The 114,209-nt window shown below is 71.9% G+C and carries 99 protein-coding genes, 2 tRNA genes, 1 pseudogene and 1 riboswitch (2 of these 103 running past the window's edge); of the genes and pseudogenes, 45 read left to right on the top strand and 57 right to left on the bottom strand.

Annotated features, from left to right (window positions below; translation table 11 throughout):
* The 5 genes from PS271_RS19980 to PS271_RS19960 all read left to right on the top strand — a co-directional run.
* Positions 1-451, top strand: partial view of a spermidine synthase family protein gene (locus tag PS271_RS19980; RefSeq protein ID WP_398383469.1) — the 3' portion only. 284 nt of this gene lie to the left of the window's left edge; 451 of the gene's 735 nt are visible here — the last part of the coding sequence; its start codon lies beyond the left edge, outside the window; it ends in the stop codon at positions 449-451.
* A 92-nt stretch (positions 452-543) separates the two neighbouring features.
* Entirely contained in the window at positions 544-1,281 is a 738-nt protein-coding gene (locus PS271_RS19975; RefSeq protein ID WP_398383467.1) for a response regulator transcription factor, read from the top strand.
* A gap of 13 nt (positions 1,282-1,294) precedes the next feature.
* Positions 1,295-2,431, top strand: a complete 1,137-nt coding sequence (locus PS271_RS19970; protein WP_359101463.1) for a HAMP domain-containing sensor histidine kinase — start codon at positions 1,295-1,297, stop codon at positions 2,429-2,431.
* A gap of 239 nt (positions 2,432-2,670) precedes the next feature.
* On the top strand, positions 2,671-6,483 hold the full coding sequence (locus PS271_RS19965) for a multifunctional oxoglutarate decarboxylase/oxoglutarate dehydrogenase thiamine pyrophosphate-binding subunit/dihydrolipoyllysine-residue succinyltransferase subunit (protein ID WP_398383465.1): 3,813 nt from the start codon (positions 2,671-2,673) through the stop codon (positions 6,481-6,483).
* A gap of 124 nt (positions 6,484-6,607) precedes the next feature.
* Positions 6,608-6,787 (top strand): DUF6104 family protein, encoded by a 180-nt coding sequence (locus tag PS271_RS19960; protein ID WP_004937694.1) that lies wholly within the window; start codon positions 6,608-6,610, stop codon positions 6,785-6,787.
* A 125-nt stretch (positions 6,788-6,912) separates the two neighbouring features.
* Here the strand turns inward: PS271_RS19960 and PS271_RS19955 are convergent, their stop codons facing one another.
* Complete coding sequence (locus PS271_RS19955) at positions 6,913-7,731, bottom strand: hypothetical protein (protein WP_398383463.1); 819 nt, start codon at positions 7,729-7,731, stop codon at positions 6,913-6,915.
* Positions 7,732-7,911: 180 nt separating this feature from the next.
* Between PS271_RS19955 and PS271_RS19950 the strand changes: the two genes are divergently transcribed.
* Together PS271_RS19950 and PS271_RS19945 are read left to right on the top strand one after the other, a co-directional pair.
* Positions 7,912-8,784 carry a DUF4097 family beta strand repeat-containing protein gene (locus PS271_RS19950; RefSeq protein ID WP_398383462.1) on the top strand — a complete coding sequence of 291 codons (873 nt, stop codon included), beginning with the start codon at positions 7,912-7,914 and terminating at the stop codon, positions 8,782-8,784.
* Positions 8,784-9,737, top strand: coding sequence for a PadR family transcriptional regulator (locus PS271_RS19945; RefSeq protein ID WP_398383460.1), 954 nt, complete (start codon positions 8,784-8,786; stop codon positions 9,735-9,737). The genes PS271_RS19950 and PS271_RS19945 overlap by 1 nt, the downstream gene beginning before the upstream one ends.
* Positions 9,738-9,924: 187 nt before the next feature.
* Here PS271_RS19945 and PS271_RS19940 read toward each other — a convergent pair whose 3' ends face one another.
* The 3 genes from PS271_RS19940 to PS271_RS19930 form a co-directional block, all read right to left on the bottom strand.
* The gene (locus PS271_RS19940) at positions 9,925-10,686 is read right to left on the bottom strand and encodes an amino acid ABC transporter ATP-binding protein (protein WP_120753700.1); all 762 of its coding nucleotides are present in this window, start codon (positions 10,684-10,686) and stop codon (positions 9,925-9,927) included.
* Complete coding sequence (locus PS271_RS19935; protein ID WP_398386943.1) at positions 10,683-11,567, bottom strand: amino acid ABC transporter permease; 885 nt, start codon at positions 11,565-11,567, stop codon at positions 10,683-10,685. The genes PS271_RS19940 and PS271_RS19935 overlap by 4 nt, the downstream gene beginning before the upstream one ends.
* 471 nt (positions 11,568-12,038) lie before the next feature.
* On the bottom strand, positions 12,039-13,004 hold the full coding sequence (locus tag PS271_RS19930) for an ABC transporter substrate-binding protein (RefSeq protein WP_398383458.1): 966 nt from the start codon (positions 13,002-13,004) through the stop codon (positions 12,039-12,041).
* 702 nt (positions 13,005-13,706) lie between these two features.
* On the opposite strand from PS271_RS19930, the gene PS271_RS19925 reads away from it, so the two are divergent.
* Positions 13,707-14,924: an NAD(P)-dependent malic enzyme gene (locus PS271_RS19925; protein ID WP_398383456.1), complete on the top strand. Its 1,218-nt coding sequence runs from the start codon at positions 13,707-13,709 to the stop codon at positions 14,922-14,924.
* A gap of 77 nt (positions 14,925-15,001) precedes the next feature.
* Here the strand turns inward: PS271_RS19925 and PS271_RS19920 are convergent, their stop codons facing one another.
* A complete protein-coding gene (locus tag PS271_RS19920) occupies positions 15,002-16,396 on the bottom strand; it encodes a TolB family protein (RefSeq protein ID WP_398383454.1) in 1,395 nt (464 codons plus the stop codon).
* 207 nt (positions 16,397-16,603) lie between these two features.
* On the opposite strand from PS271_RS19920, the gene PS271_RS19915 reads away from it, so the two are divergent.
* Together PS271_RS19915 and PS271_RS19910 are read left to right on the top strand one after the other, a co-directional pair.
* A complete protein-coding gene (locus PS271_RS19915) occupies positions 16,604-17,566 on the top strand; it encodes a zinc-binding dehydrogenase (RefSeq protein ID WP_398383452.1) in 963 nt (320 codons plus the stop codon).
* A 7-nt stretch (positions 17,567-17,573) separates the two neighbouring features.
* Positions 17,574-19,025, top strand: a complete 1,452-nt coding sequence (locus PS271_RS19910; RefSeq protein ID WP_398383450.1) for a cellulase family glycosylhydrolase — start codon at positions 17,574-17,576, stop codon at positions 19,023-19,025.
* Here PS271_RS19910 and PS271_RS19905 read toward each other — a convergent pair.
* Both PS271_RS19905 and PS271_RS19900 read right to left on the bottom strand, forming a co-directional pair.
* Entirely contained in the window at positions 19,022-19,498 is a 477-nt protein-coding gene (locus tag PS271_RS19905; protein WP_398383449.1) for a hypothetical protein, read from the bottom strand. The genes PS271_RS19910 and PS271_RS19905 overlap by 4 nt on opposite strands.
* Before the next feature lie 55 nt (positions 19,499-19,553).
* A complete protein-coding gene (locus PS271_RS19900) occupies positions 19,554-20,315 on the bottom strand; it encodes a class I SAM-dependent methyltransferase (RefSeq protein ID WP_398383448.1) in 762 nt (253 codons plus the stop codon).
* Between the two features lie 103 nt (positions 20,316-20,418).
* Here PS271_RS19900 and PS271_RS19895 point away from each other — a divergent pair, with 103 nt between their 5' ends.
* A complete protein-coding gene (locus PS271_RS19895) occupies positions 20,419-21,066 on the top strand; it encodes a CGNR zinc finger domain-containing protein (protein ID WP_398383446.1) in 648 nt (215 codons plus the stop codon).
* Here the strand turns inward: PS271_RS19895 and sodX are convergent.
* Complete coding sequence (sodX, locus tag PS271_RS19890) at positions 20,952-21,422, bottom strand: nickel-type superoxide dismutase maturation protease (RefSeq protein ID WP_030366292.1); 471 nt, start codon at positions 21,420-21,422, stop codon at positions 20,952-20,954. The genes PS271_RS19895 and sodX overlap by 115 nt on opposite strands.
* Before the next feature lie 144 nt (positions 21,423-21,566).
* Between sodX and sodN the strand changes: the two genes are divergently transcribed.
* Positions 21,567-21,962: a superoxide dismutase, Ni gene (gene sodN, locus PS271_RS19885; RefSeq protein ID WP_398383444.1), complete on the top strand. Its 396-nt coding sequence runs from the start codon at positions 21,567-21,569 to the stop codon at positions 21,960-21,962.
* 17 nt (positions 21,963-21,979) lie between these two features.
* Here sodN and PS271_RS19880 read toward each other — a convergent pair whose 3' ends face one another.
* On the bottom strand, positions 21,980-24,679 hold the full coding sequence (locus PS271_RS19880) for an HAD-IC family P-type ATPase (RefSeq protein WP_398383443.1): 2,700 nt from the start codon (positions 24,677-24,679) through the stop codon (positions 21,980-21,982).
* On the bottom strand, positions 24,663-25,088 hold the full coding sequence (locus PS271_RS19875) for an ArsR/SmtB family transcription factor (protein ID WP_398383442.1): 426 nt from the start codon (positions 25,086-25,088) through the stop codon (positions 24,663-24,665). The genes PS271_RS19880 and PS271_RS19875 overlap by 17 nt, the downstream gene beginning before the upstream one ends.
* 161 nt (positions 25,089-25,249) lie before the next feature.
* Between PS271_RS19875 and PS271_RS19870 the strand changes: the two genes are divergently transcribed.
* Positions 25,250-25,513, top strand: a complete 264-nt coding sequence (locus PS271_RS19870; protein ID WP_398383440.1) for a GlsB/YeaQ/YmgE family stress response membrane protein — start codon at positions 25,250-25,252, stop codon at positions 25,511-25,513.
* Between the two features lie 62 nt (positions 25,514-25,575).
* Here PS271_RS19870 and PS271_RS19865 read toward each other — a convergent pair whose 3' ends face one another.
* Entirely contained in the window at positions 25,576-26,262 is a 687-nt protein-coding gene (locus tag PS271_RS19865; RefSeq protein ID WP_398383439.1) for an HAD family acid phosphatase, read from the bottom strand.
* Between the two features lie 267 nt (positions 26,263-26,529).
* On the opposite strand from PS271_RS19865, the gene PS271_RS19860 reads away from it, so the two are divergent.
* The gene (locus tag PS271_RS19860; RefSeq protein ID WP_398386941.1) at positions 26,530-27,426 is read left to right on the top strand and encodes a SigB/SigF/SigG family RNA polymerase sigma factor; all 897 of its coding nucleotides are present in this window, start codon (positions 26,530-26,532) and stop codon (positions 27,424-27,426) included.
* Between the two features lie 65 nt (positions 27,427-27,491).
* Here PS271_RS19860 and PS271_RS19855 read toward each other — a convergent pair whose 3' ends face one another.
* Positions 27,492-27,884: an ATP-binding protein gene (locus tag PS271_RS19855; protein ID WP_398383438.1), complete on the bottom strand. Its 393-nt coding sequence runs from the start codon at positions 27,882-27,884 to the stop codon at positions 27,492-27,494.
* 114 nt (positions 27,885-27,998) lie between these two features.
* Positions 27,999-29,237 (bottom strand): MFS transporter, encoded by a 1,239-nt coding sequence (locus tag PS271_RS19850; protein WP_398383437.1) that lies wholly within the window; start codon positions 29,235-29,237, stop codon positions 27,999-28,001.
* A gap of 91 nt (positions 29,238-29,328) precedes the next feature.
* On the opposite strand from PS271_RS19850, the gene PS271_RS19845 reads away from it, so the two are divergent.
* Positions 29,329-30,375 carry a LysR family transcriptional regulator gene (locus PS271_RS19845; protein WP_398383436.1) on the top strand — a complete coding sequence of 349 codons (1,047 nt, stop codon included), beginning with the start codon at positions 29,329-29,331 and terminating at the stop codon, positions 30,373-30,375.
* On the opposite strand, the gene PS271_RS19840 is transcribed toward PS271_RS19845, so the two are convergent.
* From PS271_RS19840 to PS271_RS19825, 4 genes are all read right to left on the bottom strand, one after another.
* The gene (locus PS271_RS19840) at positions 30,376-31,812 is read right to left on the bottom strand and encodes a sensor histidine kinase (RefSeq protein WP_398383434.1); all 1,437 of its coding nucleotides are present in this window, start codon (positions 31,810-31,812) and stop codon (positions 30,376-30,378) included.
* Entirely contained in the window at positions 31,809-32,492 is a 684-nt protein-coding gene (locus PS271_RS19835) for a response regulator transcription factor (protein WP_398383432.1), read from the bottom strand. The genes PS271_RS19840 and PS271_RS19835 overlap by 4 nt, the downstream gene beginning before the upstream one ends.
* Before the next feature lie 242 nt (positions 32,493-32,734).
* A complete protein-coding gene (locus PS271_RS19830) occupies positions 32,735-34,081 on the bottom strand; it encodes a hypothetical protein (RefSeq protein ID WP_398383430.1) in 1,347 nt (448 codons plus the stop codon).
* Positions 34,082-34,225: 144 nt separating this feature from the next.
* Entirely contained in the window at positions 34,226-35,725 is a 1,500-nt protein-coding gene (locus PS271_RS19825) for an LCP family protein (RefSeq protein ID WP_398383429.1), read from the bottom strand.
* A 170-nt stretch (positions 35,726-35,895) separates the two neighbouring features.
* On the opposite strand from PS271_RS19825, the gene tatA reads away from it, so the two are divergent.
* From tatA to PS271_RS19810, 3 genes are all read left to right on the top strand, one after another.
* Positions 35,896-36,144 carry a Sec-independent protein translocase subunit TatA gene (gene tatA, locus PS271_RS19820; protein ID WP_398383428.1) on the top strand — a complete coding sequence of 83 codons (249 nt, stop codon included), beginning with the start codon at positions 35,896-35,898 and terminating at the stop codon, positions 36,142-36,144.
* Positions 36,145-36,238: 94 nt separating this feature from the next.
* Entirely contained in the window at positions 36,239-37,615 is a 1,377-nt protein-coding gene (locus PS271_RS19815; protein ID WP_398383426.1) for an alkaline phosphatase, read from the top strand.
* Positions 37,616-37,898: 283 nt separating this feature from the next.
* Entirely contained in the window at positions 37,899-38,837 is a 939-nt protein-coding gene (locus PS271_RS19810; protein WP_398383425.1) for a beta-ketoacyl-ACP synthase III, read from the top strand.
* 37 nt (positions 38,838-38,874) lie between these two features.
* Here PS271_RS19810 and PS271_RS19805 read toward each other — a convergent pair whose 3' ends face one another.
* The gene (locus PS271_RS19805) at positions 38,875-39,786 is read right to left on the bottom strand and encodes a glutaminase (protein WP_398383423.1); all 912 of its coding nucleotides are present in this window, start codon (positions 39,784-39,786) and stop codon (positions 38,875-38,877) included.
* Between the two features lie 232 nt (positions 39,787-40,018).
* On the opposite strand from PS271_RS19805, the gene PS271_RS19800 reads away from it, so the two are divergent.
* Together PS271_RS19800 and PS271_RS19795 are read left to right on the top strand one after the other, a co-directional pair.
* The gene (locus tag PS271_RS19800) at positions 40,019-40,609 is read left to right on the top strand and encodes an N-acetylmuramoyl-L-alanine amidase (protein WP_398383421.1); all 591 of its coding nucleotides are present in this window, start codon (positions 40,019-40,021) and stop codon (positions 40,607-40,609) included.
* 43 nt (positions 40,610-40,652) lie between these two features.
* Entirely contained in the window at positions 40,653-41,573 is a 921-nt protein-coding gene (locus PS271_RS19795) for a 1-aminocyclopropane-1-carboxylate deaminase/D-cysteine desulfhydrase (protein WP_398383420.1), read from the top strand.
* Between the two features lie 3 nt (positions 41,574-41,576).
* On the opposite strand, the gene PS271_RS19790 is transcribed toward PS271_RS19795, so the two are convergent.
* Positions 41,577-43,178, bottom strand: a complete 1,602-nt coding sequence (locus PS271_RS19790) for a Na+/H+ antiporter (protein WP_398383419.1) — start codon at positions 43,176-43,178, stop codon at positions 41,577-41,579.
* Positions 43,179-43,258: 80 nt separating this feature from the next.
* Here PS271_RS19790 and PS271_RS19785 point away from each other — a divergent pair, with 80 nt between their 5' ends.
* The 4 genes from PS271_RS19785 (at position 43,259) to PS271_RS19770 (ending at position 45,642) form a co-directional block, all read left to right on the top strand.
* Positions 43,259-43,519, top strand: a complete 261-nt coding sequence (locus tag PS271_RS19785; RefSeq protein ID WP_398383418.1) for a UBP-type zinc finger domain-containing protein — start codon at positions 43,259-43,261, stop codon at positions 43,517-43,519.
* A gap of 22 nt (positions 43,520-43,541) precedes the next feature.
* A complete protein-coding gene (locus PS271_RS19780; protein WP_398383416.1) occupies positions 43,542-44,066 on the top strand; it encodes a GNAT family N-acetyltransferase in 525 nt (174 codons plus the stop codon).
* Between the two features lie 231 nt (positions 44,067-44,297).
* Entirely contained in the window at positions 44,298-44,711 is a 414-nt protein-coding gene (locus tag PS271_RS19775) for an ATP-binding protein (protein ID WP_030366270.1), read from the top strand.
* Positions 44,712-44,727: 16 nt separating this feature from the next.
* Entirely contained in the window at positions 44,728-45,642 is a 915-nt protein-coding gene (locus PS271_RS19770) for an RNA polymerase sigma factor SigF (protein ID WP_356287370.1), read from the top strand.
* Between the two features lie 89 nt (positions 45,643-45,731).
* On the opposite strand, the gene PS271_RS19765 is transcribed toward PS271_RS19770, so the two are convergent.
* Positions 45,732-46,217, bottom strand: coding sequence for a hypothetical protein (locus PS271_RS19765; RefSeq protein WP_398383415.1), 486 nt, complete (start codon positions 46,215-46,217; stop codon positions 45,732-45,734).
* Positions 46,218-46,309: 92 nt separating this feature from the next.
* Between PS271_RS19765 and PS271_RS19760 the strand changes: the two genes are divergently transcribed.
* Positions 46,310-47,278, top strand: a complete 969-nt coding sequence (locus tag PS271_RS19760) for a diacylglycerol/lipid kinase family protein (protein WP_398383414.1) — start codon at positions 46,310-46,312, stop codon at positions 47,276-47,278.
* Between the two features lie 322 nt (positions 47,279-47,600).
* Positions 47,601-47,858, top strand: a complete 258-nt coding sequence (locus PS271_RS19755; protein WP_004937597.1) for a WhiB family transcriptional regulator — start codon at positions 47,601-47,603, stop codon at positions 47,856-47,858.
* Between the two features lie 166 nt (positions 47,859-48,024).
* On the opposite strand, the gene PS271_RS19750 is transcribed toward PS271_RS19755, so the two are convergent.
* Together PS271_RS19750 and PS271_RS19745 are read right to left on the bottom strand one after the other, a co-directional pair.
* Positions 48,025-49,494 (bottom strand): sensor histidine kinase, encoded by a 1,470-nt coding sequence (locus tag PS271_RS19750; RefSeq protein WP_398386939.1) that lies wholly within the window; start codon positions 49,492-49,494, stop codon positions 48,025-48,027.
* A 449-nt stretch (positions 49,495-49,943) separates the two neighbouring features.
* The gene (locus tag PS271_RS19745; RefSeq protein WP_398383412.1) at positions 49,944-50,594 is read right to left on the bottom strand and encodes a TetR/AcrR family transcriptional regulator; all 651 of its coding nucleotides are present in this window, start codon (positions 50,592-50,594) and stop codon (positions 49,944-49,946) included.
* Between the two features lie 82 nt (positions 50,595-50,676).
* Here PS271_RS19745 and PS271_RS19740 point away from each other — a divergent pair, with 82 nt between their 5' ends.
* Positions 50,677-51,435 carry an SDR family oxidoreductase gene (locus tag PS271_RS19740; protein WP_398383411.1) on the top strand — a complete coding sequence of 253 codons (759 nt, stop codon included), beginning with the start codon at positions 50,677-50,679 and terminating at the stop codon, positions 51,433-51,435.
* A gap of 68 nt (positions 51,436-51,503) precedes the next feature.
* Here PS271_RS19740 and PS271_RS19735 read toward each other — a convergent pair whose 3' ends face one another.
* A complete protein-coding gene (locus PS271_RS19735) occupies positions 51,504-52,583 on the bottom strand; it encodes an SIS domain-containing protein (RefSeq protein ID WP_398383409.1) in 1,080 nt (359 codons plus the stop codon).
* A gap of 175 nt (positions 52,584-52,758) precedes the next feature.
* On the opposite strand from PS271_RS19735, the gene nagB reads away from it, so the two are divergent.
* A complete protein-coding gene (gene nagB, locus PS271_RS19730) occupies positions 52,759-53,544 on the top strand; it encodes a glucosamine-6-phosphate deaminase (RefSeq protein WP_398383408.1) in 786 nt (261 codons plus the stop codon).
* Between the two features lie 124 nt (positions 53,545-53,668).
* Here the strand turns inward: nagB and PS271_RS19725 are convergent, their stop codons facing one another.
* The 4 genes from PS271_RS19725 to PS271_RS19710 all read right to left on the bottom strand — a co-directional run bounded on the left by PS271_RS19725 (position 53,669) and on the right by PS271_RS19710 (position 58,405).
* On the bottom strand, positions 53,669-55,171 hold the full coding sequence (locus tag PS271_RS19725; protein WP_398383406.1) for a glycoside hydrolase family 3 protein: 1,503 nt from the start codon (positions 55,169-55,171) through the stop codon (positions 53,669-53,671).
* A gap of 10 nt (positions 55,172-55,181) precedes the next feature.
* A complete protein-coding gene (locus tag PS271_RS19720; RefSeq protein ID WP_398383405.1) occupies positions 55,182-56,012 on the bottom strand; it encodes a carbohydrate ABC transporter permease in 831 nt (276 codons plus the stop codon).
* Complete coding sequence (locus PS271_RS19715; protein WP_398383404.1) at positions 56,009-56,995, bottom strand: carbohydrate ABC transporter permease; 987 nt, start codon at positions 56,993-56,995, stop codon at positions 56,009-56,011. The genes PS271_RS19720 and PS271_RS19715 overlap by 4 nt, the downstream gene beginning before the upstream one ends.
* 141 nt (positions 56,996-57,136) lie before the next feature.
* Entirely contained in the window at positions 57,137-58,405 is a 1,269-nt protein-coding gene (locus PS271_RS19710; RefSeq protein ID WP_398383402.1) for an extracellular solute-binding protein, read from the bottom strand.
* 241 nt (positions 58,406-58,646) lie between these two features.
* Between PS271_RS19710 and PS271_RS19705 the strand changes: the two genes are divergently transcribed.
* A complete protein-coding gene (locus PS271_RS19705; RefSeq protein WP_398386937.1) occupies positions 58,647-59,414 on the top strand; it encodes a GntR family transcriptional regulator in 768 nt (255 codons plus the stop codon).
* Between the two features lie 168 nt (positions 59,415-59,582).
* Here PS271_RS19705 and PS271_RS19700 read toward each other — a convergent pair whose 3' ends face one another.
* From PS271_RS19700 to PS271_RS19685, 4 genes are all read right to left on the bottom strand, one after another.
* On the bottom strand, positions 59,583-60,656 hold the full coding sequence (locus PS271_RS19700; RefSeq protein ID WP_398383401.1) for an acyltransferase family protein: 1,074 nt from the start codon (positions 60,654-60,656) through the stop codon (positions 59,583-59,585).
* A gap of 374 nt (positions 60,657-61,030) precedes the next feature.
* On the bottom strand, positions 61,031-62,716 hold the full coding sequence (locus tag PS271_RS19695; RefSeq protein ID WP_398383400.1) for a lytic murein transglycosylase: 1,686 nt from the start codon (positions 62,714-62,716) through the stop codon (positions 61,031-61,033).
* A gap of 106 nt (positions 62,717-62,822) precedes the next feature.
* Complete coding sequence (locus PS271_RS19690) at positions 62,823-64,409, bottom strand: S1 family peptidase (protein ID WP_398383398.1); 1,587 nt, start codon at positions 64,407-64,409, stop codon at positions 62,823-62,825.
* A 76-nt stretch (positions 64,410-64,485) separates the two neighbouring features.
* A complete protein-coding gene (locus PS271_RS19685) occupies positions 64,486-64,977 on the bottom strand; it encodes a hypothetical protein (RefSeq protein ID WP_398383397.1) in 492 nt (163 codons plus the stop codon).
* Positions 64,978-65,447: 470 nt separating this feature from the next.
* Between PS271_RS19685 and PS271_RS19680 the strand changes: the two genes are divergently transcribed.
* The gene (locus PS271_RS19680; RefSeq protein ID WP_398383395.1) at positions 65,448-68,831 is read left to right on the top strand and encodes an ALF repeat-containing protein; all 3,384 of its coding nucleotides are present in this window, start codon (positions 65,448-65,450) and stop codon (positions 68,829-68,831) included.
* Positions 68,831-69,253, top strand: a complete 423-nt coding sequence (locus PS271_RS19675; RefSeq protein ID WP_398383394.1) for a hypothetical protein — start codon at positions 68,831-68,833, stop codon at positions 69,251-69,253. Before PS271_RS19680 ends, PS271_RS19675 begins: the two co-directional genes overlap by 1 nt.
* Before the next feature lie 802 nt (positions 69,254-70,055).
* Here the strand turns inward: PS271_RS19675 and PS271_RS19670 are convergent.
* From PS271_RS19670 to PS271_RS19650, 5 genes are all read right to left on the bottom strand, one after another.
* Complete coding sequence (locus PS271_RS19670; RefSeq protein ID WP_398383393.1) at positions 70,056-71,120, bottom strand: ribonucleotide-diphosphate reductase subunit beta; 1,065 nt, start codon at positions 71,118-71,120, stop codon at positions 70,056-70,058.
* Positions 71,120-73,525, bottom strand: coding sequence for a ribonucleoside-diphosphate reductase subunit alpha (locus PS271_RS19665; RefSeq protein WP_398383391.1), 2,406 nt, complete (start codon positions 73,523-73,525; stop codon positions 71,120-71,122). Before PS271_RS19665 ends, PS271_RS19670 begins: the two co-directional genes overlap by 1 nt.
* Positions 73,526-73,699: 174 nt before the next feature.
* Positions 73,700-73,800: riboswitch (adenosylcobalamin-variant (AdoCbl-variant) riboswitch) on the bottom strand.
* Positions 73,801-74,072: 272 nt separating this feature from the next.
* Positions 74,073-75,698 (bottom strand): monocarboxylate uptake permease MctP, encoded by a 1,626-nt coding sequence (mctP, locus tag PS271_RS19660; RefSeq protein ID WP_398383389.1) that lies wholly within the window; start codon positions 75,696-75,698, stop codon positions 74,073-74,075.
* Positions 75,695-75,955, bottom strand: a complete 261-nt coding sequence (locus tag PS271_RS19655; RefSeq protein ID WP_398383387.1) for a DUF3311 domain-containing protein — start codon at positions 75,953-75,955, stop codon at positions 75,695-75,697. The genes mctP and PS271_RS19655 overlap by 4 nt, the downstream gene beginning before the upstream one ends.
* Positions 75,956-76,056: 101 nt before the next feature.
* A complete protein-coding gene (locus tag PS271_RS19650) occupies positions 76,057-77,601 on the bottom strand; it encodes a glycoside hydrolase family 3 protein (protein WP_398383385.1) in 1,545 nt (514 codons plus the stop codon).
* A 288-nt stretch (positions 77,602-77,889) separates the two neighbouring features.
* Between PS271_RS19650 and PS271_RS19645 the strand changes: the two genes are divergently transcribed.
* The 4 genes from PS271_RS19645 to PS271_RS19630 all read left to right on the top strand — a co-directional run bounded on the left by PS271_RS19645 (position 77,890) and on the right by PS271_RS19630 (position 81,855).
* On the top strand, positions 77,890-78,792 hold the full coding sequence (locus tag PS271_RS19645) for a Gfo/Idh/MocA family protein (protein ID WP_398383384.1): 903 nt from the start codon (positions 77,890-77,892) through the stop codon (positions 78,790-78,792).
* Between the two features lie 308 nt (positions 78,793-79,100).
* Positions 79,101-79,709 (top strand): carbonic anhydrase, encoded by a 609-nt coding sequence (locus tag PS271_RS19640; protein WP_398383382.1) that lies wholly within the window; start codon positions 79,101-79,103, stop codon positions 79,707-79,709.
* A gap of 56 nt (positions 79,710-79,765) precedes the next feature.
* Positions 79,766-81,286, top strand: coding sequence for a SulP family inorganic anion transporter (locus PS271_RS19635; RefSeq protein ID WP_398383380.1), 1,521 nt, complete (start codon positions 79,766-79,768; stop codon positions 81,284-81,286).
* Between the two features lie 140 nt (positions 81,287-81,426).
* Positions 81,427-81,855: a YciI family protein gene (locus PS271_RS19630; protein ID WP_398383378.1), complete on the top strand. Its 429-nt coding sequence runs from the start codon at positions 81,427-81,429 to the stop codon at positions 81,853-81,855.
* 49 nt (positions 81,856-81,904) lie between these two features.
* On the opposite strand, the gene def is transcribed toward PS271_RS19630, so the two are convergent.
* The 8 genes and pseudogenes from def to PS271_RS19590 form a co-directional block, all read right to left on the bottom strand.
* Positions 81,905-82,543 (bottom strand): peptide deformylase, encoded by a 639-nt coding sequence (gene def, locus PS271_RS19625; RefSeq protein WP_398383376.1) that lies wholly within the window; start codon positions 82,541-82,543, stop codon positions 81,905-81,907.
* Between the two features lie 90 nt (positions 82,544-82,633).
* The gene (locus PS271_RS19620; protein ID WP_120753988.1) at positions 82,634-83,620 is read right to left on the bottom strand and encodes a tetratricopeptide repeat protein; all 987 of its coding nucleotides are present in this window, start codon (positions 83,618-83,620) and stop codon (positions 82,634-82,636) included.
* Positions 83,621-83,899: 279 nt separating this feature from the next.
* Entirely contained in the window at positions 83,900-85,150 is a 1,251-nt protein-coding gene (locus PS271_RS19615; RefSeq protein WP_398383375.1) for an HD-GYP domain-containing protein, read from the bottom strand.
* Positions 85,147-86,502, bottom strand: a complete 1,356-nt coding sequence (locus tag PS271_RS19610) for an HD-GYP domain-containing protein (RefSeq protein WP_398383373.1) — start codon at positions 86,500-86,502, stop codon at positions 85,147-85,149. The genes PS271_RS19615 and PS271_RS19610 overlap by 4 nt, the downstream gene beginning before the upstream one ends.
* A gap of 322 nt (positions 86,503-86,824) precedes the next feature.
* Complete coding sequence (gene rsrA / locus PS271_RS19605) at positions 86,825-87,259, bottom strand: mycothiol system anti-sigma-R factor (protein ID WP_398383371.1); 435 nt, start codon at positions 87,257-87,259, stop codon at positions 86,825-86,827.
* A pseudogene (locus PS271_RS19600) lies at positions 87,256-87,891 on the bottom strand (sigma-70 family RNA polymerase sigma factor); the annotation flags it as partial. The pseudogene PS271_RS19600 and the gene rsrA, both read right to left, overlap by 4 nt.
* 456 nt (positions 87,892-88,347) lie before the next feature.
* Positions 88,348-88,983 carry an alpha/beta hydrolase family protein gene (locus PS271_RS19595; RefSeq protein WP_398383369.1) on the bottom strand — a complete coding sequence of 212 codons (636 nt, stop codon included), beginning with the start codon at positions 88,981-88,983 and terminating at the stop codon, positions 88,348-88,350.
* A gap of 43 nt (positions 88,984-89,026) precedes the next feature.
* Positions 89,027-89,857, bottom strand: coding sequence for an SOS response-associated peptidase (locus tag PS271_RS19590; protein WP_398383368.1), 831 nt, complete (start codon positions 89,855-89,857; stop codon positions 89,027-89,029).
* A gap of 41 nt (positions 89,858-89,898) precedes the next feature.
* Between PS271_RS19590 and PS271_RS19585 the strand changes: the two genes are divergently transcribed.
* The 4 genes from PS271_RS19585 to PS271_RS19570 all read left to right on the top strand — a co-directional run bounded on the left by PS271_RS19585 (position 89,899) and on the right by PS271_RS19570 (position 93,635).
* The gene (locus PS271_RS19585; protein WP_398383366.1) at positions 89,899-90,666 is read left to right on the top strand and encodes a M50 family metallopeptidase; all 768 of its coding nucleotides are present in this window, start codon (positions 89,899-89,901) and stop codon (positions 90,664-90,666) included.
* A gap of 149 nt (positions 90,667-90,815) precedes the next feature.
* Entirely contained in the window at positions 90,816-92,186 is a 1,371-nt protein-coding gene (gene aroA, locus PS271_RS19580) for a 3-phosphoshikimate 1-carboxyvinyltransferase (RefSeq protein WP_398383364.1), read from the top strand.
* 29 nt (positions 92,187-92,215) lie between these two features.
* Positions 92,216-93,223 carry a ribosome small subunit-dependent GTPase A gene (rsgA, locus tag PS271_RS19575; RefSeq protein WP_398383362.1) on the top strand — a complete coding sequence of 336 codons (1,008 nt, stop codon included), beginning with the start codon at positions 92,216-92,218 and terminating at the stop codon, positions 93,221-93,223.
* Between the two features lie 88 nt (positions 93,224-93,311).
* Positions 93,312-93,635 (top strand): DMT family transporter, encoded by a 324-nt coding sequence (locus PS271_RS19570; protein WP_030366234.1) that lies wholly within the window; start codon positions 93,312-93,314, stop codon positions 93,633-93,635.
* 234 nt (positions 93,636-93,869) lie between these two features.
* Here PS271_RS19570 and PS271_RS19565 read toward each other — a convergent pair whose 3' ends face one another.
* Genes PS271_RS19565 through PS271_RS19555 form a run of 3 tightly spaced genes read right to left on the bottom strand, consistent with a single transcriptional unit; the run spans position 93,870 to position 97,879 of the window.
* Positions 93,870-95,924 (bottom strand): ABC transporter ATP-binding protein, encoded by a 2,055-nt coding sequence (locus PS271_RS19565; protein ID WP_398383360.1) that lies wholly within the window; start codon positions 95,922-95,924, stop codon positions 93,870-93,872.
* Complete coding sequence (locus PS271_RS19560) at positions 95,921-96,880, bottom strand: ABC transporter permease (protein WP_398383359.1); 960 nt, start codon at positions 96,878-96,880, stop codon at positions 95,921-95,923. The genes PS271_RS19565 and PS271_RS19560 overlap by 4 nt, the downstream gene beginning before the upstream one ends.
* Before the next feature lie 15 nt (positions 96,881-96,895).
* Positions 96,896-97,879, bottom strand: a complete 984-nt coding sequence (locus PS271_RS19555) for an ABC transporter permease (protein WP_398383357.1) — start codon at positions 97,877-97,879, stop codon at positions 96,896-96,898.
* Between the two features lie 165 nt (positions 97,880-98,044).
* On the opposite strand from PS271_RS19555, the gene PS271_RS19550 reads away from it, so the two are divergent.
* Entirely contained in the window at positions 98,045-99,760 is a 1,716-nt protein-coding gene (locus PS271_RS19550; protein ID WP_398383356.1) for an ABC transporter family substrate-binding protein, read from the top strand.
* Positions 99,761-99,779: 19 nt separating this feature from the next.
* Here PS271_RS19550 and PS271_RS19545 read toward each other — a convergent pair whose 3' ends face one another.
* Positions 99,780-100,457: a TetR/AcrR family transcriptional regulator gene (locus PS271_RS19545; RefSeq protein ID WP_398383355.1), complete on the bottom strand. Its 678-nt coding sequence runs from the start codon at positions 100,455-100,457 to the stop codon at positions 99,780-99,782.
* 126 nt (positions 100,458-100,583) lie between these two features.
* Between PS271_RS19545 and hisN the strand changes: the two genes are divergently transcribed.
* Entirely contained in the window at positions 100,584-101,390 is an 807-nt protein-coding gene (hisN, locus tag PS271_RS19540) for a histidinol-phosphatase (protein ID WP_398383354.1), read from the top strand.
* Between the two features lie 196 nt (positions 101,391-101,586).
* On the top strand, positions 101,587-102,003 hold the full coding sequence (locus PS271_RS19535; protein ID WP_398383353.1) for a CBS domain-containing protein: 417 nt from the start codon (positions 101,587-101,589) through the stop codon (positions 102,001-102,003).
* A 99-nt stretch (positions 102,004-102,102) separates the two neighbouring features.
* Here the strand turns inward: PS271_RS19535 and PS271_RS19530 are convergent, their stop codons facing one another.
* Positions 102,103-103,593, bottom strand: a complete 1,491-nt coding sequence (locus PS271_RS19530; RefSeq protein ID WP_398383352.1) for a catalase — start codon at positions 103,591-103,593, stop codon at positions 102,103-102,105.
* Positions 103,594-103,781: 188 nt separating this feature from the next.
* Between PS271_RS19530 and PS271_RS19525 the strand changes: the two genes are divergently transcribed.
* Entirely contained in the window at positions 103,782-104,198 is a 417-nt protein-coding gene (locus PS271_RS19525) for a Fur family transcriptional regulator (RefSeq protein WP_398383350.1), read from the top strand.
* 41 nt (positions 104,199-104,239) lie between these two features.
* Here the strand turns inward: PS271_RS19525 and PS271_RS19520 are convergent.
* From PS271_RS19520 to PS271_RS19505, 4 genes are all read right to left on the bottom strand, one after another.
* Positions 104,240-104,313, bottom strand: a tRNA-Met gene (locus PS271_RS19520).
* Between the two features lie 83 nt (positions 104,314-104,396).
* Entirely contained in the window at positions 104,397-106,283 is a 1,887-nt protein-coding gene (locus PS271_RS19515) for a tetratricopeptide repeat protein (RefSeq protein WP_398383348.1), read from the bottom strand.
* Positions 106,284-106,519: 236 nt separating this feature from the next.
* Positions 106,520-106,593, bottom strand: a tRNA-Met gene (locus tag PS271_RS19510).
* 41 nt (positions 106,594-106,634) lie between these two features.
* On the bottom strand, positions 106,635-109,514 hold the full coding sequence (locus PS271_RS19505) for a UPF0182 family membrane protein (protein ID WP_398386935.1): 2,880 nt from the start codon (positions 109,512-109,514) through the stop codon (positions 106,635-106,637).
* A gap of 144 nt (positions 109,515-109,658) precedes the next feature.
* On the opposite strand from PS271_RS19505, the gene PS271_RS19500 reads away from it, so the two are divergent.
* Positions 109,659-110,249 (top strand): PPA1309 family protein, encoded by a 591-nt coding sequence (locus tag PS271_RS19500; protein ID WP_398383346.1) that lies wholly within the window; start codon positions 109,659-109,661, stop codon positions 110,247-110,249.
* A gap of 131 nt (positions 110,250-110,380) precedes the next feature.
* Here the strand turns inward: PS271_RS19500 and PS271_RS19495 are convergent, their stop codons facing one another.
* The 4 genes from PS271_RS19495 to PS271_RS19480 form a co-directional block, all read right to left on the bottom strand.
* The gene (locus PS271_RS19495) at positions 110,381-111,469 is read right to left on the bottom strand and encodes a YlbL family protein (RefSeq protein ID WP_398383344.1); all 1,089 of its coding nucleotides are present in this window, start codon (positions 111,467-111,469) and stop codon (positions 110,381-110,383) included.
* A gap of 124 nt (positions 111,470-111,593) precedes the next feature.
* Complete coding sequence (locus PS271_RS19490) at positions 111,594-111,764, bottom strand: hypothetical protein (RefSeq protein ID WP_398383342.1); 171 nt, start codon at positions 111,762-111,764, stop codon at positions 111,594-111,596.
* A 112-nt stretch (positions 111,765-111,876) separates the two neighbouring features.
* Complete coding sequence (locus tag PS271_RS19485) at positions 111,877-112,335, bottom strand: molybdenum cofactor biosynthesis protein MoaE (RefSeq protein WP_398383340.1); 459 nt, start codon at positions 112,333-112,335, stop codon at positions 111,877-111,879.
* Positions 112,336-112,490: 155 nt separating this feature from the next.
* The gene (locus PS271_RS19480) at positions 112,491-113,618 is read right to left on the bottom strand and encodes an SDR family oxidoreductase (protein ID WP_120753623.1); all 1,128 of its coding nucleotides are present in this window, start codon (positions 113,616-113,618) and stop codon (positions 112,491-112,493) included.
* A gap of 191 nt (positions 113,619-113,809) precedes the next feature.
* Between PS271_RS19480 and PS271_RS19475 the strand changes: the two genes are divergently transcribed.
* On the top strand, positions 113,810-114,209 hold the 5' portion of the coding sequence (locus PS271_RS19475) for a zinc-dependent metalloprotease (RefSeq protein WP_398383338.1). The gene runs 1,031 nt beyond the window's last position; only the first 400 of its 1,431 coding nucleotides appear in the window; it begins with the start codon at positions 113,810-113,812; its stop codon lies off the right edge, out of view.

The raw sequence follows: 114,209 nt of genomic DNA, 5'->3' as shown, positions 1-114,209 counted from the left end.
CTCGCTCGCCCGGGCCGCGCAGGAGCCGCGCTGGGGCCGGATCACGGTCGTGGAGCGGGAGCCGGCGGTGATCGGCTGGCACGAGGACGGTCCCCTCGGCGGGATCTCGGCCCGCGCGCTGGCCGACCCCCGCGCGGAGATCGTGGAGGAGGACCTCTTCCAGCACGTGCGCACGGCCCCCGTCCGCTACGACGCCCTGTGCCTGGACATCGACAACGGCCCCGACTGGACGGTCACGGAGAGCAACGACAGCCTGTACTCCCCCGCCGGTCTGGCCGCCTGCCGGGAGCGCCTGACGCCCGGCGGTGTGCTCGCCGTATGGTCGGCCCGGCCGTCCGCCCGGTTCGAGCGAGCCCTCCGGAATGCCGGGTTCGAAGGGGTACGGACCGAAGAGATCGCGGTTGCCCGGGGCGTACCGGACGTAGTGCACCTCGGGCAACGTGCCGCGTAGCCGTCGCCCGCCACCTGCCCGTACCCTGCTTGCCACAGCTGCCGAAGCCGGCACGGAACGACGCGACGGAAGACGCTAGGGGCGGGGCGCGCATGGAGCAGACACACATCGGCCCGAACGGGGCCGCCCCGTCCGCCGGGGCGCAGCGCCGGGTGCTGGTCGTCGAGGACGACCGGACCATCGTGGACGCCATCGCGGCCCGGCTGCGGGCCGAGGGCTTCCAGGTCCGCACCGCGGGCGACGGGCCGGCGGCCGTCGACACCGCCGAGGCGTGGCAGCCCGACCTGCTGGTGCTCGACGTGATGCTGCCGGGCTTCGACGGCCTGGAGGTGTGCCGGCGGGTGCAGGCGCAGCGGCCGGTGCCCGTCCTGATGCTCACGGCGCGTGACGACGAGACGGACATGCTGGTGGGTCTGGGCGTCGGCGCGGACGACTACATGACCAAGCCGTTCTCGATGCGCGAGCTGGCGGCCCGGGTGCACGTGCTGCTGCGGCGCGTGGAGCGGGCGGCGCTGGCCGCGCACACCCCGCGCAGCGGCATCCTGCGCCTGGGCGAGCTGGAGATCGACCACGCGCAGCGGCGGGTCCGGGTCAGAGGCGCCGACGTGCACCTGACGCCGACCGAGTTCGACCTGCTGGTGTGCCTGGCGAACACGCCGCGCGCCGTCCTCTCCCGCGAGCAGCTGCTGGCGGAGGTGTGGGACTGGGCGGACGCCTCGGGCACCCGTACGGTCGACAGCCACATCAAGGCGCTGCGCCGGAAGATCGGCGCGGAGCGGATCCGTACGGTCCACGGCGTGGGCTACGCGCTGGAGACCCCGGCGGCATGACCGGCAGTACGGCATGACCGGCGGCACGGCCGGCCCACGGGGCGGCGCCGAGCGCCGCAGGGGCGTCCCGGTGGCGGGCCTCGGCGGGCGGGTCTGGGAGGCACTGCGGCCGCTGGACCCCTACCGGTCGGTGAAGGCGGCGCTGGGCGCCCTGGTCATCGGCTCGGTGGTGATAACGACCTTCCTGGTGTTCGTCGCGATCCGGTCGGCGACCGAGCTCCGGGTGATCACGGTCTTCTCGATCATCGCCTCGCTGCTCATCACGCAGTTCGTCGCGCAGGGCCTGACCGCGCCGCTGGACGAGATGACCGAGGTCACGCGGGCCATGGCGCAGGGTGACTACACGCGCCGGGTGGGCGCCGGGCGGCGGGACGAGTTCGGGCACCTGGCGAACGCGTTCAACCGCATGGCGGCGGATCTGGAGGCGGTGGACACCCACCGCAAGGAGCTCGTCGCCAACGTCTCGCACGAGCTGCGGACCCCGATCGCGGGTCTGCGGGCGGTGCTGGAGAACGTGGTGGACGGGGTGTCGGCCGCGGATCCGGAGACGATGCGGACGGCGCTGCGCCAGACGGAGCGGCTCGGCCGGCTGGTGGAGCAGTTGCTGGACCTGTCCCGGCTGGACAACGGGGTCGTGCCGCTGCACTCGCGCCGCTTCGAGGTGTGGCCGTATCTGGCGGGCATCCTGAAGGAGGCGAGCATGGCCAACGGCTCCAGCTCGTCCCCGCACGCCCGCAAGGACGTGCACCTGCACCTGGACGTGTCGCCGCCGGAGCTGACGGCCCACGCGGATGCGGAGCGGCTGCACCAGGTGGTGGCGAACCTCGTGGACAACGCCGTCAAGCACAGCCCCCCGCACGGGCGGGTCACGGTGCGGGCGCGGCGGGGCGAGGGGCCGCAGTCGCTGGCGCTGGAGGTGCTGGACGAGGGCCCGGGGATCCCCGAGGCGGAGCGGCACCGGGTCTTCGAGCGGTTCAACCGGGGCGGCTCGGGCCAGCAGGGCCCGGGGACCGACGGCGGTACGGGGCTGGGCCTGGCGATCGCGCGCTGGGCGGTGGATCTGCACGGCGGGTCCATCGGGGTGGCCGAATCACCACATGGGTGCCGCATTCAGGTCACTCTTCCGGGCGGACCTCGCGATCAATGTTGACGTATGGTCGATGGCGGAGGCACACATTCGAGGGATGTGGGGCGCGCTGGAGCGAACCCTGATACCCCCGGGACCAGCAGAACCCCGTGTGTTTCCCGCCAAGTCATGCCCCGAAACCCCCGAGCAAATGTGACTTGCGCGACTGCTTGCCCGGGTGGCCTGCATCAACCGTGCAGACAGGCGTAGCCTTTATTCCCGCTGTCCATCACCTTGTGAAGCGGAAGAGGGCGGTTACCGCCGTGTCGCCACAGTCCCCCAACACCTCGAGCATCTCGACCGACCAAGACGGGCAGGGCAAGAGCCCTGCCGACGTGTTCGGTCCCAATGAGTGGCTCGTCGACGAGATCTACCAGCAGTACCTCCAGGACCCGAACTCGGTCGACCGAGCCTGGTGGGACTTCTTCGCCGACTACAAGCCGGGCACGGCGGCGTCGGCTCCGCCGGGGCAGGCTGTGAGCGCGGGTGCGCCTCAGGCGGCTCAGGCCGCCGCTCCCGCCGCCCCCGCCGCGGCGCAGGCCGCTCCGGCCGCCGCCGCTCCGGCCCAGGCCGCCCCCGCCGCCGCGCCCCAGGCGCCGGCGGCCCCCGCGGCGAAGCCCGCTGCCGCGCAGCCGGCCCCCGCCAAGGCCGCGCCCGCCGCGAAGCCGGCTGCCGCCAAGGCCGCCCCGGCGACCGAGGCTCCCGCCGGCCCCGAGTACGTCACGCTCCGTGGCCCCTCGGCCGCCGTCGCGAAGAACATGAACGCCTCCCTGGAGCTGCCGACGGCCACGTCCGTCCGCGCCGTCCCGGTGAAGCTGCTGTTCGACCAGCGCATCGTGATCAACAATCACCTCAAGCGCGCCCGCGGCGGCAAGGTCTCCTTCACGCACCTCATCGGCTACGCCATGGTGCAGGCGCTGAAGCTGATGCCGTCGATGAACTACTCCTTCACGGAGAAGGACGGCAAGCCGACCCTCGTCAAGCCCGAGCACGTCAACCTCGGCCTGGCGATCGACCTGGTCAAGCCGAACGGCGACCGGCAGCTGGTGGTCGCGGCCATCAAGAAGGCCGAGACGCTGAACTTCTTCGAGTTCTGGCAGGCCTACGAGGACATCGTCCGCCGCGCCCGCGTCGGCAAGCTGACGATGGACGACTTCACCGGCGTCACCGCGTCGCTGACCAACCCCGGCGGCATCGGCACGGTCCACTCCGTGCCGCGTCTGATGCCCGGCCAGGGTCTGATCCTCGGCGTCGGCGCCATGGACTACCCCGCCGAGTTCCAGGGCACCTCGCAGGACACCCTGAACAAGATGGGCATCTCCAAGGTGATGACCCTGACCTCGACGTACGACCACCGGGTGATCCAGGGCGCCGCCTCCGGCGAGTTCCTGCGGATCATGGCCCAGCTGCTGCTCGGCGAGAACGGCTTCTACGACGAGATCTTCGAGGCGCTGCGCATCCCCTACGAGCCGGTCCGCTGGCTCAAGGACATCGACGCCTCGCACGACGACGACGTCACCAAGGCCGCCCGCGTCTTCGAGCTGATCCACTCCTACCGGGTCCGCGGCCACGTCATGGCCGACACCGACCCGCTGGAGTACCGCCAGCGCAAGCACCCCGACCTCGACATCACCGAGCACGGCCTCACCCTGTGGGACCTGGAGCGGGAGTTCGCGGTCGGCGGCTTCGCCGGCAAGGCGATGATGAAGCTGCGCGACATCCTCGGCGTGCTGCGCGACTCGTACTGCCGCACCACCGGCATCGAGTTCATGCACATCCAGGACCCCAAGCAGCGCAAGTGGATCCAGGACCGGGTCGAGCGCGGCCACTCCAAGCCGGAGCGCGAGGAGCAGCTGCGCATCCTGCGCCGGCTGAACGCCGCCGAGGCCTTCGAGACCTTCCTGCAGACGAAGTACGTCGGCCAGAAGCGCTTCTCGCTGGAGGGCGGCGAGTCCGTCATCCCGCTGCTGGACTCGGTGCTGGACGCCGCCGCCGAGGCGCGCCTGGACGAGGTCGTCATCGGCATGGCCCACCGCGGCCGCCTCAACGTCCTCGCCAACATCGTCGGCAAGTCGTACGCGCAGATCTTCCGCGAGTTCGAGGGCAACCTCGACCCGAAGTCGATGCACGGCTCCGGCGACGTGAAGTACCACCTGGGCGCCGAGGGCACCTTCACCGGCCTGGACGGCGAGCAGATCAAGGTCTCGCTGGCCGCCAACCCGTCCCACCTGGAGACCGTCGACCCGGTCGTCGAGGGCATCGCCCGCGCCAAGCAGGACATCATCGGCAAGGCGGGCACGGACTTCACCGTCCTGCCGGTCCAGCTGCACGGCGACGCGGCCTTCGCGGGCCAGGGCGTCGTCGCCGAGACGCTGAACATGTCGCAGCTGCGCGGCTACCGCACCGGCGGCACCGTGCACATCGTCATCAACAACCAGGTCGGCTTCACCGCGCCGCCGGAGTCCTCGCGCTCGTCGATGTACTGCACCGACGTCGCCCGGATGATCGAGGCGCCGATCTTCCACGTGAACGGTGACGACCCGGAGGCCGTGGTCCGCGTCGCGCGGCTCGCCTTCGAGTTCCGCCAGGCGTTCAACAAGGACGTCGTCATCGACCTGATCTGCTACCGCCGCCGGGGCCACAACGAGTCGGACAACCCCTCGTTCACCCAGCCGCTGATGTACGACCTGATCGACAAGAAGCGCTCGGTGCGCAAGCTCTACACCGAGTCCCTCATCGGTCGCGGCGACATCACCCTGGAAGAGGCCGAGCAGGCCCTGCAGGACTACCAGGGCCAGCTGGAGAAGGTCTTCGTCGAGGTCCGCGACGCGGACGCGGCGACGGCTCCGGCCGCGTCCGGCCCGGCCCCGCTGGGCGGGTTCCCGGTCGCGGTGAACACCGCGATCTCCCAGGAGGTCCTCAAGCGGATCGCCGAGTCGCAGGTCACCACGCCGGAGAACGTCACGGTGCACCCGCGCCTGATGCCGCAGCTCCAGCGCCGCGCCGCCAGCATCGAGGACGGCACGATCGACTGGGGCATGGGCGAGACCCTCGCCTTCGGCTCGCTGCTGATGGAGGGCACCCCGGTCCGGCTCGCCGGCCAGGACTCCCGCCGCGGCACCTTCGGCCAGCGCCACGCGGTGCTCGTCGACCGCGAGACCGGCGAGGACTACACCCCGCTGCTCTACCTGTCCGACGACCAGGCCCGCTTCAACGTCTACGACTCGCTCCTGAGCGAGTACGCGGCGATGGGCTTCGAGTACGGCTACTCGCTGGCCCGCCCGGACGCGCTGGTGCTGTGGGAGGCCCAGTTCGGTGACTTCGTCAACGGCGCCCAGAGCATCGTCGACGAGTTCATCTCCTCCTCCGAGCAGAAGTGGAACCAGACCTCCGGCGTCACGCTGCTCCTCCCGCACGGCTACGAGGGCCAGGGCCCGGACCACTCCTCGGCCCGTGTCGAGCGCTTCCTCCAGCTCTGCGCGCAGAACAACATGACGGTCGCCATGCCGACGCTGCCGTCGAACTACTTCCACCTGCTGCGCTGGCAGGTCCACAACCCGCACCACAAGCCGCTGATCGTCTTCACCCCGAAGTCGATGCTGCGTCTGAAGGCCGCGGCGTCGAAGGCGGAGGAGTTCACCAGCGGCGGGTTCCGTCCGGTCATCGGTGACGACACCGTCGCCGCGGCGGACGTCCGCAAGGTCGTCTTCTGCTCCGGCAAGGTCTACTACGACCTGGTCGCCGAGCGGACGAAGCGCGGCGCGAACGACACGGCCATCGTCCGCATCGAGCGCCTCTACCCGCTGCCGGGCGAGGAGCTCCAGGCCGAGATCGCCAAGTTCCCGAACGCCGAGAAGTACATCTGGGCGCAGGAGGAGCCGGCGAACCAGGGTGCGTGGCCGTTCATCGCGCTGAACCTGATCGACCACCTGGACCTGGCGGTCGGCGCCGACGTCCCGGCCCGCGAGCGGCTGCGGCGGATCTCCCGCCCGCACTCCTCGTCGCCGGCGGTCGGCTCGGCCAAGCGTCACCAGGCCGAGCAGCAGACGCTGATCAACGAGGTGTTCGACGCCTGACGGGCGCGTACGCGTAGGCAAGGACCGGGCCCCCACCGCTTCCCAGCGGTGGGGGCCCGGTCCCGTACGGGCGCCCGCCTATCCTTGGCCTGACCACAGGCCTGACGATCCACCGGAGAGAACGTTGTACTTCACCGACCGCGGCATCGAGGAGCTGGAGAACCGGCGGGGCGAGGAGGAGGTGACGCTCGGCTGGGTGGCCGAGCAGCTGCGCACCTTCGTCGACCTGAACCCGGACTTCGAGGTGCCGGTGGAGCGGCTGGCGACGTGGCTGGCGCGGCTGGACGACGAGGACGACGAGTGATTTTTCGCTGGTAGCGCGGGGCGCCGCGCCCCTTCAGGGGCGCGGGGCCGTGTCCACCTGCGGCTCCGCCGCGTGGGCGCGACAAGCCCCCACCGGCCCGCAGCCGCGCTCCCGCCGGACCGGCTCTAGCTGCGGCCCCGCCACCAGTCGTACGCGAGCGTCAACGCGCCGTCCGCGAGAACGACCGCCCCGACGGCGGTCAAGCCCCGCCGCCCGCCCCGGCGGCCCCACAGGGCCAGCGCCGCCCCGGCCGCGATCTCCCCCGCGCCCAGCGCCCGCGCCCGCGGCCCCCGCGTCCACGCGCCGAGCCGGCTGTTGTCCGCCGCGTCGAACCCGGCCCGTACGGCCTCGCGCCAGCCGGGCCAGTAGACCGCCTCGGCGGCGGGGAGCGCGCCCGCGGAGGCGCGCAGGCCGTCGGCCGGGACGCCCGGGGCGAGGCCGGGCGGCAGGTGCAGTCCGGTGCGCGAGAGGACGGCGATCAGCCCGCGGACGCGCGCCGCGGCGTCGGCGTCCGGGTCGGGCCGGGTGAGCGCGTCGAGCGCGTCCCCGTCGAGGACCGGGTCGAGGCCGGTCCGGGCCCGCAGCGCCGTCATGGCCGCCTCCTCGCCGAGCGGGGTGCCGTCGGCGACCCACGCGTACCCGGCGGTCCGCCGGAAGCCCGCCGCGACGACGAACCCCGCCCCCGACCCGTTCCACCACAGGCCCACGACGGGCCACGGCTCGGCGACGGCCAGCGCGTGGGCCCAGCCGGCGGTGGCGGTCGCGAGGTCGGTGCCCTCGGTGCGCCAGGAGTCCTCGCCCGGGATCAGCGCGCTCCAGCCCTCCCCGGCCGGGACCAGGAGGAGCGGTTCGTTCAGGAGCTGGGCGGAGGGCCGTACGCGGCCGGGCTCGGCCCGGCAGAGCAGCAGGACCCCCGCCGCGCGGCTGTGATCAGTAGCGGACATGCGACCACGCTATGCCAAGGCGAAGGCGCTTGACTTCACGGGACCGCGATATATCGTGTTTAGGGAAGACGCGATAGGTTGCGTCTCGTACGCCATCGCGTATGCCGTCTCGTACGCCATCGCGTACGCCGGCTTGTTCGTCAGCTTGTTCGTCCATCCCGACGCAGGAGGGGGTCCGGCATGCCCGCAGAGTCCGAGTGGTCGCTGTCCGCACCGGAGAAAATCGTCTTCGAGGGCCCGGTCACCGCCCTCGACGTGAGCATCGTGAACGGCACCGTCAATGTCGTCGGCGCGGACGGCGGCCCGGCCCGCCTGGAGCTGACGGCGCTCGACGGCCCGCCGCTGAAGGTCGTCCACCGGGGCGGCAAGCTGACCGTCGCCTACGAGGACCTGTCGAAGAAGTCCCTCCTCGGCTGGTTCGGCCGCAAGAACTGGAACCGCTCGGCCGGCGTGACGCTCACCGTGCCCGCGACCACCGACGTCAAGGTCGGCATCGTCGGGGCGAGCGCCGTGGTCTCCGGCATCGCGGGCGACACGAAGGTCGCGGGGGTCTCCGGCGACACCACGCTCGTCGGCATCACCGGCGACGTCCGTACGGAGACGGTCTCGGGCCGGGTCGAGGCCCAGCGCCTCGGCGGCGACGTGCGCTGCAACGGCGTCTCCGGCGACCTCACGCTCGTGGAGTGCTCGGGCGGCCGGATCAAGGCCGACTCGGTCAGCGGCAACGTGGTGATCGACCTGGCGCCGGCCGCGCCGGCCGTCGACCTGGCGGTCACCACCGTCTCCGGCGAGGTCGCCGTCCGGCTGCCGTCCTCGGCGGACGCGGCGGTGGACGCGGGCACCACGGTCGGCCCCGTCTCGTGCTCCTTCCCGGAGCTGTGGGTCAAGGACCAGTTCGGCTCGCGGAACATCACCGGCCGGCTCGGCGCCGGCCGCGGTCAGATCAAGGTCACCACCGTCTCCGGCGCCGTCGCGCTGCTCCAGGGGCCGGACGCCGACGACACGGACGACTGGGCGGACGACGACGCCCCCGCCCAGGGAAAGGTCCTCTGATGCCCCCCGTCTTCGCCCACGGCCGGCTCCGCCTCTACCTGCTCAAGCTGCTCGACGAGGCGCCCCGCCACGGCTACGAGATCATCCGGCTGCTGGAGGAGCGCTTCCAGGGCCTGTACGCGCCGTCCGCCGGCACGGTCTACCCGCGCCTGGCCAAGCTGGAGGCCGAGGGCCTCGTCACGCACACCACCGAGGGCGGCCGCAAGGTCTACGCGATCACCGCCGCCGGCCGCGCCGAACTCGCCGGGCGGCAGGGCGAACTGGCCGAGCTGGAGCTGGAGATCCGCGAGTCGGTGTCCGCCCTCGCGGCCGACATCCGCGAGGACGTCCGGGGCGCCGCGGGCGACCTGCGGCGCCAGATGCGCGAAGCCGCCCGGCTGACCCGGGCGTCGGGGGACGCCCACTCCTTCGACGGTGCCAAGGAGGACTTCCGCCGGGCGAAGGAGCAGTGGAAGGAGCAGGCCCGCCGGGCGAAGGAGGAGAGCCGGCGCGCCCGCCAGGACGCGCAGCAGGCCCGCCACCAGGCCCGGGAGGCCCAGGAGAGGGCCCGCGAGGAGGTCCGGCGCATCACCGAGCGCGTCCAGGAACAGGTGCGCGGCGGCGACTGGCCGACGGGCATCGCGGAGGGCGTCAGCGCGCTGGCGAAGGAGTTCGGGGCGTTCACGGGCTGGACGCCGGGCGCGGCGGGAACCGCGGAGGCGGACGGGCCCGGCACGCACGGCACCCGGCGCGCCGAGCGGCCGGCGGGCCCGGCCCCGGAGTGGGCCGAGGCCGCGGACAGCCTCTCGAAGGACCCGGCCCGCGATCTGGACCGCCTCCTCGACCGCTTCCGCGACGACATCCGCGACGCGGCCCGCGACCACGGCGTGACCACCGCCCAACTAGCGGAGACCCGCCACCACTTGGCCACGGCGGCCGCCCGCATCACGGCCCTCCTCCACCCGGGAGACTGACATGCCCACAGGAGCCACGGCGTGGTGGCTGACCCGCCTCTTAGGCCCCCGCACCACGCCTCCCCCTACCCGGCAGCCACAACAGCCACGCCCTTGACGGCCCGGCCCGAGGTCGCGGCTCCCGGGCGGCACGCGAAGAGGGGGCGGTACGGGTCTCGGCCCGTACCGCCCCCTCTTCGCCGTTTCCTTACAGCACCTTCGACAGGAACGCCTTCGTCCGGTCGTGCTGCGGGTTGGTGAGGACGTCGCGCGGGTTGCCCGCCTCGACCACCACGCCCTGGTCCATGAAGACCACCGAGTCGCCGACCTCGCGCGCGAAGCCCATCTCGTGGGTCACCACGATCATCGTCATGCCGTCCTCGGCGAGGCCCCGCATGACGTCCAGGACGTCGCCGACGAGCTCCGGGTCGAGCGCCGACGTGGGCTCGTCGAAGAGCATCAGCTTCGGCTCCATCGCCAGCGCCCGCGCGATCGCGACCCGCTGCTGCTGGCCGCCGGAGAGCTGCGAGGGGTAGTTCTCGGCCTTGTCGCCGAGGCCGACCCGGTCGAGGAGCTTCTTCGCCCGCTCGCGGGCGACGGCCTTCGTCTCGCCCTTGACCTGGACCGGTGCCTCCATGACGTTCGCGAGCGCCGTCATGTGCGGGAAGAGGTTGAAGCGCTGGAACACCATGCCGATGTCCCGGCGGTTCCGCGCGACCTCGCTGTCCTTGAGCTCGTACAGCTTGTCGCCCTGCTGCCGGTAGCCGACCAGTTCGCCGTCCACGTACAGCCGCCCGGCGTTGATCTGCTCCAGGTGGTTGATGCACCGCAGGAACGTGGACTTGCCCGATCCGGACGGGCCGATGAGGCAGAACACCTCGCGCGGGGCGACCTCCAGGTCGATGCCCTTGAGGATGTGGGCCGCGCCGTAGGACTTGTGGACGCCCTCGGCCTTCACCATTGCGTTCATGCGCTGACGCCTCCGGACGGACGGTTGCTGAAGGAGGCCAGGTTGACCTTGATCTTCTGCCATGGGGTGAGCGGCAGGCTGCGCAGCGAGCCGCGCGCGTAGTGCCGCTCCAGGTAGAACTGACCGACGCTGAAGATGCTGGTCAGGATGAGGTACCAGGTGGCGGCGAGGAAGAGCATCTCGACCGTGGCGCCTGTGGTCTGGCCGATGTCGGAGGTGGACCGCAGGAGTTCGAGGTATTGCGCGGCGCCGGCGGCCAGCGACGAGGTCTTCAGCATGTTGATGAACTCGTTGCCGGTGGGCGGCACGATCACGCGCATGGCCTGCGGGAGGACGATCCGGCGCAGCGTCCGGCCGTGGCTCATGCCGAGCGCGTGCGCGGCCTCGGTCTGGCCCTCGTCGACGGACTGGATGCCGGCCCGGACGATCTCCGACATGTACGCGGCCTCGTTGAGTCCGAGGCCGAGGAGCGCGGCCACGAACGGGGTCATGAAGTCGCTCATCTCGTCCCGGTAGATCGGGCCGAGGTTGATGTACGGGAAGATCAGCGCGAGGTTGAACCAGAGCAGCAGCTGCACGTAGACCGGTGTGCCGCGGAAGAACCAGATGTAGAGCCAGGACACGGACGACGTCACGGGGTTCTTCGACAGCCGCATCACGGCCAGCACGATGCCGAGCACGAGGCCCAGCAGCATGGCGAGCAGCGAGATCAGGACGGTCTTGCCGAGGCCGGAGACGACGGTGCCGTCGAAGATGTAGTCCGGGATGGCGCTGTAGTGCACCTTCGCGGTGGCGAAGGCGTTGACCAGCAGGCCGAGCAGGGCCAGCACGACCACGGCGGAGATCCAGCGGCCGTAGTGCCGGACGGGGATCGCCTTGATCGTCTCGGGGACGGCGGCGGTCGCGGCCGGACCGGGGTTGCTCTTGCCCGGGTTGTCCTTGCCGGGGTTGTCCTTGCCGGACTTACCGGGGTTGTCCTTGCCCGGGTTGCTCTTGCCGGGGTTGCTCTTGGCGAGCTTGTCGCCGTCGGCCGGGTCGGCGGACTCGGCGGCCTTGGCGGACGCGTCGGCCTCGGCGGGCTTCTCGTCGCCCTTGGCCGGCTTGTCGCCGTCCTCGGCAGCCTTGTCGGCCTTGTCGGCCTTCGCGGCGGACTCGTCCGCCTTCTCGGCCGCGGCGGCCTCAGCCGCCTTCGCCGGCTTCGCCGCCTCAGCCGGCTTTTCCGTTTCGGCCGGCTTCGCCGGTTCCTTCTTGTCGGGCTCTTCGGGGGACGGGGAGTCAGGGGAAGAAGTCACGGGGAGTGCCTTTCCAGCAGATCCGTACGAGGGAGAGGGGGACGGAGGGGGGAACTCCCGTCAGGAACCGCCGTTGACCTTGGCTTCCTTGACGGCACCGGCGTCGACGCCCCAGGTCTTGACGACCTTCTCGTACGCACCGTTCTTGATGATCGCTTCGAGGGCCGCCTGGAGCGCGTCCCGCAGCTGGTTGTTGTCCTTCGCGACGGCGATTCCGTACGGCGCGGCCTCGACCTGCTCGCCGACCGCCTCGAAGGCATTGCCGCCGTCCGCGGTCTTCACCGCGTACGCGGCGACCGGGAAGTCGCTGGAGACGGCGTCCACGCCGCCCGCCTTCAGCCGGGTCTGGGCCTCCAGATCGGTGTCGAAGGCCTCGATGCTGATCTTGTCCTTGTCGTTCTTCTCGCACTTCTCGGACTGGGACTTGGCCAGGTCGTCGGAGACCGTGCCGCGCTGCACCGCGATCTTCTTGCCGCAGAGGTCTTCCCACGTGGCGATGCCCTTGGTATCGCCCTTCTTGGTGTAGATCGAGACGCCGGCGTTGAAGTAGTCGACGAAGTCGACACCGTCGGTGACCTTTTTGCCGGTCTTGGCGTCGATGCCGTTCTGGCGGTCCTTCGTGTCGGTCATGGCCGACATGGCGATGTCGTACCGCTTGGAACGCAGGCCGATCAGCAGGTTGTCGAAGATGCCGTTGTTGAACTCGACCTTCACGCCGAGTTCCTTGCCCAGGGCGGCGGCGATGTCGGGGTCGATGCCGACGACCTTGCCGTCCTTCTTGAACTCCACGGGCGGGTAGGCGATGTCCGAGCCGACCTTGATGACACCGGAGTCCTGGATCTTCTTCGGCAGCTTGCCGAAGAGCGGCGCCTTCGAGCCCTGGGCGCTCTGACCGGCCTCGTTGCCGGTCTTGTCCCGCTGATCGCCACAGCCGGTGAGCAGCAGGGCGCCGGCGACCGCGATCGCGCCGGCCGCGGCCAAACGACTCCTGGCGGCAGCCGTGCGAGGGGTGGTGCTTGCGGTCATTGCTGGTTCCTCCTGCGGGTGAGGGGGTGGCCTGCCGTCGGGACGGCACGGAGCAAACACGGAACAAACACAGGAAAACGCTGATGACGCACGAGGGGCGGAGCACACGCCCTTGGATGTCGCGACCTCGTGCGATTGGGGCATCTTGCCATCCGGACTGCACCATTCGGGGGGCTCGCTATGTCAAAATCGGATAACGGGCGATCCCCGTGCCGTATCAGGGCCGTATCGGGCCCGCGTCAAGGCCGCATCGGGGCCGCATCAGCTCGGTGCCGGGTCGGCCGGGTCTACCGGATTCATGAGTTCCCTTTCTCTGGGCCGCTGCTGCGGACCACCGGCGAGAGACGTATCTCACGCGCCCTCTGTCTCAGTACGTGGACGTATCCGCCCGCTTGACACGACTTTTCCACCGCCTTGCCACCGTTCTGACACGCCTCTGCGGCTGCGCTGAACCGCGCCGCGGCAAGTCAGCGGGAACTCACTCGTAGGCCGTAGCGCTCATTTGATAGAAAGACCAGCTACACCCCGTATCCGGGGCTGAGGGCGCGTGTGCGGCGCGCCCGGCATACGGATCCGTACCGTGCGGCACCAACCCCACGCACGGAGGTCATCTCGATGGCCGGACACGGACCCGAAGCCCGACCCGCCCCGTAACCCAGGGCGGCTACCCTCGACGGACATTCGACAAAGGGGTCAAATACAGTGGCAGCGGAGATCGTGAATCCTCGCAGCGACAGCGGTCCGGACGGCGAAGACGCTCACGGCGAGTTCTTCGATCCGGCCTTTGCGCTGCACCGCGGCGGCAAGATGGAAATCCGGGCGACCGTGCCCGTGCGCGACCGGGACGACCTGTCCCTCGCCTACACGCCCGGTGTGGCAAAGGTGTGCAGCGCCATCGCGGAGCACCCGGAGCTCGTCCACGACTACACCTGGAAGTCCCAGGTCGTCGCCGTGGTCACGGACGGCAGCGCCGTCCTCGGGCTCGGCGACATCGGCGCCGAGGCGTCCCTGCCCGTGATGGAGGGCAAGGCGATCCTCTTCAAGCAGTTCGGCGGCGTCGACGCCGTCCCCATCGCCCTCGACTGCCGCGGCGTCGACGAGATCGTCGAGACCGTCGCGCGCCTCGCGCCCTCCTTCGGCGGCATCAACCTGGAGGACATCTCCGCGCCGCGCTGCTTCGAGGTCGAGCGCAAGCTCCAGGAGCGCGTGGACATCCCCGTCTTCCACGACGACCAGCACGGCACCGCCGTCGTCACCCTCGCCGCCCTGCGCAACGCCGCCAGGCTCACCGGCAGGACGCTCGGCGAGCTGCGCGCCGTGATCTCGGGCGCGGGCGCGGCCGGCGTCGCGATCGCCCGGATCCTGGTGGAGGCGGGCATCGGCGACGTGGCCGTCTGCGACCGCAAGGGCATCGTCTCGGCCGACCGCGACGACCTCACGGCCGTCAAGCGCGACCTCGCCGGCTTCACGAACAAGGCCGGCCTCTCGGGCACCCTGGCCGCGGCGCTGGACGGCGCGGACGTGTTCATCGGCGTCTCGGGCGGCACCGTTCCCGAGGAGGCGGTGGCCACCATGGCGAAGGAGGCCCTGATCTTCGCCATGGCCAACCCCACCCCGGAGATCCACCCGGACGTCGCGCACAAGTACGCGGCCGTCGTCGCGACCGGCCGCAGCGACTACCCGAACCAGATCAACAACGTCCTGGCCTTCCCCGGCATCTTCGCGGGCGCCCTCCAGGTGCGGGCCTCCCGCATCACCGAGGGCATGAAGCTCGCCGCCGCCGAGGCGCTGGCCGCGGTCGTCGCGGACGAGCTGAGCGCCGAGTGCGTCATCCCGTCGCCGTTCGACGAGCGGGTCGCCCCGGCGGTCACGGCCGCCGTCGCGGCCGCCGCCCGGGCGGAGGGCGTGGCGCGGCGCTGATGCGCACGCCTTGAGCCGTATGTGTACGAAAACCGGGCCGCACTCCCTTCCGGGGGGTGCGGCCCGGTTTTCGTGGATCAGCCGAGCCGCCGTACGAACACGTCGCCGGTGTTGTTGGTGTCGCCGGGCACCAGATTGCTGCCCCAGCTGTTGAAGACGGCCGTCCGGCCCAGCAGGTCGGTCCGGACCTCGCCCGCGGTGCCGTTGTCCTGGGTCCCCTCCGCGGCGACGTTGAGCCGCTCCACGGCGCCGGTACGGAGATCCCGTACGAAGACGTCCTGCCGGTCGTTGGTGTCGCCGGGCACCAGGTTGGCGGCGTCGGAGGCGAAGAACACCCGCTGGTTGTCGGCGCTCATCGCGGCGCCCCCGTAGGAGCTCCCGTCGGCCTGGGAGCCGTCGGCCGCGAGGCTCAGTCGCCGGGTGACGCCGGTCTGGAGGTCCTTGGCGTAGACGTCCTGGGCACCGTTGGTGTCGTCCTGCGCCACCTGCTCGGGGCTGGAGAACAGGGCGTACCGGCCGTCGGGGCTCAGCCCGATGCCGCCGGTGACCAGCGCGGGCAGACCCTCGTACGTCTCGGCGGCCTGCTCGGTGCGGCCGGTGCGCAGGTCGTGCACGCAGAAGCCGTAGAGGCCGGGCCGGGCGAGGCCCTTGCCGGGCTTCCGCGGCCCGCCCGGGGCCAGGTTGCCGGCCGCCGTCCGGAAGCCGACGCGGCTGCCGTCCGCGCTGATCACCGGGTAGCCGGACATGCCGTCGGCCTCGGTGCCGTCGCTCGCGACGCTCACCCGCCGCGTGGTGCCGCGCAGGCGGTCGAGGACGAAGACGTCCTCGCGCTGGTTGGTGTCGCCGGGCACGAGGTCGTCGCGGGCGGAGACGAAGGCGACGTAGCGGCCGTCCGTGCTGATGGCCGGCGAGTGGTTGGAGCCGGTCGCTCCGGTGCGGTTCTTGACGAGCACGTCGGTCCGGCCGGTGCGGCGGTCGCGGACGAAGACGTCGGAGCCCTTCGGGTTGCTGCCCGGGGCGAGGTCGGCCCCCGAGTCGAAGACGACGTACCGGCCGTCGCCGCTGATCGACGGCGACGAGGCCCCGGTACCGGCCGGGGTGCCGTCGCTCGCCGCGCTGACCAGCTCGGTCCTGCCGGTCCGCAGGTCCCGTACGAAGACGTGGCCGGCGGGCCCCGCGCCGGGCACGAGGTTGCCGGCCCGGGACGCGAAGACGGCGTACCGGCCGTCGGCGCTGAGCGAGGCGCCCCACGACTCCGCGTCGGCCTGGGTGCCGTCGCTCGCGACGCTGACGCGCTCGGTGCGGGGCGGGGCGGGCGGCGCCCCTGCGGCGGCCGCGGACGCGGGGGCCGCGGGCAGCAGGGTGACGCAGCCGCCCAGTAACGCGCCCGCTACGGCGATCCGTCTGATCTGCCTGATCCGTTCGATTGGTCTGGAGTGTCTGATCGGTCCGGTGCCTCTCGGGTCACGCATGGTTCCCCCTCCGTGAGCTCCCGCACCGGGTGGCACGGGGCCAACCGAAGCCAACCCCCGGCCCTCGCGCCCGGTCAATGAGGAGGCGTGGCCTCCGCCGCGGATACGGCTGTTGCGACAGGAGGTTCTGGACACGAAAGCGGGGCGCGGCGCGTGTCACACCACGGCGAGGTTCCGCCCGGCAGGCGGCGGGGCTAGGTTCGGATCATGTTCGCCGCCTACGCCGCACGCATCGACCGTGACCAGCCGCTCAACGGACTCGAGTTGGGGCAGCGCCCCGAGCCGGAGGCGCCCCCCGGCTGGACGGTCGTCCACGTCAAGGCGGCGACGCTCAACCACCACGACCTGTGGTCGCTGCGCGGCGTCGGGCTCGGCGAGGAGGCCCTGCCGATGATCCTCGGCTGCGACGCCGCCGGTGTCGACGAGTACGGCAACGACGTCGTCGTCCACTCCGTCATCGGCCAGACGGGCCACGGCGTGGGCCCGCTGGAGACACGCTCCCTCCTCACCGAGCGCTACCAGGGCACCTTCGCCGAGCGCGTCGCCGTCCCCGCGTGGAACGTGCTGCCCAAGCCCGCGGAGCTCAGCTACGAGGAGGCGGCCTGCATGCCGACCGCGTGGCTCACCGCGTACCGCATGCTGTTCACCAACGCGGACGTGCGCCCCGGTCAGAGCGTCCTCGTGCAGGGCGCGGGCGGCGGCGTCGCCACCGCCGCGATCGCCCTCGGCGCGGCGGCCGGCCTGCGGGTCTACGCGACCAGCCGGGACGCGGCCAAGCGCGAGCGGGCCGTGGAGCTCGGTGCCGAGGCGGCGTTCGAGCCGGGGGCGCGGCTGCCGCACCGGGTCGACGCCGTCATCGAGACGGTCGGCGCCGCGACGTGGTCGCACTCGGTGAAGTCCCTCAAGCCCGGCGGCACCCTCGTGATCTCCGGCGCGACCAGCGGCCAGAACCCGCCGGCCGTCGAGCTCAACCGCATCTTCTTCCTGGAGCTGAAGGTCGTCGGCTCCACCATGGGCACCAAGGAGGAGCTGGCGGACCTGCTGAGCTTCTGCGCGGCGCGCGGCCTGCGGCCCGTCATCGACTCCGTCCTGCCGCTGGACCGGGCCCGCGAGGGGTTCGAGAAGATGGCCGGTGGCGACCTGTTCGGCAAGGTCGTCCTGACGGTATGAACGGCGGATGCCGAAGAGACGCTCGCGAGGCTTGAGCAAGGCGGCGTTCGTCACCGTAGCCGCGGTCCTGGCAGTCCTGACACTCCTGGCGCCGCCGGGGACGGCCGCGGAGGCCCGTACGGAGGGGGTGTCCGCGGCCCCGGGCATCCCGCCCCTCACCGACGAGCAGGGCCGCACCCTCGCCCTCCGCGGCTGGAACCTCGCGGACAAGGAACACCGCGGCGACGAAGCCCTCGCGGACATCACCGAGCGCTCCCTGCGCGACATGTCCGCGCAGGGCTTCAACGTCGCCCGGCTCGCGGTCTTCTGGGACGACCTGGAGCCGCGGCCGGGCCACTACAGCGAGCGCTACCTGCGCAAGATCGAACGCGTCCTGGACTGGGCGCACCGCCACCGCGTCCGCGTCGTGATCGACGCCCACCAGGACGTCTACGGCCCGGCCTTCGGCAGCCACCGCGGCATTCCCGCCTGGGCCACCCGCACCGACGGCCTGCCCTACCGGACCCACCCCGACGACTGGTTCGCCGAGTACTTCGAACCCGCCGTGCAGGCCGCTTTCCAGCACCTCTACGAGGACGCCGACCTGCGCCGCGCCCAGGCCCGCATGTGGCAGGTCCTCGCGGGGCGGCTCGCGGGCCACCCTGCCGTGTTCGGCTACGACCTGATCAACGAACCGATGGGCCGGCTGCGGGAGGGGGAGGGCATCCCGGACGCGGCGCGGCGCATCGAGGCCACGCAGATCACGCCCATGTACCAGCGCGTCGCCGAGGCGATCCGGCGCGTCGACCGCCGCCACTGGCTGTTCGTCGAGCCCACCCCGGCGGCGGGCGAGGGCGTCCCGACCGGCCTGGGCCGCATCCGTGACCCCAAGGTCGTCTACGCCCCGCACTTCTACAACGCCGCCATGGAGGCCGGCCGCGACTACGACCCGGCCTCGGGCTGGCTTTCCGCCTACGAGGCGGCCGTCGTGCACTACCCGCGCGCGATGCGCATCCCCGTCTTCATCGGGGAATGGGGCCCGCTGAACAGCTCCCTGCCGAACATGGCCCGCTTCTACGCCGACGCCCTCGCCTCCATGTCCCGCTACGCCACGGGCTGGACGAGCTGGACGTGGTGCTACGGCGGCGCGTACTGCGCGATGGACGAGCGGGGCCGCTTCCAGGCGAACAAGTCCCGGACGGCGGAGCCGTACGCGGCGGCGGTGGCGGGAACGGTGCGGGCCGTGTCGTACGACGCGGGAGCGGCCGTCTACCGCCTGACGTACACGCCTCAGGGGAAGGGAGTGACGGAGTTGTCCACACCCCCGTCGCCCCGAGGCCGGCACATCACGGTGACGGGCCCCGCACGGGCCGACACGACGAGCGTGCGGCCGGGCGAGCGGGGCGTTGTACGGATCCGCGCGGGGGCGGGCGCGGGTGAGGTGAGGGTGACGGTGACGCCGGGCCGGGACCTGCCCTAATAGTCGAACGTCTCGAAGCTGACGACCGCGGTGTCGTCGCCTTCCCAGCGGACCTTCACCCGCACCTCGTCAGCCTGCAGCCTGCCCGGCGGCCTTTGGATGCTGAGGGCGAGCCCTTCCTTCCGTTCCACCACGCCGTCGGATTCCGTTCCGTCCGGCTTGTTCCGCTCTCCGGAGAGCGAAGCAAGCCAGGGGCGGGCACCGGCGCGCGGCATGCGGAAGGTGCCCGACTGCGTGTGACCCGCAAGGCCTTCCACCTCGGCGCATTGCTGACCACTCGCATGCTCGGGAAGCACCCAGCCCATGGCATACATGGCCTCCGAGCAGGCCACCGAGCGCTCTTGAACACCCTCGGCCCGGCCCCCCTTGCACCCGGCAAGGGCGGCCGAACCACCCAAGCCCACTGCTGCGGCCAGGACGAGGAGCCGCTTCGCCTTCCGGCGCTGCGGGCGAGGGGCGGGCTCTAAGTTCATCGTAGATAGGTGCACTGGCAAAGTATGACCTGGCGGGACATCAGGCCCACTGCCGCTACTTCAGCGCGAGCACCATCGCGTCCGACGGCGAGCTCCAGACCGTGCGGGCTTCGGCGAAGCCCGCCTCGCGGAGGGTGCGGGCGTGCCAGTCGGCGGAGGGGGTGTCGCCGTCGGCGTGTTCGCCGTAGATCTCGAAGCGTTCGGCGGTGGGGCCGGCGAGGACGGGGTCGGCGGCGGCGAGGTCCCACCAGGCGCGCCAGTCGAGGGCGCCGGCGGCCTTGGCGCGGTCCATGCGGGCGTGGCGCAGGGCCCGCTCGGCCTCGTTGATGCGGGGCGTGGCGGGGTCGGGCATGTGGTCGGCGTTGAGGAAGACGCCGCCGTCGCGGACGAGGCCGGCGAGCTGCCCGTAGAGGGTGCGCAGGGGGCCCGAGTGGAGCCAGTGCAGGGCGGTGGCGGTGAGGACGGCGTCGTAGCGGTCGTGGGGCAGCCGGGCGGGCCAGTCCGGGTCCTTGAGGTCCGCGGTGACGAAGCGGACGCGGTCGTCGCCGGCGAAGGTGCCGCGGGCGATGGCGAGCAGGGCCGGGTCCAGGTCGACGCCGGTGGACTCGGCCTTCGGGAAGCGGTCGAGGAGGCGGGCGGTGATGGTGCCGGTGCCGCAGGCGAGGTCGAGCACGCGGGGCGCGGGGCCGGCGAAGGCCTCGACCATGTCGAGCATGACCCGGAACCGCTCCTCGCGGTCGGGCAGGTACCACTCCTGCTGCCGGTCCCAGCTGTCCTGCCAGGCGCTCCAGTCCGTGCCGGCGACGGCCTCGGTCATGGGGGTCCCTCCAACGGGTCGCGCGTGTAATACCCTCGGTCACGTGCCGACCATTACAAGAGTCGGCGCTCCGACCCTAAACCGCCACGCGTAAGGACCACAAGTGGAACTGGCCTATTACTCGGACTTCGCTGTGCGGCTGGTCAACAGCGAGGAGCCCGCGCGCGGCACCGACACGCTGACCTCCGTGGACGCCGTGCGCGAGCTCTTCGGCAGCAGCGCGCAGGCCGCCCGGCGCGCGGGCGACAGCGATGTGACCCGGCTCCGGGCCGTACGGGCCCGGCTGCGCGCGGTCTTCGAGGCGGCCGCCGAGGACGACGAGGTGCGCGCCGTGGACCTGCTCAACGCGCTGCTGATGGAGTACCCGGTCAGCCCGCAGGTCTCCGGGCACGAGTACCGCGACGAGGACGGCCGCCCCAAGTGGCACATGCACATCGCCGACCACGCGGCCAACGCCGGCGCCTCGTACGCGGCCACCGCCTGCATGGGGCTGGCCGTCCACCTGACCGAGTACGGGGTCGACCGGCTCGGCATCTGCCAGGCCGCGCCCTGCCGCAACGCCTACCTGGACACCTCGACCAACCGCTCGCGCCGCTACTGTTCCGACCGCTGCGCCACCCGCGCCAACGTCGCCGCCTACCGGGCCCGCAAGCGCCTGGAGAGCCGCGCGGCCGAGGCCCCCGCGGGCAGCGACCGCACCGGCCTGAGCGCCGACGCCAGCCAGGACAGCAGCGCGCCGGCCGAGCGCTGACCCGCCTCCGGGGGCCGCCGCAGCCGCACCAGCGCGCGGGCGACCACGAACTCCTCCGGCACGGCGCCGAACTCCCGGCTGTCGTTCTCGACGAGCGGGTTGTCCCCCCGCACCCACCAGCCGCCCTCGCGCCGCTCCACGGCGCGCTTGACGATCAGCAGGTCCTGCCGGAACGGGTGGCGCAGCACCACCACGTCACCCGGCCGCACCACCGCTCCGTACTGGACGACGAGCTGGTCCCCGGGGTTCAGCGTCGGCACCATCGACGGGTTGTAGACCTCGGCCAGCCCGATCCGCAGCAGTCCGCGACGCTCGCGGTCCTGCTCCTGCCCGCGCTCGTCCACTTGCTCCTGCACCACGGCACCTCCCGGTCCGTATCCTCCACCAGTTCCAGACTGACACCGGTCTTTTGTCCTAAGCCCCCCGGGGCACCCGAGAAAAGCCTTCCCACACCGAGTAATCTCGCACCTGAGAAGACGATCACGAGGAAGGACAGCTCTATGCTCTCCCGCCTGTTCGCACCCAAGGTGCGAGTCAGCGCCCACTGCGACCTGCCCTGCGGTGTCTACGACCCCGCCCAGGCCCGCATCGAGGCGGAGTCGGTCAAGGCCGTCCAGGAGAAGTACCAGGCGAACGAGGACGCGGACTTCCGCGCCCGTGCGCTCATCATCAAGGAGCAGCGCGCGGAGCTCGCCAAGCACCACGTCTCGGTGCTCTGGAGCGACTACTTCAAGCCGCCGCACTTCGAGAAGTACCCGCAGCTGCACCAGCTGGTCAACGACACCCTGAAGGCCCTGAGCGCCGCCAAGGCGTCCAGCGACCCGAAGACGGGCGAGAAGGCGCTGGAGCTCATCGCCGAGATCGACCGCATCTTCTGGGAGACGAAGCAGGCCTGATCCGGGCTCAAGAAGCGTCACCCAGGGCCCGGCAGCAGTGCTGCCGGGCCTTTGGCGTACCGTGCCCGCGCCACCGCCAGCGCCGTCCCGTAGAGCGTCAGGACGACGGCCGTCAGGGCGTAGTACAGCGGCGGCAGGGCCGTCATGCCCAGCGCCGGGCCGAGGGGGGACAGCGGCAGGAGCAGGCCTACGACGGCGAGGCCGGTGGTCGCCAGGCGGACCGGCAGCGGGGCGCGGCGTTCGGCGGCGTCCCTGCCCGCGCGGAGGAGGAGCATCACCAGGGCCTGGGTGAGCAGGTTCTCCGTGAACCAGCCGGCGTGGAAGGCGGCCTGGCCGCCGGTGCTGCCGGCGGAGCGCAGGGTCAGGGCCAGGACGGCGAAGGTCGCGAGGTCCGCTGCGGCGTTGAGGAGGCCGAAGGCCGTCATGAAGCGGAACAGCGCGCGGGGCCGCAGGACCGCGGGGCGCTCGTGGACGGTGGCGGCGGGGCGGTCGTAGGCGAGGGAGAGCTGGGCCGCGTCGAAGCACAGGTTCTGCACGAGGACCTGGGCGGGCAGCATCGGCAGGAACGGCAGCAGCAGGCCCGCGGTCAGCATGGCGATGACGTTGCCGAGGTTGGACGAGAGCGTGATGCGCAGGTAGGCGGCGATGTGGCCGGTGCTGCGGCGGCCGGTGACGACGGCGCGGCCGAGGGCGGTGAGGTCCTTCGAGGCGAGGACGACGTCGGCGGCCTCGCGGGCCACGGGCACGGCGTCGCGCGGGCAGATGCCGACGTCGGCGGCGTGCAGGGCGGCCAGGTCGTTGACGCCGTCGCCGAGGAAGCCGGTCGTGCTGCCGGCGGTGCGCAGGGCGCGGACGACGCGGGCCTTGTGCTCGGGGGCGCAGCGGGCGAAGACGGTGGTGCGGGCCGCGAGGCGGGCGAGTTCGGCGTCGCCGGCGGCGTCGATCCGGGCGGCGGTCAGGGGTTCGCCGGGGTCCAGGCCCAGTTCGCGGCAGGCCCGGGCGGCCGTGCCCGGGTGGTCGCCGGTGAGGACCTTGACGGCCACGCCGCGCTCGGCGAGGGCGGTCAGGGCCTCCGCGGCGGTGGGCGCGAGGGCGTCGCGCAGGCCGACGAAGCCGGCGAGGGTGAGCCCGCGCTCGTCCTCGGGCGCGTACGGGCCGGCGCTCGCGGGCCGCTCGGCCACGGCGACGGCGAGCACCCGCAGGCCGCTCTCCGCGAGGGCGTCCGCCCGGGCGGCGAGGCGCGCGCGGTCCTCGGGGCCGAGGGGACGGCCGGCTCCGGGGTTCCCCGCGCCGTCCGCCACCCGCGTGCAGCGCTCCAGGACGTCCTCGGCGGCGCCCTTGACCACGAGGACGTACGTGCTGGCCGGGCCGCGGCCGCCCGTGAGCGTACGGACGTTGCCCGGCAGCACCGGCTCCGGGCCGTCCGGCTCGTACCCGCTGCCCGCCTCGTACCCGCCCGGGACCCGTACGAGCGCCGAGGCGATGCGGCGGCCGGGGCCGCAGGGGAGCGCCGTGACGCCCTCGACGCCGTCGGCGCCGCAGCCCCGTTCCTCGTCGGCGTCGAGGAGGGCCTCGTCGAGGGCGTCGGGCGCGGGGAGCTCGGCGAGGTGGAGCGTCCAGAGGGCGGCGACGGCGGCCCAGCGGAGCACGGCGGGGTCGTCGTGGCCCTCGGGGTCCACGGCGCGGTCGAACACCGGCCGGTCCTGGGTGAGGGTGCCGGTCTTGTCGACGCACAGCACGTCGACGGCGCCGAGGTCGTGCAGCGCGGGCAGCCGCCGCACGATCACCTCGCCGCCGCGGGCGAGGAGGGCCGCGCCGCGGGCGAGGGCGGTCGTCACGACGACCGGCAGCATCTCGGGCGTGAGCCCCACCGCGACGGCCACGGCGAAGGGGAGGGTCTCCAGGCCGCGGCCGCGCAGCAGCGCGCTCGCGACGAGCACCAGGGGCGCGGTGAGCAGCATGAACCGCACCAGGGTCCGGGCGATGCCGTTCACGGAGCGGTCGAAGGGGCCGGGCAGGCGCGGCCCGGGGTCCCGCGGCAGGGCGCCGGAGAGGACGGTGTCCGCGCCGGTGGCGGCGACCACGCCGGTGGCGCTGCCGGAGACGACGCTGCTGCCCTGGAGGCAGAGGTCGCCGGCCGTGTCCTTGGTGACGGGCGCGGACTCGCCGGTGAGCGCCGCCTCGTGCACGGTCAGGCCCGTCGTACGGAGCAGCCGCAGGTCGGCGGGGACGAGGTCGCCGGGGGCGAGGAGCACGACGTCGCCCGGGACGAGCTGTTCGACGGGCAGTTCGCGGGTCACGGGGGCGTCCGGCTCCGCGGGGCGGCGGCGGACGGTCGCGGTGGTGGCCACCAGCTCGCGCAGGGCGGCCGCCGAGCGGTCGGCGCGGTGCTCGCCGGTGGCGCGCAGCACGCAGCTGACCGTGACCAGGACGGCGATCACGCAGGCGGTGCCCCAGGCGGCGAGGGCCGCCGAGACGAGGCCGAGGGAGAGGAGGACGGCGGTGAAGGGGTCGCGCAGGCTGCGCGCGAAACGGCGCGGCCAGGGGTCGGGGCGGCGGCCGGGGAAGACGTTCTCGCCGTGGCGCGCGAGCCGGGCGTCGGCCTCGGCCTCCACCAGCCCGCGCGGCCCGCTCTCCAGCGCGCGCAGGACTTCCAGGGCGGTGGTGCCGGTGGCTACGGGTCCTCGCGCGGCGGGGCGGTCAGGCGCCCAGGCCATGGAGACGCCCGGTGCGGGCGGTGCCGCGGGCACCGGCGGCGTCCCCGGCGGCCGCCCCGGCCTTGCGGTCGGCGAGCTGTCCCACCATCAGGCGGACGATCGTGACGACGTGCGGGTCGTCCACGAGGTAGACCATGCGCCGCCCCTCGCGGCGCGAGCGGACGAGCCCGGCCAGCTTCAGCTTCGCGAGGTGCTGGCTGATCGCGGGCAGCGCGCCGCCGACCCGCTCGGCGAGGGCGGTGACGTCGCTCTCGCCCTGGGCCAGGGCCCACACGAGGTGGAGCCGGGCGGGCGAGGCGAGCAGCCCGAACGCCGCGGCGGCCTCGGTGAGCACGTCCGCCGCGGGGTCGCCGAGGCCCTCGCCGAAGTCCTCTTCGACGTCCTCGAAGCTTCCGACACCTGCGGCCACTGTCGCTCTCCCGTTCCTGCCGCGCCTCCCTGTGCCCGGCACGACCAGTCTAGGCAGGGCGCGGCGGGCGGACGGGCGGACATGCGCCGCCCCGTGGCTGGGCAGAAGTACCGAGAGGAACCGGTCCGGAAAGGTGGCAACAGGCTGCAAGAGGGGGAGCCGTGGAAATCTCCGGAATTGTCAGTGCAATCATCATCGGTCTGATCATCGGCGTACTGGGGCGGCTGGTCGTGCCGGGCCGCCAGCACATCGGCGTGCTGTGGACGATCGTGGTGGGCATCGCCGCGGCGTTCCTGGGCGCGGCGATCGCCCACTGGCTGGGCGTCGACGACACCAAGGGGATCGACTGGATCGAATGGCTCATCCAGATCGGCCTGGCCGCGCTGGGCGTGGCCGCGCTCGACCGGGCGAAGGCGCGGCACTGACGTCCGTACGGGCCGGGGGTCCGGGAATGTCAGACATGGTGCAGGGGTGATTCAGGTGTGGTTCAGGAGAGCTTGCCGCCGTAGTCCGGCAGCTTGAAGGTCCGCTCGGCGTGGCCGCCCACCAGGTCGCTGTCGTTGTTCCCGATGTTCGCGATGATCGTGTAGCCGTTGTTCTCGATCTCCGCGCGCTTGGCGGTCTTGTACGTGCTCACCTCGTGGAAGAGGTCGGGCAGGTGGCGTACGTACAGGCCGCTGACCGGGTAGCCGGCGGTGCGCAGGTTGTGCTCGGTGAGCCCGTCGAGGATGCCGGGGCGCGCGGTGACGAAGAAGATCGCGGCGCCGTGGGCGTTCGCGTACCGGGTCAGGTCCAGCACCGGCTTGATGGCCGGCGTGGGGTACGTCCAGTGGAAGTCGGTCTCCAGCGAGCTGTTGTCGATGTCGAGGACGATGGCCTGCTTCCGGCCGTGCGCGTTCGCGGTGCGGTCCTTGACGTAGGGCAGGGCCTGGTCGATGACGGCCTGCACGTCGCGCTGCCAGGTGGTGTAGTCGACGCCCTTGAGGCCCGCGGTGCCGGAGGTGCGTGCCGCGGCGCCGGCCGTCGCGCTCGCGCTCGCCGGGGTGTTCGTGGTGACGGCGGCGGGGCGGCCGGCGTCGGCGGCGGTTGCGTCCGTGGCGGCGGTCGCGGCCGTGGCCAGGACGGCGGCAGCGAGGGCGAGGGCCGCGCGGCGGGCCGGAATCGGTGCGGTCATGCGTGGCATGTTCACGCCCGTCAGTGACGCGCGGGAAACGTGTGGGTGACCGTCCGGCGTCGCGGGGCTGCCCGGTCCGTGCGCCCGCGTCCGCATCCGCGCCCGCGCGCACGTCCTGCCCTGCTCCTGTCGTACGCCAGATGACTGACGATCCGTCGTATTTTCTTCCGTTTACGCGTCGGCCCCCGAACCCGGAGGCATGGGCCACGGGTCGCCGGGTAGGCGGGCGGAAGTGTCACCTACGGATCTGGGGAGGACGATGTGACCATCACGGCATCCACGTTTACGACGGAGCATTCGGCGGCTGCCCCGCAGCGGCTCGAAGACGCGGTCGGGGGGCTGCCGTACATCGAGGACGCGACCACAGTGGCGCCGCGGGACGCCCGCGCGCTGTCCGGGCTCTTCTTCGCACGGCTGCGGGAGCTGGAAGAGGGCACCCGCGCCTACCAGTACGCACGGAACACCCTGATCGAGATCAACCTCTCACTGGTCCGCTTCGCCGCCTCCCGGTTCCGCAGCCGCAGCGACCAGATGGAGGACATCATCCAGGTCGGCACGATCGGGCTGATCAAGGCGATCGACCGGTTCGACCTCTCGCGCGAGGTGGAGTTCACGACCTTCGCGGTGCCGTACATCGTCGGCGAGATCAAGCGGCACTTCCGCGACACCGGCTGGTCGGTGCACGTGCCGCGGCGCCTCCAGGAGCTGCGCGTCGAGCTCGCCAAGGCCACGAGCAAGCTCTCCCAGGAGCTCGACCACGCACCGACCCCCGCCGAGCTGGCCGAGCACCTCGGCATCAGCCGGGAGGAGGTCGTCGAGGGCATCGTCGCCGGCAACGGCTATACGGCCGGCTCGATCGACGTCCCCGTGGACGACGGCTCCGAGCAGACCGGCACCACCTACGCCGACCGGCTCGGCGGACTCGACCCCGCCCTCGAAGGCGTGGAGAACCTGCACGCGCTCAAACCGCTCGTCGCCGAGCTGGACGAACGCGACCGGAAGATCCTCCGGATGCGGTTCGGCGGGGAGATGACCCAGTCGGAGATCGGTGCGGAGCTGGGAATCTCGCAGATGCACGTCTCGCGGCTGCTCACCCGGATCCTGGGGCGGCTAAGGGCAGGGATGCTCGGGCACGAGCACACGCAGGGGCACACACGGAAGTAGCGGCGCGGCGGTCCGGGTGTCCCGGGGTACCGCCCCGGGACACCCGGACCGCGCAAGCCGCGGCGCTACACCGCCGCCGGCGCCGCCGGTCCCGTCGCCGCCGGCACCAGCCACGTCGCCCGGACGGTCTTCCCGTCCGGCCGCCGGTCCACCTCCAGCAGACCGGCCAGCCGCTCCACCATGTGCCAGCCCAGCCCGCCGCCCCCGCCGAAGTCCGGGGTGCGCGGCTGCGGCGGCCACGGACTCGCGTCGGCGATCTCCACCACCAGGCGGTCCTGCACCGCCCGCACGCACAGCCGCCACCAGCCGCCCGTGTGCCGGATGGCATTGGTGACCAGCTCGGACACCACGAGGACGACGGCGTCGGTATCCACCCAGGGGCAGTGGCGCGCCAGGAACTCCGCCGTCGCGTGGCGCGCACCGGCGGCGTCCCCGTACGGGGCTTCGATCACAACCATCCGGCGGCTCCCTCGTTGCTGACCTGTTTCGTTGCTGACCTGGCTGTACGTGTCCGTCGAGCCGCGTATACCCAGCGATCGCCGGGTCATGACCACCCCGGGACGAGGGGTTCGTCACCGTATGGCCGGCGCTTCCCGGGCCCGCCGCTCCCCCGCTCGCGACCGCGCGCTCACCAGCACTCCCAGCGCGCCCGCCACCAGCAGCCCGCCCAGCCACAGTGCCGCCGGCAGCGACACCGCGTCCACGGCCCGCCCGCCCAGCAGCGCCCCCAGCGCGATCGCCGCGTTGAACGCCGAGACGAAGAGGGCCGACGCCGCCTCCCGCGCTCCCGGGACCGCCGCCGTCAGCAGTCCCTGCGTGGCCACCGACACCCCTCCGTACGCCAGGCCCCACCCCACGACGAGGACGCCGGCCACGAGCGCGCCGCCCGTCGGCACGGACATGGCCGGGACCACGACGGCCAGCGCGGCCGAGATCACCAGCAGGACCCGGCGCGGGCTGCGCGCGGCGGCCGTGCCCGCGAGGAAGTTGCCGGCCACGCCCGCCGCCCCGTACGCCAGCAGCAGCCCGCTGATCAGGCCGGCACCGGCACCGGACGCCCGCTCCAGGACGGGCCGGACGAAGGTGTAGCCCGCGAAGTGCCCGGTCACCAGCAGCAGGACGACCAGCAGACCCGCCCGTACGCCCGGGACGCGCAGCAGCCCCGCGACCTCCGCCGGCCGCACGGCGCGCTCCGGCGGCAGCGGGGGCAGCAGCAGCGCGAGCGCCGCGGCCACGGCCAGGGAGAGCACGCCCACGGCGGCGAACGCCACCCGCCAGCCGCCCAGCCCACCCGCAAGGGTTCCGGCCGGGACGCCCAGCACCGACGCCACGGCTATGCCGCTGAAGACCAGCGATGTCGCCGGCCCCACCGACCGCTCCGGCACCAGCCGCACCGCCAGCCCGGCCGCCACGGCCCATACGCCCCCGATGCACAGCCCCACCAGCACCCGCAGCGCCACCAGCACCGCGATGTGGGGCGCCGCCGCCGACAGCAGGTTCGCCACGGCCAGCAGGCCCATGAGCCCCACGAGCACCCACCGCCGGTCGAGCCGCCCCGCGGCCGCCGGCACCGCGGGCGCGGCCACGGCCGCCACGAGGCCGGGCACGGTCATGGTCAGCCCGGCCGTGCCCGCCGGGACGCCGAGCCCGGAGCCGATCGGGGTGAGCAGGCCCACGGGGAGCATCTCGCTGGTCACGACCGAGAACGTCGCCGCGGCGACCGCCGCCACGGCGGGCCAGCCGCCCCGCGCCTTCGCCCCGGCCTTCGTCTTGGCCTTCGTCTCGGCCTTCGCCTTCACGTACGTGTTCATGGTCACGAGCCTCGGTACGGCCGCGCCCGGGAACAACGCCGGACCTCTCATCCTTCAATGAGCGGAGCTAATCGATGGCCAGGGGGGCAGCGTGGGCGCGGGAACGGGCACAGGCGTGGGCGCGGACCTCAGGGAGCTCGAAGCCTTCCTCGTCCTCGCCGAAGAACTGCACTTCGGTCGGGCCGGCGAGCGGCTGTACGTGTCGCAGGGCCGGGTCAGCCAGCTCCTGCGCTCCCTCGAAGGCCGCATCGGCGCCCGGCTGTTCGACCGCACCAGCCGGCGCGTGGCGCTCACGCCGCTCGGCGAGCGGTTCCTGGCCGGGCTGCGGCCCGCGTACGAGGCCCTGGCGGGGGCCGTCGGCGACGCCCGGGACGCGGCCCGGGGTGTGGACGGCACCCTGCGGATCGGCTTCCAGGGCATGGCGGGGGGCGGGGTGACGGAGGCCGTGGGAGCGTTCCAGGACCGGCACCCCGGGTGCGCGGTCGAGCTCGTGGAGATCCCGCTGAGCGACCCCTTCGGCGCCGTGCGGAGCGGCGAGGTCGACGCGGCAGTGGTGTTGCTGCCCGTGGCCGAGCCGTCCCTGGCCGTGGGCCCGGTCTTCTCCCGGGAGCCGCAGACCCTGGCGGTGTCCGTGCGGCACCCGTTCGCCGGGCGCGCCGAGGTCGCTGCGGAGGAGCTCGCGGGCTGCCCGCTCGTGGTGCCCGCCGGGCCCGCCCCCGCCTACTGGCGCGAGGCGCAGGCCCCCGCCGTCACGCCCGGCGGGCGCCCCGTCCCCCGCGGCCCGGAGGTGACGACCCTTCAGGAAGGCATCACGCTGACGGCCGCCAACCGCGCCGGAATGCTCCTGTGCCGGGCCACGGCCGGCTACCACGCGCGCCGCGACATCGCCTTCGTCCCGGTGACCGGTCTGCCCGGCTCGGCCTTGGGGCTCGTACGGCGGCGGGGCGGGGAGACGGAGCGGCTGCGGGCCTTCGGGCAGGTGCTGGCGGAGGTCGCCGACGGGGCCGCTGCCTGCGCCCACACCATCCTGGCGATCCCAGCGGCCGCCATCAGGGCGGGCAGCGCCAGGACGAAGAAGTCGAGCATGAAGCGGAAACCCACCGATGTCGTATGTGTGTGCGCATATTGCCCGGACTGATCAGGTCGTGAGGTCCGCGCACGGGAGGGTGGTCGTGAACCGGGCGCCGCGCGGGCTGTCCGTGACGGCCAGGGTTCCGCGGTGCACGGTGGCGATGTGGTGGGCGATGGCGAGGCCCAGGCCCGTGCCGCCGGTGGCGCGGGTACGGGCGTCGTCGAGGCGGGTGAAGCGCTCGAAGACGCGGCGGCGGTCGGCGGGCGGGATGCCCGGGCCGTCGTCCTCGACGTGCAGGACGGCCAGGCTGCGGCCGGGGTCGTGGCCGAGGCGGACCGTGACGGTGTGTTCGGCGTGCCGCTCGGCGTTGTCCAGGAGGTTGCCCAGGAGGCGGGTGATGAGGGTGTGCTGGCCGTGCACGGTGAGGGGTGAGCCGGGGTCGTCGAGGTGCAGCGCGAGGGTCCGGGGGCCGGGCGGGCGGCGGGCGAGCTCCTCGCGGACGAGCGCCGTGAGGTCGACGGGCTGGGCGCCCGGCAGCCCCTCGGTGGCGGTCGCGTCCAGGCGGGCGAGCAGCAGCAGGTCCGTGGTGATGCTCTGCAGGCGGCGGGTGTCGCCGAGCGCCGCCTCGGCCACCGCCGTCCACCGCGCGTGCTCCGGGTGCGCGAGCGCGATCTCCAGCTCGGCCCGCAGGGCGGCCAGCGGGCTGCGGAGTTCGTGCGAGGCGTCCCCGACGAACCGGCGCTGCTGGTCGACGGCCGCCTGGAGCTGGTCGAGGGTCTCGTTCATCGTCGTGGCCAGCCGGGCGACCTCGTCGCGCGTGTCCGGTACGGGCACGCGGCGGTCGAGGTGGCGCGCGGTCAGCTCGGCGAACTGGGTGCGGATCGCCTCCACCGGGCGCAGCACCCGCCCGGTCACGAACCAGGTCGCGCCCGCGAGGGCCGCGGTCACCACCAGGACGGCGCAGCCCAGCAGCCGGACGATGTGGTCGAGGCGGCGCTGCTCGTCCTGGAGCCGGTTGGCGACGTGCAGGTAGAGGCCGTCGGTGCCGGACTGGATGTAACTGACGGCGGGGGTCCTGCTGCCGGGGTCGGTCCACGGCCACAGCGACAGCACGTCGCTGCCGTGCGAGGGTTCGTGATCCGGCATCCGGGGCCCCGGCTCCCAGTTCGGCTGCCGGTCCTCGACCCCCGTGGACACCTCCAGCCGGGGGTCGTCGCGCAGCTTCCCGGCCGTGTAGAAGAGCTGGGCGTCCGGGTCGTAGTCGACGAGCCGGGGGACGGCGGCGACCTGCCGGCCCGTGTAGTCCACGGCCTCCCGTGCCAGGTAGTCGCGCAGCGAGCCCGCGGCCAGCCCCGCGCCGGCGATCAGCGGAAGGAGGGCGCAGACGGCGACGATCCAGGTCAGCCGGGCCCGGATCGAGGCGGGCCGCAGCCGGCGCCGCGGGCGCCCGGTCCGCCCCCGCGGGCGCCGGGACAGCCTTCGCGGGCCTACGAGGCGCCTCACCGGCCCGGGGCGTCGGCCGCCAGCCGGTAGCCGACGCCGCGTACGGTCTGGATGCTGTGCCGCCCGAAGGGCGCGTCGATCTTCCTGCGCAGGGAACTGACGTGCACCTCCACGATGTTCACGTCGCCTTGGAACGCCTCGTCCCACACGTGCGCGAGGATCTCCGCCTTGGCCACGACCTCGCCGTCGCGCCGGGCGAGGTACTCCAGGACCGCGAACTCCCGGGCGGTGAGCTGGAGATCGGTGGTGCCGCGCCGGCAGCAGCGGGTCGCGGGGTCGATCTGGAGGTCGCCGACGCGGATGAGCACGGGCCGGGCGGGCCGGCCGCGGCGCACCAGCGCGCGCAGCCGGGCGACGAGGGCCACGTAGGAGAAGGGCTTGGTGACGTAGTCGTCCGCTCCGGTGTCCAGGCCCTCGGCCTCGTCGTACTCGCCGTCCTTGGCGGTGAGCATGAGCACCGGCGTCCACACGCCGGCCTCGCGCAGCCGGGCGCACACGCGGTAGCCGTTGAGGCCGGGCAGCATGACGTCGAGCACGATCACGTCGTGGGCGTCCTCGGCCGCCAGGTGCAGGCCCGTGTGCCCGTCGTGCGCGACCTCCACCGCGAAGCCCTCGGCGACCAGTCCCCGGCGGAGCAGCTCCGCGAGCCGACGGTCGTCCTCAACCACCAGTATGCGCATGGCTTCAGGATGGCGCGGACGGGCGGCCCGCCGCCTGAAGACCGCTTCAGGAATGCTCAGCGTTCCTTCAGCTGCGGGCTGCCAGGATCCGGGGTGTGCCCTTTCCGGCATGCCGGCCCGCGGAGCGCGCACCGGCGGCTCACGGGGGTGGGGCCCGTACGTCTCGGCGCCCGGGCCCGGCCCGCCGGTCCGCGCTCCCGGCGCTTCAGGAAGTGGCGCGCGGAGGTCTGCGGCCCCTCCCGTCACCAGTCCCCTCCTCCGAACCCGCCGCCGTCGCCGCCTCCGTCGCCCCAGCCGCCGCCGAAGTCGTCGGGGTTGTAGTCGCTGCCGGTCCAGTCGCCGCCGTCGGGGCCGGTGTCGGCCGGGGCGGCGTAGGCGGGGCCGGAGAGGAGGCCGCCGAGCGCGGTGCCCACGAGGAGCCCGGGGAGGAGGCCGCCGCCGAAGTAGCCGCCGGCCCAGGGGGCGTAGGCGGGGCCGGCGTTCCAGTAGGGCTGCCGGCCGTCGGGGGTCTGGACGGTGCGCGAGAGGGGCTCCTCGCCGTCGGCGACCCGGGCCGCGTCCGCCGCGCAGGCGGGGACGGTGCGGGGCGCGCCGCCCGGGGGCGCCCACTGGACGTCCTGGACGGAGGGCCCGTGGCGCGGGTCGAAGAAGCAGGGCAGGCGGCGCTCGGGCAGCGGGGCGCCGGTGCGGCGGGCGGCGAGGGTGGCGAGGGCGAAGCGGCCCTTGTCGAGGGACTCGGTGACGGCCGTGACGTCCTGCGGGTGGGTCACGGCGGCCATCTTGGACTTGGCCTCCTCGTACGCGTCGAGGGCCGCTTCGTAGTCGCGCCGCATGGCGTCGTCGGCGCCGGGCTCGGAGGGGTGGAAGTCGAGCCGGTCGAGCTCCTCGCCGAAGGCGGTGATGTCCTCGTCGACGACGACGCGCAGGGCGTCGAGCTCGGCCTGCTCGCGCTCCTCGCGCTTGCGCTTGTTGCGGCGGTAGAGGGCGTACGCGCCCGCGCCGCCGGCGACGACGATCGCGCCGCCGGTGATCAGCCCGGTGGCGCCCACGCCGGACTCCCCGCCGCCCCAGGAGCCGGGGGCCCGGCCGCGGGCCTGCCGGTCGGCCTGGTCGGCGAAGCTGTTGAGCATGGTGGTGGCGTCGCCGCCGGAGCGCTGGACGGACCCGACGAGGTTGCTGATCGCGTTGCGCGACATGACCTTGGAGTCGGCGTGGGCGTTGAACGCGTCGCCGAGGCGGATGGCGTAGACGCCGGCGATGCCGACCTTGGTCCGCAGGTCCTTGAAGACGGTGGCCCTGGGGAACTCGGCGCTCTCGGGCAGGACGGCCACGAAGACGGGTTTGCCGGCGTCCTTGATCTTCTTGGCGAGGGCTTCGGCCTCGGCGGGCGGGAGCTGGGCGCTTGCCCGGGGGTCGACGTAGACCGGGCTCTTGCGCAGCGCTTCGGCCACGGTGTCGATGCCGGTGGCGGCGTGCGCCGCGGGGGCGGGGGCGCAGAGGGCCGTGCCGGCCAGGGCGATCAGGGCGGCGGCCAGGACGGTGATCAGGGCCTGCAGCGGCCTGGGAAGCGCCCGGGTGGTGGCGGGCATGGCGGTGCTCCTCGGATGGAGGTGGGTGGTTCCTGTCGTTCGCTTCTGGGGCTTCTACGGCTTCTCGGCTGGTGTCGCTCTATCCGAAATCTACCGCCAATGCTGATGAATCCGACATTTCATGCCTTCCTCTCGTACGGGATATCAGCCGTACGAGAGGTTCGCGCAGGGGTCGTCGTCCGCCGAGCGGGCGGTGGCGGCCACGTCGGCCGAGAGGGTGCCGGGGTTCGCCGCGGAGGGCGCCGGCGCGGGCGGCGCCGGCGACGAGGACCTCCCGTCGCCGCCCGCGGCGGCGTAGTCCCGCCCCAGCGTGACCGTGATCCCGTTCGCCGCGACGCCGTGGACGTACGAGCCGGGGAAGAGCCGGGCCAGCGTCCGCGCCTCGGCGGCCCGGCCCGGCCCGAACTCGATCACGGTGGTGCCCGCGTCGCGGACCTCCGCGTTGCCGGTGTCGGCGACGGCGTACCCGTGCTTCTCCAGCTGCGCGGCGGCCCGCGCCGCGAGCCCGCTCACTCTGGTGCCGTTGGCGACGGAGACGCTCACGCCCTCCCCGGAGACCTGCTCGGGGGCCGCGGGGGACGCGGGAGCCGCCGGGCCGCCCTTCCGCCCCCCGCCGGCGTCCTTGCCGTCGATCGTGCGGTCGGCCTTCAGCGAGGCCCACAGCGCGTCCGCGTCGGGCTGCACGATGTCGACGCGGTCGCCTTCGTAGCGCCAGGGCACGGTGATGAACTTGATGTTGTGCAGGTCGATGCCCTTCAGCGACATGGCGAAGGACAGCAGCTTGTCGGCCGAGCCCAGCCCCGGGTCGACGGTGAGCGACTTGGTGGCGGCGTCGGCCAGGGGCAGCAGCGCGGCCGGGTTGAAGCCCTGCTCGCGCACCTTCTTGACCATGCCGGCGACGAAGGCCTGCTGCCGCTGGATGCGGCCGATGTCGGAGCCGTCGCCGATGCCGTGCCGCACGCGCACGTAGTCCAGCGCCTTCTGCCCGGAGACGTTCTGCTGCCCCTTGGGGAAGAGGAGTTCGCCGCGCGAGCCGCGGTGCGGGTCGAGGTCGCCCTGGTAGACGTCCTTGGGCACGCACACCGGCACGCCGCCCACGGCCGAGGTCATCGCGGAGAAGCCCTCGAAGTCGACGACGACGGTGTGGTCGACGCGCAGCCCGGTGAGCTTCTCGACGGTGTTCTGCGTGCAGGCCGGGTTGCCCTTCTCCGACTCCCCCACCGAGAAGGCGGAGTTGAACATCGCGCGGGTCCGCCCGGACGTCCAACTGCCGTCGGGCAGCCGGCACGGCGGGATGTCGACGAGCGTGTCCCGCGGGATCGAGACGGCGACCGCGTGCGCACGGTCGCGGTAGACGTGCAGCAGGAACGCGGTGTCGGAGCGGCCCACGTCGCCCTCGCCGCCGCCGAGGTGCTTATTGCCGCCGGAGCGCGAGTCCGAGCCGATGACCAGGACGTTCTGCCCGGCGACGCCCGGGCCCGGGCGGTTCTTGGACAGCCCGTCCGCGTCGAACGTGCTGATGTTGCCGTCGAGCCGGAGCCAGAGCCAGCCCGCGCCGGCGCCCAGCAGCACCACGAACGCCACCGCGACGAGCGCCGCCGTCCGCGCCCGGTGGTGCGCCTGCTTCCCTCGGCTGCCACTCATCCGCCAGTCCTCGTCCATTCCCCCGCGTCTACCCCGGCTGCGTGCCGTCTCACCTGGATAGACGGCCGGGCAGCCACTTTGGTTGTCCAGTTGCGCAATCTGGCAAGTATGGTGAAGGCCACGGTTGCGGAAGAGAACGCGAGAGAACGCAAGAGAGAGGTGCGCCGATCATGCTGCGCAATGCCCTGGAGCCCTGGCACATCCTCGTGGTGGTGCTCGTGATGGTCGTCCTGTTCGGGTCCCGCAAGCTCCCCGACACCGCCCGCGCGCTCGGCAAGTCGATGCGCATCCTCAAGAGCGAGGCCAAGGCCCTGAAGTCGGACGACCAGCAGGTCGCGGCCGGTGCGCCGCAGACCGCGGCGGCCGGCGCGCCCGAAGGCGCGGCGCACCGCAACGGCCCGGCCGACAACCCCCGGTGAACTGAAGGACACCTGTACGCCTCCTCCGGTACACCCGCCCCTGGTGAGCTTCCCCCGGCCGGGCATCCCGCCCGGCCTACGAGGAGGAAAAACCATGGGTTCTCGTCCGTACCGGCGCCGTCTCGCCTGGGGCGCCGCCGCACTGCTCGCCGCCGGGGTCGCGGTGCCCGCCGCGGCCTTCGCCTCCGACGCGGGCGGCGGCTCGGACGTCCCCGCGCTCAGCGCGGGCCACGGCGCCAAGAAGGCCAAGAACGTCATCCTGCTCATCGGTGACGGCATGGGCGACTCGGAGATCACCCTGGCCCGTGACTACACCGTGGGCGCGGCCGGCCGGCTGAACATGGACAAGTTCCCGCTCACGGGCGCGTACACGACGTACTCGGTCGACAAGGACGGCAAGCCCGACTACGTCACCGACTCGGCCGCCAGCGGCACCGGCTGGGCCACCGGCCACAAGACCGTGAACGGCCGGATATCCAAGTCGCCCGGCACGGACCAGGCCATGCCCACCATCCTGGAGCTGGCCCGGAAGAACGGCCTGGCCACCGGCAGCGTCACCACCGCCGAGCTGACCGACGCCACCCCGGCCGTCCTCGCCTCGCACGCCACCGACCGCAGCTGCATGGGCCCGGCCGACATGAAGGCCTGCCCGAACGACACCATCGCCAAGGGCGGCCCCGGCTCGATCGCCGAGCAGAGCGTGAACCACAAGGTGGACGTCCTCCTCGGCGGCGGCAAGGCCCGCTTCGACCAGAAGATCACCGAGGGCCGCTTCGCCGGGCGGACGGTGACCCAGCAGGCCCAGCAGCTCGGCTACCAGGTCGTCACCGACGACAAGGGCCTGGCGAGCGCGAAGCCCGGCAAGCCCGTGCTCGGCCTCTTCGCCGACGGCAACGTGCCCGTCGAGTGGACCGGCAAGGCCGCGGCCCAGGGCGGCACCGAGCCGCAGCGCTGCGTGACGAACAACCCCGAGCGCAAGGCCGGCACCCCGAGCCTGGCGAACCAGACCCGCAAGGCGCTCGACCTCCTGGAGGCCAAGCAGAAGGCCGCCGGCTCCAAGAAGGGCTTCTTCCTCCAGGTCGAGGGCGCCTCGATCGACAAGCGCGACCACGCCGCCGACCCGTGCGGCCAGATCGGCGAGACCGCGGCCCTCGACCGCGCCGTGAAGGTCGCCCGCGCCTACGCCGCGGAGCACCCGGACACCCTGGTCGTCACCACCGCCGACCACGGCCACACCAGCCAGATCGTGCCGCTGGAGGCCACCCCGCCCGGCCTGTCCTCCACGCTGGTCACCAACGAGGGCCAGAAGCTGAAGGTCAACTACTCGACCAACACCCCGGGCAAGTCTCAGGAGCACACCGGCACCGAGGTGCGCATCGCGGCCCAGGGCCCGCAGGCGGAGCGCGTCCTCGGGGTCACGGACCAGACGGAGCTCTTCACCACGATGCGGACGGCGCTCGCACTGCGCTGACGCAGCGTGCCGCATCCGTGACGTAAGGATCGTCACAGATCACCACAGGGGGGACAGGGCCCGGCCGCAGCTGCGGCCGGGCCCTGCGGGTTGTGCCAGTTATCGCGGCAGAACATTGGGCGGATCACATACCCGATTACGGGTCCGCAGCGTCAACACTTGTGAATCCCGTACCACCGATACCGGCGGTATGGCCCGCAGGACAGCAAGACAGCACGTCAGCACGTCAGCACGCTGCTGTACCGATCGTTCGTACCGTCCGCCAGCCTCGGAGGAACCGCCGATGACCGGCTCCCGCGTCCTCGCCCTCGGTCACTACCAGCCCGCCAGGGTGCTGACCAACGACGAGCTGGCGGCCATGGTCGACACCAGCGACGAGTGGATCCGCTCGCGCGTCGGCATCCGTACGCGCCGGGTCGCCGAGCCCGGCGAGACGGTCGCCGACATGGCGACCGAGGCCGCCGGGAAGGCGCTGGCGAACAGCGGGCTCGCGGCGCAGGAGATCGACCTCGTCCTCGTCGCCACCTGCACCGCCGACGACCGCAGCCCCAACACGGCCGCCCGCGTCGCGGCCGCGCTCGGCCTCGCCACGCCCGCCGTGATGGACGTCAACGTCGTCTGCTCGGGCTTCACGCACGCGCTGGCCAGCGCGGACCACGCCATCCGTGCCGGTGCCGCGACGAACGCCCTGGTCATCGGGGTGGAGAAGTTCACCTCCGTGACGGACTGGACCGACCGCACGACGTGCGTCCTGACCGGCGACGGCGCGGGCGCCGCCGTGGTCACGGCCTCGGCCGAGCCGGAGATCGGCCCCGTGGTGTGGGGCTCGGTGCCCGGCATGGGGCACGCCGTACGGATCGAGGGCACGCCCTCGCGCTTCTCCCAGGAGGGCCAGTCGGTCTACCGCTGGGCCACCACGCAGCTGCCGCCCATCGCCCGCCGGGTGTGCGAGCGGGCCGGGGTCGCCCCGGAGGAGCTCGCGGCCGTCGTCCTGCACCAGGCCAACCTGCGGATCATCGAACCGGTCGCCCGGAAGCTGGGGGCCGTCAACGCGGTCATCGCGACGGACGTCACCGAATCCGGCAACACGTCCGCCGCGAGCATTCCGCTGGCGCTGTCGAAGCTGGTCGAGACCGGGAAGATCCCGTCGGGCGCACCGGTCCTGCTGTTCGGCTTCGGCGGGAACCTGTCGTACGCGGGGCAGGTCATCCGCTGCCCGTAAGGGGCGGCGTCCATAGGGGGCGCCCCTTACAGGGCGCTCAGAACACCGACCACCCGGTCAACGTGGTGAAGTGGTCCAGCGCCGCCACCCCGGCAACGGAGTTGCCCCGCGTGTCCAGCCCCGGAGACCACACGCACAGCGTGCACCGTCCCGGTATGACGGCGACGATGCCGCCCCCCACCCCGCTCTTGCCCGGCAGCCCCACCCGGTAGGCGAAGTCCCCCGCCGCGTCGTACGTCCCGCACGTGAGCATGACGGCGTTGACCTGCTTCGCCTCGCGCCGCGGCAGCAGCCGCGAGCCGTCGGCGCGCAGGCCGTGCCGAGCGAGGAAGCTGCCCGCACGGGCGAGGTCGCGGCAGCTCATCTCGATGGAGCACTGCCAGAAGTAGTGCTCCAGGACCGTGGGGACGGGGTTGTCGAGGTTGCCGTAGCTGGCCATGAAGTGGGCGAGCGCGGCGTTGCGGTCGCCGTGCTCGGTCTCGGAGGCGGCGACGGCGGGGTCGAAGGAGACGTCCGGGTTGCCGCTCTCGGCGCGCAGGAACTCCAGCATGGTGGTGCTGGCGTCGCCGGTGAGGGTCTGCAGCCGGTCGGTGACGACGAGCGCGCCCGCGTTGATGAACGGGTTGCGCGGGATGCCGTTCTCGTATTCGAGTTGGACCAGGGAGTTGAAGGGGTTTCCGGACGGTTCCGTGCCGACCCGGTCCCAGATCTTGCCGCCGCCTTCGGCCAGGACGAGCGCCAGGCTGAAGGCCTTGGAGATGGACTGCACGGAGAACGGCCGTTCCCAGTCCCCGATGCCGTACACCCCGCCGTCGACGTCCGCGACGGCCATGCCGAAGCCGTTGATGTCCACTTCGGCGAGGGCGGGGATGTAGTCGGCCACCTGGCCACGGCCGACGAGCGGCTTGGCGAAGGCGGCGACTTCTTCGAGGACGGCCTCGTAGTCCACAGTCCTTGGTCCGTACTTCCGTGTCGACGGCGCTGTCGACGATGCGATCGGTGGGATATTCGGCCAACGGCCGGATCGGCTCGCACGATATCCGAACGCCCGGCCCACCTGCGAACTTTTGGGTACAAGGGGGTCATTCGGCCTACGCGACCGGCGTACGCCACCTGCTCTACCAACCCGTCCACGACTTCGGCTACGGCTACCCGTCGCACATCTACCGAGGGAGGGCGGCATGGCCCCACCCATGTCCGCGAACGAATTCCTGGCCGCGCTCCGACGCGAGGGCGCCACCGTCGTCGAGGTGGACGGCTGGCGCCACCACAACCGCGTCGGGCACGGCCTCTGGGGGCCCGTCAACGGGGTGATGATCCACCACTCGGCCACGTCGGGCACCGACAGCACCGTCCGGCTGTGCTGGAACGGCTACGAGGAGCTGCCCGGCCCCCTGTGCCACGGGGTCATCGCCAAGGACGGCACGGTCCACCTGACCGGCTGCGGGCGCGTCAACCACGCGGGCGGCGGCGACGGCGACGTGCTGAAGGCGGTCATCGCCGAGAAGCGGCTGCCGCCCGTGCGGTGGGCGGACACCGACGGGAACGTCCACTTCTACGGCTTCGAGTGCGTCAACCGCGGCGACGGCGAGGACCCCTGGCCGCAGGTCCAGCTGCGGGCCGTGGAGCAGGTGGCGGCCGCGATCTGCCGGCACCACGGCTGGTCCGAGCGCTCCGTCATCGGCCACCTGGAGTGGCGGCCCGGCAAGGCCGACCCGGTGGGCTTCTCCATGGAGTGGCTCCGCGAGCGGGTCCGTGAGCGGCTCAAGTGAGGCGGACCGCGGCTCGCCGGACCGTCCACGCGACAATGGGGGCGTGACCAGCCAATCCCCCGCCCCCGGCGGAGCCGGGCTCGCCGGCCTGCGGCCGCGGCTGCCGTCGCCGCTCGTGGAGCTCCCGGACGAGAGGTTCGCGCGGCACGGCGTGCGCCTGCTGCTGAAGCGGGACGACCTGATACACCCCGAGCTGCCGGGCAACAAGTGGCGCAAGCTCGCGCCGAACCTGCGGGCCGCGGCCGGGGAGGGCCGGCGCACCCTGCTGACGTTCGGCGGCGCGTACTCCAACCACCTGCGGGCCACGGCCGCCGCGGGCCGCCTGCTCGGCTTCGCCACCGTCGGCGTCGTCCGGGGCGAGGAGCTCGCCGACCGGCCGCTGAACGCCTCGCTGCGCTACTGCGTCGCGTCCGGCATGCGGCTGCTGTTCACCGACCGCGCCACGTACCGCCGCAAGACCGAGCCGGAGGTGCTGGCCGGGCTGGTCGAGCGGGCGGGCGGCGACTGCTTCGTCGTGCCCGAGGGCGGGTCGAACGCGGCGGCCGTGCTGGGCTGCGCGGAGCTCGGGCGCGAGCTGCGCGGCATGGCGGACGTCGTCGGCGTCGCGTGCGGCACGGGCGGCACGCTCGCCGGGCTCGCCGCCGGCCTCGGCGAGGGGCAGCGGGCGATCGGCTTCCCCGTGCTCAAGGGCGGCTTCCTGGGCGCGGAGGTCGAGCGGCTGCAGGGCGAGGCGTTCGGCGGCCGGCGCGGCACGTGGCGGCTCGACGAGCGCTTCCACTGCGGCGGCTACGCCCGCACCTCCCCCGCGCTGGACGCCTTCGCGGACGACTTCACGGCCCGCCACGGCCTCCCCCTGGAGCGCCTGTACGTGGCGAAGATGCTGTACGGCCTGACCACCCTGACGGAAGAGGGCGCCTTCCCCAGAGGAACAACGGCGGTAGCGGTCATCACGGGCGCGCCGTAGGCCTCAAGCGGTGCCCTCCTCCCGGTACGCGGCGGCCTCCTCCAGATCGAGCCGCCGCAACAGCGTCCGCAGCATCTCGTCGTCGATCCGCCGCTCGTCCCGCAACCGCACGAAGACCTCCCGCTCGGCGCTGATCATCTCCCCGGCGAGCCGCCGGTAGAGATCGTCCGCCGACTCCCCCGTCACCGCACTGACCGTCCCCAGCCGCTCCCACACCGCGTTGCGCCGCCGCTCCATGACCCCGCGAAGCCGGTCGGCGAGCGGCGACGGCAGGGCGTTCCGCTCGTCGGTGAGCAGCTCGTCCAGGCGCCGCTCCGCGGCGAGGGACGCCTCGTTCTGCGCCTGCGCCTCCGCCAGCGTCTCCGCCGCGCTGTCGCGCGCGGGCAGCCGCAGCAGGCGGATGAGCGGGGGCAGGGTGAGACCCTGCACGACGAGCGTGCCGATCACCGTCGTAAAGGTGAGGAAGAGGACGAGGTTCCGGTCGGGGAAGGCGCCCCCGGCATCGGTGAGCTCCGGGATGGAGAAGGCGATGGCGAGGGAGACCACCCCGCGCATGCCCGCCCAGCCGATGACGAGCGGGCTCTTCCAGGTGGTATCGGTCTCCCGTTCCCGGATCCGCGCGGACAGGGCGCGCGGCAGGAACGTCGCGGGGAAGACCCATACGAAGCGGGCGGCCACGACGGCCAGGAAGACCGCGGCCGCGTACCACGCGGCCCGCCCCGCGCCGTAGTCGCCGAGGCCGCGCAGCACGACGGGCAGCTGGAGGCCGATGAGCGCGAAGACGGCGGACTCCAGGATGAAGGAGACCATCTTCCACACCGCGGCCTCCTGGAGCCGGGTCGCGAAGTCGACCTGCCAGGCGCGGTGTCCGAGCCAGAGGCCGACGACCACGACGGCGAGGACGCCGGAGGCGTGGACCTCCTCGGCGGCGGCGTAGGCGGCGAAGGGGATCAGCAGGGAGAGGGTGTTCTGGAGGAGCGGCTCGCGCAGGTGCTTGCGCAGCCAGTGCAGCGGCACCATGAGGGCCAGGCCGACGCCGATGCCGCCGAGGGAGGCGACGGCGAACTCCCTGATGCCCTCGCCCCAGGTCGCGCCCGCGCCGACGGCGGCGGCGAGGGCCACCTTGTAGGCGGTGATCGCGGTGGCGTCGTTCACCAGGGACTCGCCCTGGAGGATGGTGGTCATCCGGGAGGGCAGGCCGAGGCGGCGGGCGATGGCGGTGGCCGCGACGGCGTCGGGCGGGGCGACGACCGCGCCGAGCACGAGGGCGGCCGTCAGCGGCATCCCGGGGACGACGAGGAAGGCCGCGTAGCCGACGGCGAGCGTCGCGAAGAGGACGTAGCCGAAGGACAGCAGGGCCACGGGGCGGATGTTGGCCCGCAGGTCGAGGTAGGAGCTGTCGAGGGCGGCCGTGTGCAGCAGGGGCGGCAGCAGGAGGGGCAGCACGATGCCGGGGTCGAGCGTGTAGTCCGGGACGCCCGGGATGTACGAGGCGGCGAGCCCGGCCGCGACGAGCAGCAGGGGCGCCGGCACGGGGGTGCGCCGGGCGGTGCCGGCGACCGCGGCGGCTCCCGCGACCAGCATCAGCAGTGGCATGACGTCCATCGGTGCGCTGCCTGTCCCCTCGTGCGGTCCGCCCGGCCTCCCGGGCTCGTGTGTCGGCGGTGCGATCTAATCTGGCAATCATGAGCGAGTGCCAGCATCTTCCCGGTCTGCCGCGCCCCGAGCCCGTCGCCGCGCACCCGACGTGCCCGGAGTGCGAGACGGCCGGCAGCCACCCCGTGCAGCTGCGGCTGTGCCTGGCCTGCGGCCACGTCGGATGCTGCGACTCCTCCCCGTACCGGCACGCCACGGCGCACTTCGAGGCGACCGGCCACGCCGTGATGCGCAGCTACGAGCCGGGCCAGAGCTGGCGCTGGTGCTACGTGGACCAGCGGCTCGTCTGACGCCGCCCGCTAGCATGCACGCATGATCCGAGCCGCGACGCCCGACGATGTTCCCGCCGTCCATGCGATGATCCGCGAACTCGCGGCGTACGAAAGGGCACTGGAGGACGCCCGGGCGACCGAGGAACAGCTGCGCGAAGCGCTCTTCGGGGAACACCCCGCAGCCTTCGCACTGATAGCGGAGAGTGACGAAAAGGCGGACGTCGGCGGGGCCGGGGCGCCGGAGCCGGCGGGCTTCGCGATCTGGTTCCGCAACTTCTCCACCTGGACGGGCACGCACGGTGTCTACCTGGAGGATCTCTACGTGCGCCCGGAGGCGCGCGGCGAGGGGCACGGCAAGGCGCTCCTCGCGGCCCTCGCACGGATCTGCACGGAGCGCGGCTACCAGCGTTTCGAATGGTCAGTGCTGGACTGGAACACGCCCTCGATCGGGTTCTACAAGTCCCTCGGCGCCGAACCGATGGACGAGTGGACGACGTACCGCTTGTCGGGAGAACCTCTCCGGACCCTTGCGGCGCTCGCGCAGAGTGACGAAAATCCCAACTAGACGACAGCTCTTTCGATTTGAGGCCCCGAACCCCTAGCCACTGTCCGTGCTCATGGGTTTACCATGAGTGACAGTCGCGGGGCTGCTCCACGGACCCGCAGATCGCGATAGCGTCGCAGCCGAACCATGTGCCGCACCGGCCCGCGCACGGCCTTCGACCGAAGGGCGGCCGAGGGCCGGGGGCCGGCGCTCGTAACAGCTCAAGAAGCTTGTGCCACCTTGGAGGTGAGGGTGTCCCCAATCGCAGGCGAGCCCGGGACCCAGGACTTCGTGGAAGTCCGGCTGCCCGCTGCGGGTGCCTACCTGTCGGTGCTGCGGACGGCGACAGCCGGCCTCGCGGCCCGCTTGGACTTCACCCTCGACGAGATCGAGGACTTGCGCATCGCGGTCGACGAGGCGTGCGCGATCCTTCTGCAACAAGCGGTGCCCGGCTCCGTTCTCAGCTGCGTCTTCCGCCTGGTGGGCGACGCGCTGCGGGTGACCGTCTCGGCACCCACCACGGACGGCCGCGCGCCCGAGCGCGACACCTTCGCCTGGACGGTGCTCTCCGCCCTGGCCGGTGAGGTCGACTCGACCGTCGCCGACGACCGCACGGTCAGCATCAGCCTGCACAAGAAGCGCGGCGCCGGCCCCGGACAGCCGTGACGGAAGAGGGGGCTCCGTGAGCACTGCATCGTCGCGGGGGGTGCGTACCCCGGCCATCCCGCAGCAGCCCGCCCGGCAGCTGCCGGGCGATCCTGCGATTCCTGCGCCGGACGAGGCCGGCGACCCACCAGAGCGGGCGGACCACATGGACCAGCACGAGCACCGGCACTCCACCGCTCAGGACCGCAGCGGTGCCCGGGCCCTGTTCATCGAGCTGCGCGCACTTCCGGACGGTTCGCCCGAGCGGGCCGAGCTGCGCAACCACCTCGTGCGGATGCACCTGCCGCTGGTGGAGCACCTGGCCCGGCGCTTCCGCAACCGCGGCGAGCCGCTGGACGACCTCACCCAGGTCGCGACGATCGGTCTGATCAAGTCGGTGGACCGGTTCGACCCGGACCGCGGCGTGGAGTTCTCCACGTACGCCACGCCCACGGTGGTCGGGGAGATCAAGCGGCACTTCCGCGACAAGGGCTGGGCGGTCCGGGTCCCGCGCCGGCTCCAGGAGCTGCGGCTGGCCCTGACCACGGCCACCGCGGAGCTCTCCCAGCGGCACGGCCGCGCGCCCACGGTCCACGAGCTGGCCGAGCAGCTGGGGATCTCCGAGGAGGAGGTGCTGGAGGGCCTGGAGTCCGCCAACGCCTACAGCACGCTCTCCCTGGACGTGCCCGACACGGACGACGAGTCGCCGGCCGTGGCGGACACCCTCGGCGCGGAGGACGAGGCGCTGGAAGGCGTCGAGTACCGCGAGTCGCTGAAGCCGCTGCTGGAGGATCTGCCGCCGCGCGAGAAGAAGATCCTCCTGCTGCGGTTCTTCGGCAATATGACCCAGTCCCAGATCGCCCAGGAGGTCGGGATCTCGCAGATGCACGTGTCACGCCTGCTGGCGAGGACACTGGCGCAGTTGCGGGACCGCTTGCTGATCGAGGAGTAGGCACCTGGGCCCGACGACGTCGGAGCCCAGGCAAAAATTGAGCCCGTGCGGCGATTGAGGACCGGGGTCCGGGGCGGAGCCCCGTGAGCTCAGTCCCGCGGACCGATCCCGAGCGCTTCCGTCGCCGTGGGGTTCACCAGCAGCACAAGCGTGCCCACAGCCACAGCGGCCAGTGCCACCGCGGCGGCGATCAGGACGCCCCCGCCGTTGAACAGCGTCCAGGCCACCGGCAGCGCCATGATCTGCGTGATCATGGCGGGCCCGCGGCTCCAACGGCGCCGCAGCCACAGCCCGCGCGCGGCCGCCAGCGGCAGCGCGGACAGGGCGAGCACGGTGAGGCCGCCCATCTCCGCCTGCTGCGGGCTGTTCGGCTTGCCGAGCAGGCCCATGACCAGCAGGTAGATGCCGGCGGCGGCGAGCGCCAGGCCCTCCAGGCCGGTCAGCGCGGCGGCGGCCGTCAGCCGGGCCGGGCGGGGCCCGGCGGGCTCGGGGGCGGGGGCCGCGGCGGCCTGCCGCCGGGGGCCGGCGGTGCCGCTCGTACGGGCGTTTTTCGGCGCGGACTGCTTGCTGCTCACCCCAGCAGGGTAGCCGTACCGCCGTCGATCCGAGGGGGGCCGAAGGCGGGCCGGGGCGGTTCGTGTACCGACAGGTAGGTAAGCTGGCGCGCATGCGTGCGCTCCTCGTGGTCAACCCCTCGGCCACCACCACCAGTGCCCGTACCCGCGATGTCCTGGTGCACGCCCTCGCCAGCGATCTCAAGCTGGAGGTGGCCACCACCGAGTACCGGGGCCACGCCCGGGACCTCGCACGGCGGGCGGCCGAGAGCGGCACCACCGAGCTGGTGGTGGCGCTCGGCGGCGACGGCACGGTCAACGAGGTCGTCAACGGCCTCCTGCACGACGGCCCCGACCCCGAGCGCCTGCCGCGGCTCGCCGTGGTGCCCGGCGGCTCCACCAACGTCTTCGCCCGTGCGCTGGGGCTGCCCAATGACGTCGTGGAGGCGACCGGCGCCCTGCTGGACGCCCTGCGCGACGGCAGCGAGCGCACCGTGGGGCTGGGGCTCGCGGGGGGCACTCCGGGCACGGAGGACGAGGGGGTCCCGGAGCGCTGGTTCACCTTCTGCGCGGGCTTCGGCTTCGACGCGGGCGTCATCGGCCGGGTGGAGCAGCAGCGGGAGCGCGGCAAGCGGTCGACACCCGCGCTGTACGCGCGACAGGTGATGCGGCAGTTCCTCGGGGAGACCCACCGCCGGCGCGGCACCATCACCCTCGAACGGCCGGGCGAGGAGCCACTCGAGAATCTCGTCATGTCGATAATCTGCAACACCGCGCCGTGGACGTACCTCAACAACCGGCCGGTCTACGCGTCGCCGCAGGCGTCCTTCGACACCGCTCTTGACGTGCTGGGATTCACCCGGCTGTCGACGACGGCGGCCGGCCGCTACGCGACCCAGCTGCTGATGTCCACGCCGGAGCGGGGCCCCCGGGGCAAACACACCGTCTCGCTGCACGACCAGACGCGTTTCACCTTGCATTCGCAGGTTCCACTGCCCTTCCAGATGGACGGTGACCACCTCGGAGTGCGAACGAGCGTGACGTTCACAGGCGTACGCCGTGCACTGCGTGTGATTGTGTGAGTGCCAGGGCCTAAAGTCCTTTCACTCGAACGTTTAGGCTGGGTTCCACCCCCTGGAAGTACGGCTGTGACCTAGCCGACACCGAGGAATCAAAAAAAACTTTCCAGAAGGGGTTGTATCCGCCGCCGAGGTTTGCGAGTCTCTTCATGGCGATCGGGACGTCCGCTCTTCCGGCCTTCCGATACAGCCCGAACCCCTCCCTTTTCCTGATGGACCGCACCAGTTTCACGACTGGGCGTCGGCCCTTCCCCTGCGGAGGGATTCGTGAAAGCGTTCACATTCACAAGCCACGTAGCCGCAATAACGAGGAGATGGAGCAGCCATGGACTGGCGTCACAACGCCGTTTGCCGCGAGGAAGACCCCGAGCTCTTCTTCCCCATCGGCAACACCGGTCCTGCGCTGCTGCAGATCGAGGAAGCCAAGGCCGTCTGCCGCCGCTGCCCCGTCATGGAGCAGTGCCTGCAGTGGGCGCTCGAGTCCGGCCAGGACTCCGGCGTCTGGGGTGGCCTCAGCGAGGACGAGCGTCGCGCGATGAAGCGCCGCGCCGCTCGCAACCGGGCGCGTAACGCCACCGCCTGACGATGCCCCTCGGCCCCCGAGCCGCAGCGCGCAGTACCCCCTGACGCACCCCCCGAGCTTCGCCTGGGGGCGCCTCGCATCACGCAGCTTTGAGCCCCGGACCGGATTCTGGTCCGGGGCTCAGTGCTGTGTGCGCCGCCCTCCGCCGGGAGCGGGGCCGGCCGGATCAGCCCTTCTCGGCCCGTACCGGAATGTCGAGGACGACCCTCGTGCCCTGCCCGGAAGCGGGCACCATGTCGAACGTCCCGCCCATCTCGCCCTCGACCAGGGTGCGGACGATCTGCAAGCCCAGATTGCCGGCGCGCTGCGGGTCGAAGCCCTCGGGGAGGCCGCGGCCGTCGTCCTGCACGGAGATCAGCAGGCGGGCGTCGCGGCGGGTGCCGCTGCGCACGGCGGTGACCTCGACCGTGCCCCGCTCCCCCGGTCCGAAGCCGTGCTCCATGGCGTTCTGGAGCAGCTCGGTCAGCACCATCGCCAGCGGCGTCGCCACCTCGGCGTCGAGGATGCCGAAGCGGCCGGTGCGCCGCCCGGCGACCCGCCCGGGCGAGATCTCGGCGACCATCGCCAGCACCCGGTCGGCGATCTCGTCGAATTCGACCCGCTCGTCCAGGTTCTGCGAGAGCGTCTCGTGGACGATCGCGATCGAGCCGACCCGCCGGACGGCCTCCTCCAGCGCCTCGCGCCCCTCCGCCGAACCGATCCTGCGGGCCTGGAGGCGCAGCAGCGCGGCTACGGTCTGCAAGTTGTTCTTCACCCGGTGGTGAATCTCCCGGATGGTCGCGTCCTTGGTGATCAACTCTCGCTCGCGGCGACGCAGTTCGGTGACGTCGCGCAGGAGTACGAGCGAACCGATGTGGTTTCCCTTGGGTTTGAGGGGAATCGCCCGGAGCTGGATGACCCCGTCATTGCCCTCGACCTCGAACTCGCGGGGCGCCCAGCCGCTGGCGAGCTTGGCGAGCGACTCGTCGACCGGGCCGCGGGAGGGCGCCAACTGAGCGGTGGTCTCGCCCAGATGATGCCCGACGAGGTCGGCGGCGAGGCCGAGGCGGTGGTACGCGGACAGGCCGTTGGGGCTCGCGTACTGCACGATGCCGTCGGCGTCCAGCCGGATGAGGCCGTCGCCGGCGCGCGGCGAGGCGTCCATGTCGACTTGTTGACCGGGGAACGGGAAGGTGCCGTTGGCGATCATCTGGGCGAGGTCGGAGGCGCTCTGGAGGTAGGTGAGCTCCAGCCGGCTCGGGGTGCGAACCGTCAGCAGGTTCGTATTGCGGGCGATGACGCCCAGCACCCGGCCTTCGCGGCGGACCGGGATGGACTCGACACGGACCGGGACCTCCTCCCGCCACTCGGGGTCGCCCTCGCGGACGATCCGGCCCTCGTCCAGGGCGGCGTCGAGCATGGGGCGGCGGCCACGCGGCACGAGGTGGCCGACCATGTCGTTCTGGTACGAGGTGGGGCCGGTGTTCGGCCGCATCTGCGCGACCGAGACGTAGCGCGTGCCGTCGAGGGTGGGCACCCACAGGACGAGGTCGGCGAAGGAGAGGTCGGAGAGCAGCTGCCACTCCGAGACCAGCAGGTGCAGCCACTCCAGGTCGGAGTCGCCGAGGGCCGTGTGCTGACGTACGAGGTCGTTCATGGAGGGCACGGTGGTGAGCCTACCCGGGGCCGGGGCCCTCACCTCGTGCCGCCTTCGGGCCGTGACGGGCCGCCCCGGCCGCGGGCGATACCCGCGGAAACCCGCGCGGCGCGAAGCATGGACAGGAAAGAATGGTCTAGTCCACAATGAGTGGGCAAAGTTTCCGCCTTCCCCGCACAGGAGGGCGGAGCGAGGCCCGGCGCTCTCTGCCCTGATCGCGCCACGGCCTCCAGTCGGCCCACTCCGGCCGCGGGGTCCGCACACCCCGCGCGCCCGGCGGGCCGATACGGCTCCGGGCTGCGGTGCCGGCCGGGTTGAGGGTCCCGGCCAGGCGCCGCGGCCCGAAGTGACCTCCCGGCCGAAGCCTCGCGCGCACCCCGCAAGGGAGCCTCGCGCGTTCCCCCGGCCGGCGCCTCACGCTTCTTCGTCGCGCACCCCGCCTCCGGTCGTTACCCCGCGCCGGATGAGCCGTCCGTGCCGGACGATGTCTCCCCCGCCCGCTCCCGGGGCCATGCCTGCATCGCCACATCGGCGACCGCTTCCAGAGTGGCGCGGTCCGCGCCGTCGCGCGCCTGTTGCGACAGGCCCTGGAGGACGGCGCCGGTGTAGACGGCGAGCGCACGGGCGTCGGTCTCCGGCGGCAGGACGCCCACGGCGATGTCGGTGGCGATGCGGCCCTCTATGCACGCGACGACCTCGTTGCGCCGCCTCTGGAGCGCCTCGACCACGTCGGAGGACTGCTCGGTGCAGTTGGTGGCGGCGTTGACGATCATGCAGCCGCGCGGCAGGCCGGGGAGGGTGTTGGAGACCGCCGCCTCGCGCAGCAGGCGGCCCACCGCGGCCCGGGCGGTCGGCGCCTCGGCCACGGCCTCGGGAGTGAAGACGGCGTAGCTGCGCGCATAGGCCTCGACGGCCTCCTCGAACAGGGTGCGCTTGTCGCCGAACGCCGCGTAGAGGCTGGGCGCCTTGATGTCCATGGCCCGGGTGAGGTCCGCGATGGAGACGGCGTCGTAGCCGTGCTCCCAGAAGGCTCGCATCGCCTGTTCCAGGGCCGTCTCGCGGTCGAAGGAGCGGGGCCGGCCTCGCTGCTTGGTCGCCATGCGCCCATTCTATAGCGCTCGCTAAAAAACCTGTGCTACGTTCTTTCTGTAGCACTCGCTAAAGAAAGAGGGGGGCGCGGCCATGGGCACGCTCACGGGCAGGACGGCACTGGTCACGGGCGGCAGCCGGGGCATCGGGCGGGCGATCGCGGAGCGCCTGGGCAGGGAGGGCGCCCGCGTCGCCGTGCACTACGGCCGGGACGCCGCCGCGGCCGAGGTGACGGTGAAGGAGATCAGAGCGGCGGGCGGGGACGCCTTCGCGATCCGGGCCGAGCTGGGGGTGCCGGGGGACGCCGAGGCGCTCTGGGCCGCCTTCGACGAGCAGGCCGGCGACGGCCTGGACGTCCTGGTGAACAATGCGGGCATCGTCGGCCCGCGGGCGCTGCTCGGCGAGGTGGCCCCGGAGGACTTCGACCGGATCTTCGCGGTCAACACCAGGGCGCCGTTCTTCGTCACCCAGTACGGCCTGGACCGCCTGCGCGACGGCGGGCGCGTCATCAACCTCTCCACGGGGCTGACCCGCGGCACGGCCATCCCCGATCTGCTCGCCTACACCATGACGAAGGGCGCGGTGGACGCCTTCACCTCGGTGCTGGCCAAGCAGCTGGGCGAGCGCGGGATCACGGTCAACGCGGTGGCGCCGGGCGTGATCGACACGGACATGAACGCCTCGTGGCTGCGCGGCAGTGCGGAGACCCAGGAGGGCGTCGCGGCGATGTCCCCGCTCCGGCGGGTGGGCGAGCCGCGCGATGTCGCCGATGTCGTCGCCTTCCTGGCGTCGGACGACAGCCGGTGGGTGACGGGGCAGTGGATAGACGCGACGGGGGGCGCGCTGCTCTGAGGCGTGCCCGCCGGGCCGGCGGTGGCTGCGGAGCGGGGGGCCGCGGCCGCCGGGGCCGGCGCACCGCGTCAGTGGGTCTCGGTGACCTTCGCGAGGGCGCGGGGCGCGTCGGGATCCTGGCCCCGGGCGACGGTGATCTCGTAGGCCAGCATCTGCAAGGGGAGGATCTCCAGGACCGGCTGAAGCTCCTCGGGGACCCCGGCCGTGGGCAGGGCGAATCCGGCCGTGCCCTTGACGGCCTCCGCCTCGCTGCCGACGATCATCAGGTCCGCGCCCCGGCCGCGCAGGCGTTCCAGGACGGGCTGCAGGGCCTCGCCGCCGCGGCCGTCGGTGACGATGGCGATGACGGGCGAGATGTTGTCGACCATGGCGAGCGGGCCGTGCAGCAGATCGGCGCCGGAGTAGGAGAGGGCGGGGATGTAGCTCGTCTCCATCAGCTTGAGCGCGGCTTCCTTGGCGGTCGGGTAGCCGTAGCCGCGGGAGGTGAGGACCATCCGTTCGGCGAAGCGGTAGCGGGCGGCGAGCTGTCTGACCTCGGCGGCGCGGTCGAGGATGCCCTGGGCGAGGCCGGGCAGGGCCCCGGCCGCGGCCGTGCCGTCGCCGCCGCCCGGGCGCAGGCCCTGGACGAAGAGGTAGAGGGTGAGCAGCGAGGCCGTGTAGGTCTTGGTGGCGGGCAGGGCCCGCTCGGGGCCGGCCAGGATGTCGATGTGGTGCTCGGAGACGGCGGCGAGCGGGGAGTCGGCGTTGTTGGTGACCGCGAGGGTGATCGCCCCGGCCTCGCGGGCGGCCTTGGTGGAGGCGACGAGGTCGGGCGAGCCGCCGGACTGGCTGATGGTGATCGCCAAGACGTCCGTCAGGTCGGGCCGGGCCCCGTAGGCGGTCACGGTCGACATGGAGGTCAGGCCGCAGGGCTTCCCGAGCTGCACTTCGAGGAGGTATTTGGCGTAGAGGGCGGCGTTGTCGGAGGTGCCGCGGGCCGTGAGGAGCACGAAGCGGGGGTCCCGGGCGGCGACGGTGCGGGCGGTCCCGGCGATCGCGGGGGCGCCCCGGTCGAGGATGCGGCGCAGGACGGCCGGCTGTTCGGCCATCTCGGCGGACATGATCCCGCCCGGCTGCTCGCGGTGGTGGGCGGCGGTCGTGTCGCTCATGCCGGATACCTCCCGGACGGGGATGCAGTCCCAGTCGACCACGGGGTGGGGCGCGGCCGCCAGCCGGAAGCCGGGTCCGGGGCGGGTTCCGGCGGGGGTCCCGGGGCGCACCCCTCTGCTAGATTGGTCTATACCACACGATCCGCTCCACTCTTTAAGATCGGCAGGCCCCAGCGTGGAAGTTGTCATCGTCCCGGACGCCAAGGCAGGCGGAGAACTCATCGCGGAGGCCATGGTCGCCCTCCTGCGCCGCAAGCCCGACGCCCTGCTCGGCGTGGCCACGGGCTCGACGCCGCTGCCCGTCTACGAAGCCCTGACCGCCAAGGTCCGTTCCGGCGCGGTGGACGCCTCGCGGGCCCGCGTCTGCCAGCTCGACGAGTACGTCGGCCTGCCCGCCGACCACCCCGAGTCGTACCGCTCGGTGGTTCTGCGCGAGGTCGTCGAGCCGCTCGGTCTGACCGAGGCCTCCTTCATAGGCCCCGACGGCACCGCCGAGGACGTCCAGGGCGCGTGCGAGGCCTACGACCGCGCGCTGCCCGCGGCCGGCGGGGTGGACCTCCAGCTGCTCGGCATCGGCACCGACGGGCACATCGGCTTCAACGAGCCGTGCTCCTCGCTCGCCTCCCGCACGCGCATCAAGACGCTCACGGAGCAGACCCGCGTCGACAACGCGCGCTTCTTCGGCGGCGACATCGAGCAGGTGCCGCACCACGTCATCACCCAGGGCATCGGCACCATCCTGGAGGCCCGCCACCTGGTGCTGCTCGCCACGGGCGAGGGCAAGGCCGACGCGGTGGCGGCATCCGTCGAGGGCCCGGTCTCGGCGCTCGTCCCCGCCTCGGCGCTCCAGCTGCACCCGCACGCCACGGTCGTCGTCGACGAGGCCGCCGCGTCCAAGCTGAAGCTCGCGGACTACTTCCGCGCCACGTACGCGGCGAAGCCGGCCTGGCAGGGCCTGTAGCGAACCGGGGCAAGCCCCGGCCCCCTCCGGAGGAGGAAACGGCGAAAGGGCGGGGCCGGGGCTCTCCCCCCGCCGCAGCGGCGAGCAACCACCCCGGCGCTCTCCGGCGGTGCCGGACCCGCCGTCAGCCGCGCGCCCCCGCGACAGCCTCCGCCGCGGCCGTGCCGCAGACTCTCGCCGCGCCGTGCGTCGCCACGTGCAACGCCCCCCGCGGCGGGGCCGCGTTGAGGCCCATTTCGATCACGATCGTGTCCGGCCGCGCGGCGATCACCGCGTCGAGGGCCTCCGCCATCCACCCGTGCCGGTGCACGTCCCGTACGACGGCGACGATCCGCCGGCCGCCCGCGGCGGCGAGCACATCGGAGGCGCGGGCGGCGTCGTGCCCGTACGTGCCGGTCTCCGTGCCGGGCAGCAGCCGGGAGAGCTCGGCGCCCACGCCCCAGGGGGTCTCGTCGCCGACGGCGATGTTGGCCAGCGGGGTGAACGCGGCCACGTAGGCGGGCCCGGCGAGCGGCTCGCAGCCGGGCGAGGCGGTCACACGCAGGGCGCGCCGCGCCGCGGTGAGCCCCACCTCGGGAGAGGGCGCGGTCCCCTCCGCGGCCGTGCCGGCAGCCGCGCCCTCCCCCGAGGTCCAGCGCGCCAGGGCGCGCACCCGTGCCGCGGCGTCGGCGAGCCGTTCCTCCGGCAGCTCGCCGGCGCGTACGGCCGCGACCAGCGCGTCGCGCAGCCGCAGCACGGTGTCCTCGTCGGCCAGCCCGCCGCCGACGCAGATGGCGTCGGCGCCCGCGGCGAGGGCCAGCACGCTGCCGCGCTCGATCCCGTACGTGCCGGAGATGGCCCGCATCTCCATGCCGTCGGTGACGATGAGGCCGTCGAAGCCGAGGCCGCCGGCGGCGACGGGCGCCCGCAGCAGCCCGTGCAGGGCGGCGGGGCTGAGGGTCGCCGGCAGGCCGGGGTCGAGCGCGGGCAGCAGGATGTGCGCGCTCATGACGGCCTTGGTGCCGGCGGCCACCGCGGCCCGGAAGGGCACCAGTTCGCGCTCGCGCAGCGTGCCGAGGCCGGCGTCGATGCGCGGCATGTCGTGGTGGGAGTCGACGGCCGTGTCGCCGTGCCCGGGGAAGTGCTTGGTGCAGGCGGCGACGCCCGCGGACTGGAGGCCTTCGACGTAGGCGGCGGTGTGCCGGGCGACGAGCTTCGGGTCGGAGCCGAAGGAGCGGACGCCGATGACGGGGTTGTCCGGGTCGGAGTTGACGTCGGCGGAGGGCGCCCAGTTGAGGTTGACGCCGCACTCGGCGAGCCGCCGGCCGAGCTCGCGGGCGACGGCCCGGGTGAGCCCGGTGTCGTCGACGGCGCCGAGGGCGAGGTTGCCGGGGAAGGACGAGCCGGTGCGCGCCTCCAGCCGGGTGACGTCGCCGCCCTCCTCGTCGATGGCGACGAGGACGTCGCCGCGTTCGGCGCGCAGCCGGGCGGTGAGCGCCGCGAGTTGCTCGGGCGAGGCGATGTTGCGGCCGAAGAGGCCGACGGAGGCGAGCCCCTCGCCGAGCCGGCGCAGCAGCCACTCGGGGGCGGTGGTGCCGGTGAAGCCGGGCTGGAGGACGGCGAGGGCGTCGCGCGTGAGCGTGTCCATGGGAGTAGCGCTAACCCTTCACTGCGCCGGAGGTGAGGCCGCCGACTGCCTTGCGCTGGAGGATGACGAAGAGGATGAGGATGGGCACGGAGAAGAGCGAGGAGGCGGCCATGGTGGCGCCCCAGTCGTCGCCGAACGCCGTGCGGAATCCGGTGAGCCACACGGGCAGCGTCTGGGCCGAGGCGTCCTTGTTGAGGATCAGGACGTAGGGGAACTCGTTCCAGACGGTGATGAAGCCGAAGAGCGAGGTGGCCATGAGGCCCGGCGCCAGCAGCGGGAAGATCACCTTGATGAAGGCCTGGGCGCGGGTGCAGCCGTCGACCATCGCGGACTCCTCCAGCTCCTTGGGCACGGCGGCGACGTAGCCGCGCAGCGTCAGGACGGTGAAGGGGAGCACCATGACGGTGTAGATGGCGATCAGCGGCACGAGGCTGTTCAGCATCTCGGCGTCCCGGACGATGATGTAGTACGCGAGGGCCATGACCTCCCAGGGGGCCATCTGGGCCATCATCATCACCAGGATGAAGCTCTTGCGCCCCTTGAACCGCATGCGCGCGACGGCGAACGAGGCGAGCAGGGCGATCACCAGCGACAGCGCGACGGCCACGAGGGTGACGGTGAAGGAGTTACCCACAAGCGTCCAGAAGCCGTCCGCCTGCACCGCCCGCTGGAAGTGCTCCAAGGTGGGGCTGGTGGGGAACCAGACGGGGTCCTCGCTGACGATGTCCTTGTTGGCCTTGAAGGCCGTGCTGAACATCCAGTAGACGGGGAACACGAACGCGAGGAAGAGAACGACCGCGGTCGCTCCCGGCCACACCCGGCCCAGGGTCGATCGCCTCACAGCTCGTCCTCCTCTTGCCCCAGCACCAGACGCAGGTAGTAAGCCGTCAGGGCCAGCAGGATCACGATGGTCAGGATGGAGACGGCGGCGCCCATCCCGAAGTGCTGGCTGCCGAAGCCTTCCTGGAAGGCGTAGACCGGCAGGGTCTCCGTGAGCCGGTCGGGCCCGCCCTCGTTGATCGCGAAGACCTGGGTGAACGACTTGAAGATCCAGATGACTTCGAGGAACGTCGTCGCGAGGAAGAACGGCTTGAGGAAGGGGAAGGTCACCGAGGTGAACTGCTTCCAGGAGCCGGCGCCGTCGAGCGAGGCGGCCTCGTAGAGCTCCTTGGGGATCGTGGTGGTCGCCGCGTAGAGGTTGATGGCCACGAAGGGCACCGACTGCCAGACGATCAGCACGGTGATCACGAAGAAGGTGGAGAACTGGCCGCTGGTCCAGCTGTAGCCGGCCATGGAGTGCCAGCCGAGCTTGTCCAGTGCGTAGTTGACGACGCCGAAGCGCTGGTCGAAGAGCCACTGGAAGACGGTGGTCGCCGCGACGACGGGCATGGCCCAGGCCAGGACGAGGCCGAGCGAGAGCAGCAGCCGCAGCGCGGTGCCGAGGCGGGCGAGGAGCAGGCCGATGAAGCAGCCCAGCGCCATGATGAGGACGACGTTGGCGAGGGTGAAGACCACCGAGCGCCCGGTGACGCCCCAGAACTCGGAACTGCCGAGCTGCTCGGCGTAGTTGTCCGTGCCGGTCCACTCGGTGAGGTGCTGGATGAGCTGGCGCGGGCCGAGGTTCTGGAACGACAGCAGGCCGTTCTTCAGCAGGGTCCAGCCGAGCAGCAGCACCGTGACGGCGGCGGTGGGGAGGATCAGGAGGTACGGCGTGCCCTGGGCGAGCCGGCCGGGGCCGCGGCGGGGCGGCGGGGGCGGGGCGGCGCCCTTGCCGGTCCGGGAGGCGGGCCCGCCGGCCGTCGCCTCTTCGATCTGCGCTGACATCGTCGTCCGCCTTCTCCCCTGTCGAACGGTATTGCGTTGGTGCGCGGCCGGGCGGGAGGCCGTCTCCTACGGACTCCCGCCCGGCCGTCGGGTCACTGCTGCCGGCTGCCGCTTCTCAGCAACCGGCAACCGGCCGGCCGGCTACTGCTTCTGGCTGAGGCGCTTGTTGACGTCGGCCTCGACCTGCTTGGCGGCTTCCTCGGGGGACTTTCCGTTCAGGACGGCCGTCATGTACGCCTTGATCGGGTTGGGGGCGTTCTCCACCGCGGCCCACTCGGGGATCAGCGGGGTGGTGCCGCCGCCCTTGGCGGCGGGGGCCGCGGCCTCGGCGGCGGCGTTGCCCTTCAGGCTGTCCAGCAGGGAGTCCTTGTTGGGGATCGAGCCGACCTCCTTGGCCAGCGCGCCCTCGTTCTTGTCGGACAGCGCGATCTTCAGGAACTCCTTGGCGAGGTCCTGCTTCTTGCTGCCGGCGGCGACGGCGAGGTTGGAGCCGCCGAGGAAGACGCCCTCGGGCTTGTCCGCGCTCTCACCGGGGATGGTGAAGTAGCCGAGGTCCTTCTCGATGGCCGGGTTGGCCTTGATGGCGGTGGCGGCCTCCCAGCCCATGCCGATGAAGGCGCCCGTCTTGCCCTTGGCGAAGACGTCGGCCTGCTGCGGGGTGGCCTCGTCCTTGTCCTTGGGGGCCTTGCTGAAGGCCTGGTACTGCTTGTAGACCTCCATGGCCTTGGCGACCTTGGGGTCGGCGAGGTTGGAGACCCACTTCTTGCCGTCCTTCTTCACCAGGTCCGCACCGGTGCCGATGGTCAGGCCGTCGAAGAAGTACCAGTTCTGGCCGGGCAGGTAGAGCGGCTCGGCGTCGCCCTTCTTCTGGATGGCCTCCAGGGCCTTGAAGAAGTCGGCACGGGTCTTGGGGACGTCGGTGACGCCCGCGTCCGCCCACACCTTCTTGTTGTAGATGACGACGCGGTTCGCGGCGTACCACGGGGCGGCGTACTGCTTGCCCTCGAAGACGGCGGGCTTGTTCAGCGAGCCGGTCCAGTCGGCGCCGATCTCCTTCTTCAGGTCGCCGAGCTCGGAGAGGCCGCCGGTCTGCGCGTAGGAGGGGGTCTGGGTGTTGCCGACCTCGACGACGTCCGGCGGGCTGGACTCGGAGAGGGCCGTGGTCAGCTTCTGCTGGATGCCGTCCCACTTCTGGACCTGGACGTTGAGCTTCGCGCCGGTCTTCTGTTCGAACTCGGCCTGGACCGTCTTCGTCCAGCCCGGAGGGTTGGAGCCGTCCATGAACCAGACGGTGAGGCTCTTGTCCTTGGCGCCGTCGCCCGATCCCTTGTCACTGTCGCTGGACCCACAGGCAGCAACACTCACCAGCATGGCCGCGACACCCGTCGCCGCTATGAGCCCTCGCTTCACAGCACTCTCCTCAAGGACCGAATGTGGTCTTTAATGGTTTAGACCAGTGCCCGCAGCTTGGCCTAGACCTATTGGGGTGTCAAGGGTGTATAAGAGTCGCTGTCGGCTCCGTTACCGGACCGACACTTCGGGGTCGACCTGGGCGTCTCCGGGCCCCTCGGGCTCTGCCCGTGCCACCATGTGACCGCGACAGACGGAGGAGCCGGTGACAGCAGCAGGATCGGAGTCGGGAAGGCAGGCCATGGCGACCGAGGGCGGTACGGGCGAGGGCGGCAGCGCGCCGGGCGGCGCGCGGACCGCGCGCGTCCCCAAGTACTACCGCCTGAAACGCCATTTGCTGGACATGACCGAAACCATGCCCCCCGGCACGCCCGTACCGCCGGAGCGCACCCTGGCGGCGGAGTTCGACACCTCCCGCACGACCGTCCGCCAGGCCCTCCAGGAGCTCGTCGTGGAAGGCCGCCTGGAGCGCATCCAGGGCAAGGGGACGTTCGTCGCGAAACCCAAGGTCTCGCAGGCGCTGCAACTGACCTCCTACACGGAGGACATGCGCGCCCAGGGCCTGGAGCCGGCCTCCCAGCTCCTGGACATCGGCTACGTCACGGCCGACGACCGGCTCTCCACGCTGCTGGACATCGCGACGGGCGGCCGCGTCCTGCGCATCGAGCGGCTGCGGCTGGCCAGCGGCGAGCCGATGGCGATCGAGACGACCCACCTGTCGGCGAAGCGCTTCCCGGCGCTGCGCCGGAGCCTGGCGAAGTACACCTCGCTCTACACCGCCCTGGCCGAGGTCTACGACGTCCGCCTCGCGGAGGCGGAGGAGACGATCGAGACGTCCCTGGCCACGCCGCGCGAGGCGGGCCTGCTGGGCACGGACGTGGGCCTGCCGATGCTGATGCTCTCCCGCCACTCGCTGGACGCGCAGGGGGAGCCGGTGGAATGGGTCCGGTCGGTGTACCGCGGGGACCGCTATAAGTTCGTGGCACGGTTGCAGCGGCCGGCGGAGTAGCCCCCTCTCCCCTCGGGCAACCGAGCTGACAGCGAGGCGCCCGACCCGACGGACCGCAGCGACGACCTCCACGTCTACGACAGACCGGAGGTCGTCGCCGTTCCGGTCCTGGCCGGAGCCGCGTGGTCTTTCACGAGGGTGACGACGGAGACGAGAGCTGAACGCTGATCAGACCTCGGTCCGCACGGATTTCCGCCGGCTGCGGGAAAGCAACCTCACGCCCGGCTTCTCCACCCATTCGTGCAGGAGCACCGCGGCGGCGACGGACATCGCCAGAACCAGACCCGCGTGCAGCGTCACGGGGATGAGGAGCTGGTGGGTTTTCAGGAAATGGTTGGTGCTGAAGATGATGATTTCGTGCACCAGGTAGAGCGCGAAGGAGATTTCGCCGAGATAGACGACGTACCGGTTCCTGAAGGGTGAAGGCTCCCCCTGGATGTCGGCACGGGCGGCAGCGGCGATGGTGAGGGTGAACGGGACGATGGTGTCGGCGGCCCAGTGGAAGTTGTACGGCATGACGTGCACCGGCCCGAAGATCACGATGAGGGACATCGAGAGGCTGGCGAGCAGGCCGGGGCCGCGCCAGGCACCGTTCTTCACCAGCAGGGCGACAGCGATGCCGATGACGAACTCGATCAGCCGCACGGGCGGCAGGATGTAGAGCACGAACTTCGCGTCCCAGCCGGTGGCGTGTCCGATGGGGGCCGTGAATATCGGAAGCAGGGCGACGAACGCATTGCCCGCGATCACCGTGGCCCACAGCCCTCGGGTCGACAGCCGCTTCACGACCTTGATGATGAAGGGGAACGCGAGGTAGAAGAGCGCCTCGCAGCTCAGCGACCAGGAAACGCCGTTGTACCCGAACCACCAGTCGGTCCGGTTCGGAATCCAGGACTGGAGCAAGCTGAGGTTCCCCAGCGCGATTCCGGGGTCGAGGGCCTTGCCCATCCAGACGAGCGAGACCGCGGCCAGGAAGAAGGTCGCCAGATGGCTCGGATAGATGCGGGCGAAGCGGCGGCGCCAGAAGCCGGTCACGGTGTCGCGGGGCCGCGCGGACCAGGCGAGAACGAATCCGGAGAGGATGAAGAAGAAGGAAACAGCCGAAGGGCCGTCGTAGACGACCTGCTTCAGCTTGCCCATGTGCTGGGCGGTGCCGGTGGCGGTCTCTTCGTAGAAGAAGTGGTAACAGAAGACGAGCAGCGCTGCGTACCAGCGAAGGCCCGTGAGCGAATCCAGACGCACTCGCGAAACGGAGGGCTCGCTGGACAGCTTCGAGGAGGCAGGGGATATCAAGCTCATTGTCGAGGTTCTGTGTGAAGGGCGGGGTAAGTCCTGCGGTGCCTTCCGCCGGACAGCTCTCCACGAGGCGCGGCGACAGTGCCCCGACGGCCATGGTGAGCAGCTTCGCCCGTGGGGGTAGGCCACAGCAGCCGGGCGTCCTGGAGGGACCAGCGGAGCGTCTCGGCCTACGGCGCGAAGGGGATGGAAACCCCGCCCGAGCCCCCGGCAGCAGATTTCATCCATATGAGCGACAGAACGGAATATATCACCTTACGCCACCCTGCACCTTCTTGATCCATTACAGAATGGTTCACATGGAAACTTCCTGTCCATTACTAATGGCGATGGTGTGACGTGGCCGGGGCTGAGGTGACCGTGAGTTCGACGTCCAGGGTGACGCCGTCGAGCGTGGCGAGCCGGAGGATGTAGGTCCCAGGACTCTGATCGGCGCGTACCTCCGGGAGGGAGACGATGCCGTTGACGTCCGGGGCGGGAAGGATGAGGGTGCGCAGCGGGCCGGCGCCGTCCGGGCGCGTGAAGTAAGGGCCGACTGCGCTCTCACCCGGGTCCTCCTTGCTGGAAATCACCGTCGCAGTGATCACAGTTCCAGCCGCGACCTGCCCGTAACGGGTCGCCTTGACGCCCAGGACAGTGGAGAACGCGCTGCCGGTGGTGGCGCGCAGAGGCTGCTCGTTGATCAGTGTCAATGTGTCGGCGGTGGCGGTGGGCGACGGCCGGAGAGTCACCTGGAAGGTGACAGTCCCGCTGGGCTCGCCCGGTGTGCTTGCCCTGACGGTGAAACCGCCGGGCCGGTCGCCGGTAAGGAGGACCGGCGCAACGGCGATCCCACGGAGGTCGGTGGTAACGGTGGTGCTCCGCGCTCCGCCGGGGAATCGCGCGAGGGTGTCACCCACGATGTCGTAGGTGATGTTCTTCCGGGAGACGGCCTCGCCCTGGGCGTTCGTGGCCCGGACCTCGAGCGGCCGGTCGAGCGGTTTCCCGGCTTCAGCCCGGCGGTTCTGCCCGCCGATGGGGTCAAGGCGGCGAACGGTGCGCGGGTCCGGCTCGGGAACGGGCTTGGGATCCGGCCTGGCATGCGTGTCGGGGGTGGGCTTGTTCTCGGATATGGGCGGTGTCGGCACCTCGGGACGGCGACGGTTCACGACAGTTGTGGTTGCGGCCGAAGCGAGGGACGTCCGGGCAGGGGTGGAACCGGAGTACGTGCCGGCGACAGCAGCCGTGGGGTCGGGACGGTAGGGGGTCGCCGGAGTGTCGTCGGGTATCGCGGTGACCTTGCCGCCCTGGTAGGTGTGCATCCAGTCCAGTACGGCGTTCACGTATTCGCGCGAGTTGTTGTAGCTGAGGATTGCTTTGTCGAGGTCGGCCGCGTCGGCCAGATTCCGGTCGCCCGCGCAAAGGTAGCGGGCGGTGCCCAGGGCAGCGTCGTAGAGGTTGTTGGGATCCTTCACGCCGTCGCCGTTACCGTCGGCACCCCAGACGGCCCAGGTGGAGGGGATGAACTGGGTGGGGCCGATGGCCCGGTCGTACTCCGGGTCCCCGTCCCAGCGCCCACCGTCGGTGTCGCGGATCAGGGCGAACTGCTTGCCGTCGAGCCGGGGTCCGCGGATCGGCTTCTCGGTGGAGCCGTCGGTGCGCAGGCCGTATCCGGAAGCGTGGACGGATTCGATGCGGCCGATCCCGGCGACCAGTTCCCAGGGCAGGTGGCAGCCGGGCTGACTGAGGACCAGGGCTTGCCCGGCCTTCCGGTACGCGTCCAGGGCGGTCGCGGGTATGCCCGTGACCTCCTTCAGGGCTTCGGCACCACCAGCGCCCTTACGGAGGTCGGGCAGGCTGAGGTTGGGCACGCCGCGGGGCCGGCCCCCCTGCGGACCGCCATCGGCGTCACTGGCATCGGCGGCGTACGGGGCCGCGACGGCGGCCGTGGACAGCGAGGCGGCCAGAGCTATCCCGCACAGTCCCTGCCGAGTTCGGCTGACAAGGTGGGCGGGGAGTGGCTTCATGATGGGGGGACCTCGGCTTGCGGTGACTTTGCTGTGTTCTTGCTGATGAAAAGGGTGTGGGGGCCGACGCCCCTTTCGGCATCGGCCCCCACGAGACTCAGCCGGCTCAGCCGACGAGCTGGACCTCGCTGTGGGTGCCGTTAGCATCCACGCCGGGGTAGTAGCTCAGGTTGCCGTCGTTCCAACGGATGAGGATGTCGCTCGGGCCGCCGTTGGCCGAGGTGAAGTTGCCCACCGTCATCTGCGCGATGTTCTTCCAGGCCGACTTCAGGGGACGGACCTCCGTCCGGCCGTGATAGCCGGCCGTGTCGACACCGGGGAAGATCTGGTTCTGGCCGTCGTTCCACTGGACCATCAGATCAGCGGTCTTCTTGCCGGCGAACTCGCCCGCCGCGATCTGCTGCGCGTTGCCCCAGCCGGCGTTGGCCTCGGTGAGCTGGGTGTGCTTGGCGAGACCGTTGACGCCGGTGTCGGAGTACATCGACGTGGAGCCGTTCTCCCACACCGCGAGCAGGTCGTCCCGCAGGGCGTTACCGGTGAAGCGGCCGACCGTGATCATCTTGGCGTTCTTCCAGAAAGAGCCGACCGGGGCGAGGGTGTTCTCGTCGTGGACGCCCTGGGCGTCGACGTGGGTGTACGTCGACAGTTTGCCGTTCTCCCAGCGGACGGTGATGCCATCGCTGCCGCTCTCGGTGAAGCGGCCAGCGGAGATGGTCTTGGCGTTCTTCCAGTAGCTGCCCGCGGGCGCGACCTTGTACTCCGCGGAGAACGGGTACTTGGGGTCGTTGTGGTCAGCACCCTGGAAGATGCTCGCCGAGCCGTCCTTCCACGCGACGAACAGGTCCATCCGGCGCTTAGCACCGGCGGGGCTTCCCGTGAAGTAGCCGGACGCCATGTGTGCGGCGTTCTTCCAGTCCGCGCGGGACAGGAGGTTCCGCGAGGAGACGCTCTGGATCCAGCCGGCGATGTCGTCGGTCCGGGTAGAAACAACGCCCTTGCGGGTCTCTGCCTCGTCGGCGCCCAGGCAACCGCCCTGCCACGAGGCACTGTTGATGCCGACGAGCTCACTGTGGCCGCCGACCTCGCGGAAGACCGGGCTGCCTTGATCGCCCTTGCAGGTGGTCGCGTCGGGGTTCTTCCCGTTGAGGACGAAGGTGGTGTCCTTCACGGAACCGGCGGTGAACGCAGCCTGTTGCAGCCGGTCGGGGACCCACTCGTCCTTGGTCCGGCCGTAGCCTGTGACGCGCAGGTCCTCGCCCTGCAGGGGGGCGTTGAAAGTCAGTTCGGCCGGGGTCACGCCGTTGACCGGATTGCCCAGCCGGGCCATGACCACGTCTCGGTCGTCGCGCGGGACGAGCTCCACGACGTCGGTGACGACGCCTTGGTCTCCGCGGGTGAGGTCGGTACGGCCAATGACAGCCGTGGTCTTCAGCTTCGGTGCACCCGGGGCGACCTTGGTACCAGGGGTGTCGGCGAAGCAGCTCGCGGCGGTGACCAGCCACTGCTTCTCGACGACCGTCGCGGAGCAGCTCCGCTCGCCACCGATGTCGAGTTTGGCGGTGAACGCGTACGAACCGTCCTTGACCTTCTCCCCCACAACGGCGTTCGCAGGGGCGGCAGTCAGCAGTCCGGCGGCCACGGCCGTGGCGGTGACCACGATTCCCCATGCCGCGCGCGGACGTATGGCAGGCATCTTCTGTTCCTTCACTGTCGTGGGGGGCTGTCGGATCGGGCGCAGTGCCGCGCCCGATCCCGGGGCAGCTGGAGCATCAGCTGGTGACGCGGAGTTCGATCAGCGTGGTCGCGTCGTTGTTGGAGTCAGCACCCTTACCGACGCCCTTGTAGTCATTCTTGGCCACCTTGACCTGCTCACGACCGGCGTTGGAGTCGACCTTGACATCCAGGGCGTAGTCACCGGTCGAGATCATGTAGACCTTCGGGACCTCCAGCGTCAGCCAGCCGGTCTTTCCGGTGCCAGTGACCTTGAAGCAGTAGGTGCCCTGTTGAGTCTGGCCGGGGTGCCTGAACTCCGTCATGACCCGAATGTCCGAGGATGTGCGGCAGTCGGCCAGCACGATGTGCCCGTCGCCCCTGCGTAGCGCGATGCCCTGCTCTTTGAGGATCTTCGCCGCACCCGGGTACTCGAAGGTCTCCACGATCGAAGGCGGCATCTCATCGTCGGCGGGAGCCGCGGCAGCGACACCGAGCGCGGAAGTGCTCAGAACGACCGTCACCGCGCCGACAACACCGGCGGGAAGCATTCTGCGTGCGCACCGTATCACTAAAGATCCCTTACTGGTTCAACAGCGGCAATGCCGCGTGTAATGGCTGAATAAAGACGCAGAGCGGCAATTTACCACCCATCGAGACTTTGCCGAATCTTGACGTCAAACCGGGCGCAATTTTTCCGAGCCTTCAAGGCGTACCGAGGGTTACGTCGCGACATGGACATGCCACCTAGCCAGCCAACACTCCGTCACAAAACGGACATTCTTTGCCTATTGGTCGCCCAGATGTCCCAATACCTACGGTTATGCTCACGGGGCCGGAAGCCGGCAACGCACAACCGACGGGAAAGAACAGAAGAGTGAGACTTGACCTTCACTTGACCAGAACCAGGGGAAGAGTGGGGTTCGGCATACGCATGCTGTGCCTGAGCTTGCTCCCCGTCGCTCTCCTCATGACCATGCCCGGAGTGACTCCCGCCATGGCGGCAGACAGTCCGGCTCCCGTGACCGACCGCGCCCGCGTCGTGGAGCTGTGGACCAGGGGTGGGCCGACCGTCAAAGCCCTGGCCGAAGCGGCGCTACTGGGAAGCGATACAGAGATCCGCAGCTTCCTCGACAACGAGAAGGAGTTCGCGGAGCTCACCGACGACCGCATGAGCGCGATGCGGCTCGGCTCCATCGGCGGTACGACACTGCGCGAGGCCGCGCACGAAGCCCTGGGCGAACCGACGAAGCTGCGTGCCTTCCTCAAGGACGGCTGGCAAGAGCCGCTGGAGACCGACCAGCGGCTCTTCCTCGCCCAGATCGTCAACTCGGCCGGACCCAACGTCAAGGCGGAGGGCGGGGCCGCGCTCAAGGGGTCGATCGAGGACGTCCGCAAATTCCTGTCCGAAGGCCGGTATTCGGCGCAGGAGACCGACGACCGAATGCGGATCACTCAGATCATGTCGTCCGGGGGGCCTGCGACCAAGGAGGCCGCGAAGGTCGCCCTCAGCGGCTCGATCGACAACATCCGCGAGTTCCTCAACGTCGGCCAGAGCATCGCGCGTTCCCGTGACCAGGAACGCGCCACCGTGGCTCAGCTCGCCGAACAGGCCGTACGCGCAGGCCAGGAGGCAAAGCGCCAGACCGACGCGGCGAAGGAGACCTCCAAGAAGGCGGTCGCAGCCTCCGAGTTGGCAAAGACGGCGGCCAAGAGGGCCGCGGAAGAGACGGCCGCAGCGGGCAAGGACGCTTCCCGGGCAGCAGGCGCGGCACAGCGGGCGGCAGACGCGGCACAGGACGCGGCCGAGGCCGCGCAGGAAGCGATCAGTGCGGCGAATGCCGCCAACTATGCGGCCCGGATGGCCGCTAACGCAGCGGCCAACGCGGCAGCCGCGGCGGCCGGTGCCGCCGAGGCGGCCTCGCGGGCCCGCAACGCAGCGGCAGGCGCGGCGGTCGACGCGGCCGGCGCGGCTGTCGCCCGTCAGGCCGCCGAGAACGCGCGGGATGCCGCAGCGGCCGCCGAGAAGTCCCAGCAGGCCGCGGTCGAGGTGAAGAAGGCGGCGCGCGCCGCCGGTGACGCTGCGAACGCCGCGCTGGGTGCCAGCGCCAACGCCGACGCTGCCGCAGATGCCGCGGACGAGGCCGGCGGCTACGCGAGCCAGGCCGGCTCAGAGGCCACCAAGGCCAAGCAGTGGGCCTCCACCGCCCGCGCCAACGCCCAGGAGTCGCGCCGCGCCGCCATGGCCGCTCGCGACCTGGCCTACCAAGCCGCCGACGCCGCTGACGAGGCCGGTCAGGCCGCCCGGCGCGCCGCCGGGCACGCCCGCAACGCGGCCGACGCTGCCGATGAGGCGGCCAAGCACGCGGGCGACTCGGCCAAGGCGGCAAAGGCGTCCACCGACCACGCCAAGGCTGCCAACGAAGCCGCCGACGAGGCGACCAACGCCGTCGAAACCGCGAAGAAGGTCTTCGCTACCGCACGCAAGGTGGAGAACGAGGAGCTGAAGACCCGTACCGCTCAGGGGATAGCACAGGCCAAGGGGCTCAAACTGGCCGACGAGCAGGCGAAGGCCGACACGGACCGGACGGCGAAGGAACGCAAGCACCTCGACGCCGAGGCTGCACGTCTCATGGAGGAGGCGTCCAAGCCGGGAACGAATGTCAAGGATATAGCGGCCAAGGGTCGCAAGGTCGCCGTCCTCACGATGAAGACCCGCGGGCCATGGAGCGAGGCAGCGGCCAAGACGGCTCTCGCCGGTACCGACGAGGAAGTGGACGAGTACGTCCGTACGGGCCGGCAGCAGGCCGTCGAGCAGGATGAGCGCGCGGCTGCCGAACTCATCGCCGGCGTCGCCGCATCGGATGCCGTCAAGGAGGCGGCCGAAGCGGCTCTCAAGGGCGGCGCTCAGCAGATCGGCGCGTTCCTGCGCAGCGGTCAGTACGAGGCGGCGTTCACCGACTACCGCATGCGAGCCACCCAGATCGGCACCAACGGCGGCCCGTCCGTCAAGCAGGCTGCCGGGGAAGCCCTGAAGGCAAGCACGACGGACAAGCTCCGCGAGTTCCTCAACAAGGGCCAGTTCGAAGCACAGTTCACCGATGACCGGGTCCGTGCCAGCCAGCTGATCAGCAACGGCGGACCCGAGACCCAAGCAGCTGCCAAGATAGCCCTGGAGTCCCCGGCCGCGGTCCTGCGCAACTTCATCCAGGTCGGTCAGTATGACGCTGCCCGCCAGGACCAACTCACCGCCACCCACACTGCGGTTGTCCAGCAGTACATCTCCGAGGCCGCTGCGGCCGCGGCAACCGCGCAGAAGGACGCAGCGGACGCGACCATCGTCGCCGCCCGAGCCAACCAGGCCGCGGACGAGGCGAAGAAGGCGGCCACCCGGGCCGCGACGGCCGCGGGCCAGGCCAAGGAGTTCTCCGGCCAGGCCCGGGCCTACGCCAAGCAGGCCGCGGCGTCCGCGGCCGACGCGGCCAAGTCCGCACACGTCGCCGAAGCCGCGGCGCAAGCCGCCGCACGCGATGCCGACGAAGCCGAGTACTCCGCGGTTCGCGCGTCGGTCTCCGCATCGCAAGCAAGGGCATCCGCCGACGAGGCATCCACCTACGCCGAATCGGCCCGCGCCTCGGCCTTGGCTGCCGGCAAGGACGCCGCGGCCGCCGATGCGGCCAAGAAGGACGCCTACAAGGCATACGTCGAGAAGAAGGTCAAGGAGGCGGAAGAGTATCGCCGGGAGCAGCAAAAGCGGGACCGGGAGCAAGCGAAGTTGCCAATCCAGGCCCGGACGCAGCTGCAGATGATCCAGGCAGGCCTGGTGAACGTGGACCCACCGCTTGCCAAGCCGAAGGCGTTCGAGCTGGGACTCAACTGGGTGCTGGGCATCGGCCCGGACAGCCATTTCTACGGTCCCGGTGATGAGTTCACCGAGCAGCTCCGCAAGGACCATTCGATGGACGTGGTCCGCCGGCGGATCCTCGAAGGTCTCGCCGAAGGGCAGGGTGTGAAGTCGCCTGGCCGTGGCGGTTATTCTGTGCTGGGAGAAGAAGGAGTAGGGCGGCTCGTCGACGACTTCGCCGATGTGGTAACCCTGGGCGGCACAGCCTGGCTGAGCAACAAACTGTCCCACGGGAAGTACGGTAGCTCGACAGCCCTCTTCGTCGGTTCCTACAATTATGAGTACAAGCTCATATCGAAAAACTCTGACACCGGAGGAATAACCGTCCAGATCACGATCACGAACGAGACCAGCTTCAATTCCTTGGTGCATCCGCCAGTCTTCAGAGGCCTGTGGGACTCGTGGATCGGTGGGCCTGTCAACAAGACATTGGACTGGCTCGGCGGCCCGGGAAGAACGAAGAGACAAACCGCCACCTGGACGGAGACGCTGCACCGCTGATGAAGAAGATCATCACCATTTCCGTCCTTGGTGTCGCGCTCATACTGGGTGCCGTGGCCTTCCTGTTCCTGAGCCCTTTTGGCGGCTCGGCGAAACCGGGCGAGCTCGTTGGCTCGTGGACCGGTAGCCAGGGAGCGCAGTTGATCCTTCGCGAGGACGGCTCACTCACCGCGGTTAAGGTCCCCACCCACTTCTCACCGGCCGACGAGGCCCCGCTCGACCCGTTCACCGGAAAGGGCACATGGCGTCTCGAGAAGAAGTCGACCCTGGATGATCAGCAGATCGCTGTCACCCTCGACGAGGGGGACGGCTTCACTGCAGCCATCCGGCTGAAGGTCGCGGGCAACGGCGACCGGGACGGCATCTACATTCCGATCTCCGAGGACTCTCCGAACAAGTTCGTCTTCAAGAAGTCCGCCTGAACGGAGTCCACCTGAAGCGGTCGCTCACGCGGCTCCAGGGTCCGCGGCTCGTGACTGAGGCATCGTGACCGAGGCGGCGCCCCTCCCCGAGGGGCGCCGCCTTTCTGTGTCGGCGGACGCCGGACGCCTCTGCCCTCCGGGCTTCGGCCACCCCATGCCCGTCTCCGTACACCGCCTGCAGTGCACGTCCGACGGCTCATGGCGCAAGGTGTCCCATGCTCCGGTGAAGGCGTGATGGTTCCTGTGGATCGGGACCCTGACGGTCGACAGGGCTGGCGGCGATGGCGACCGCGTTGCCGCGAGGCCCATGCATTGGCCTGGTCAATCGACCCCCGCCTGATGGGGCCCCTGCCGGACGTGATTGCCGCCAAGCCTTCAGTGGAGGGCTGGCAAACGGTTCTCGACCTCGTCGCCGCGAGCGGCTGGAATTACCGGTGCTCCGAAGGCGAGACGAACGCTTCCGACGCCTCGGGCGGACCGCCCGGCTGACGCCGAGCGCCCGGAGATGCGGATCTGACCGATGCCGACGTGCTGAGCAGCCCGATCTCTTGGCGTCGTGGGCCGGGTGGGGTGCACGTCCATGTGCACGGGACACAGCCCCGGCAGGGCGACGGCCGAGGGAGGGATCTCTGTCTCCTCGGACAGCTCCCGCTACGCCGCGTCGACGAGTCGGGCGTTCCATGATCGGCATGCTCATCAAGCGCGACCTGCCCGGTGAAGCCGGCCCTTACCGAGCAGAAACGGGTCCGGCCCGCCCCCGGAGGGGCGGGCCGGACCCGCAGGATTCAGTGGGGTTCCCGGATCAGAACTCCTCGTCGAAGCCGACCGTGCCCTCGACCGCGACCTGGTACGCGGAGGCGCGGCGCTCGAAGAAGTTGGTCAGTTCCTGGACGTTCTGCAGCTCCATGAAGGAGAACGGGTTCTCCGAGCCGAAGACCGGCTTGAAGCCGAGGCGCACGAGGCGCTGGTCGGCGACGCACTGGAGGTACTCGCGCATGGACTCGGTGTTCATGCCGGGCAGGCCCTCGCCGCACAGGTCGCGGCCGAACTGCAGCTCCGCCTCGACGGCTTCCTTCAGCATGTCGGTGACCTGCTGCTGGAGCTCGTCGTCGAAGAGCTCGGGCTCTTCCTGGCGGACGGTGTCGACGACCTCGAACGCGAAGTTCATGTGCATGGTCTCGTCGCGGAACACCCAGTTGGTGCCGGTCGCGAGGCCGTGCAGCAGGCCGCGGCTGCGGAACCAGTACACGTAGGCGAAGGCGCCGTAGAAGAACAGGCCCTCGATGCACGCGGCGAAGCAGATCAGGTTGAGCAGGAAGCGACGGCGGTCCGCCTTCGTCTCCAGGCGCTCCAGCTTCTCGACCTCGTTGATCCACTTGAAGCAGAACTGGGCCTTGTCGCGGATGGAGGGGATGTTCTCCACCGCGTCGAACGCGGCCGCGCGCTCCTCCGGGTCGGGCAGGTAGGTGTCGAGCAGCGTCAGATAGAACTGGACGTGCACGGCCTCCTCGAAGAGCTGCCGCGACAGGTACAGCCGCGCCTCAGGGGAGTTGATGTGCTTGTACAGCGTCAGCACGAGGTTGTTCGCCACGATCGAGTCGCCGGTCGCGAAGAACGCGACGAGGCGGCCGATCATGTGCTGCTCGCCCGGGGACAGCTTGGCGAGGTCGGCGACGTCCGAGTGGAGGTCGACCTCCTCGACGGTCCAGGTGTTCTTGATCGCGTCGCGGTAGCGGTCGTAGAAGTCCGGGTATCGCATGGGGCGCAGCGTCAGCTCGAAGCCCGGGTCGAGCAGGTTCTTCTGAGAAGAGGCTTCCGGCACGGAGTGCTGTCCTTCAGGGGTGGTGGTCGGGCGACGGGCGGGCATTACTGGCAGGCCTCGCAGGACTCGGGGTTCTCAAGGGAGCAGGCGATGGCGTCCGCGTCGGGCGCGGCCTGCTGCACCGGGATGGTGGCGGGGGCGGCGGAGCCGCCGGACGCGGCGCGGGCGATCCGGGTGGCCGGGCGCGAGCGCAGGTAGTACGTCGTCTTGATGCCCTGCTTCCAGGCGTACGCGTACATCGAGCTGAGCTTGCCGATGGTGGGCGAGGCCATGAAGAGGTTGAGCGACTGGCTCTGGTCGAGGTACGGCGTACGGGCCGCGGCCATGTCGATCAGGGCGCGCTGCGGGATCTCCCAGGCGGTGCGGTAGAGGTCGCGCACCTCCTGCGGGATCCACTGCATGTCCTGGATCGAGCCGTTGGCGTCCGTCATGGCGTCGCGCGTGGTGCGGTCCCACACGCCGAGCTTCTTCAGGTCCTCCACCAGGTAGGTGTTGACCTGGAGGAACTCACCGGAGAGCGTCTCGCGCTTGAAGAGGTTGGAGACCTGCGGCTCGATGCACTCGTAGACGCCCGCGATGGAGGCGATGGTCGCCGTGGGGGCGATGGCGAGGAGCAGGGAGTTGCGCATGCCGACCTCGGCGATGCGGGCGCGCAGCGCCTCCCAGCGGCCGGCCCAGGCCTTGACGGCGTTCGGGTAGTGGTCGGGGTGCAGCACGCCGCGGGCGGTGCGGGTGGCGGCCCAGGCCGGGTGCGGGCCGTTGCGCTCGGCGAGGTCGGCGGAGGCCTCGTACGCCGCGAGCATGATCCGCTCGGAGATCTTGGTGGACAGGGCCTTCGCCTCGGCCGAGTCGAAGGGCAGGCGCAGCCGGAAGAAGACGTCCTGGAGGCCCATCAGGCCCAGGCCCACCGGGCGCCAGCGGCTGTTGGAGTTGCCGGCCTGCTCGGTCGGGTAGAAGTTGATGTCCACGACGCGGTCGAGGAAGGTGACGGCCGTACGGACCGTGCGGTCGAGCTTCTCCCAGTCCATCTCGCCGTCGGCACCGAGGTGCTGCGCGAGGTTGACGGAGCCCAGGTTGCAGACCGCGGTCTCGCCGTCGTTCGTGACCTCGAGGATCTCGGTGCAGAGGTTCGAGGAGTGGACGACCGCGCCCTTCTCGGCCGTCTGGTTGGCCGTGCGGTTGGCGGCGTCCTTGAACGTCATCCAGCCGTTGCCGGTCTGCGCGAGGGTGCGCATCATGCGGGCGTAGAGGACGCGCGCCGGGATGGTCTTGACGGCCTTGCCCTCGGCCTCGTACGCGCGGTACGCGGCGTCGAACTCGTCGCCGTAGAGGTCGACCAGGTCGGGCGTGTCGGCCGGGGAGAAGAGCGACCAGTCCGCGTCCGTCTCGACGCGGCGCATGAACTCGTCCGGGATCCAGTGCGCGATGTTGAGGTTGTGGGTGCGGCGGGCCTCCTCACCGGTGTTGTCGCGGAGCTCCAGGAACTCCTCGATGTCGGCGTGCCACGTCTCCAGGTAGACGCAGGCGGCGCCCTTGCGGCGGCCGCCCTGGTTCACGGCGGCGACGGAGGCGTCGAGGGTGCGCAGGAACGGCACGATGCCGTTGGAGTGGCCGTTGGTGCCGCGGATCAGCGAGCCGCGGGAGCGGATGCGCGAGTACGACAGGCCGATGCCGCCGGCGTGCTTCGACAGCCGCGCCACCTGGTGGTAGCGGTCGTAGATCGAGTCCAGCTCGTCCAGCGGGGAGTCCAGCAGGTAGCAGGACGACATCTGCGGGTGGCGGGTGCCGGAGTTGAACAGCGTCGGGGAGGACGGCAGGTACGAGAGGGTGCTCGTCAGCCGGTACAGCTCCGCGACGTCGTCCAGGGCGCGCTCCGAGTGGTCCTCGGCGAGGCCGCAGGCCACGCGCAGCAGGAAGTGCTGCGGGGTCTCGATCACGTCGCGGTGGATCGGGTGGCGCAGCAGGTAGCGGCTGTGCAGGGTGCGCAGGCCGAAGTAGCCGAAGCGGTCGTCGGCGCCGTCGGCGAGGGCCTTCTCGACGAGCTCGTCCAGGCGGGCGGCGTGGGTGGCGACGAACGCGGCGGTCTCGTCCGCGATCAGGCCCTCCTTGTGGCCGACGGCGACCGAGGCCGAGAAGGAGGTGGCGCCCTGGCCGGCGGCCTCGTCAGCGATCGCGCGCGTGAGCAGACGCGCGGCGAGACGCGAGTACTCGGGCTCCTCGGCGATCAGGCCCGCGGCGGCCTCGGTGGCCAGCGAGCGGAGCTCGGCCTCGTCCGAGGTGGCGCTCCGGCCCCGCAGTGCGGCGGCGGCGACCTTGCCCGGGTCGGTGGCGGGAAGGTCGGCGGTGAGGTCGGTCAGGGTGCGCAGCAGCGCGGTCCCGGGGCCGCCGGTCGCTTCTTCCGCAGTCGCTGAGACGGGACCTGAAACCGGGTCTGCGGGCGCGATGGTCACTGAGGCTCTCCCTCGCTCGGCTGGGTGGGGGCCGGCGGGAAGAGCACGACGGTCGCGTACGGGCATGCCTGATGCGCAGGGCATGCCTCGTAGGCGTCCGCCGGCCCAACCCGCGAGGCCCGGACGAATTCAACGCCCATAGCCGAGCCAAGGGCAGGCTCGGTGGAGGGCGTGCTGCCGGCAGGTACTCGGACTCCTGCATGCGCGGCTTAACGGCATACATGCACCGTTGCGGGACAGTTCCGGATTTCCACCGGATTCCCCTGCGACGACAGCGAGGACGAGCATACATCTAGTGCCGCCCCTCGCACGCGCCCCCACATGTTGTGTCGCGCGGTAAGCGCATAGGTCGGAATGTGTTATCAGGCCCCGGTGTTGAGGGTGGGATCGCAGGTCACGCGCGGGCCGCTGCCGGGCCTCCCGCGGGCCGTTCGCGGGGCCTCCGCGGGGCGGGCCGCCGGGTACGACGAAGGGCCGCCACACCCCCTCCAGAGGGACGTGACGGCCCGGTCGGCCTCACGGGCCCGGGGGCCCGCCGGAGGTCGTTCTAGTGCCCGCCAGGGACCCCCGCGGTGGCCGGCGGGAGCTCCTGCTGGACCCCGGGGTCGCCGGCGTCCGCGGTGTAGTCGGCGGCCGTGGTCTCGTCCACGCCCTCCGGCGCGCCGAGCGCCTTCAGGACGACGGTGAGGACGATGACGACGATCACATTGAGCACGAAGGCGGTGAGCCCGATATAACCCTTTTCTCCAATAAGCGGGATGAGGTTGGTATTGCCGAAATGTTCCTGCGTGGCGCTCGGCGTGTCGTACGCCTTCCACGTGCCGTAGCCCATCCCCGCCGCCCAGCCGGCCAGCAGGGCCCAGCGGTGGAACCAGCGGGTGAAGAGCCCGCCCACCAGCGCCGGGACCGTCTGCAGGATCCAGATGCCGCCGAGCAGCTGGAAATTGATGGCGACCGTTTTGTCCATGGTGAGGACGAAGACGAGCGCGCCGACCTTCACCAGAAGCGAGGCGAGCTTGGAGACCTTCGCCTCGTGCGCGGGCGAGGCGTCCGGCTTGATGAAGTCCTTGTAGATGTTGCGGGTGAAAAGGTTCGCGGCGGCGATCGACATGATCGCGGCCGGCACCAGCGCGCCGATCCCGATCGCCGCGAAGGCCACCCCCGTAAACCAGTCCGGGAACATGTTCTCGAAGAGTTGCGGGATCGCGAGCTGGCCGTTCTTCACCTTGATCCCCGCGGCGATGGCCATGAAGCCGAGCATCGCGAGCAGACCCAGCATCAGGGAGTACAGCGGCAGGATCGTCGTATTGCGGCGGATGACGTTGCGGCCTTTGCCGGAGAGAACGGCCGTCACCGAATGCGGGTAGAGGAAGAGCGCCATCGCCGAACCGAGCGCGAGCGTCGCGTACGACCACTGCGCGTCCGGCCCGCTCACCAGCGCACCGCGCGGCTTGCCCGTCTCCGGGTTCTTCACCGCGAACGCTTCGCCCGCCTTCGCGAAGATGTGGTCGAAACCGCCCAGCTTGATGGGGATGTAGATGATCGCCACGATGATCACGATGTAGATCAGCGCGTCCTTGACGAAGGCGATCAGTGCGGGCGCCCGCAGCCCGGAGGAGTACGTGTAGGCCGCGAGCACGCCGAACGCGATCAGCAGCGGCAGGTCCTTCATAAACCAGTTCGAGCCGCCACCCACGCCCAGCACGTCCAGCACCGCCTGGATGCCGACGAGCTGGAGCGCGATGTACGGCATCGTCGCGAGGATGCCCGTGAGCGCGAGGGCGAGCGAGAGCCCCTTGGAGCCGAACCGGCCGCGGACGAAGTCCGACGACGTCACGTAGCCGTGCTTGTGGGCGACCGACCACAAGCGGGGCAGGAAGGTGAAGACCAGGGGGTAGCAGAGGATCGTGTACGGGACCGCGAAGAAGCCGGCCGCGCCGCCCGCGTAGATCGCCGCCGGGACGGCCACGAACGTGTAAGCGGTGTAGAGGTCGCCGCCGAGCAGGAACCAGGTGATCCAGGTGCCGAAGGACCGGCCGCCCAGACCCCACTCGTCCAGGTTGTCCGCGTTCTCGGCGCGCCGCCACCTGGAGGCGACGAACCCCATCACCGTGACGACCAGGAAGAAGAAGATGAAGACGGCGAGTGCCACGCCGTTCACGCCGTCCTTCACCGCTGCTCACCCGCCTTGCGGATGCGCTCGTGGCGCCGCACGATCACGTACGCGACCACCGTCAGCAGCGTCGAGACCGGCACCCACAGCATCTGGTACCAGTAGAAGAACGGGATGCCGATGAAGGCGGGGCCGGTCCGGGCGTAGGAGGCGACCCACAGCATCGCGGCGAAGGGGAGCGCCAGGCACAGTCCCGCCACGGCCAGGGGCGCGGTGACGACCGCCCTCCTGCTGCCGCCCTCCGGTGGTTCCGTCATGGTGGTGACTCCCCCCTGTGTGATCACTGCGTGATGCGCAGGAAATCTAGGCGAGGGGACCGCCGGGAGTCACCCCCCGTCCGCATATCGGTATGACAACGTCACGAGCCGGAGAAGTGAGGCCCGCCGGCGAGCAGTTCCGCCGCGGCCTGCCCCGAGACGCGGGTCGCCCCGTGCGTCGCGAGGTGCACGGCGCCCGGCGAGCGCGGGCCGGGGACGCCCATCTCGACCACGACGGCGTCGGGCCGTGCGCCCAGCAGCCGGTCCAGGGCGGCGGCCATCCAGGGGTGGCGGGCGGCGTCGCGCACCACGGCGACCAACGGCTTTCCGGCGGCGGGGGCGAGCACCTCGCGCTCCAGGACGCCCGCGTCGGCGGCGAGTTCGTCCTGGGTGAGGCGTACGGAGGTGGCGCCGGGGCGCAGTTCGCGCAGCGGGGCCGCCACGCCCCACGGGGTCCGCCGGTCGATGGCCAGGGTCGAGGCGGGGGCGAACTCGGCCACGTGCGGGTCGGCCGGCAGCGGAAGGGCGCCGTCCGTGCCGCCCACGACCCGCATGGCGCGGCGGGCGGCGACGAGCCCGATGCCGGACGTCCCGGCCGCGGCGCCCGTGGAGTCCTCCGCGTGCGCCCGGAAGCGCTCCCCCGACCAGGCGGCGAACTCCGCGACCCGCGCGGCCGCCCCGGCCAGCCGCTCCTCGGCCAGGACGCCGTCCCGGACGGCCGTTGCCAGCACGGCGGTCAGCAGCTCGGTGTGGGCTTCGGCCGCGTGCTCGCCGCCGACGCACACCGCGTCCGCCCCCGCGGCCACGGCCCGTACGCTCGCGCCGTCGATCCCGTAGCGCGCCGTGACCGCCTTCATCTCGATGCCGTCGGTGACGATCAGGCCGGTGAAACCCAGCTGCCCGCGCAGGAGGTCCACCAGGATGCGGGGGCTCAGGGTGGCCGGCAGCTCCGGGTCGAGCGCGGGGACGAGGAGGTGGCCGGTCATCACCACCCTGACGCCGGCTTCCACGGCGGCGGCGAAGGGCGGCAGGGCGGTCGCGGCGAGCTCCTCCGCGGTGGCGGTGACGCGCGGCAGGTCGAGGTGGGAGTCGACGGCGGTGTCGCCGTGCCCGGGGAAGTGCTTGGCGCACGCCGCGACGCCCGCGGACTGCAAGCCGCGCACCCATGCCGCGGTGTGCCGCGCGACCAGCTCCGTACCGGCGCCGAACGACCGGACGCCGATGGTCGGGTTGCGCGGGTTGGAGTTGACGTCGGCGCTGGGCGCGTAGTTCAGGGACACGCCGGCCGCGCGGAGCTCGCGGCCGATGTCGCGGGCGACGGACTCCGTCAGGGCGGTGTCGTCGACCGCGCCGAGCGCCAGGTTCCCCGGGCGGGACGCGCCCGTCCAGGCCTCCAGGCGGGTGACGTCACCGGCTTCCTCGTCGATCGCGATGATCACATCGGGGTTCTCGGCGCGGAGTTGCGCGGTGAGGCGGGCGACCTGCTCCGGGCCGGCGATGTTGCGGCCGAAGAGGACGACGGACGCGAGCCCGTCCTCGGCGATCCTGCGGCGCACCCAGTCCGGCGCCGTGGTGCCTTCGAATCCGGGTTGCAGCACCGCGTGGGAGAGCCGGCCGAGCCGATCACCGCGACCGTGGGAGAGCATGGCGGATACCTCCTGGTGCGATGCGGTGCAGTGACGCCCGGACAGTCGCGATATTGGACTGTACCAATAGGAGTGTCAAGGGCGCGCCGGGCTTCTGAGCTGTTGAAATGCCCTTCCGTTTGTGGTGAGTTGAGGGTCGCTTTGTGAATGCCGCGACAACCCGAGGCAAAGGGAGTTCGCCTTGCGCTGCTACGCACCCGTGGCCCGCCGCGAGATCCGGCTCTCCGGCGAGGGGCGCACCCGGTGCGCCGGGCCACCGCCAGAGATCCTCAAGGCGGCGGTCCGGCCGTGAGGTGGGCGGTCGCCGGCTACGGCGACGTCGTGCGGCGCCGTGTGCTGCCCGCCCTGCGCGCCCTGGGCGAGGAGCCGGTCTACGTCTGGGGCCGGGACGCGGGCCGCGCCGCCCGTACGGCCGCGGAGTTCGGGGTGCCCGCGGGCGGTGACGACCCGGCCCGGCTGACGGCAGCCGACGCGGTCTACGTGGCGACACCCGTCGCCGGCCACGTGCCCGTCGGGCTCCATGCGCTGCGGGCGGGCTGCCACGTCCTGATCGAGAAGCCGCTGGCGGGCGCGCTCGGTGGCGGGGGCGCGCTGACGGAGGCGGCGGCCGCGGCGGGGCTGTGCGCCGGAGTGGCGTATTACCGCAGGCTGGGGCCCGCGGCGCGGCAGTTGCGCGAGGCGCTCACGGCGGGCGCGCCCGCGCGCGTACACCTCACCTTCTGCACCCCCTTCGAGCCGGCCCCGGACGATCCCGGGCTCTGGCGCACGGACCCGGCCGTGGCGGGCGGCGGGGTGCTCGCGGACGCGGGCAGCCACCGCCTGGACCTGCTGCTGTCGGTGCTGGGCCCGCCCGTACGGGTGGGCGCGCGGTTCGGCCGCAGGTTTCCCGCCGGGGCGGAGCGGCGCGCCCACGTGACGCTGGGCTGGGCCTCTGGCACGTCGGCGGAGTGCCGCTTCGCCTGGGCCGGCGGGGCCGAGCGGGACCGGATCGACGTCACCGCCGGGGGCCGCTTCCTGACGCTGGACCCGCTCGACGCGGGGCTCGCCCCCGAGCCGCACGTACCGCTGATCGCCGACTTCACGGCGGCGGTACGGGAGGGCAGGGCGCCCGTCTGCCCGGTCGCGGACGCCGTGCTCGTGGACGACATCGTGACGACGGCCTGCTGGGCGGCACGGTTCCGGAATGGGTAGTACGAGTTCCGTAATAATTCGTGCACAGGTACGGAACAGGTAAAGCAGTGTTGCCGGGGAAACCCGTGAACTGCACCCCTTCGCGCCCCAAGTGACCCGGTCAGTCCGTAATTTGCGGAAAATTTAAGCTGTCACACGTAGGTAATGTGCGGGTAAATTGAATGTCGCGGCAGCCGTGCAGACTCGATGGGAACGGCACGGCATGCCCGGCATGAACGCATGCAAGCACGCATGAACGCCTGACCGAATGCTTGATCCGACCACACCGCGCCCCGCGTACGCAGCGGAGGGCGCAGGAGGCAGACCAAATGCAGACACTCATCGACAACGCCCGTTCGTTCGCCACGCACGTCGCCCGGCACGCGGACGCCTTCCGGGCCTTCGAATCCGGCCAGAGCCCCGAAGTCCTCTTCGTCACCTGCTCCGACTCCCGGGTCATCCCCTCCCTCATCACCGGCGCCCGCCCCGGCGAGCTCTTCGAGCTGCGCACCGCGGGCAACATCGTCCCCGAGTACCACAGCGGGCACCCCGCCGGAGAGACGGCCACCATCGAATACGCGGTGCGCGTGCTGGGCGTCCGCGACATCGTGGTGTGCGGCCACTCCCACTGCGGCGCGGTGAGCGCGCTCGTCCGGGGCGACGACCTCTCCGCCGCCCCGGCCGTACGGGGCTGGCTCGACCACGCCGCCCCGGGCCCCGTGCGGGGGGCCGCTCCGGACGCTCCGGCGGATCTCGCCGGGCCCGTGCAGCAGCACGCCGTGGCCCAGCTGGAGCGGCTGCGCGCCTACCCCTGCGTACGGGAACGCCTCGGCGAGGGCACCCTGTCCCTCCACGCCTGGTACTACGAAGTGCACACCGGGGCCGTCAGCGCGCACCGCCCCGAGCGCGGCGGCCGAACGCCGTTCGGGCCCCTGTGACGCGGCCTGCGCCCCTCGTTCCCCGACCGCACCACGAGGAAGAACCCTCAACCGCCATGCACGCAACCCTCAAAGCCTTCGCGTCCCTCAAGAGCGCCGCCGCGGTGCGGCGTGAGGTGCTCGCCTCCCTCGTCGTCTTCCTGGTGGCCCTGCCCTTGTGCGTGGGCGTGGCCGTCGCCTCCGGGGTCCCCGCCGAACTCGGCCTGATCACCGGCATCGTCGGCGGCCTGGTCGTGGGCGCCCTGCCCGGCAGCAGCCTCCAGGTCAGCGGACCCGCCGCGGGCCTGACGGTGCTCGTCTACGAGGCCGTCCAGCAGTTCGGGCTCGGCGCGCTCGGGGCGCTCGTCCTGGCCGCCGGCCTGATCCAACTCGCCCTCGGCGCACTGGGCTTCGGGCGGTGGTTCCGCGCGATCTCCGTCGCGGTCGTCCAGGGCATGCTCACCGGCATCGGGCTCGTCCTGCTCCTCGGCCAGCTCTACACGATGGCCGGACGCAAGGCCCCCGGCTCCGGCCCCGCGAAGATCGCCGGCCTGCCGGGCCTGCTGTCCGCCGTCGCCGGCGACCGCGCGGCGCTGACCGCCTGCGCGGTCGGCGCCGGCACCATCGCCGTCCTGGTGCTGTGGAAGCGGCTCCCGGCGCAGGTGCGGGCCGTCCCGGCGCCCCTCGCGGCGGTCGCGCTGGCCACGGCGGTGACCGCCGCGGCGGGCCTGGACGTGGCCCACGTGGAGGTGCAGGGCCTCGTCGATGCCGTCCAGCCGCCCGGCTTGGACGACCTCGGCGCGCTCGGCAGCCTGGCCGCGCTCGGCACCGTGCTCGCCTTCGCGCTCATCGCCTCGGCGGAGAGCCTGTTCAGCGCGGCGGCCGTCGACCGCATGCACGACGGCCCCCGCACCGACTACGACAAGGAGCTCATGGCCCAGGGCGTGGGCAACACGGTGTGCGGCGCGCTCGGTGCCCTGCCCATGACCGCGGTGATCGTCCGCAGCTCCGCCAACGTCCAGGCGGGAGCGCGCACTTCGCTCTCCCGCATCCTGCACGGCCTGTGGCTGCTGCTCTTCGCGGTGCTGCTGCCGGCCGCGATCGGCGTCATCCCGCTGGCCGCCCTCGCGGGCGTCCTCGTCCACGCGGGCTGCAAGCTCGTCCCCGTCAAGGAGCTCGGCCCCCTGTGGCGCGAGCACCGCGGCGAGGCCGTCGTCCTCGGGGTCACGGCCGTGGCGATCGTCGCGACCAACATGTTCGAGGGCGTGGTGCTCGGCCTGCTGCTCGCCGTCGTGAAGACGGCGTGGGAGACCTCGCACGCCCACGTCGCCACCCGCGAACTGACCGGCGGCAGGCTCGTCGTGACGGTGACCGGCAACGCCACGTTCCTGCGCCTGCCCAGGATCCTGGAGACCCTGGAGTCCCTCCCCAAGGACAAGCCCATAGAGCTCGACCTGACCGGCCTCCGGCACCTGGACCACGCGTGCCGCACGGCCCTGGAGAACTGGGCGGAGCGGCACAACGACGCCGGGACGGAGCCGGTGCTTCTGAAGCCCATGGATCCGGCGGCGCACAAGGTGCCGCAGATGACGTCGTGACCAGTGGCCCCGGCGGCGGAATTCACCCGCTCTGTCGAGCTGGACGCCTCCCGTACAACGCATAGATAAGGAGCGGGCCCGGCCGGTCGTGCGCCGGCCGGGCCCGGCCACGTCCGGTGCCCAACGACGGGAGACGAGTGATGCCCCGCTTCATGATGATCGTCAAGGCCAGCGAGGAGTCCGAGGCCGGAGAGTTGCCGACCAAGGAGATGATCGCCGAGATGAGTGCGTACAACGAGCAGTTGCACGCGTCGGGGGCGCTGCTCGCGGCGGACGGGCTGCACGCGTCGGCCGAGGGGGCCCGGGTGTCGTTTTCCGGGGGGAGGCCCGTGGTGACCGACGGGCCGTTCGCCGGGGCGAAGGAGCTGATCGCCGGGTTCTGGGTGATCCGGGCGGCGGACCGGGACGAGGCGCTGGAGTGGGCGCGGCGGGTGCCGTTCCGGGACGGCGAGATCGAGGTGCGGAGGATCTTCGAGCCGTCGGACTTCCCGCCGGAGGTCCTCCCCCCGCAGGACGCGGCGCGCGAGGAGGCGCTGCGTGACGAGCTGGAGCGGAAGAACCGGCCGTAGGGCGGGTGTGTGAGGGGTCTCCGGCGGTGCCGGAGACCCCCGCGCACGGTCAGTCGTTCGCGACGACCGGGTACCGCGGCGTGCCCTCTTCCATCTGCCGCAGCGCGTCCTTGCGGTCGCGCTTGGAGAGGCGGTCGATGTAGAGCCGGCCGTAGAGGTGGTCGGTCTCGTGCTGGAGGCAGCGGGCGAAGTAGCCGGTGCCCTGGACGCGGATGGGGTTGCCCTGGGCGTCCTGGCCGCGGACGGAGGCGTAGTCGGGGCGGGCGAGGGCGGCGTAGGCGGTGGGGACGGAGAGGCAGCCCTCGTTGGAGTCGTCCAGGATCCGGCGGTCGGCCGGCAGGTCCTCCAGGACGGGGTTGCACACGGCGCCCACGTGGCGCACGCCCTCGTCGTCCATGCAGTCGTAGACGAAGACCTTGAGGTCGACGCCGATCTGGTTGGCGGCGAGGCCGACGCCCTCCGCGGTGTGCTGGCTCGCGAACATGTCGTCGATCAGCTGCGCGAGCTCGTCGTCGAAGGAGGTGACGTCCTTGCACTCGCGGTGCAGGACGGGGTTGCCGACGACGGTGATCGGGCGGGACGTGCCGCGCTCGCGGTGTGCGAGCTCGCGCGCCTCGCAGTCCTCGGTGTCCACGATGAACTCGCCGTCCACCGGCTGGTCGGTCTCTTGCTGCGACTGCTGCGACATGTCCGCCGTTGTGCCTCTCTCAAAACCCCAATGGATGTCCTGTACAGGGTACGGGTCCCCGCCCGCGGCGCCGGGAGTCCTCGGAAGTGCTCAGCAGACCTCTTCCAGGTCGCGCCACTCCCGGCTGTCCGGGCTGTCCGCCACCCAGCCGTCCAGCAGGCCCCGCACCAGCCCGGCGGGGGCGGCGATGCCGCACTCGCGCTCGGGCACCCACAGGGAGCCGGAGCCGGCCGTGCGGTGGCCGAGGGGGCCGGGGTGGCCGGGCTCGCTGTGGTCGTGGGGGTCGAGGTGCTCGCCGTTGCCCTCGTCGCTGGGCATGCGGCTCTCCGAGCACGTGCGGCACAGGAGCCGCACGGAGGAGGACCAGTCCTCGGCGGCGAAGCCCGCGTCGGCGGCGAGCCGCTCCAGGGCGTCCCGGTCGGCCTCGGTGGCGGCCTCCAGGAGGACGACCCAGGTGGGCACGGGCGAGGGGGCCCACAGCTCGATCTCGTCGAAGACGGGGTAGGAGGGCCCGGCGGCGGTGACGCGCTCGCCGTGCGGGACGCCGTCGTGCAGCACGACCTCGCCCCAGCGGCGGCCCGAGGAGGGCAGCGGGATGGAGAGGACCTCCATCCGGGCCGGGTCGAGCCGGCGCCCCCAGACGACCTCCGCCTCGCCCTCGGGCGAGAGTCTGACGGCGGCGCTGCCGAGCTCCATGCCGACGGGCTCGCCGGCCGGGGTGCCCTCGCCGGGCACGCGCAGGCCGTACGCCTGCCAGGCGCGGCGGGCCAGCGGCCAGTCCTGCAGGGCCGTGGCGGCGATGCCCACGTTCCACCAGTCCGGGGCGCCGGCCTCGCGGTCCAGGAGGGCCACGGCGCGCAGCCCGGCGGCGCGGGCCTGCTCCCAGTCGTGGCGGAACTTGTGCAGCAGCGCCAGGTTGAACCACGACTCGGAGAGCCAGGGCTCCATGTCGGCCGCGCGGGTCAGGAGCGCGCCCGCGTCCTCGTACCGGCCGTCGCCGATGAGCGTGAAGGCACGGTCGGTGGCCTGCCGCCACGAGGCGGAAGGCCGGTGCCGTACCTTGCCGAAGATCCTCACGATTCCCGCCTGCCGGTTTCTGCGTGCGACCACGCCGGATGACCCAGGTGAAGGCCGCCGTCCTCCCTGACGACAACCTGCCACATCTCACTCTCTCCGGGAAGTCGCGCCCGTCACACCTCCGTGCCGGAGGCGGCGACGCGCCCGACGCCCCCCGTCGTCTCCGCGGTTTTTCCCGCCTTCTCTCCTCTGCTCTCCTCTTCGCATCCAACCATGCCCCTTTGGACGCCCGCTCATTACCCGTGGGTTCACCGCGGTACTCCCGCTTTGACCGGACTCTTACCTCTGCTCGGGCGCCCCCGGCCCGCCCCCGCGCGCGAGCACTCCGGCCAGGGCCGCCACCACCCGCGGGTCGTGTTCGTGGGCCGTGTCGAGCCGGAGGCGCTCCAGGGCGCACAGCGGGCCGCAGCCGGTCCGGCCGACGAGGTCCTCGTAGGCGTTGACCGTGCGGACGACGCGGGCGGCGAGCGGCTGCTCGCGGTACGGGTCGGCCTGGCGCTCGACCACGACGGCGACGTCGGAGGGGACGCCGGTGCGGCGGACGACGGCCCCGCCGAGGAGGGCGATGCGGCGGCGCTGCTCGGGCGGCAGGGGCTCGGTGGCCCCGGCGGGCACCGGGTCGAGGAGGGAGAGCTGACCGATGTCGTGCATGAGTGCGGCGTACTCCAGAACGGTGAGTCCGGTCTCGGACAGGCCGAGCTCGCGTCCGGTGGCGCGGCTGAGGGCGGCGACGCGCCGGGCGTGCCCGGGCGGGGTGTGGCCGGCGATCTCCGTGGAGCGGGCGAGGGAGGCGATGGTCTGGTGGTACGTGGCCCGCACGGCGGTGTAGCGGTGGAAGGAGAGCTGGGTGAGGAGCAGGGGCAGGCAGAAGACGGGCAGGGCCCACAGCCCGGCGACGCCCACGGCGAGGGCCATGACGACGCCGGTGGCGCAGATCGCGGTGCCGATGCCGGCGAGGGCCCGCAGTTCGTCGCGCAGGGCGGTGCCGTAGGGGCCGCCCGTACGGGCCCGGGTGAGCGTCGCGGCGAGGACGGCGTCGAAGAGGGTGGTCAGGGCGAGCACGAGGAGCAGGAGGAAGGCGTAGGCGGGGCCGTGGCCGGGCCAGTGGTCGAGGGCGCCGGAGTGGTGCAGGGGCTGGAAGCAGACGGCGGCGAAGGCCGTGGTGAGCAGGCGGCGCGCGAGGTGGTCGCGCGCGGGCGGGCGGCCGGTCGCGCCCACGAGGGTGGCGGCGAGCACCACGGCGACGACCTGCGGGGCGCCGTGCGCGGTGGGCTGCCCGCCGATCTCGCCGAGCAGGGCGTACGAGAGGGCTCCGGCGGCTCCTACGGGCGCGGTCTGGCGGTCGCCGGGGCCGGCGGTGGGGCGGCGGCGCCGGGCGGCTTCGCCGACGGCGATGAGGAGGCCGTAGGCGAGGGCGACGCCGGGCTGGGCGACGCCGTGCCAGGCGGTGCGGGCCAGGGCGGCGAGGGCGAGCGCGACGGCCGCGGCGTGCACGCTCCGTACCAGGAGTCCGTCAGGGCGCCCCGTCACCCCTCACCCCCCGGTTGGCCGGCCCCGGTGACCGGCCGGCGGGATGAAGGGACGTTTCCGCTGGGCGGAGTTGCACTCTCCGTAGCCTCCGAGGTCACTGTCGAATGCCATCCGTGACGGTCGAGGGCCGCGCACAGGGCGGCAACCATGCGAGGGTCGAACTGGCTTCCCGCGCAGCGCCGGAGTTCGGCGAGCGCGGCCGCTACGGGCCGGGCCCGGCTGTAACTGCGCGTGGAGGTCATGGCGTCGAAGGCGTCGGCGACGGCGACGACCCTGGCGAAGAACGGGATCTGATGCCCCATCAGGCCGTACGGATAGCCGCTGCCGTCCAGGCGTTCGTGGTGGTGGAGGATCGCGGCCCGCGCCTCGTCGAGGAAGCCGATGCCGCGCACCATCTCGTGCCCGTACTCCGGGTGCAGCTCGATGACGCGCCGCTCCTCCGGGGTGAGCGGGCCGTCCTTGCGCAACAGGCGGGTGGGGACGCCGAGTTTGCCGACGTCGTGCAGGATGCCGGCGAAGCGCAGCGCCTCCAGCCGCTCGCCGGCCATGCCGAGCTCGCGTCCGATGAGCACGGAGGCGCGCCCGACGCGCTCGCTGTGGCCGCGGGTGTAGCGGTCCTTGAGGTCGACGGCCTGGACCAGCGCCCGGATGGTGGCCTGGTGGGCGGCGCGCTCGCGCTCGCAGCGGTCCAGGAACCAGGAGGAGACGGACATCGGCAGCAGGACGAGCAGGGCCGCGGGCGGGCCGTAGGCGCTGTGCCACAGGGCGGCGGTGAGCAGGCCGGTGGGGCCGTGCACGAGGGCCGGCAGCAGCGGGCCGGGCAGCAGGAGGCCGCTCCAGGCGGCGCGCGGGCGGCGGCGCTCGGCGGCGACGCGGACGGCGCCGTCGAGGGCGGCGGCCACGAGGGAGAGGACGAGGGCCGCGGCGAGGGCGGGCGGCAGGGCGGCGGGGAAGTCCTCGGGGGCGAGCGGGGAGAGGCCGGTCTCGGTGCACACGGCCGGGGCGGCGAGGGCGAAGACGTGGGAGGCGGCGCAGGAGGCCAGGGAGAGCTGGGCGGCATGCCACAGCCGCCGGACCCACGCGGAGCGCTGCTCGACCCGGCCGACGAGCGCGCCCGGCACCGCCACGAGGCCCGCGGCGGCGGGCGGCAGCAGGAACGCCCCCGCGAGCAGGACCGGCAGGGTCAGGGTGCGGCGGGGCAGGCGCTCGCAGACGGCGCAGACCGCGGCCAGGAGGCCCACGGCGCACCAGGGGACGCCGGGTCCGGCCCGGAGGGCCGGGGCGGCGCACGCGACGGCGGCGAGGACGGCGCACAGCACGCACAGACGCGCTGCCGCCGGTAGTGCCCCCATGGTGCGTCCTCCCCGTCCCGTGAGGTGCCGACATGCTTGCCGTCAGGAAGGGGAGAATAGGGTCCGGCGGAGCCGGGGATCGTCGCATTCAGGGATTGCCCCGCGCGAACCGACCAGATGCACACGTTCGGGTGATTATCGGCGCCGGACGGCATGGGCGGGCCGGGCCGTATAAGGCCGTTGCGCCGGCAGGGGCGCATGAGGCCGGGCCGGGGTGAGCCGGATGAGCCGGATGAGCCGGATAACAACGCGGGCGCGCTACGTCTCGCCGCACGTCTGCGGCCGCGGGCCGGATCACCGCGGCGCGGGCGCGGGGCCCGCCCTACTCCTGCGTCGTGGCGCCCAGCGGGCCCGGCCGCGCGGGGCCGCCCGACGCGCTGCGGGTGCTCTTGGTGCCCGGCGTGCCTGACGCGCCCGGCCCGCTCCCGGCGCCCTTGGCCGTACGCGCGGCGGCCTCCGCCGCCCGGGCCTCGGCCACGACGTCCTGGTCGGGCACCGACTGCCCGGAGCGGATGAGCTCGATCCGGCCCATCACCTTCGACCGCAGGTCGGCCGGCACGTCGTCATGGCCGCAGCAGCGCTTGACCAGCTTCTTCACGGCCTGTTCCAGGCCGTACTTCTCCAGGCACGGGGAGCACTCGTCGATGTGCACCTCGAACTTGGCGCAGTCCCCGGCGGGCATCTCGTGGTCGAGGAACTCGTAGAGGTGGTCGAGAACCTCGGAGCAGTCCGTCTCGTGCGGGTCTCCGCAGCTCATGAGTCCGAGCCTTTCCGGTTGTGCGACTCGTCGGAGCCGTTCGGCGCAGCAGGGGCCGCCCCGGCGGGGACGAGACCCCGCTCACGGGCGTAGTCCTCCAGCATTCCGCGCAGCTGGCGGCGGCCCCGGTGGAGCCGGGACATGACCGTGCCGATGGGCGTACCCATGATGTCCGCGATCTCCTTGTACGCAAAGCCCTCGACGTCCGCGAGGTAGACCGCTATCCGGAATTCCTCGGGGATGGCCTGGAGGGCCTCCTTGACATCGGAGTCCGGGAGGTGGTCCAGGGCCTGGGACTCGGCGGAGCGCAGGCCGGTCGACATGTGCGACTCGGCGCGGGCCAGCTGCCAGTCCTCGATCTCCTCCGACGCGCTGCGCAGCGGCTCGCGCTGCTTCTTGCGGTAGGAGTTGATGAAGGTGTTGGTCAGGATGCGGTACAGCCACGCCTTGAGGTTCGTGCCGTCCCGGAACTGGTGGAAGGACGCGTACGCCTTGGCGTAGGTCTCCTGCACCAGGTCCTCCGCGTCGGCGGGGTTCCGCGTCATCCGCAGGGCGGCGGAGTACATCTGGTCGAGGAAGGTGAGGGCGTCCCGCTCGAAACGGGCGTTGCGCTCGGCAACGCTCTCCGCCGCGCCGGCCGTGGCGTCCACGGCATTCTCCGCAGCGGTGTTCGCGGCGGCGCCCTTGGCGGCGTTCTCGATGGCGCTCATGCCCGTGGCCCCGGTGTCTTCGGTCCCCTCGTCGGTCCCAGTGACCGGACCCACCTCCTCCAACACGACGGCGGGACCGGATGCGGACCCGCTCGAATCGGAGAATAGACGACGATCCCGCCCGTCCGCCGCTCCGGACGGGGCGGGCTGCGCCACATGCAGTGCGGACCATCCCAGGTCAGCGGTCTGCGGGCGGGACAGGCACGTGATCGAACCCATGCGGCGAGCTCCCCATTCTCGGTCGGCCAGTGGCTGATGACGACTGGCACAACATCGCCGGGGCACGCCGCATTCCCGGAATCCTCCGGAATTCAACAGGACTTCCGGAATTTGGAATTCCGAAAAGAGGCGGGCGCCGGTCGCTCGCGCGCGGGCCGGTCAGCCGCCGATGCCGTCCAGCCACTCCACGACCGCGCCGGCGAGCCCGGCCAGCGCCTCCTCCTGCCCGACGTCCGCCTTCTTCGGCACGGCGAAGCCGTGGTCGCCGTGCGGCACGGGCACCAGGTGCGTCCCGGACGGGAACTCCTCGGGGCGGCCGAACGGGTCCTTCGCGCCCTGGACCACGAGCGTGGGCAGCCCTGCGCCGGCCGCGCCGAGCAGCTCGTCCGCGCGGGACTTCTCCGGCTTGCCCGGCGGGTGCAGCGGGAAGCTCAGGGCGAGCACGGCGGCGGCACCGAGGCCGGCCGCCGTGCGGCAGGCGACGCGGGCGCCCGCGCTGCGCCCGCCCGCCACGACCGGCGGGCCGGGCTTCCGCAGCGCCGGCCACAGCGCGGTCCACGCCGCGTCCAGGGTCTTCGGCGCGGGGGCGACCTTCTTGCCGGCGACCCGCCAGGGCTGCTCCACCAGGGCCACGGTGACGCCGTGCGCGGGCAGCGCGGCGGCGAGGGCCTGGAGGTCGCGGGCCTCGATGCCGCCGCCGGCGCCGTGGCCCAGGGCGAGCACGAGGCGGGCGCGGGGGGCCGGGTGCCAGTGGATGCGGGCGTCTCCGGCGGGGGTGGGAACGGTCTCGATCACCGGTCCATCATCGTCCACCCGCGCCGCGCAAGAGGGGACGCGGTCAGAACAGCGTCGCCTCCTCCGGCGCCTCCAGCTCCTCCACGAGCTCCGGCCCGTTGTTGCGCACGTCGCTGACCGCCGTCGTGACGGGGTAGGCGCGTACGGACCCGGCGGGCGGCGCGGCCAGCAGGGCCCGCAGCTCCTCGGTGCCGGTGCGGGCGGGGTCGAGCCAGGCGGCCCACCGGTCCGGCGGCAGCACGAGCGGCATCCGCGGGTGGATCTCGGCCAGGGAGTGCGGCCCGCCCTCCGGCGCCGCGCCGCCCTCGGGGAGGGCGAAGGGCTCGTGCTCGGCCTCCGTCGTGAGGACCGTGCAGGTGGCCCACCAGGCCTGGGGGTGGTCGGGCGGCAGGGTGGGGTCGCGCCAGAACTCGTACAGCCCGGCCATCGCCATGACCGACCCGTCGACCGGGGTGACGAAATAGGGCTGCTTGCGGGGGCGCTTCTTGCGGCCCTTCTCCTCCAGCTCGCGCTCCGCCGCGCCCGTGACCCACTCGTAGTAGCCGTCGGCGGGTATGAGGCAGCGGCGCGCCTCGAAGGCCCTGCGGTAGGACGGCTTCTCGTGGACCGTCTCCGACCGGGCGTTGATCATCTTGGCGGCGCCCTCGGGGGATTTCGCCCACGACGGCACGAGGCCCCAGCGCAGGACCCGCAGCTGGCGAACCGGACGCTGGTCTGCTGCGTCTTTCAGGGGACGCTCGAGCACCGCGTACACGCTCTTCGTCGGGGCCACGTTCCAGTCCGGGGCGAGGGCCTCGGACGGCTCCCACTTCTCGACGCCGAAGAGCCCCACGAGATCCTCGGGCTTACGGCTCGCCGCATATCGACCACACATATTGGCCACCCTGCCACGGACCCACGAGGAGCCGCGCACAAATGGACAGCACCGAAGCCACCGCCCTGTGGGACCGCGTGGTGGGGACCCAGCCCGCACCGTCCGTGTGGCTCGTGGCCGCCACCGGGCTCGTCGCGCTCGCGGCGGTGGCCCCGCGCGGCATATGGCTGGTGACCCGCAACGCCGTCACCATCGCCCACGAGGGCGGCCACGGGCTGGTGGCCCTGCTGGCCGGGCGGCGGCTGGAGGGCATCCGGCTGCACTCGGACACCTCCGGGCTGACGGTGTCGCGCGGCAAGCCCACGGGCATCGGCATGATCCTCACCGCGGCCGCCGGCTACCCCGCGGCGTCGCTGCTGGGCCTCGGCGGCGCGTGGCTGCTGGCCGCCGGCCACATCACCGCGCTGCTGTGGCTCGCGACGGCGCTGCTGGCCGCGATGCTGCTGATGATCCGCAACGCCTACGGGGTGCTGACGGTGGTGCTCTCCGGCTCGCTGTTCGTGCTGGTCTCCTGGCTGGCGGGGCCGGCGGTGCAGGCGCTGTTCGCGTACGGGGTGGTGTGGTTCCTGCTGCTCGGCGGGGTGCGGCCGGCCTTCGAGCTCCAGAGCAAGCGAAAGCAGTGGGGCGGCGCGGCAGCGCCTCGATCAGGGGTGGTGGTCGGGCGACGGGCGGGCGGGGGCGCCCCCGACTCGGACGCGGACCAGCTCGCCCGGCTCACCAACCTGCCGGCCGTCGTGTGGCTGGTTTTCTTCCATGTGATCTCGCTGTGCGCGCTGACGGGCGGCGGGCGCTGGCTGCTCGGGCTGTGACGCGGGAGGACCGCCCCGGCCTACGGCGACCGCTCCGGGCTCCGGGCCCATGGGGCAGGGAGGCCCGACCTGACACGGCACGAGGCGCGACCTCAGGCCTGAGCACTTCGGGGACGGGACCACGGGGAGAACGTCAGTAAGGTAAAGGCATGACCGAGAACCCCGCGCACACCGACCTCTGGCCCGCCCCCGTCGCCACAGGAGCGGTCGACGCAACCGTGACCGTGCCCGGTTCCAAGTCGGTCACCAACCGCGCCCTGGTGCTGGCCGCGCTCGCCTCCGAGCCCGGCTGGCTGCGCCGTCCGCTGCGGTCCCGCGACACCCTGCTGATGGCCGAGGCGCTGCGCGCCATGGGCGTCGGCATCGAGGAGACGGTCTCCTCCAGCTCCACCGACGCGGAAGGGACGGCCGGCTCCGGCGAGGCGTGGCGGGTGATCCCGGCCCGGCTGCGCGGCCCCGCCACCGTCGACGTCGGCAACGCCGGCACCGTGATGCGCTTCCTGCCGCCCGTGGCGAGCCTCGCCGACGGCCCGATCCGCTTCGACGGCGACCCGCGCAGCTACGAGCGCCCCCTGCACGGCGTGATCGACGCGCTGCGCGCCCTGGGCGCCCGCATAGACGACAACGAGCGCGGGGCCCTGCCGCTGACCGTGCACGGCGGGGGCGCCCTGGAGGGCGGCACCGTCGAGATCGACGCCTCGTCCTCCTCGCAGTTCGTCAGCGCGCTGCTGCTGTCCGGGCCGCGCTTCAACCAGGGCGTCGAGGTCCGGCACACCGGCTCCGTCCTGCCGTCGATGCCGCACATCCGGATGACGGTCGACATGCTGCGCCAGGCCGGCGCGCAGGTGGACACCCCCGAGTCCGGCGGCGAGCCGAACGTGTGGCGGGTCTCCCCCAGCGCCCTGCTGGGCCGCGACGTCGTCGTGGAGCCGGACCTGTCCAACGCGGCGCCGTTCCTGGCCGCCGCCCTGATCACCGGCGGCCGGGTCACCATCCCCGACTGGCCGAAGCGCACCACCCAGCCCGGCGACGCCCTGCGGGAGATCTTCACCGCCATGGGCGGCTCCTGCGAGCTGACCGAGGCCGGCCTGACCTTCACCGGCACCGGCCGCATCACGGGCATCGACGCCGACCTGCACGAGGTCGGCGAGCTCACCCCGGTGATCGCCGCCGTCGCGGCGCTCGCCGACTCCGAGTCCGTCCTGCGCGGCATCGCCCACCTGCGGCTGCACGAGACGGACCGGCTGGCCGCCCTGGCCAAGGAGATCAACGAGCTCGGCGGCGACGTCACCGAGACCGAGGACGGGCTGCGCATCAGCCCGCGTCCCCTGCACGGCGGCGTCTTCCACACCTACGAGGACCACCGGCTCGCCACCGCGGCCGCCGTCATCGGCCTCGCCGTCGACGGCGTCCAGGTGGAGAACGTCGCGACCACCGCCAAGACCCTGCCCGACTTCCCGGAGCTGTGGGCCGGGATGCTGGGCACCGTCGCGGGGGCGGCGACGGCGCCGAGAGTCTGAGAGATCCGGGAAAGCCAGGTAAGTCAGCAATGCGCCGCTACGGCAAGAACCCCGACGAGGACGACGTCCGCGTCCGCCCCAACCGCAAGGGCAACCGCCCCCGCACCAACATCCGCCCCAAGCACGAGGACGCGGCCGAGGGCTTCGTCCTGACCGTCGACCGCGGCCGGCTGACCTGCCTGGTCGAGGACCGGATCGTGATGGCGATGAAGGCCCGTGAGCTGGGCCGCAAGGGGGTCGTGGTCGGTGACCGGGTCGCCGTCGTCGGGGATCTCAGCGGCGCCAAGGACACCCTCGCGCGCATCGTGCGGGTCGAGGAGCGCTCGTCGGTGCTGCGCCGCACCGCCGACGACGACGATCCGTACGAGCGCGTGGTGGTCGCCAACGCCGACCAGCTCGCGATCGTCACCGCCCTCGCCGACCCCGAGCCGCGGCCCCGGCTCATCGACCGCTGCCTCGTCGCGGCCTTCGACGCGGGCCTGGAGCCGCTGCTCGTCCTGACGAAGTCGGACCTCGCCTCGCCGGACAAGCTCCTGGAGTCCTACGGCGCGCTCGGCGTGCGCTACGTGGTCACCAGCCGCGAGGAGCTCGCGGACGGCGGGGCCGCCGACCGGGTCCGCGAGGAGCTGACGGACCGGATCACCGCGTTCGTCGGCCACTCCGGCGTCGGCAAGACCACCCTGGTCAACGCCCTCGTCCCGGACCGGCAGCGGGCCACCGGCCACGTCAACGCCGTCACCGGCCGCGGCCGGCACACCACCACGTCCGCGCTGGCCCTGCCGCTGCCGACCGGTTCGGGCTGGGTCATCGACACTCCGGGCGTGCGCTCCTTCGGCCTGAACCACATCGACCCCTCGCGCGTCATCCACGCCTTCCCCGACCTGGAGCCGGGCACCGAGGGCTGCCCGCGCGCGTGCAGCCACGACGAGCCGGAGTGCGCGCTGGACGCGTGGGTCGCCGACGGCCACGCCGATCCGCAGCGGCTGTACTCGCTGCGGCGGCTGCTTTCCACGCGGGAGCGGCGCGAAGGCGATTGATCGCCTACGTTTGCGGGTGACCGCCAGTGGCAAGGGCATCAAGCACACCGGGACGGACGGCGGTCACCGAGACGCGGGAGGCAAACTGATGGCGTGGCTGCTGGTCGTGGTCGCCGGACTGCTGGAAACCGGCTTCGCGGTCTGTCTCAAGCTCTCCCACGGTTTCACCCGGCTCTGGCCGACGATCGCCTTCGCGTGCTTCGCCCTCGGCAGCTTCGGCCTGCTGACGCTCTCCCTGAAGAAGCTGGACGTGGGCCCGGCCTACGCCGTGTGGACGGGCATCGGCGCGGCCGGGACGGCGATCTACGGCATGGTGTTCCTGGGCGACCTGGTGTCGACGCTGAAGCTGGTGTCGATCGGCCTGGTGATCCTGGGGGTCATGGGTTTGCAGTTGTCGGGCTCGGCACACTGACCCGCCCCGGGCGGACCGCCACGCACGTCCCACTTCGGCGACGACCATTCCGCCGGACTCTCACTGCGGTGGTACAGCGCCGTTGCGGCGGGGAGTTCTTCGGCGGCCGAGCCTGAGGGCTTGGCACGCCGGCCCCATGGCGAGCAGATCCGAGAGGCCCAGCCTCTCACCTCCGCCGCAACGGCGATCAGCCACAGCGCCGGCTTCCGGCGGTGCCGTGCCTGCCCGAGCCCGCTACGCCTGCGCGAAGTGGCACGCCGCCACGTGGCCCGCGCCGAACGCCCGCGGCGCGGGCCGCGTCCCCTCGCACCGGGCCGCGGCCTCCCCGCCCAGCCCCGCGTACACACCGCACCGCCCCCGGAACCGGCACCCCTCGTCCCGTACGACGGGACTCGGCGGGTCGCCCGCCAGCAGGATCCGTTCGCGGGCGCGCTCCCGCAAGGGATCCGGCACCGGGACGGCCGACAGCAGCGCCTGCGTGTACGGGTGCCGGGGCCGGGCGAACACCTCCCCGGCGGGGCCGGATTCGACGGTGCGCCCGAGGTACATGACGCTCACCCGGTCCGCGATGTGCCGCACGACGGCCAGGTCGTGCGACACGAACAGGTAGGCGAGCCCCAGTTCGTGCTTGAGGCGCTGGAGCAGGTTGAGCACGCCGGCCTGGACGGACACGTCCAGCGCGGACACCGGCTCGTCGAGGACGAGCAGTTCCGGCTCGACGGCGAGCGCCCGCGCGATGCCGATCCGCTGCCGCTGCCCGCCGGAGAACTCGTGCGGGAAGCGGTCCGCGTGCCCCGCCTCCAGGCCGACGAGCTCCAGGAGCTCCGGGACGCGCCCGGCCACGGCGGCCCGGCCGCGCCCCTGGGCCCGCAGCGGTTCGGCGACGATCTCGCCGACCGGCATGCGCGGGTCGAGGCTCGCCATGGGGTCCTGGAACACGATCTGCACGGAGCCGCGCAGGGCGTGCGCCTCGCGCTTGGTGAGCCCGGCGACGGGCCGGCCGAGGAGCTCGATCTCCCCCGCCTCGGGCCGGGCGAGCCGCAGGATCTCCATCAGGGCGGTGGACTTGCCGGAGCCGGACTCGCCGACGAGCCCCAGCGTCTCCCCGCGCCGGATGTCCAGGTCGACGCCGTCGACGGCGAACACGCTGCCGACGCGGCGGCGGAAGGCGGCACCCTTGAAGACGGGGAAGGTCTTGGCGAGCCCCTGGACGCGCAGGACGGACGGCAGGTCGTCGCGGGACACGCCCGTACGGGCCGGAGGCACGGGCTCCGGCACCGGGTACGGATCCGGCCCGGGCGTCTTCACGCACGCGGCGACGTGCTCGCCGGGCCCGGCGAGCGCGGGCTCGTCCGCCTCGCAGGCCGCGTCCGCGAGCGGGCAGCGCGGCGCGAACGGGCATCCCCCGGTCAGCAGCCGCAGGTCCGGCGGCGAGCCGGGCACGGGGGTGAGGGGGCGCCCGTCGGTGTCCGGGCGGGGCACGGCGCCGAGCAGTCCGATGGTGTACGGCATGCGCGGCGCGGCGAACAGCTCGTCCGCGGGCGCGCTCTCCACGACGCGCCCCGCGTACATGACGGCGACCCGGTCGGCCATTCCGGCGATCACGCCGAGGTCGTGGCTGACGAGCAGCAGCGCGGCACCGGTCTCGCGCTGCGCGGTGCGCAGGACGTCGAGGATCTGGGCCTGCACGGTGACGTCGAGGGCGGTGGTGGGCTCGTCGGCGAGGAGGACGTCGGGGTCGTTGGCGACGGCCATGGCGATCATCGCGCGCTGGCGCATGCCGCCGGAGAACTCGTGCGGGTAGGCGCGGGCGCGCCGGCCGGGGTCGGGGATGCCGACGAGGTCGAGGAGTTCGACGGCGCGCCGCCGGGCGTGGTCGCGGCTCACGTCCTGGTGGGTGCGGACGGCCTCGGCGATCTGGTCGCCGACGCGGTGGACGGGGGTGAGCGCGGAGAGCGGGTCCTGGAAGACCATCGCGATGCGGCGCCCGCGCAGCCGGGACAGCGCCTTCTCCCCCGCGCCGAGCATCTCGGTGCCGCCGGCCAGGACGGAGCCGCGGACGCGGGCGGTGCGCGGCAGCAGACCCATCGCGGCGAGGGCGACGGTGGACTTGCCGGAGCCGGACTCGCCGACGAGGCCGAGGACTTCGCCGCGGCGCAGGGTGAGGTCGACGCCGCGGACGGCGGGCACGGGACCGGCGGGTCCGTCGAAGCCGACGTGCAGACCGCGTACGGCCAGGGCGGCGTCCGTACGTGCCGGGGTGCTCACGTCGGCGGGCGGCGCGGTCATGGCTGGTTTCCGTTCCGGCGCGGGCGGCGCCTGGTGCGAGGGTGGCCGGAGGTGGGGTCGAGGGCGTCGCGCAGGCCGTCGCCGAGGAAGTTGACGGCGAGGACGAAGACCACGAGGAGCCCGGCGGCGAAGAAGAACATCCACGGGTAGGTGAGGGCGGCGTCGGAGCCGTCGGCGATGAGGGTGCCGAGGGAGACGTCGGGGGGCTGCACGCCGAAGCCGAAGTAGGACAGGCCGGTCTCGCTCATGACGGCGCCGCCGACGGCGATGGTGGCGTCGACGATGAGGAAGGAGGAGACGTTGGGGAGGATGTGGCGCACGATGATGCGCAGCGGGTGCACGCCCATGAGCTGGGCCGCGCGCACGAATTCGCGTTCCCGGAGGGAGCGGGTCATGGACCGCACCACGCGCGCGGTGATCATCCAGCCGAAGACGGCGAGGAGCGCGACGAAGACGATCCAGCCGCTGTCGCGCAGCCGGGGCGAGACGATCGCGATGATCAGGAAGGCGGGGAAGACCAGGAGCAGGTCGATGAAGAAGGTCATGATCCGGTCGGTCCAGCCGCCGAAGTAGCCCGCGCAGGCGCCGACGACGGAGGCGAGGACGGTCGCGGTCAGCGCGGTGAGCAGCCCGATGAGCAGGGATTTCTGCAAGCCGTGGAGGACTTGGGCGTAGACGTCCTGGCCGATGCGGTTGGTGCCCCACCAGTGGTCGGCGGAGGGCGCCTCGCGCAGGGCGCTGTAGTCGATGTCGGTGTGGCTCCAGTGGGTGAAGAAGGGGCCCACGAAGGCGAGCAGGAAGAGCAGCAGAAGGACGGCGGCGCCGGCCACGGCGTTGCGGCCGGCGGCGAAGCGGCGCAGGGCGACGCGTCCCCGGCCGCGGGCGGCGGGCGGAGCGGTTGCCGCGGGCGGCCCGGCGGCGGGCGGCGGGGCGGGCTGGGTGGCGGTGGTGGTCATGGCGGGGTGCCTCGCTCAGCTGGTGCGGACGCGCGGGTCGAGCGCGGCGTGGAGGACGTCGGCCAGGAAGCCGGAGAGCAGCACCATGACGGCGGCGAACACGTTCACCGCGACGACGGAGTTGACGTCGCTCTTGCCGATGGCGTCGATGAACCAGGAGCCCATGCCGTGCCAGCCGAAGATCTTCTCCGTGAAGGCGGCGCCCGTGAAGAGGGCGAGGAACCCGTAGGCGAAGAACGTGGACATGGGCACGAGCGCGGTGCGCAGGCCGTGGGTGAGGACGGCCCTGCGGTGGGTGAGCCCCTTCGCCCGCGCGGTGCGCAGGAAGTCCGAGCCGAGGACGTCGAGCATGGTGCCGCGCTGGTAGCGGCTGTACGCGGCGGCGGTGCCGAGCGCGATGGAGAGGGTGGGCAGCAGGAGGTGGGCCGCGCGGTCGCCGAGGAGGGTGCCGGCCCCGCCGGTCAGGCCCGGTGTCTTCTCGCCGGTGAAGGAGATCAGTTCGGTGCCCGCGGCCTGGTTGGCCTTCATGGCGCCGAGCTTGAGGAGGACGGCGAGGAGGAAGGTGGGCGTGGAGAGCAGCAGGAACGCGAAGACGGTGACCGCGCGATCGGAGAACCGGTACTGCCGGAGCGCGCCCCAGGCGCCGGCGAGGATGCCCGCCACGGTGCCGAGGAGGGTGCCCGCGAGCAGCAGCCGCAGGCTGACGCCGATGCGGCGGCCGAACTCCTCGCCCACGCTGCTGCTGTCGATGGTCCTCCCGAAGTCGCCGCGCACGGCGTGCGAGGCCCAGGTGCCGAAGCGTTCCAGCAGTGGCGTGTGGTCGTTGATCCCGAGCGCGGTGAGCTGGGCCTCCACCGACTCGGCGGGCGGCGGCGGTTGGCGGCCTTCGAAGTAGCCGCGCGGGGAGAGCGCCAGCGACGAGAGCACGTACGACAGGAAGACGGCGACGGCCAGCAGCAGGGCGTAGTAGCCGAGTCGTTTCGTCAGGTAGGCGAGCACAAGGCGTGAATCTATCCGGCGGAACCTACCGTTCGGTTTCTTTCTGTTTCGCTCATGTGTCCGGCGTGATAAATGCTGTGAACGCTTTGCCGTACGGGCCTGTTGGGGCGGGAGAGGCGTGCTTACGGTGACCGGGCCGTCCGTCCCGAGGAGAGGAAATCCGCCATGATCAGGCCCGCCGGACCGGTCAGACCCCTCAGAGCCGCCGCCCTCGCCGCGGCGGTCGTCTCCGCCGCGCTGATGGTCACCGCCTGCGGCAGCGGGTCCGAGGACGCGGACGGCGGCGGCCAGGGCAAGGCGGCCCCGGCGGCCGGCGTCCAGGACCTCAACCCCCACCCGGTGGAGGACCTGAAGCAGGGCGGCGTCCACAAGGTCTCGATCCAGCAGTGGATCAACCAGTACAACCCCAACCAGACGGACGGCACCCAGGGCGACGCCTCGGCGATCACCGCCCTCGTCGAGCCCGACCTGTTCACCTTCGACGCCAAGGGCGTCCCGCACGCCAACCCCGACTTCCTGGCCTCCGCCAAGGTCGTCTCCACCGACCCGCAGGTGGTGTCGTACGAGCTCAACCCGAAGGCGAAGTGGTCGGACGGCAAGCCGCTGGGCGTCGCCGACTTCGAGGCGCAGTGGAAGGCGCTGAACGGCAAGGACAAGGGCTTCCAGACCGCCTCCACCAGCGGCTACGACCAGATCACCAAGGTCGAGCAGGGCAAGGACGAGCACGAGGTGCGGGTCACGTTCGCGACCCCGTTCGCCGACTGGCAGATGCTCTTCGACCCGCTGCTCCCGGCCTCCCTCAACGCCACCCCGGACAGCTTCAACAAGGGCTGGGCCGGGCAGGTCCCGGTGACCGGCAACGCCTGGAAGGCCGGCTTGTACGACAAGACCGCCAAGACCATCACGCTCGTGCCGGACCCCGCCTGGTGGGGCGAGAAGCCGAAGCTCGACAAGTACATCTTCTGGGCGATGGACAGCAAGGCCCGCACCGACGCCTACCTCAACAAGGAGATCGACGACGCGCCGGCCTCCGCCCCCGAGGACTACCAGCGCCTCAAGGGCGACAAGGACACCGACTTCCGCATCGGCGCCCGCTGGGACCAGGTCACCCTCAGCCTGAACGGCGCCCGCGGGCCGCTCCAGGACGTCAGGGCGCGCCGGGCGGTGACGCTCGGCGTGGACCGCGAGGCGCTGGCGAAGGTCGCGGGCAAGGACCTGCCGTTCCGGCCGAAGCTCGTCAACAACCACTTCTTCATGCCGAACCAGGAGGGCTACCAGGACAACGCGGGCGCCTTCGGCAAGCGCGACGTCGCCCGGGCGAAGAAGCTGCTGGACGAGGCGGGCTGGAAGGACGAGGGCGCGGGGAAGCCGCGGACGAAGGACGGCAAGCAGCTGGTCCTGGAGTACGTGATGCCCGCCGACGCGATCGCGCTCGCCGAGGACCAGGCCAAGCTCACCCAGCAGATGCTCGGCGAGATCGGCGTCAAGGTCGACCTGCGCAAGGTCCCGGGCGACGACTACTTCGACCGGTACGTGCACCGGGGCAACTACGACCTCACGCAGTTCCGCCAGGTCGACCGGATCTACCGCTCCAGCTCCTACCAGGACTACCGGCAGCCGGACGGCGACAACGCCTTCAACAACTACGGCCGGGTCTCGTCGCCCGAGGTCGACAAGCTGCTGGTGGAGGCGTCCCGGACCACGGACGCGGGGAAGCAGATCGCGCTGTACAACGAGGCCGACGCGAAGCTCTGGGAGCTCGGCCACTCCGTGCCGCTCTACCAGCGCCCGCAGATCCTCGCGATCCGCAAGGGCCTGGCCAACACCGGGGCGCCGGGGCTGGGCGACGAGAACAGCGTCCGGATCGGCTGGCTGAAATAGCCGGTGCCCGCGGGCGGACTCACTGCTCCGTACGGGGCCCTGCCGCGTCGTGCTCGCCCACAAGGGTGCGGACCAGACGGGCGACTTGCGCGGCGGCCTCCTCGTCCGACGCGCCCGGGGCGACGACGAAGGACAACGTCAGCCGTACGGCCGCCTCGCAGGCCCACTGCACGGCCTCCGGCACCCGCTCCCCCGCCGTGCCGGAGACGGCGCGGACGGTCCGCTCCCGTACGGCCTCGGTGAGGGCCGCGGCGCCGGGCGCGGAGCGCGGCGCGGCCGGGGCGAACGGGCCGCGCGGCACCGGCGGCGCGGGGGCCGCGGCGACCGGCAGCCGGTCCCCGCGGCAGCCGGTGAGCGCGGCCCGCACGAGGGGGTTGGCCCGGGCCGTGCGCAGGATCCAGCAGGCGGCGGCCGCGCAGCGGGCCCCGGCATCGGCGCCGGCGGCGGAACCCGCGGCGGCCGGGGCGGTGGTGGCGGGCGCGGCCGCCAGGGCCCGTTCGACGCCGGCCAGGAAGGCCTCCGCCTCCCGCCGCACCAGGGCCCTGGCCAGGCCGTCCTTGCTGCCGAACTCGTTGTAGAGCGTCTGCCGGGACACCCCGGCCGCGGCCGCGACATCCACCATCCGGACCCCGTTCCAGGGCCGGCTGCGCAGCGCCGCGAAGGCCGCGTCCAGCAAGAGCTCTCGTGCCGCGGGCATGGTCGCCTCCCCGGCCGTACGGCCGCACTACGGCTGTGGCCACAGAATTGACGTGCCGCCATACGGTGTCAAGAGCCGTGGGCGGGCCGCGAGGCCCGAAGCGGATGCCACAGGTACTGTTCAGCCATGTCCGACTACCACGATGATCTGCGTCTGGCCCACGTCCTCGCGGATGCCGCAGACGCGACCACCATGGACCGGTTCAAGGCCCTCGACCTGAAGGTCGAGACCAAACCGGACATGACCCCGGTGAGCGAGGCGGACAAGGCCGCCGAGGAGCTGATCCGCGGTCATCTGCAGCGTGCGCGGCCGCGCGACGCGGTGCTGGGCGAGGAGTTCGGCAGCGAGGGCACGGGCCCGCGCCGCTGGGTGATCGACCCCATCGACGGCACCAAGAACTATGTGCGCGGCGTGCCGGTCTGGGCCACCCTGATCTCGCTCATGGTGCAGGTCGAGCAGGGCGGATCGGTCGGTTTCGAGCCCGTCGTGGGCGTGGTGTCGGCACCGGCGCTGGGCCGCCGGTGGTGGGCCGCCCGGGGCTCGGGCGCGTACACCGGCCGCAGCCTGACGTCGGCGACCCGCCTGAACGTGTCGCGGGTGGGCCGCATCGAGGACGCGTCCTTCGCGTACTCCTCGCTCGGCGGCTGGGAGGAGCGCGGCCTGCTGCCGGGCTTCCTCGACCTCACGCGCGACTGCTGGCGGACCCGCGGCTACGGCGACTTCTGGCCGTACATGATGGTCGCCGAGGGATCGGTGGACATCTGCGCCGAGCCGGAGCTGTCGCTGTGGGACATGGCGGCGAACGTGGTCATCGTGGAGGAGGCCGGCGGCCGCTTCACGGGCCTGGACGGCCGCCCCGGCCCGCACAGCGGCAACGCCGCGGCGTCCAACGGCCTGCTCCACGACGAACTGCTGGGCTACCTCCGGACGTAGCGCGTACGGGGCCGGCTCCCGGCCCCGGCACGCCCGGAGCGGGCCGGGGCGAGCACGGCGGCGCCCCCGAGCGCGGTTACGGCCCCACGCGCCCCTTGTTGGGCGGGCCGTGTCGTGTGACGATGAAGGACCCACGCTTGTGAACTTGTGAATCCCTTCTGGAGGTTCACGGTCCACCAAGGAGGTGGCTCCAGCCATGCTCGTCCGCGACGCCATGAGCACGGTGGTCCTCACCATCGGCCCCGCCCACACCCTCCGCCAGGCGGCCCGGCTGATGTCCGCGCGCAGGATAGGGGCCGCGGTCGTCCTCGATCCCGATACCAGCGGGCTCGGCATCCTCACCGAGCGGGACATCCTCAACTCGGTGGGCGCCGGGCAGGACCCGGACCGGGAGACGGCCCACGCGCACACCACGACGGACGTCGTCTTCGCGGCCCCGGAGTGGACCCTCGACGAGGCCGCCGCGGCCATGTCGCGCGGCGGCTTCCGGCACCTGATCGTCCTCGACAGCCACGGGCCGGTGGGGGTGGTGTCGGTACGGGACATCATCGGCTGCTGGGTGCGGGCCAGGGCCCGCGAGACCCGTCAGGGCGCCGGGGCGCTGGCGGGCTGACCGGCTGCCCGGGCCCCGTCCGGGGCCCGGGCAGCCGGAGAGGCCGGAGCCCATCGGCGTCCGGCCTCTCCGGTGTTACGGCAAGCGTCCAGTGGCTTGTCAGCCGCGCAGTGCCTGGACCGCGGCGTCGAGCCGCTTGCCGTAGTCCTCGTCCGCCTGGCGGAAGTTGTTGATGGCCCGCTCGGCGATCTCGTCACGCGAGACCTTCGCGATGAAGCCCGCGAGGTTGGCGATCAGACGGTCCTTCTCCTCCTCCGACATGAGCCGGTAGAGGTTGCCCGCCTGGACGAAGTCGTTGTCCTCGGCGTGCGAGGGCGCCTCGTGCGTGCCGGTGACCCCGCTCACCGCGGTGGACTGCCACAGCGCGGCCCCGGTCTGCTGCGGGCCGCCGAAGCTGTTGGGCTCGTAGTTCTTGGCCCGGCCGTGGCGGCCGTCGTAGGCGTAGCCGTCGCGGCCGTAGGTGCGGGCCACGGTGGCGTGGGGGCGGTTGACCGGCAGGTGGTCGGCGTTGATGCCGACGCGGTAGCGGTGGGCGTCGCCGTAGGCGAAGAGCCGGCCCTGGAGCATCTTGTCGGGGGACGGGCCGATGCCCGGCACGAAGTGCGCCGGCGAGAAGATCGCCTGCTCCACCTCGGCGAAGATGTTGTCGGGGTTGCGGTTGAGCTCCAGCTTCCCGATCTCGATCGGCGGGTAGTCCTCGTGCGGCCACACCTTGGTGAGGTCGAACGGGTTGAAGCGGTAGTGGGCCGCCTCGTCCGCCGGCATGATCTGCACCTGGACGGTCCAGGTCGGGAAGTCGCCGCGCTCGATGGCCTCGCGCAGGTCGCGCTGGTGGAAGTCCGGGTCCGTGCCGGCGATCCGGTCGCCCTCGGCCTGGGTGAGGCTCTTGACGCCCTGGTCGGTCTTGAAGTGGTACTTGACCCAGAAGGTCTCGCCGGCGGCGTTGTTCCACTGGAAGGTGTGCGAGCCGTAGCCGTTCATGTGGCGGTACGAGGCGGGGATGCCGCGGTCGCCGAACAGCCAGGTCACCTGGTGGGTGGCCTCCGGGGAGAGACCCCAGAAGTCCCAGACGTTGTCCGCCTCCTGCGAGCCGGTGTACGGGTCGCGCTTCTGGGTGTGGATGAAGTCGGGGAACTTGATGGCGTCCCTGATGAAGAACACCGGGGTGTTGTTGCCGACGAGGTCGTAATTGCCCTCTTCGGTGTAGAACTTGAGGGAGAAGCCGCGGGGGTCGCGCACCGTGTCGGCGGAGCCGAGGCTGCCGGCGACGGTCGAGAACCGCAGGAACGTCTCGGTCTGCTTGCCCACCTCGGAGAGGAACGCGGCCCGGGTGTACCGGGTGACGTCGGCGGTCACGGTGAACGTGCCGTACGCACCGGCGCCGCGGGCGTGCACCACGCGCTCCGGGATGCGCTCGCGGTTGAAGTGCGCGAGCTTCTCGATCAGCGACTGGTCCTGGATCAGGACGGGGCCGCCGGCGCCCGCGGTCTCACCGTTCTGGTTGTCCGCGACCGGAGCTCCGGACTCCGTGGTCAGCGGGCCCGTCGTGTAGATGTCCTCGCCCTGAACCGGCACGTGTGCCTCCGTCATCCGTCATCTCGTCCGTCACTCGGCCCGGACCGGTCGACCGGTCTTTTGAGCCGGTCGCTTGGCCTGAGCCGAGCTCGATCCTACATTAGACAATGTCTAAGTCAAGATGAATGTGACATAGATATGAGATCCAATCGTGGACGAGGGCCGCTGCTACGCTGGTCCTATCTGACTGATAGGTGAATGGCATGAGTGACCTGCTGGAACGGCTCCGGGGACGCGGCTGGCGGCTGACCGCGCAGCGACGCGTCGTCGCCGAGGTCCTCGACGGGGACCACGTGCACTACACCGCGGACGAGGTGCACGCCAGGGCTGCCGAACTGCTGCCGGAGATCTCGCGCGCGACGGTGTACAACACGCTCGGGGAGCTGGTCTCGCTGGGCGAGATCATGGAAGTGAGCACGGACGGGCGCGCCAAGCGCTACGACCCCAACGCCCACCACGCGCACCAGCACCTGGTGTGCTCGCGGTGCGGCACCATCCGGGACGTCCACCCCATGGGCGACCTGCTGGCCGGGCTGCCCGCCGAGGAGCGCTTCGGCTTCCAGGTGGCGGCGGTCGAGGTCACCTACCGCGGCCTGTGCCCGGGCTGCTCCGCGGCATGACGAAGGCCCGGATCCTTACGGATCCGGGCCTTTGCCTTCAGTAGCGGGGACAGGATTTGAACCTGCGACCTCTGGGTTATGAGCCCAGCGAGCTACCGAGCTGCTCCACCCCGCGTCGTTGAGTTCACAGTATCCCGGCGAGGGCTGCTGAGGCAAATGAGGTAAGCCGGGCTGCCCGATCCGGCGGACCGGGCAGCTCTACGCGGTCAGCTCCTGCTGCAACGCGTCCCTCAGCCGCGCCGCGCGCTCGGCCACCTCGGGGGGCCCGAGCGCGACGGCCCGGTCGCACCAGTGCCGCCCCTCCGTGAGGTCGCCCCGCCGCGCCGCCAGCAGGGCGAGCCGCAGGGCGGCCCGCCCGTGGCCGGACTCGGCCGCACGGGCCCACCAGAGGGCGGCCTCCGGCTCGCTGCCCTCGCGGGCCAGCAGCAGCCCCAGGTTGAAGGCGCCGTTGCGGCTGCCGGCCTCGGCCGCCTCGCGGTACCAGTGCGCGGCCTCGACCACGTCGCCCCGCTCGGCGACGAGCATCCCGAGCCGCACCTGGGCGCGGCGGTGGCCCTGCCGGGCGGCCCGGCCGTACCACTCCTCGCACTCCTCGCGCGCCTCCTCGTCCCGGTCGAGGAGCGCGCCCAGCCGGAAGGCGGCCTCCGCGCTGCCGCCCCGCACGGCCACGCGGAGGTGGCGCTCGGCGGCCTCTTCGTCGCCGTCGCGCAGGTGGGCCATGGCGACCTGGAGGGCGGCGTCGGTGTGCCCGGCCGAGGCGGCCCGCTCGTACCACTGGAAGGCCGTGCGGTCCTCGTCCCGCCCGGCGTAGAGGATGCCGAGGTTGAAGGCGGCGTCGACGCTGCCCGCCTCGGCCGCCTTGGAGAACCACGGCTCGGCGCCGGCCGCGTCGCCGCCCTGGAGGAGCAGCACGGCGAGGGCGTTGGCGGCCTCCTTGTGGCCCGCGTAGGCGGCGCGGCGGTACCACTGCTCGGCCTGGGCGGTGCGGCCCTGCTCGGCGCAGAGCAGGCCGAGGTTGTACGCGCCGTTGACGTCGCCGTGGTCGAGCGCCGAGCGGTACCAGCGCTCGGCCTCCTGGGACTCGCCGCGGTCGGCGTGCAGGGCGCCGAGGGCGTTGGCGGCGTTGCCGTCGCCCTCCTGGGCGGCGCGGCGCCACCACACGGCGGCGCTCTCGGTGTCCCCGGCGTCGCGCAGCAGGAAGCCGAGGGCGCAGGCGGCGCGGGGCTCGCCGTCCTTGGCGGACGTGAGATACCAGCGGGCGGCCTCCTGGGACTCGCCGCGGGCCTCCAGCAGGGTGCCCAGGTGGAGGGCGGCCCGGCGGTGGCCGCGGGCGGCGGCCTGGCGATACCACTGCTCGGCCTCGCGGGCCGGGCCGCTGCTGTCGCGGCCGCCCGCGGCGGCGGCGCGCAGCTCGCGCACGGAGGTCTCGACGCCGCCGGGGCCGAGGCTCTCGGCGCGGGAGCGCGGCGCGCGGCCGTCCAGGATGCGGGCGAGGCGGTAGGCGGCCTCGCGGTGACCCCGCTCGGCCGCGGCCCGGAACCAGCGCTCGGCGCCGACGTCGCTGCGGTGCTCCAGGAGGTCGGCGAGGGCGTAGGCGCCCAGAGCGTGCCCGGATTCAGCCGATTGGCGCAGCCAGTACTCGGCGGCGGGCTCGTCCCCGCGCTCGCGGTGGTAGCGGCCGAGGGCGTGCGCGGCGGCCGGGGACCCGGCGACGGCGGCGATGCGCCACCACCCGGCGGCCTCGTCGGCGTAGCCCCGCTGGTGCAGCAGGACGCCGAGGTTGTTGGCGGCGGAGCGGTCGCCCTCGGCCGTGGCGGCGCGCAGGTGGCGCTCCGCCCCGTCGAGGTCTCCACGGCGCAGCAGCAGGGCACCGAGCATGCTCAGGGCGGCGGGGTCGCTGCCCTCCGCGGCGCGGCGGCGGGCGGTCTCCAGCTCGAGGTCGGCGGCGTCGCCGGCGTCGGCGGAGTCCGCCGTGCCGGGACGGAATCCCGGCACGCCCGGCATTTCCTGGTCGCTCCCGTCACCGGGAGCCTCTACAAGCCGGCCTGTCTCCCACAGCGTCGTCCTGTCCCCCATAAGCCCCATCGTCGCACCACCCGCAACCCGCGTACACCTGGTATACCGCAGCCAGTGAGGTCACTTCAGCGTTTTGTCGACTTCCCGACTTCCCGACACGACGGGGCTCCAAACTCTCCACAGAAGCCCCGCACACAACCCGCACAGTCCGCGTCACCCGGACACCGCACGGCCGGGGTGGGCCGGCGGGGTCCGGGAACGACAAGGCCCGGAGTCCGAGGTCGGACTCCGGGCCTGTCTTGAAGTAGCGGGGACAGGATTTGAACCTGCGACCTCTGGGTTATGAGCCCAGCGAGCTACCGAGCTGCTCCACCCCGCGCTGTTGTGGAACAACCGTACCACGGCGCGGGGCGGGCTTGATCAACTTCCTGGCTTGCCACTCTTCTCGGCGGCCTTGGCCTCGGCCTTGGCGGCCCGGTCCAAGGCGTCCTTCAGGGCGTCCTGGGCCTTGCCGTAGTCCGCCCAGTTCTTGTTCTCCAGGGCCTTCTGGCTCGCCGCGAAGGCGTCCTGGGCGTCCTTCAGGGCCTGCTTGACGGTGGGGTCCTGAGAGGGGGCAGGCTTCTGGGTGCCTTCGGCCGGGGGCTTCGTGGGCTCGCCCTTGCTCCCGAAGATCTCGTCCAGGGCCTCGTCGAGCGTGTCCCGGAAAGCGATCTTGTCGCCGTAGTTCACCAGCACCTTCTTCAGGAGCGGGTAATTGGAGCCCGCACCCCGCAGATAGACCGGTTCCACGTACAGCAGCCCGCCGTCCAGGGGCACGGTCAGCAGGTTTCCGTACTCGACCTCGGAATCGCCCTTCTTCCAGATGTTGATCTGGTCGGCGACGGGTGTGTGGCTGTTGAATTTGCCCTGTGCCTGCCGGGGTCCCCACACCGAGGTCTCGGACGGGAGTTTCAGGATTCTGATCTTCCCGTAGTCCGCGCTCTTGGCATCGGCGTCCACGGCCATGAAGGCACCGAGATTCGGCCGGTTCTTGGGCGTGAAGGTCGTCGTCAGCGAGAAGGTCTGCTTCTCCTGGCGAGGCATCTTCATGCTCAGGTAGTACGGCGGGACGGCGTTGCCCTTGGTGTTGGTCGGGTCGTCCGGCACCTCCCAGCGCTCGCTGCCCGTGTAGAACGTCTCCGAGTCGGTGACGTGGTAGCGGGACAGGAGCTCGCGCTGGACCTTGAAGAGGTCCTGCGGGTAGCGCAGGTGGTCCATCAGGCCGGAGCTGATCTCGCTCTTGGCCTTCACCGTGCCCGGGAACGCCTTCATCCAGGTCTTGAGGACCGGGTCCTTGGTGTCCCACTGGTACAGCTTCACCGTGCCGTCGTAGGCGTCCACGGTCGCCTTGACGGAATTGCGGATGTAGTTGACCTGGTTCTGCTGCGCGACCACGGCACGCTGCCCGGTCGTCAGCGAGTCGGCCGTGGTGTCACCGAGGGTCGTACGGGAGGCGTACGGATAGCCGTTCGTCGTCGTGTACGCGTCCACGATCCACTGGATGCGGCCGTCGACCACCGCCGGATAGGCGTCACCGTCGATGGTCAGCCAGGGGGCGACCGCCTCGACGCGCTCCTTGGGGGTGCGGTTGTAGAGGATCCGCGAATTCTCGCCGATGGCGCCCGAGTAGAGGATCTGCGGCTCACCGAAGGCCACCGCGTAAGCGGCCCGGTTGACGGGGCTGGAGAGGCTCACGCCGCTCTTGCCCTTGTACGAGTAGCTCCGCTCGCCCTTGTCCGAGGAGTAGTCCAGCTCTTCCTGCGGGCCGCCGACGATCGAATACTGCGTCGTCTTCTCGCCGTAGTAGACGCGCTGCTCGTAGGAGCCGAACAGACCCTCGGTCGGCAGGCTCTTGGCCGTGAAGTCCGGCGCACCGGCCTTGTCGGTCGTGGTGCCCTTCGCGGCGATGGCGCCGTAGCCGTGGGTGTACTTGAAGTGGTCGTTGATCCAGTTGCGCTCGGGAATGCCCTTGAGGTTGAGCTCGCGCAGACCGATGACCGTGTCCTGCTCCTTGCCGTCCACCTTGTAGCGGTCGACGTCCAGCGTGGAGGGGAACTGGTAGTACCCCTTGACCTGCTGCTCCTGCTGGAAGGCGGGCGAGACGAGGTTCGGGTCGAGGAGACGGAGGCTGGCCGTCGCGTTCACCTCGGCGCGCACCTTCTCGGGGTCCTTGCCCGTCAGGTCGCTGTTGCCCTTGTAGTTCTGGACGTCCGCGTCACCGATCCCGTACGCCTCGCGCGTCGCCGTGATGTTCTTCTTGATGTACGGCGCTTCCTTGGCCTGCTCGTTCGGCTGGACCTGGAACTTCTGCACGATCGCCGGGTACAGCCCGCCGATCAGGACGGCCGACAGCACCATCAGCCCGAAGCCGATCACCGGCAGCTGCCAGGTGCGCCGCCACAGCGTGGCGAAGAACAGCACCGCACAGATCAGCGCGATGATGAAGAGGATCGTCTTGGCCGGCAGATACGCGTTGGCGTCGACGTAGCGCAGGCCCGTCCAGCCGTCGGTGGACTTCAGGCCGCTGGACTTCACCGCCAGGCCGTAGCGGTCCAGCCAGTAGGCGATGGCCTTCAGGCCCACGAAGATGCCGAGCAGCACCGAGAGGTGCCCCGTGGCCGCGGCCGTGGCCCGGTGCCCCGGGCTGGTCAGCCGCAGGCCGCCGTAGAGGTAGTGCACCAGGGCGGCGGCGATCAGCGACAGCACCGCGGCGGCGAAGCCGAAGCTCAGCAGGAAGCGGTACCAGGGCAGGTCGAAGGTGTAGAAGGAGATGTCCTTGTGGAACTGCGGGTCCTTCTGGTGGAAGGAGACGCCGTTGACCCACTGGAGCCACGTGCGCCACTGACCGGCCGCCGAGGCGCCGGCGACCAGGCCCACGAGCGCGGTGACCGCCAGCAGCACCCACTTCTTGTACGGCGCGATGCTCATCCGGTAGCGGTCGAGGCTCTGCTGCTCCATCGACATCGCGCTGAGCGGCGGCCGCAGCCGGTGGGCCAGCCAGACGTTGACCCCCACCGCCAGCGCCATCAGCAGGCCGAAGACCGCGAACAGGCCGATCTTGGTGCCGAGGGTGGTGGTGAAGACCGAGGAGTAGTCCACCGAGCGGTACCAGAGCCAGTCCGTCCAGAACCCCGCGAACATCACGAAGAGCATGGCCAGTGCGGCCAGCACTCCCAGTGTCGTCAGCAGGGTCCGGATCCGCCGGGACGGACGGCCGACTCTGATCCGTGGCCCTGTCGGGCCTCCGCCGCGGTCCGGCATCTGGAAAGCCAAGGTGCGCACCTCGAAGTTCGCTGTGGATGGAGCTGTCGATCAGGGCCCAGCGATCCTAGGGCCCAAGGTGGCAACTTACCGAGGCTTTACTCAGTTCCCGTTTTCGGTCACTCTCAGGGCACGATATTGCTCATGTCCAGCACTTCCAGCACCCCCGACCCCTCCCTTCCGACCGGCCCCGGCAGCGACGTCCCCATGGCGGCCAGCCCGCTGACCCGCGCCGTCCTCGAGATCGACCAGTACGCCGCCACCCTCGGCTGGGACCAGCCCGCGCGGCTGTTCGCCCTCGTCGACACCGGCAAGCTGCGCGCCCAGGAGCCCGGCCTCGCCGATCAGCTCGGGCTCGACGAGAGCACCCAGGCCGGCTCCCTGACCCCGATCGAGCAGGACGAGATCCAGGCGGGCACCCCCCTGGACAAGTTCCTCGGCACCATCGCCTGGCCCGACGCGGTGACGGGCTGCGCCCTGACCGTGGAGCGGCTGATGCTGCCGCCGTCCGCCGAGGGCACCGTGCCCAACGGCATGAGCGAGAAGCAGCTCGCCAAGTGGGTCGCCGCCCACCCGGAGCGGCAGGAGGTCCGGATGACGGTCGCCGTGCTGCGGGACGGCGCGCGGGAGACCGCGGTGCGGCTGCGCGAGAAGGACTCGCCGACCGAGGTCCTCACCGGCCCGGACCTGGTGCCGGGCCTGGCGGAGGCGCTGGCGGCGACGTTCGAGGACTAGAAGGACCGGTCCGCATGAGCTCCGGGCGCCTTGAGCGCCGGGCGCGCTGAGAACTCAGCCTGCCCGGCGCTCGGGGGCCGGGGGCGGAGCCCAGGGCCGGGGGCCGGGGCGGAGCCCCGGTAAGCGGGAGGTCACCCTGCCGAGCAGAGCGGCAGGCCCGCCGAGTCTCCCTTGCGGATCTTCTCCAGGGCACCGACGGCGTCGCCGATGGTGTCGACCTTGACCAGCGTGAGCCCGGACGGCTTGTCCTTCGCGGCGGCCGCGCAGTTGTCCTTCGGCGTCAGGAAGTACTGAGCGCCCTTGTTGCGCGCGCCCACCGTCTTCATCTCGACGCCGCCGATCGGGCCGACCTTGCCGCTGTCGTCTATGGTCCCGGTGCCCGCGATGAACTTGCCGCCGGTCATGTCCCCGGGCGTGAGCTTGTCGACTATCCCGAGGGCGAACATCAGCCCGGCGCTCGGCCCGCCGACGTCCGCCAGCTTGATGTTGATCGTGAACGGGAAGGTGTGGTCCGTACCGGCCTGGATGCCGACCACGGCCCGCTTGTCGTCGGGCGCCTTGGCCGTGGTGAGGGTGACGTCCTGCTCGCCGGTGGGCTGCCGCTTCTCCTTCTCGGCCGCCGCGGCCTCCTTGGCCGGAACGATCCGGAAGGTGACCTTCTGGCCGGGCTGGTGCTTGGTGACCAGCTTGGCGACGTCACCGGGCTGCTTGACCTCCGTGCCGTCGACGGCCTTGATCACATCGCCGGCGTGCAGCTGCCCCTCGGCCGGGCTGTTCTTGACGACCGACGACACCACCGTGCGCGAGCCGACCGGGATGTCCAGCTGCTTGAGCGCCGCCACCTTGGCGCTCTCCTGGGACTGGGTGAACTCCTCCGCCGTCTCCTGGTTGAGCTCGTCGGGCGTCTTGTCGTCCGGGTAGAGCGTGGAGTGCGGGACGACCAGGTTGTCGTGCGCGATCCAGCCGTAGACCGCCTCCACCAGATTCATCCGGTACTGGGAGCCGGTGACGCGGACCGTCGTCATGTTGAGATTGCCGGTCGTCGGATACGTCTTGCGGCCGGAGATCTGGAGGACCGGCTCCCCGCCGTGCTCACCGAGCGTGTTGACCGTCGGCCCCGGCGACATTTCCGCGTAGGGCACGGGGATCAGCACGCCCGCGCAGAGGAGCGCGATCAGCATCAAGAGGGAGGCGAGCATCGTCGCGGTGCGGCGGGGCATGGAACGACAGTACGGGACGTGTCTGACAGTCCACCCGCGGGGCGGTCCGTCCGGGGAGCGGGCAGGGAGGCCGCCCGGGGCTCCCGGTGACGGGCCCGCGCTCCGGCGCGAGCCCGGGGGCGCGTCAGGAGACTCCGGTACCGGAATCCGAGCGCTCCATTGCCTCGCGGAACCGTGCGTAGCCGGCGAGCTCGGAGATGTCCCCGGCCTTGCGGTTACGGGCGGCCCAGGTGCCCCACAGGAGGGCAACGAGGGCCGCGACAACCGGAATCAGCAACCACACGAGTGCCGCCATACCGACCTCCGGACCCCCGAGCACCGCCACTGAAAAGACCGATGAGCAGATTAGTCTTTCGCACACTCAACGCTCACGTCAGGGGGCCGGTTACGCAACCGGAAGTGATCCTTCAGATCCCGACCCACTCTTCGGTGCCGTCCGAGAACTCCTGGTGCTTCCAGATCGGGACCTCGCGCTTGAGGTCGTCGATGAGCCGGCGGCAGGCCTCGAACGCCTCCGCCCGGTGCGGGCACGAGACCGCCACGACGACCGCCAGGTCACCGATCTCCAGGTCCCCCACCCGGTGCACCGCGGCCAGTGCCCGGACCGGGAAGTCCGCCGCGACCTTCTCCGCGACGCGGCGCAGCTCCGCCTCCGCGGTGGGGTGCGCGGAGTAGCCGAGCCCCCGGACGCCCGCGCCTCCGTCGTGGTCGCGCACCGTGCCCACGAAGAGCGCGGTGCCTCCCGCGGCGTGGTCGCCCACGGCCGAGAAGACCTCGTCGACGGACAAGGGGGTGTCGCGCACCGCCAGCAGACGGACCGGGTCCGCCGCGGCGAGCTCGCCGGGGTGATCGTACGTAGGCGCCATGGCCCCATCGTGCCGTACGCACGGGGCGGGCGAGGACCGGCCTTTCACACAGCCGTACGAGACGGCTCCTGGGCGGTCCTACGGGCCCGTGCGGGCCCGTGCGGGCCTTGTACGGGCTTGCGCGCCCTGCGGGCCCTCGCGGGCTCGGAGAGCCGCTAGAGCCTGCGGCGCGCCTTGCGGGCCCGGCGGACGAGCGCGGCGGTGCCCAGCAGTGCCACGGTCGCCCCCGCGGCGCCCGCGGCGGTGGCGTCCTTGCGGCCGAGGCGGCGGCCCGCGACCGTGTGCCGGCCGGAGACCTCCTCCAGCAGCTCGGCGAGCACCTCCTCGTTCGTCCAGCGCGGCCTCCAGCCCGCCTCGTGCAGCCGGCTCCCGCTGACCACCCACGGGTGCATCGTGTACTCGAGGTCGCCGGCGGGCGACGGCGTCAGGCCGAGGCGGTGCAGCCGGGAAGCCGCCCCGAGGGCGACCGCGGAGGGCAGCTCCATGCGGCGGATGCCGGAGAGCTCCTCGACCTCCTCCTGCTCCAGCCAGCCGTCGCAGCCGACCGCGAGCTCGCCCTCCGCCTTCTCCAGGGCGGCGAACTCCAGGGCGCTGACCAGGTCCTCCACGTGGCAGAACTGCCAGGTCGGCCGGGATCCGGCGACGACCAGGAGGCGGGGCGACTCGAAGTAGCGGGTCAGGGCCGTGTCGGTGCCGCCGACGAGGACAGCGGGCCGCAGGACGGTGACGTTCAGGCCGGGGTGGGCGCGCGGCGCCCGCCGGGCGAGCCGCTCGATCTCCAGCAGGTCGCCCACGCCGGTGGCCTCGGCGGTGGCGCGCAGCTCGGCGTCCTCGGCGAGCGGGACGTCGTTGTCGGGCAGGGCCCCGTAGACCATCGCGGAGGTGCACAGCACGACGCGGTGCACTCCGGCGGCCGCGGCGGCCGTCAGGACGGTCTGGGTGCCGCGCACGTTGTAGGCGGTGCGGGCGGCGGCGTCGGTCTCCAGGTCGAGGTCGAGCGCGAGGTGCACCACGACGTCGGCGCCGCGCAGCTTCTCGGCGATCGCCGGGTCGCGGACGTCGAGCACGTGCCACTGCGCCTCGGTCACGTCACCGCGGCGCTCGTCGATCGCCACGACCTGCTTGATGTGCTCGGACACGGCGAGCCGCTGCGTGAGCAGGGCGCCGACGCCGCGCGCGGCACCGGTGACCGCGACGACGGGCCGTCGGCCGCCGTGCGGGCTCGTACTGTCTCGCGCGGAACCGTTTCGCGCTGCGCGAACTTCTGGGTCGGGGGAACTCACCGGGCGTCTCCAGCGGTTGTCTTCAGTACGTACGAGAGATGACGCGTACGGACCAGGTGACGTCCATCCTGCCGCAGGCCCCGGGTCGGCGAAGCACCAAGCCCGGATACCGGTGAGGTGTCTAGGCTGGTGGTGATGTCGGGCATTCGCCGCCGGCCTTCCGCCGGCGGCCCTACGAGCCGAGGAAACCCGTGAGTGACACCCCATTCGGATTCAATCTTCCGCCGGAGGAGCCCGAGAACGGCGGCGACGGCAAGAAGAAGGGCGAGGGCCAAGGCGGCCAGGGGCCTGCGGATCCGTTCGGGTTCGGCGGGCAGGGCGGGGACAACCCCTTCGCCGCGATGTTCGGGTCGATGAACCCCGGTGATCTCGGAGCGGCCTTCCAGCAGCTCGGGCAGATGCTCTCCTACGAGGGCGGCCCGGTGAACTGGGACATGGCCAAGGACATCGCCCGCAAGACCGTCGCGCAGGGCACCGCCGACGGCACCAAGGACGCGAGCGTCACCTCCGGCGAGCGGGCCGCGGTCGAGGAGGCCGTGCGCCTGGCCGACCTGTGGCTCGACGGCGTGACGTCGCTGCCGTCGGGCTCGG

The organism is Streptomyces sp. SCA2-17 (assembly GCF_044336695.1).
This window is presented reverse-complemented; position numbering and strand designations above follow the sequence as displayed.

Coding starts and splice junctions, on each gene's coding strand:
- PS271_RS19975 (WP_398383467.1), top strand. CDS start 544: ATGGAGCAGACACACATCGGCCCGAACGGGGCCGCCCCGTCCGCCGGG.
- PS271_RS19970 (WP_359101463.1), top strand. CDS start 1,295: ATGACCGGCGGCACGGCCGGCCCACGGGGCGGCGCCGAGCGCCGCAGG.
- PS271_RS19955 (WP_398383463.1), bottom strand. CDS start 7,731: ATGTCCGCTACTGATCACAGCCGCGCGGCGGGGGTCCTGCTGCTCTGC.
- PS271_RS19950 (WP_398383462.1), top strand. CDS start 7,912: ATGCCCGCAGAGTCCGAGTGGTCGCTGTCCGCACCGGAGAAAATCGTC.
- PS271_RS19945 (WP_398383460.1), top strand. CDS start 8,784: ATGCCCCCCGTCTTCGCCCACGGCCGGCTCCGCCTCTACCTGCTCAAG.
- PS271_RS19940 (WP_120753700.1), bottom strand. CDS start 10,686: ATGAACGCAATGGTGAAGGCCGAGGGCGTCCACAAGTCCTACGGCGCG.
- PS271_RS19930 (WP_398383458.1), bottom strand. CDS start 13,004: ATGACCGCAAGCACCACCCCTCGCACGGCTGCCGCCAGGAGTCGTTTG.
- PS271_RS19920 (WP_398383454.1), bottom strand. CDS start 16,396: ATGCGTGACCCGAGAGGCACCGGACCGATCAGACACTCCAGACCAATC.
- PS271_RS19915 (WP_398383452.1), top strand. CDS start 16,604: ATGTTCGCCGCCTACGCCGCACGCATCGACCGTGACCAGCCGCTCAAC.
- PS271_RS19910 (WP_398383450.1), top strand. CDS start 17,574: ATGCCGAAGAGACGCTCGCGAGGCTTGAGCAAGGCGGCGTTCGTCACC.
- PS271_RS19905 (WP_398383449.1), bottom strand. CDS start 19,498: ATGAACTTAGAGCCCGCCCCTCGCCCGCAGCGCCGGAAGGCGAAGCGG.
- PS271_RS19900 (WP_398383448.1), bottom strand. CDS start 20,315: ATGACCGAGGCCGTCGCCGGCACGGACTGGAGCGCCTGGCAGGACAGC.
- sodN (WP_398383444.1), top strand. CDS start 21,567: ATGCTCTCCCGCCTGTTCGCACCCAAGGTGCGAGTCAGCGCCCACTGC.
- PS271_RS19880 (WP_398383443.1), bottom strand. CDS start 24,679: ATGGCCTGGGCGCCTGACCGCCCCGCCGCGCGAGGACCCGTAGCCACC.
- PS271_RS19865 (WP_398383439.1), bottom strand. CDS start 26,262: ATGACCGCACCGATTCCGGCCCGCCGCGCGGCCCTCGCCCTCGCTGCC.
- PS271_RS19855 (WP_398383438.1), bottom strand. CDS start 27,884: ATGGTTGTGATCGAAGCCCCGTACGGGGACGCCGCCGGTGCGCGCCAC.
- PS271_RS19850 (WP_398383437.1), bottom strand. CDS start 29,237: ATGAACACGTACGTGAAGGCGAAGGCCGAGACGAAGGCCAAGACGAAG.
- PS271_RS19835 (WP_398383432.1), bottom strand. CDS start 32,492: ATGCGCATACTGGTGGTTGAGGACGACCGTCGGCTCGCGGAGCTGCTC.
- PS271_RS19830 (WP_398383430.1), bottom strand. CDS start 34,081: ATGCCCGCCACCACCCGGGCGCTTCCCAGGCCGCTGCAGGCCCTGATC.
- PS271_RS19825 (WP_398383429.1), bottom strand. CDS start 35,725: ATGAGTGGCAGCCGAGGGAAGCAGGCGCACCACCGGGCGCGGACGGCG.
- tatA (WP_398383428.1), top strand. CDS start 35,896: ATGCTGCGCAATGCCCTGGAGCCCTGGCACATCCTCGTGGTGGTGCTC.
- PS271_RS19815 (WP_398383426.1), top strand. CDS start 36,239: ATGGGTTCTCGTCCGTACCGGCGCCGTCTCGCCTGGGGCGCCGCCGCA.
- PS271_RS19810 (WP_398383425.1), top strand. CDS start 37,899: ATGACCGGCTCCCGCGTCCTCGCCCTCGGTCACTACCAGCCCGCCAGG.
- PS271_RS19800 (WP_398383421.1), top strand. CDS start 40,019: ATGGCCCCACCCATGTCCGCGAACGAATTCCTGGCCGCGCTCCGACGC.
- PS271_RS19790 (WP_398383419.1), bottom strand. CDS start 43,178: ATGGACGTCATGCCACTGCTGATGCTGGTCGCGGGAGCCGCCGCGGTC.
- PS271_RS19785 (WP_398383418.1), top strand. CDS start 43,259: ATGAGCGAGTGCCAGCATCTTCCCGGTCTGCCGCGCCCCGAGCCCGTC.
- PS271_RS19780 (WP_398383416.1), top strand. CDS start 43,542: ATGATCCGAGCCGCGACGCCCGACGATGTTCCCGCCGTCCATGCGATG.
- PS271_RS19760 (WP_398383414.1), top strand. CDS start 46,310: ATGCGTGCGCTCCTCGTGGTCAACCCCTCGGCCACCACCACCAGTGCC.
- PS271_RS19755 (WP_004937597.1), top strand. CDS start 47,601: ATGGACTGGCGTCACAACGCCGTTTGCCGCGAGGAAGACCCCGAGCTC.
- PS271_RS19750 (WP_398386939.1), bottom strand. CDS start 49,494: ATGAACGACCTCGTACGTCAGCACACGGCCCTCGGCGACTCCGACCTG.
- PS271_RS19745 (WP_398383412.1), bottom strand. CDS start 50,594: ATGGCGACCAAGCAGCGAGGCCGGCCCCGCTCCTTCGACCGCGAGACG.
- PS271_RS19740 (WP_398383411.1), top strand. CDS start 50,677: ATGGGCACGCTCACGGGCAGGACGGCACTGGTCACGGGCGGCAGCCGG.
- PS271_RS19735 (WP_398383409.1), bottom strand. CDS start 52,583: ATGAGCGACACGACCGCCGCCCACCACCGCGAGCAGCCGGGCGGGATC.
- PS271_RS19725 (WP_398383406.1), bottom strand. CDS start 55,171: ATGGACACGCTCACGCGCGACGCCCTCGCCGTCCTCCAGCCCGGCTTC.
- PS271_RS19715 (WP_398383404.1), bottom strand. CDS start 56,995: ATGTCAGCGCAGATCGAAGAGGCGACGGCCGGCGGGCCCGCCTCCCGG.
- PS271_RS19705 (WP_398386937.1), top strand. CDS start 58,647: ATGGCGACCGAGGGCGGTACGGGCGAGGGCGGCAGCGCGCCGGGCGGC.
- PS271_RS19695 (WP_398383400.1), bottom strand. CDS start 62,716: ATGAAGCCACTCCCCGCCCACCTTGTCAGCCGAACTCGGCAGGGACTG.
- PS271_RS19690 (WP_398383398.1), bottom strand. CDS start 64,409: ATGCCTGCCATACGTCCGCGCGCGGCATGGGGAATCGTGGTCACCGCC.
- PS271_RS19685 (WP_398383397.1), bottom strand. CDS start 64,977: ATGCTTCCCGCCGGTGTTGTCGGCGCGGTGACGGTCGTTCTGAGCACT.
- PS271_RS19675 (WP_398383394.1), top strand. CDS start 68,831: ATGAAGAAGATCATCACCATTTCCGTCCTTGGTGTCGCGCTCATACTG.
- PS271_RS19670 (WP_398383393.1), bottom strand. CDS start 71,120: ATGCCCGCCCGTCGCCCGACCACCACCCCTGAAGGACAGCACTCCGTG.
- PS271_RS19655 (WP_398383387.1), bottom strand. CDS start 75,955: ATGACGGAACCACCGGAGGGCGGCAGCAGGAGGGCGGTCGTCACCGCG.
- PS271_RS19650 (WP_398383385.1), bottom strand. CDS start 77,601: ATGCTCTCCCACGGTCGCGGTGATCGGCTCGGCCGGCTCTCCCACGCG.
- PS271_RS19640 (WP_398383382.1), top strand. CDS start 79,101: ATGCAGACACTCATCGACAACGCCCGTTCGTTCGCCACGCACGTCGCC.
- PS271_RS19635 (WP_398383380.1), top strand. CDS start 79,766: ATGCACGCAACCCTCAAAGCCTTCGCGTCCCTCAAGAGCGCCGCCGCG.
- PS271_RS19630 (WP_398383378.1), top strand. CDS start 81,427: ATGCCCCGCTTCATGATGATCGTCAAGGCCAGCGAGGAGTCCGAGGCC.
- def (WP_398383376.1), bottom strand. CDS start 82,543: ATGTCGCAGCAGTCGCAGCAAGAGACCGACCAGCCGGTGGACGGCGAG.
- PS271_RS19610 (WP_398383373.1), bottom strand. CDS start 86,502: ATGGGGGCACTACCGGCGGCAGCGCGTCTGTGCGTGCTGTGCGCCGTC.
- rsrA (WP_398383371.1), bottom strand. CDS start 87,259: ATGAGCTGCGGAGACCCGCACGAGACGGACTGCTCCGAGGTTCTCGAC.
- PS271_RS19590 (WP_398383368.1), bottom strand. CDS start 89,857: ATGTGTGGTCGATATGCGGCGAGCCGTAAGCCCGAGGATCTCGTGGGG.
- PS271_RS19585 (WP_398383366.1), top strand. CDS start 89,899: ATGGACAGCACCGAAGCCACCGCCCTGTGGGACCGCGTGGTGGGGACC.
- aroA (WP_398383364.1), top strand. CDS start 90,816: ATGACCGAGAACCCCGCGCACACCGACCTCTGGCCCGCCCCCGTCGCC.
- rsgA (WP_398383362.1), top strand. CDS start 92,216: ATGCGCCGCTACGGCAAGAACCCCGACGAGGACGACGTCCGCGTCCGC.
- PS271_RS19570 (WP_030366234.1), top strand. CDS start 93,312: ATGGCGTGGCTGCTGGTCGTGGTCGCCGGACTGCTGGAAACCGGCTTC.
- PS271_RS19565 (WP_398383360.1), bottom strand. CDS start 95,924: ATGACCGCGCCGCCCGCCGACGTGAGCACCCCGGCACGTACGGACGCC.
- PS271_RS19560 (WP_398383359.1), bottom strand. CDS start 96,880: ATGACCACCACCGCCACCCAGCCCGCCCCGCCGCCCGCCGCCGGGCCG.
- PS271_RS19550 (WP_398383356.1), top strand. CDS start 98,045: ATGATCAGGCCCGCCGGACCGGTCAGACCCCTCAGAGCCGCCGCCCTC.
- PS271_RS19545 (WP_398383355.1), bottom strand. CDS start 100,457: ATGCCCGCGGCACGAGAGCTCTTGCTGGACGCGGCCTTCGCGGCGCTG.
- hisN (WP_398383354.1), top strand. CDS start 100,584: ATGTCCGACTACCACGATGATCTGCGTCTGGCCCACGTCCTCGCGGAT.
- PS271_RS19535 (WP_398383353.1), top strand. CDS start 101,587: ATGCTCGTCCGCGACGCCATGAGCACGGTGGTCCTCACCATCGGCCCC.
- PS271_RS19530 (WP_398383352.1), bottom strand. CDS start 103,593: ATGACGGAGGCACACGTGCCGGTTCAGGGCGAGGACATCTACACGACG.
- PS271_RS19525 (WP_398383350.1), top strand. CDS start 103,782: ATGAGTGACCTGCTGGAACGGCTCCGGGGACGCGGCTGGCGGCTGACC.
- PS271_RS19515 (WP_398383348.1), bottom strand. CDS start 106,283: ATGGGGCTTATGGGGGACAGGACGACGCTGTGGGAGACAGGCCGGCTT.
- PS271_RS19505 (WP_398386935.1), bottom strand. CDS start 109,514: ATGCCGGACCGCGGCGGAGGCCCGACAGGGCCACGGATCAGAGTCGGC.
- PS271_RS19500 (WP_398383346.1), top strand. CDS start 109,659: ATGTCCAGCACTTCCAGCACCCCCGACCCCTCCCTTCCGACCGGCCCC.
- PS271_RS19495 (WP_398383344.1), bottom strand. CDS start 111,469: ATGCCCCGCCGCACCGCGACGATGCTCGCCTCCCTCTTGATGCTGATC.
- PS271_RS19490 (WP_398383342.1), bottom strand. CDS start 111,764: ATGGCGGCACTCGTGTGGTTGCTGATTCCGGTTGTCGCGGCCCTCGTT.
- PS271_RS19485 (WP_398383340.1), bottom strand. CDS start 112,335: ATGGCGCCTACGTACGATCACCCCGGCGAGCTCGCCGCGGCGGACCCG.